This window comes from Simplicispira lacusdiani, from assembly GCF_003604195.1.
In the GTDB taxonomy this organism is placed as follows: Bacteria; Pseudomonadota; Gammaproteobacteria; order Burkholderiales; family Burkholderiaceae_C; genus Simplicispira; species Simplicispira lacusdiani.
On sequence record NZ_QXGR01000002.1, the window covers coordinates 334,065 to 416,683 of the forward strand.

The 82,619-nt window shown below is 68.0% G+C and carries 72 protein-coding genes and 5 tRNA genes (1 of these 77 only partly in view); 35 read left to right on the plus strand and 42 right to left on the minus strand.

The window, feature by feature from the left end; translation table 11 throughout:
• Window positions 1-6, minus strand: partial view of a Crp/Fnr family transcriptional regulator gene (locus D8S75_RS04205; RefSeq protein ID WP_119964685.1) — the start only. It extends 705 nt beyond the left edge of the window; 6 of the gene's 711 nt are visible here — the first part of the coding sequence; its start codon is at window positions 4-6; its stop codon lies beyond the left edge, outside the window.
• A gap of 248 nt (window positions 7-254) precedes the next feature.
• Here D8S75_RS04205 and D8S75_RS04210 point away from each other — a divergent pair, with 248 nt between their 5' ends.
• The 10 genes from D8S75_RS04210 to D8S75_RS04255 all read left to right on the plus strand — a co-directional run bounded on the left by D8S75_RS04210 (window position 255) and on the right by D8S75_RS04255 (window position 12,599).
• The gene (locus D8S75_RS04210; RefSeq protein ID WP_119964686.1) at window positions 255-1,427 is read left to right on the plus strand and encodes an ABC transporter substrate-binding protein; all 1,173 of its coding nucleotides are present in this window, start codon (window positions 255-257) and stop codon (window positions 1,425-1,427) included.
• 179 nt (window positions 1,428-1,606) lie between these two features.
• The gene (locus tag D8S75_RS04215) at window positions 1,607-3,541 is read left to right on the plus strand and encodes an AMP-dependent synthetase/ligase (protein ID WP_119964687.1); all 1,935 of its coding nucleotides are present in this window, start codon (window positions 1,607-1,609) and stop codon (window positions 3,539-3,541) included.
• A 17-nt stretch (window positions 3,542-3,558) separates the two neighbouring features.
• On the plus strand, window positions 3,559-4,344 hold the full coding sequence (locus D8S75_RS04220; RefSeq protein ID WP_119964688.1) for an ABC transporter ATP-binding protein: 786 nt from the start codon (window positions 3,559-3,561) through the stop codon (window positions 4,342-4,344).
• 16 nt (window positions 4,345-4,360) lie between these two features.
• Window positions 4,361-5,290 (plus strand): branched-chain amino acid ABC transporter permease, encoded by a 930-nt coding sequence (locus D8S75_RS04225; protein ID WP_119964689.1) that lies wholly within the window; start codon window positions 4,361-4,363, stop codon window positions 5,288-5,290.
• A 28-nt stretch (window positions 5,291-5,318) separates the two neighbouring features.
• Window positions 5,319-6,395 (plus strand): branched-chain amino acid ABC transporter permease, encoded by a 1,077-nt coding sequence (locus tag D8S75_RS04230; RefSeq protein ID WP_119964690.1) that lies wholly within the window; start codon window positions 5,319-5,321, stop codon window positions 6,393-6,395.
• A gap of 112 nt (window positions 6,396-6,507) precedes the next feature.
• Window positions 6,508-7,836 (plus strand): ABC transporter substrate-binding protein, encoded by a 1,329-nt coding sequence (locus D8S75_RS04235; protein ID WP_119964691.1) that lies wholly within the window; start codon window positions 6,508-6,510, stop codon window positions 7,834-7,836.
• A 204-nt stretch (window positions 7,837-8,040) separates the two neighbouring features.
• The gene (locus D8S75_RS04240) at window positions 8,041-8,850 is read left to right on the plus strand and encodes an ABC transporter ATP-binding protein (protein WP_119964778.1); all 810 of its coding nucleotides are present in this window, start codon (window positions 8,041-8,043) and stop codon (window positions 8,848-8,850) included.
• A 92-nt stretch (window positions 8,851-8,942) separates the two neighbouring features.
• Window positions 8,943-10,190: a phenylacetate--CoA ligase family protein gene (locus D8S75_RS04245; RefSeq protein WP_119964692.1), complete on the plus strand. Its 1,248-nt coding sequence runs from the start codon at window positions 8,943-8,945 to the stop codon at window positions 10,188-10,190.
• A gap of 232 nt (window positions 10,191-10,422) precedes the next feature.
• Window positions 10,423-11,412, plus strand: coding sequence for a tripartite tricarboxylate transporter substrate-binding protein (locus D8S75_RS04250; protein WP_119964693.1), 990 nt, complete (start codon window positions 10,423-10,425; stop codon window positions 11,410-11,412).
• A gap of 170 nt (window positions 11,413-11,582) precedes the next feature.
• A complete protein-coding gene (locus tag D8S75_RS04255) occupies window positions 11,583-12,599 on the plus strand; it encodes a Bug family tripartite tricarboxylate transporter substrate binding protein (RefSeq protein WP_119964694.1) in 1,017 nt (338 codons plus the stop codon).
• Window positions 12,600-12,698: 99 nt separating this feature from the next.
• Here D8S75_RS04255 and D8S75_RS04260 read toward each other — a convergent pair whose 3' ends face one another.
• Both D8S75_RS04260 and D8S75_RS04265 read right to left on the minus strand, forming a co-directional pair.
• On the minus strand, window positions 12,699-13,037 hold the full coding sequence (locus D8S75_RS04260; protein ID WP_119964695.1) for a DUF1840 domain-containing protein: 339 nt from the start codon (window positions 13,035-13,037) through the stop codon (window positions 12,699-12,701).
• A 93-nt stretch (window positions 13,038-13,130) separates the two neighbouring features.
• Window positions 13,131-14,084 carry an EamA family transporter gene (locus tag D8S75_RS04265; RefSeq protein WP_119964696.1) on the minus strand — a complete coding sequence of 318 codons (954 nt, stop codon included), beginning with the start codon at window positions 14,082-14,084 and terminating at the stop codon, window positions 13,131-13,133.
• A 70-nt stretch (window positions 14,085-14,154) separates the two neighbouring features.
• Here D8S75_RS04265 and D8S75_RS04270 point away from each other — a divergent pair, with 70 nt between their 5' ends.
• Window positions 14,155-14,646 carry an Lrp/AsnC family transcriptional regulator gene (locus D8S75_RS04270; RefSeq protein ID WP_198673140.1) on the plus strand — a complete coding sequence of 164 codons (492 nt, stop codon included), beginning with the start codon at window positions 14,155-14,157 and terminating at the stop codon, window positions 14,644-14,646.
• A gap of 37 nt (window positions 14,647-14,683) precedes the next feature.
• On the opposite strand, the gene D8S75_RS04275 is transcribed toward D8S75_RS04270, so the two are convergent.
• A complete protein-coding gene (locus tag D8S75_RS04275) occupies window positions 14,684-15,718 on the minus strand; it encodes a DJ-1/PfpI family protein (RefSeq protein WP_157982588.1) in 1,035 nt (344 codons plus the stop codon).
• A gap of 170 nt (window positions 15,719-15,888) precedes the next feature.
• Here D8S75_RS04275 and D8S75_RS04280 point away from each other — a divergent pair, with 170 nt between their 5' ends.
• Together D8S75_RS04280 and arsC are read left to right on the plus strand one after the other, a co-directional pair.
• A complete protein-coding gene (locus D8S75_RS04280) occupies window positions 15,889-16,911 on the plus strand; it encodes a GlxA family transcriptional regulator (RefSeq protein WP_119964698.1) in 1,023 nt (340 codons plus the stop codon).
• Window positions 16,912-16,977: 66 nt separating this feature from the next.
• Window positions 16,978-17,343, plus strand: coding sequence for an arsenate reductase (glutaredoxin) (arsC, locus tag D8S75_RS04285; protein WP_119964699.1), 366 nt, complete (start codon window positions 16,978-16,980; stop codon window positions 17,341-17,343).
• A gap of 34 nt (window positions 17,344-17,377) precedes the next feature.
• Here arsC and D8S75_RS04290 read toward each other — a convergent pair whose 3' ends face one another.
• Window positions 17,378-18,031, minus strand: a complete 654-nt coding sequence (locus tag D8S75_RS04290; protein ID WP_119964700.1) for a DNA-3-methyladenine glycosylase I — start codon at window positions 18,029-18,031, stop codon at window positions 17,378-17,380.
• 67 nt (window positions 18,032-18,098) lie between these two features.
• Here D8S75_RS04290 and D8S75_RS04295 point away from each other — a divergent pair, with 67 nt between their 5' ends.
• Complete coding sequence (locus D8S75_RS04295; protein WP_119964701.1) at window positions 18,099-19,217, plus strand: aminopeptidase; 1,119 nt, start codon at window positions 18,099-18,101, stop codon at window positions 19,215-19,217.
• A gap of 10 nt (window positions 19,218-19,227) precedes the next feature.
• On the plus strand, window positions 19,228-19,554 hold the full coding sequence (locus D8S75_RS04300) for a polyhydroxyalkanoic acid system family protein (protein WP_119964702.1): 327 nt from the start codon (window positions 19,228-19,230) through the stop codon (window positions 19,552-19,554).
• A gap of 67 nt (window positions 19,555-19,621) precedes the next feature.
• On the opposite strand, the gene D8S75_RS17585 is transcribed toward D8S75_RS04300, so the two are convergent.
• Window positions 19,622-19,792, minus strand: a complete 171-nt coding sequence (locus D8S75_RS17585; protein WP_198673141.1) for a hypothetical protein — start codon at window positions 19,790-19,792, stop codon at window positions 19,622-19,624.
• A gap of 361 nt (window positions 19,793-20,153) precedes the next feature.
• Window positions 20,154-20,408 carry an acyl-CoA-binding protein gene (locus D8S75_RS04305; RefSeq protein WP_119964703.1) on the minus strand — a complete coding sequence of 85 codons (255 nt, stop codon included), beginning with the start codon at window positions 20,406-20,408 and terminating at the stop codon, window positions 20,154-20,156.
• Window positions 20,409-20,711: 303 nt separating this feature from the next.
• On the opposite strand from D8S75_RS04305, the gene D8S75_RS04310 reads away from it, so the two are divergent.
• Window positions 20,712-22,142, plus strand: a complete 1,431-nt coding sequence (locus D8S75_RS04310) for a wax ester/triacylglycerol synthase family O-acyltransferase (RefSeq protein ID WP_370807333.1) — start codon at window positions 20,712-20,714, stop codon at window positions 22,140-22,142.
• Entirely contained in the window at window positions 22,124-22,690 is a 567-nt protein-coding gene (locus tag D8S75_RS04315) for a DUF922 domain-containing Zn-dependent protease (RefSeq protein ID WP_119964705.1), read from the plus strand. The genes D8S75_RS04310 and D8S75_RS04315 overlap by 19 nt, the downstream gene beginning before the upstream one ends.
• A gap of 57 nt (window positions 22,691-22,747) precedes the next feature.
• Here the strand turns inward: D8S75_RS04315 and D8S75_RS04320 are convergent, their stop codons facing one another.
• Together D8S75_RS04320 and D8S75_RS04325 are read right to left on the minus strand one after the other, a co-directional pair.
• Complete coding sequence (locus D8S75_RS04320; RefSeq protein ID WP_119964706.1) at window positions 22,748-23,845, minus strand: M14 family metallopeptidase; 1,098 nt, start codon at window positions 23,843-23,845, stop codon at window positions 22,748-22,750.
• Window positions 23,842-25,053 carry a M20 aminoacylase family protein gene (locus tag D8S75_RS04325; RefSeq protein WP_119964707.1) on the minus strand — a complete coding sequence of 404 codons (1,212 nt, stop codon included), beginning with the start codon at window positions 25,051-25,053 and terminating at the stop codon, window positions 23,842-23,844. Before D8S75_RS04325 ends, D8S75_RS04320 begins: the two co-directional genes overlap by 4 nt.
• An 80-nt stretch (window positions 25,054-25,133) precedes the next feature.
• On the opposite strand from D8S75_RS04325, the gene D8S75_RS04330 reads away from it, so the two are divergent.
• Window positions 25,134-27,206 carry a molybdopterin-containing oxidoreductase family protein gene (locus tag D8S75_RS04330; RefSeq protein ID WP_119964708.1) on the plus strand — a complete coding sequence of 691 codons (2,073 nt, stop codon included), beginning with the start codon at window positions 25,134-25,136 and terminating at the stop codon, window positions 27,204-27,206.
• A 79-nt stretch (window positions 27,207-27,285) separates the two neighbouring features.
• Here the strand turns inward: D8S75_RS04330 and D8S75_RS04335 are convergent, their stop codons facing one another.
• Window positions 27,286-28,281 carry a fumarylacetoacetate hydrolase family protein gene (locus D8S75_RS04335; protein ID WP_119964709.1) on the minus strand — a complete coding sequence of 332 codons (996 nt, stop codon included), beginning with the start codon at window positions 28,279-28,281 and terminating at the stop codon, window positions 27,286-27,288.
• 131 nt (window positions 28,282-28,412) lie between these two features.
• On the opposite strand from D8S75_RS04335, the gene D8S75_RS04340 reads away from it, so the two are divergent.
• Entirely contained in the window at window positions 28,413-29,528 is a 1,116-nt protein-coding gene (locus D8S75_RS04340; protein ID WP_306419008.1) for a DUF3108 domain-containing protein, read from the plus strand.
• Window positions 29,529-29,666: 138 nt separating this feature from the next.
• Window positions 29,667-29,963 carry a BTH_I0359 family protein gene (locus D8S75_RS04345; protein WP_119964710.1) on the plus strand — a complete coding sequence of 99 codons (297 nt, stop codon included), beginning with the start codon at window positions 29,667-29,669 and terminating at the stop codon, window positions 29,961-29,963.
• Between the two features lie 65 nt (window positions 29,964-30,028).
• On the opposite strand, the gene D8S75_RS04350 is transcribed toward D8S75_RS04345, so the two are convergent.
• From D8S75_RS04350 to D8S75_RS04365, 4 genes are all read right to left on the minus strand, one after another.
• Window positions 30,029-30,577, minus strand: a complete 549-nt coding sequence (locus D8S75_RS04350) for a hemerythrin domain-containing protein (RefSeq protein ID WP_119964711.1) — start codon at window positions 30,575-30,577, stop codon at window positions 30,029-30,031.
• A 1-nt stretch (window position 30,578) separates the two neighbouring features.
• The gene (locus D8S75_RS04355) at window positions 30,579-31,193 is read right to left on the minus strand and encodes a nitroreductase family protein (protein WP_119964712.1); all 615 of its coding nucleotides are present in this window, start codon (window positions 31,191-31,193) and stop codon (window positions 30,579-30,581) included.
• 194 nt (window positions 31,194-31,387) lie between these two features.
• Entirely contained in the window at window positions 31,388-32,716 is a 1,329-nt protein-coding gene (locus D8S75_RS04360) for an NnrS family protein (RefSeq protein ID WP_119964713.1), read from the minus strand.
• A 100-nt stretch (window positions 32,717-32,816) separates the two neighbouring features.
• A complete protein-coding gene (locus tag D8S75_RS04365) occupies window positions 32,817-35,264 on the minus strand; it encodes an adenosylcobalamin-dependent ribonucleoside-diphosphate reductase (RefSeq protein ID WP_119964714.1) in 2,448 nt (815 codons plus the stop codon).
• A 319-nt stretch (window positions 35,265-35,583) separates the two neighbouring features.
• On the opposite strand from D8S75_RS04365, the gene D8S75_RS04370 reads away from it, so the two are divergent.
• From D8S75_RS04370 to D8S75_RS04385, 4 genes are all read left to right on the plus strand, one after another.
• Window positions 35,584-36,417: a ChaN family lipoprotein gene (locus D8S75_RS04370; RefSeq protein ID WP_232828892.1), complete on the plus strand. Its 834-nt coding sequence runs from the start codon at window positions 35,584-35,586 to the stop codon at window positions 36,415-36,417.
• 57 nt (window positions 36,418-36,474) lie between these two features.
• A complete protein-coding gene (purU, locus tag D8S75_RS04375; RefSeq protein ID WP_119964716.1) occupies window positions 36,475-37,326 on the plus strand; it encodes a formyltetrahydrofolate deformylase in 852 nt (283 codons plus the stop codon).
• 14 nt (window positions 37,327-37,340) lie between these two features.
• The gene (locus D8S75_RS04380; protein ID WP_119964717.1) at window positions 37,341-38,252 is read left to right on the plus strand and encodes a LysR substrate-binding domain-containing protein; all 912 of its coding nucleotides are present in this window, start codon (window positions 37,341-37,343) and stop codon (window positions 38,250-38,252) included.
• A gap of 149 nt (window positions 38,253-38,401) precedes the next feature.
• Window positions 38,402-39,895 carry an FAD-linked oxidase C-terminal domain-containing protein gene (locus D8S75_RS04385; protein WP_119964718.1) on the plus strand — a complete coding sequence of 498 codons (1,494 nt, stop codon included), beginning with the start codon at window positions 38,402-38,404 and terminating at the stop codon, window positions 39,893-39,895.
• Here the strand turns inward: D8S75_RS04385 and D8S75_RS04390 are convergent.
• Complete coding sequence (locus D8S75_RS04390; protein ID WP_119964719.1) at window positions 39,871-40,773, minus strand: LysR substrate-binding domain-containing protein; 903 nt, start codon at window positions 40,771-40,773, stop codon at window positions 39,871-39,873. The genes D8S75_RS04385 and D8S75_RS04390 overlap by 25 nt on opposite strands.
• A gap of 158 nt (window positions 40,774-40,931) precedes the next feature.
• Between D8S75_RS04390 and amaB the strand changes: the two genes are divergently transcribed.
• From amaB to D8S75_RS04405, 3 genes are all read left to right on the plus strand, one after another.
• Entirely contained in the window at window positions 40,932-42,464 is a 1,533-nt protein-coding gene (gene amaB / locus D8S75_RS04395) for an L-piperidine-6-carboxylate dehydrogenase (protein WP_119964781.1), read from the plus strand.
• Between the two features lie 141 nt (window positions 42,465-42,605).
• Window positions 42,606-43,802 carry an NAD(P)/FAD-dependent oxidoreductase gene (locus D8S75_RS04400; protein WP_119964720.1) on the plus strand — a complete coding sequence of 399 codons (1,197 nt, stop codon included), beginning with the start codon at window positions 42,606-42,608 and terminating at the stop codon, window positions 43,800-43,802.
• The gene (locus D8S75_RS04405) at window positions 43,792-45,483 is read left to right on the plus strand and encodes a thiamine pyrophosphate-binding protein (RefSeq protein WP_119964721.1); all 1,692 of its coding nucleotides are present in this window, start codon (window positions 43,792-43,794) and stop codon (window positions 45,481-45,483) included. Before D8S75_RS04400 ends, D8S75_RS04405 begins: the two co-directional genes overlap by 11 nt.
• Window positions 45,484-45,496: 13 nt before the next feature.
• On the opposite strand, the gene D8S75_RS04410 is transcribed toward D8S75_RS04405, so the two are convergent.
• From D8S75_RS04410 to D8S75_RS04425, 3 genes are all read right to left on the minus strand, one after another.
• Window positions 45,497-46,633: an aminotransferase class V-fold PLP-dependent enzyme gene (locus tag D8S75_RS04410; protein ID WP_119964722.1), complete on the minus strand. Its 1,137-nt coding sequence runs from the start codon at window positions 46,631-46,633 to the stop codon at window positions 45,497-45,499.
• A gap of 132 nt (window positions 46,634-46,765) precedes the next feature.
• Window positions 46,766-50,071 carry an acetyl-CoA carboxylase family protein gene (locus tag D8S75_RS04415; protein ID WP_119964723.1) on the minus strand — a complete coding sequence of 1,102 codons (3,306 nt, stop codon included), beginning with the start codon at window positions 50,069-50,071 and terminating at the stop codon, window positions 46,766-46,768.
• A gap of 221 nt (window positions 50,072-50,292) precedes the next feature.
• Window positions 50,293-51,900, minus strand: coding sequence for an AMP-binding protein (locus tag D8S75_RS04425; protein WP_119964724.1), 1,608 nt, complete (start codon window positions 51,898-51,900; stop codon window positions 50,293-50,295).
• A gap of 119 nt (window positions 51,901-52,019) precedes the next feature.
• Between D8S75_RS04425 and D8S75_RS04430 the strand changes: the two genes are divergently transcribed.
• The 3 genes from D8S75_RS04430 to ltaE are packed head-to-tail and all read left to right on the plus strand — an operon-like array spanning window position 52,020 to window position 55,112.
• On the plus strand, window positions 52,020-52,748 hold the full coding sequence (locus D8S75_RS04430) for a TetR/AcrR family transcriptional regulator (protein ID WP_198673142.1): 729 nt from the start codon (window positions 52,020-52,022) through the stop codon (window positions 52,746-52,748).
• A complete protein-coding gene (locus tag D8S75_RS04435; protein ID WP_119964725.1) occupies window positions 52,745-53,986 on the plus strand; it encodes a branched-chain amino acid ABC transporter substrate-binding protein in 1,242 nt (413 codons plus the stop codon). Before D8S75_RS04430 ends, D8S75_RS04435 begins: the two co-directional genes overlap by 4 nt.
• A gap of 58 nt (window positions 53,987-54,044) precedes the next feature.
• Window positions 54,045-55,112 carry a low-specificity L-threonine aldolase gene (gene ltaE, locus D8S75_RS04440; RefSeq protein WP_119964726.1) on the plus strand — a complete coding sequence of 356 codons (1,068 nt, stop codon included), beginning with the start codon at window positions 54,045-54,047 and terminating at the stop codon, window positions 55,110-55,112.
• A 203-nt stretch (window positions 55,113-55,315) separates the two neighbouring features.
• On the opposite strand, the gene D8S75_RS04445 is transcribed toward ltaE, so the two are convergent.
• On the minus strand, window positions 55,316-56,047 hold the full coding sequence (locus D8S75_RS04445; RefSeq protein ID WP_119964727.1) for a YggS family pyridoxal phosphate-dependent enzyme: 732 nt from the start codon (window positions 56,045-56,047) through the stop codon (window positions 55,316-55,318).
• Between the two features lie 36 nt (window positions 56,048-56,083).
• Here D8S75_RS04445 and D8S75_RS04450 point away from each other — a divergent pair, with 36 nt between their 5' ends.
• From D8S75_RS04450 to D8S75_RS04465, 4 genes are all read left to right on the plus strand, one after another.
• The gene (locus D8S75_RS04450; RefSeq protein WP_119964728.1) at window positions 56,084-57,127 is read left to right on the plus strand and encodes a type IV pilus twitching motility protein PilT; all 1,044 of its coding nucleotides are present in this window, start codon (window positions 56,084-56,086) and stop codon (window positions 57,125-57,127) included.
• A gap of 52 nt (window positions 57,128-57,179) precedes the next feature.
• Complete coding sequence (locus D8S75_RS04455; protein ID WP_119964729.1) at window positions 57,180-57,818, plus strand: cyclic nucleotide-binding domain-containing protein; 639 nt, start codon at window positions 57,180-57,182, stop codon at window positions 57,816-57,818.
• A 46-nt stretch (window positions 57,819-57,864) separates the two neighbouring features.
• Window positions 57,865-59,001: a PilT/PilU family type 4a pilus ATPase gene (locus D8S75_RS04460; protein ID WP_119964730.1), complete on the plus strand. Its 1,137-nt coding sequence runs from the start codon at window positions 57,865-57,867 to the stop codon at window positions 58,999-59,001.
• A gap of 63 nt (window positions 59,002-59,064) precedes the next feature.
• Window positions 59,065-59,979: an NAD(P)-dependent oxidoreductase gene (locus D8S75_RS04465; protein ID WP_119964731.1), complete on the plus strand. Its 915-nt coding sequence runs from the start codon at window positions 59,065-59,067 to the stop codon at window positions 59,977-59,979.
• Between the two features lie 149 nt (window positions 59,980-60,128).
• On the opposite strand, the gene D8S75_RS04470 is transcribed toward D8S75_RS04465, so the two are convergent.
• The 3 genes from D8S75_RS04470 to D8S75_RS04480 all read right to left on the minus strand — a co-directional run bounded on the left by D8S75_RS04470 (window position 60,129) and on the right by D8S75_RS04480 (window position 61,889).
• Window positions 60,129-60,800: a BON domain-containing protein gene (locus D8S75_RS04470; RefSeq protein WP_119964732.1), complete on the minus strand. Its 672-nt coding sequence runs from the start codon at window positions 60,798-60,800 to the stop codon at window positions 60,129-60,131.
• Window positions 60,800-61,396: an SIS domain-containing protein gene (locus D8S75_RS04475; RefSeq protein WP_119964733.1), complete on the minus strand. Its 597-nt coding sequence runs from the start codon at window positions 61,394-61,396 to the stop codon at window positions 60,800-60,802. Before D8S75_RS04475 ends, D8S75_RS04470 begins: the two co-directional genes overlap by 1 nt.
• A 97-nt stretch (window positions 61,397-61,493) precedes the next feature.
• Window positions 61,494-61,889, minus strand: coding sequence for a YraN family protein (locus tag D8S75_RS04480; protein ID WP_119964734.1), 396 nt, complete (start codon window positions 61,887-61,889; stop codon window positions 61,494-61,496).
• On the opposite strand from D8S75_RS04480, the gene rsmI reads away from it, so the two are divergent.
• The gene (gene rsmI, locus D8S75_RS04485; RefSeq protein WP_119964735.1) at window positions 61,889-62,818 is read left to right on the plus strand and encodes a 16S rRNA (cytidine(1402)-2'-O)-methyltransferase; all 930 of its coding nucleotides are present in this window, start codon (window positions 61,889-61,891) and stop codon (window positions 62,816-62,818) included. The genes D8S75_RS04480 and rsmI overlap by 1 nt on opposite strands.
• Before the next feature lie 77 nt (window positions 62,819-62,895).
• Here the strand turns inward: rsmI and D8S75_RS04490 are convergent, their stop codons facing one another.
• The 20 genes from D8S75_RS04490 to D8S75_RS04585 all read right to left on the minus strand — a co-directional run.
• Window positions 62,896-64,152 carry an Hsp70 family protein gene (locus tag D8S75_RS04490; RefSeq protein WP_119964736.1) on the minus strand — a complete coding sequence of 419 codons (1,257 nt, stop codon included), beginning with the start codon at window positions 64,150-64,152 and terminating at the stop codon, window positions 62,896-62,898.
• A 73-nt stretch (window positions 64,153-64,225) separates the two neighbouring features.
• Window positions 64,226-64,300, minus strand: a tRNA-Thr gene (locus D8S75_RS04495).
• Window positions 64,301-64,304: 4 nt separating this feature from the next.
• Window positions 64,305-64,380: transfer RNA gene (locus tag D8S75_RS04500), tRNA-Gly, on the minus strand.
• A 9-nt stretch (window positions 64,381-64,389) separates the two neighbouring features.
• Window positions 64,390-64,465 (minus strand) — tRNA-Asn (locus D8S75_RS04505).
• A 47-nt stretch (window positions 64,466-64,512) separates the two neighbouring features.
• Window positions 64,513-64,588: transfer RNA gene (locus D8S75_RS04510), tRNA-Phe, on the minus strand.
• A 51-nt stretch (window positions 64,589-64,639) separates the two neighbouring features.
• Window positions 64,640-65,320, minus strand: a complete 681-nt coding sequence (locus D8S75_RS04515) for a response regulator (RefSeq protein ID WP_119964737.1) — start codon at window positions 65,318-65,320, stop codon at window positions 64,640-64,642.
• A gap of 43 nt (window positions 65,321-65,363) precedes the next feature.
• Window positions 65,364-67,649 carry a sensor histidine kinase gene (locus D8S75_RS04520; protein ID WP_119964738.1) on the minus strand — a complete coding sequence of 762 codons (2,286 nt, stop codon included), beginning with the start codon at window positions 67,647-67,649 and terminating at the stop codon, window positions 65,364-65,366.
• Window positions 67,646-68,302: a DUF4390 domain-containing protein gene (locus D8S75_RS04525; RefSeq protein ID WP_119964739.1), complete on the minus strand. Its 657-nt coding sequence runs from the start codon at window positions 68,300-68,302 to the stop codon at window positions 67,646-67,648. The genes D8S75_RS04520 and D8S75_RS04525 overlap by 4 nt, the downstream gene beginning before the upstream one ends.
• On the minus strand, window positions 68,259-69,680 hold the full coding sequence (gene rsmB, locus D8S75_RS04530; RefSeq protein ID WP_119964740.1) for a 16S rRNA (cytosine(967)-C(5))-methyltransferase RsmB: 1,422 nt from the start codon (window positions 69,678-69,680) through the stop codon (window positions 68,259-68,261). Before rsmB ends, D8S75_RS04525 begins: the two co-directional genes overlap by 44 nt.
• Window positions 69,677-70,210: a LemA family protein gene (locus D8S75_RS04535; protein WP_119964741.1), complete on the minus strand. Its 534-nt coding sequence runs from the start codon at window positions 70,208-70,210 to the stop codon at window positions 69,677-69,679. Before D8S75_RS04535 ends, rsmB begins: the two co-directional genes overlap by 4 nt.
• 119 nt (window positions 70,211-70,329) lie before the next feature.
• A complete protein-coding gene (gene rpoC / locus D8S75_RS04540) occupies window positions 70,330-74,562 on the minus strand; it encodes a DNA-directed RNA polymerase subunit beta' (protein ID WP_119964742.1) in 4,233 nt (1,410 codons plus the stop codon).
• 21 nt (window positions 74,563-74,583) lie between these two features.
• A complete protein-coding gene (gene rpoB, locus D8S75_RS04545; RefSeq protein WP_119964743.1) occupies window positions 74,584-78,696 on the minus strand; it encodes a DNA-directed RNA polymerase subunit beta in 4,113 nt (1,370 codons plus the stop codon).
• A 296-nt stretch (window positions 78,697-78,992) separates the two neighbouring features.
• The gene (gene rplL / locus D8S75_RS04550; RefSeq protein WP_119964744.1) at window positions 78,993-79,370 is read right to left on the minus strand and encodes a 50S ribosomal protein L7/L12; all 378 of its coding nucleotides are present in this window, start codon (window positions 79,368-79,370) and stop codon (window positions 78,993-78,995) included.
• Between the two features lie 44 nt (window positions 79,371-79,414).
• Window positions 79,415-79,921 carry a 50S ribosomal protein L10 gene (rplJ, locus tag D8S75_RS04555; protein ID WP_119964745.1) on the minus strand — a complete coding sequence of 169 codons (507 nt, stop codon included), beginning with the start codon at window positions 79,919-79,921 and terminating at the stop codon, window positions 79,415-79,417.
• 231 nt (window positions 79,922-80,152) lie between these two features.
• A complete protein-coding gene (rplA, locus tag D8S75_RS04560; protein WP_119964746.1) occupies window positions 80,153-80,848 on the minus strand; it encodes a 50S ribosomal protein L1 in 696 nt (231 codons plus the stop codon).
• Window positions 80,849-81,280, minus strand: coding sequence for a 50S ribosomal protein L11 (gene rplK, locus D8S75_RS04565; RefSeq protein ID WP_119964747.1), 432 nt, complete (start codon window positions 81,278-81,280; stop codon window positions 80,849-80,851). It abuts the gene before it with no gap.
• A 118-nt stretch (window positions 81,281-81,398) separates the two neighbouring features.
• A complete protein-coding gene (gene nusG / locus D8S75_RS04570) occupies window positions 81,399-81,992 on the minus strand; it encodes a transcription termination/antitermination protein NusG (protein ID WP_119964748.1) in 594 nt (197 codons plus the stop codon).
• Window positions 81,993-82,376: a preprotein translocase subunit SecE gene (secE, locus tag D8S75_RS04575; RefSeq protein ID WP_119964749.1), complete on the minus strand. Its 384-nt coding sequence runs from the start codon at window positions 82,374-82,376 to the stop codon at window positions 81,993-81,995. It lies immediately after the preceding gene.
• A gap of 89 nt (window positions 82,377-82,465) precedes the next feature.
• Window positions 82,466-82,541, minus strand: a tRNA-Trp gene (locus D8S75_RS04580).
• Window positions 82,542-82,549: 8 nt separating this feature from the next.
• Window positions 82,550-82,619 (minus strand): EF-Tu C-terminal domain-related protein (locus tag D8S75_RS04585; protein WP_198525954.1); only part of this gene is annotated, 70 nt, incomplete at its 5' end.

An 82,619-nucleotide genomic window follows, 5' to 3' on the forward strand; every position in this document is an offset into this window, starting at 1 on the left:
GTTCATGCGGTGCGAAAGGGGTGGGCGGGCCTCGGCTCCCAGCCACCGGATTGTCATGAGGAAACCGGCGGGAACCTTACACGCCACCGCGTCCCACCGCCCTTCCTGTCAGGAAAGGGGGGCATATTCCGCGACGCGGCGGTACGGGAATACCATGACCCCAATTGTCGTCGCAAGGACAAAATAATTCCAATCTGCGCCCGATGATGCGGCCGTCCGGGCGCGGCCCGCCCCCTCTTCCAGGAGACTGCCCCATGAACGACCCGCGCAACCCCCTTTCGCGCCCCTCCCCCCTTCTCGCGCGCCGCCGGCTGCTGGCCGGCGCCATCGCCCTGCCCTGGCTGGGCTGGGCCACGCAAGCCAGCGCACAGGAAGGCCCACTGAAGATCTGCCAGTCCACGGCGCTGACCGGCCCGCTGGGCGACCTGGGTTCCGCCATGCACCAGGGCGCGAAGGCGGCGTTCGCCGTCGCCAACGCACGCGGCGGCGTGCTGGGCCGCAGGATCGAGCTCGAAGCGCTGGACGATGGCTACGAAATCCCGCGCGCGCTCGCCAACGTCGACCGGTTCCTGGCCGACAAGGATTGCTTCGCGCTCTTCAACTGCATGGGCACGCCGATGGTCGAGGCCATGCTGCCCAAGGTGCTCGAATCAGGCATTCCGTTCTTCGCGCCGTTCACCGGCGGGCAACTCAGCCGCGTGCCCGGCGCGCGCAATGTCTTCAACATCCGCGCGAGCTACGCCGAGGAAGCCGAGAAATGCGTGCAGCACCTGGCCACGCTGGGCATCCGCCGCATTTCGGTGGTCTACCAGAACAACACTTTCGGCAAGGAAGTGTTCGCGGGCGCGCAGATGGCCATGGAGCGCGCCAAGCTGCCCAACGCCGTCACGGCCACGGTGGAGAACGATGCATCGGACGCCGGCGCCGCCGCGCGCAAGCTCGCCGAGAGCAATCCCGAGGCGGTGCTGATCGGGCTGGCGGGCAAGCCCGCGCTGGAGTTCGTCAAGGCCTTCCGGCCGCTGCGCACGGGGGTCTCGCTCTATGCGCTGTCGGTGCTGGGCACCTCGGCCAACGTCAAGGCCCTGGGCGCGCATGCCACGGGGATGGCGATCTCGCAGGTGGTGCCGCTGCCCACCAATGTGATCACGCCCGTGGTGCGCGACTTCCATCAGGCCATCAAGGCGCTGGAGACGCCCATCGAGCCCTCGCACCTGGCGCTGGAGGGCTACATCAACGCGCGGGTGTTCATCGACGCGTTGCAGCGCGCCGGCAAGAACCCGACGCGCGCGGCCTTCATCGACGCGACATGGAGCCTCAAGAAGATGGACCTCGGCGGCTTCGACATCCACGCCACCACGCCCGAGCGCAACGCCTCGCGCTTCGTCGAACTGACCATGGTGGGACGCGATGGCCGCTTCCTGCGCTGAGAACCTTTCCAGGCCCTGGCGGGGTATTAACCCGATCAGGAGTTTCCCCTAAATTGTCGTCGCAAAGACAAGATGGCGTCAAAGTCCCGCCTAGGATTGCCATCAGCTTAGTGGCCCAGGCCACGCTTGCCGGCACCGCCGGACGGACGGACGACATCTTGCAACTGATAGGAACCGGAATGAAGACCACGTTCCCGCAACTGCTGCTCAAACACGCAGCCGAGCGCCCCACGGACCCGGCGCTGCGCGAAAAAGAATACGGCATTTGGCAGACCTGGACCTGGAAGGACGCCTCGGAGACCGTGCGCCATCTGGCCTGCGGCCTGCTCACGCTGGGCTTCCAGCGCGGCCAGAACCTGGCCCTGATCGGCGACAACCGCCCGCACCACTACATGAGCATGGTGGCGGTGCAGAGCATCGGCGGCGTGCCGATCCCGCTGTACCAGGATGCCGTGGCCTCCGAAATGGCCTTCGTGATGGAAGACGCCGAGGTGCAGTTCCTGTTCGCCGAGAACCAGGAACAGGTCGACAAGCTGCTCGAAGTGCGCGAGACCGTCCCCAGCATCACCCACATCATCTACGACGATCCGCGCGGCCTGCGCAACTACGACCAGCCCGGCCTGATCAGCACGCAGAAGCTCAAGGCGCTGGGCGCCGAGTGGGACCGCGCGCACCCCGGCGCCTGGGAGGCCCTGGTGGCCCAGAACAAGCCCGATGACGTGTCCGTGATCCTGTACACCTCGGGCACCACCGGCAAGCCCAAGGGCGTGTGCCAGACCCACTACAGCTTCATCGCCTCCGCGCAAGGCGGTGTCGAGGTCGATGGCCTCAACCCCCACGACAACGTGATCTCCTACCTGCCTCCGGCCTGGGTGGGTGACCACCTGTTCTCGGTGGCGCAGTGGCTGGTGGCCGGCTTCACCATCAACTGCCCCGAATCGGCCAGCACCGTCTCCATCGACCTGCGCGAGATCGGCCCCACCTACTACTTCGCGCCGCCGCGCGTGTTCGAGGGCATGCTGACCTCGGTCTCCATCCGCATGGAAGACGCGGCGCCCGCCAAGCGCTGGATGTATGCCAAGGCCATGGACCTGGCCCGCCGCGTGGGCTCCGACATTCTCGACGGCAAGAGCGTGGGCTTCATGGACCGGCTGCTCTACACCCTGGGCGACATCGCCATCTACGGCCCGCTGCGCAACGTGCTGGGCCTGTCGCGCATCCGCGTGGCCTACACCGCCGGCGCCGCCATCGGCCCCGATCTGTTCCGCTTCTTCCGCTCCATCGGCATCAACCTCAAGCAGCTCTACGGGCAGACCGAGACCTGCGCCTATGTGTGCATCCAGAAGAACGGCCAGGTCAAGCTCAACACCGTGGGCCAGGCAGCGCCCGGCATCGAACTGAAGATCGCCGACAACGGCGAGGTGCTGGTCAAGGGCGTTTCGGTGCTCAAGGAATACTACAAGCGCCCCGACGCCACGGCCGAGGTCATCGACGCCAACGGCTACTTCCACACGGGCGATGCCGGCGTGCTCGACCAGGACGGTCACCTGCGCATCATCGACCGCGCCAAGGACGTGGGCAAGCTCAACGGCGGCGCCATGTTCGCGCCCAACTACATCGAGAACAAGCTCAAGTTCTTCCCGCAGATCAAGGAAGCGGTCTGCTTCGGCCACGGCAAGGACCAGGTCTGCGCCTTCATCAACATCGACTACGAGGCCGTGGGCAACTGGGCCGAACGCCAGGGCCTGCCCTACGGCGGCTATGTGGACCTGGCCTCCAAGGCCCAGGTGCTGCAGCTCATCGCCGACTGCATCGGCCAGGTCAACGCCGACCTGGCGGGCGAGCCCGGCATGTCCGACACGCAGGTGGCGCGCTTCCTCGTGCTGCACAAGGAACTCGACCCCGACGACGACGAGCTGACCCGCACCCGCAAGGTGCGCCGCAACTTCATCGCGCAGAAGTACGGCGTGCTGGTCGATGCGCTCTACGGCGGCCTCGCCGAGCAGTTCATCGAAACCCAGGTCAAGTTCGAGGATGGCCGCACCGGCAGCGTGAGCGCCACGCTGCGCATCCTCGACGCCAAGACCCATGCGCCTGCCAAGGCCACCGCCTGAACCACCGGAAGCAGCCCATGACCCAGAAAAAGATTGGCGACGTCATCCTCGACGTCAAGAACATCAGCCTGCGCTTTGGCGGCGTGAAGGCCCTGACGGACATTTCCTTCAACGTGAAGGAGCATGAAATCCGCTCCATCATCGGCCCCAACGGCGCCGGCAAGAGCTCCATGCTCAACTGCATCAACGGCGTCTACACGCCCTCGGAAGGCTCCATCACCTTCCGCGGCAAGACCTTCGACCACATGAACTCGCGCCAGGTGGCCGAGATGGGCGTGGCGCGCACCTTCCAGAACCTGGCGCTGTTCAAGGGCATGAGCGTGATCGACAACATCATGTCGGGGCGCAATCTCAAGATCAAGAGCAACCTGCTCCTGCAGGCACTGCGCTGGGGCCCGGCCGAACGCGAGGAGATCGCGCACCGCGAGAAGGTCGAGCACATCATCGATTTCCTGGAGATCCAGGCCTTCCGCAAGACCCCCGTGGGCCAGCTGCCCTACGGCCTGCAAAAGCGCGTGGACCTGGGCCGCGCCCTGGCCATGGAGCCGCAGGTGCTGCTGCTCGACGAGCCCATGGCGGGCATGAACGTGGAAGAGAAGCAGGACATGTGCCGCTTCATCCTGGACGTGAACGACGAATTCGGCACCACCATCGTGCTGATCGAGCACGACATGGGCGTGGTGATGGACATCTCCGACCGCGTCGTGGTGCTGGACTACGGCAAGAAGATCGGCGACGGCGCGCCCGACGAAGTCCGCAACAACGAAGACGTGATCCGGGCCTACCTGGGCACCAGCCACTGAGGCGGGAGACAAGCAAATGGCATTCTTTCTCGAAACTTTGATCGGCGGCCTGATGGCCGGCATGCTCTATTCGCTGGTGGCGCTCGGCTTCGTGCTGATCTACAAGGCCTCGGGCGTCTTCAACTTCGCCCAGGGGGCCATGGTGCTGTTCGCGGCCCTGGCCATGGCGCGCTTCTCCGAGTGGATCCCGAAGTGGACCGGCATCGACAACGCCATCGTGGCCAACCTCGCGGCCTTCGTGATCGCGGGCGTGTTCATGTTCGCCGTCGCCTGGCTGATCGAGCGCCTGGTGCTGCGCCACCTGGTGAACCAGGAAGGCGCGACGCTGCTCATGGCCACGCTGGGCATCACCTACTTCCTCGAAGGCGTGGGCCAGACGATCTTCGGCAGCGACATCTACAAGATCGACGTGGGCATGCCCAAGGACCCGGTGTTCCTGTTCGAGTCCATGTTCCAGGGCGGCGTCCTGGTGAACAAGGAGGACGTGATCGCCGCCGGCATCGCCGCCACGCTGGTGCTGCTGCTGAGCATCTTCTTCCAGAAGACCAAGACCGGCCGCGCCCTGCGCGCCGTGGCCGACGACCACCAGGCGGCCCAGTCCATCGGTATTCCGCTCAACCGCATCTGGGTCATCGTCTGGTGCGTGGCCGGCGTCGTGGCCCTGGTGGCCGGGATGATCTGGGGCTCCAAGCTGGGCGTGCAGTTCTCGCTCACCACCGTGGCGCTGCGCGCCCTGCCGGTGGTGATCCTGGGCGGCCTGACCTCGGTGCCCGGCGCCATCATCGGCGGCCTGATCATCGGCGTGGGCGAAAAGCTCTCCGAGGTGTACCTCGGCCCCTTCGTGGGCGGCGGCATCGAGATCTGGTTCGCCTATGTGCTGGCGCTTGTCTTCCTGCTGTTCCGTCCGCAAGGCCTGTTCGGCGAGAAGATCATCGACCGCGTCTGACCCCACAAGAACAACAAGGAGAGAACCCATGTTCTACCGCGAAAACGGCCAGTTCAAGACCAGCTACCGGGCGGACCAGCAGGTCTTCCCGATCGCCCAGGACCGCATCGCCATCTTCCTGCTGCTGGCGGTGGCCTTCCTGGTGGTGCCCATGCTGGCCACCGACTACTTTTACCGTGCCATCCTGATCCCGCTCGTCATCATGTCGATGGCGGCGCTCGGCGTGAACATCCTCGTGGGCTACTGCGGTCAGATCTCGCTGGGCTCGGGCGCCTTCATGGCCGTGGGTGCCTACGGTGCCTACAACTTCTTCGTGCGCTTCCCCGGCATGCCGCTGATCCCGGCGCTGATCCTGGGCGGCCTGTGCGCCACCTTCTTCGGCATCCTGTTCGGCCTGCCGAGCCTGCGCGTCAAGGGCCTGTACCTGGCCGTGGCCACGCTGGCCGCGCAGTTCTTCAGCGACTGGATGTTCCTGCGCATCAAGTGGTTCACCAACAACTCCGACTCCGGTTCGGTGTCGGTGAGCAACCTGCAGGTCCTGGGCATGCCCATCGACAGCGCCGTGAGCAAGTACATCTTCTGCCTGGCCCTGCTGGTGGTGGTGGCCCTGCTGGCCAAGAACCTGGTGCGCGGCGCCATCGGCCGCGAGTGGATGGCCATCCGCGACATGGACGTGGCCGCCGCGGTGATCGGCATCCGCCCGATGTACGCCAAGCTCAGCGCCTTCGCCGTGAGCTCCTTCATCGTCGGCATGGCCGGCGCGCTGTGGGCCTTCGTGCACCTGAGCTCGTGGGAGCCGGCCGCGTTCTCGGTGGAAATCTCGTTCCGCCTGCTGTTCATGGTGATCATCGGCGGCATGGGCTCCATCATGGGCGCCTTCTTCGGCGCGGCCTTCATCGTGGTGCTGCCCATCTTCCTGAACCAGTTCCTGCCCGCCGTGGCCGGCCTGTTCAGCATGGAGATCTCCACGGCGGCGGTTTCGCACGCCGAACTGATGATCTTCGGCGCGCTGATCGTGTGGTTCCTGATCGTCGAGCCCCACGGCCTGGCCAAGCTGTGGTCGATCGGCAAGCAGAAGCTCCGCCTGTGGCCCTTCCCGCACTGATCCACAGGAAACCACTTACACGCTATTCCCGATACAGACAGCCCCGTTTGGGGCGTCCACTAGAGGTCTGGTTCTTTCCGTGCTTCAACACTTTCATCCAAAGGAGACATCCATGAAGCTTTCGAAAATCGTGATTGCCGCCGCCATCGTGGCCGCAGGCGCCTCGTCGCTGAGCACCAGCGCCGTCGCCCAAGCCAAGGAGCAGTTCTTCCCGCTGCTGTCCTACCGCACCGGCCCCTACGCGCCCAACGGCACCCCCTGGGCCAACGGCAAGCAGGACTACATCAAGATGATCAATGCCCGTGACGGCGGCATCAACGGTGTCAAGCTGACCTTCGAGGAATGCGAAACCGGCTACGCCACGGACCGCGGCGTGGAATGCTACGAGCGCCTCAAGAGCAAGCCCGGCGTGTCCCTGATCGACCCGCAATCGACCGGCATCACCTTCGCCCTGACCGAAAAGGCCCCGGCCGACAAGATCCCGCTGATGACGCTGGGCTATGGCCTGTCGGTCTCGCAGGACGGCATGGCGTTCAAGTGGAACTTCCCCTTCATGGGCAGCTACTGGACCGGCGCCGACATCCTGCTGCAGCACATCGGCAAGGGCCTGGGCGGCATGGACAAGCTCAAGGGCAAGAAGATCGCGCTCGTGTACCACGACAGCCCGTTCGGCAAGGAACCCATCCCGCTGCTGCAGGAACGTTCCAAGATGCACGGCTTCGAGCTGCAGATGCTGCCGGTGACGGCGCCTGGCGTCGAGCAGAAGGCCACCTGGCTGCAGGTGCGCCAGAGCCGTCCCGACTACGTGCTGCTGTGGGGCTGGGGCGTGATGAACTCCACCGCCCTGAAGGAAGCCCAGGCCACGGGCTACCCGCGCGACAAGATGTACGGCGTGTGGTGGGCCGGCGCGGAACCCGACGTGCGCGACGTGGGCGAGGGTGCCAAGGGCTACAACGCCCTGGCGCTCAACGGCTCGGGCCAGGAACCCAAGGTCATCCAGGACATCCTCAAGCATGTGCACGACAAGGGCCAGGGCACGGGCCCCAAGGATGAAGTGGGCTCGGTGCTGTACACCCGTGGCGTGATCATCCAGATGCTGAGCATCGAGGCCGTGCGCCGCGCCCAGGAACGCTTCGGCAAGGGCAAGGTCATGACCGGCGAGCAAGTGCGCTGGGGCCTGGAAAACCTCTCGCTCGACCAGAAGAAGCTTGACGCCCTGGGCTTCAACAACGTGATGCGCCCCCTGTCCACGAGCTGCGCAGACCACATGGGTTCGACCTGGGCCCGCGTGCAGACCTGGGACGGCAAGAAGTGGAACATCGGCGCCGACTGGTACCAGGCCGACGAGCAGATCCTCAAGCCCATGGTCAAGGCAGGCTCCGAGAAGTACCTGGGCGACAAGAAGCTGACGCGCCGCGACACGGCCGACTGCCAGTCTTGAGGACTTCCCCCTGAGGCGCTTGCTCGCCTTCCCCCTTCTCTCGCGCTGCGCGCGGGAAGGGGGACGACACCGGTGGCCGGGCACAGCCCGTTCCACGGTGTCCCTGGCGAGGGAGCCGCGCCGGTTTTGAACGGCTGTGATGACAGCCGCCAACCGAAAGGGTTGTGCCGCAACCCTTTCGATTGGCACAGCGAAGGCAACACCATGGACTCTAAAAACATCGTTCTCAACGTCAACGGCATCGAGGTCATCTACAACCACGTGATCCTCGTGCTCAAGGGCGTCTCGCTGCAGGTGCCCGAGGGCAGCATCGTCGCCATCCTGGGCGGCAACGGCGCGGGCAAGACCACCACGCTGCGGGCCGTCTCGAACCTGCTCAAGGGCGAACGCGGCGAAGTGACCAAGGGGTCCATCGACCTGCGCGGCGAGCGCATCGAGAATCTCTCGCCGGCCGACCTGGTCAAGCGCGGCGTGGTGCAGGTCATGGAAGGGCGCCACTGCTTCGCCCACCTGACCATCGAGGAGAACCTCATGACCGGCTCGTACACCCGTTCGAGCAAGGCCGAGATCGCCGCCAACCTCGAAAAGGTCTACAACTACTTCCCCCGCCTGAAGACGCGCCGCACCTCCCAGGCGGCCTACACCTCGGGCGGCGAGCAGCAGATGTGCGCCATCGGCCGCGCGCTCATGACCAACCCCAACATGGTGCTGCTGGATGAGCCCTCGATGGGCCTGGCGCCGCAGATCGTGGAAGAGGTGTTCAACATCGTGCAGGACCTCAACAAGAAGGAAAAGGTCACCTTCCTGCTGGCCGAGCAGAACACCAACATGGCCCTGAAGTATTCCGACTACGGCTACATCATGGAATCGGGCCGCGTGGTGATGGACGGCCCCTCCGTCGACCTGGCCAGCAACGAGGACGTCAAGGAGTTCTACCTCGGCGTCGGCGGCGGCGAGCGCAAGAGCTTCAAGGACGTCAAGAGCTACAAGCGCCGCAAGCGCTGGCTGGCCTAATTGCTATCTTTTTTATAGCTTTTGGCGCTTTCTGAATGGGCGCCAGGGGCGTTTTTGATCTAAATTTTCTTTCAGACACAGGAGCCCCCGGCATGAGCAAGTTCTACGACGCACTGGAAACACGCTCCAGTGCCGAACGCGAAGCCGCCCACATGGCTGCATTGCCGCAGCAGGTGGCCCACGCACAAAAGGCCAGCAGCGCCTTTGCCAGCATCCTGGCCGGCGTGGACGCTGCCGCCATCACCAGCCGCCAGGCCCTGGCCCACTTGCCTGTCACGCGCAAGCACGAACTGCTGGAGCGCCAGCAAGCCCAGCGCGCCCAGAGCCCCTTCGGCGGCTTTGCGGCCGTCGGCTTTGGCAAGGCCATGCCGCGCGTGTTCGCGAGCCCCGGTCCCCTGTACGAACCCGAAGGCGCACGCCCCGACTATTGGCGCATGGCGCGCGCCATCTACGCGGCAGGCTTTCGGCCCGGTGAGCTGATCCACAACTGCTTCTCCTACCACTTCGTGCCTGCGGGCTCCATGATGGAGAGCGGCGCCCACGCCATGGGCTGCACGGTGTTCCCCGGCGGCACGGGACAGACCGAGCAGCAGGTGCAGGCCATTGCCGACCTCAAGCCCGCGGGCTATATCGGCACCCCGAGCTTTCTCAAGATCATCGTGGAGAAGGCGGCCGAGATGGGCGTCCCCCTGCCCAGCCTGACCAAGGCCATGCTTTCGGCCGAGGCTTTTCCGCCCTCGCTGCGTGACTGGCTGCAAGAGCGCGGCATCACCGGTTACCAAAGCTACGGCACGGCCGATCTGGGGTTGATTGCCTATGAAACCGAGGCCCGTGAAGGCCTGGTGCTGGACGAGGGCGTGATCGTGGAGATCGTGCGCCCTGGCACGGGCGATCCCGTGCCCGAGGGCGAGGTGGGCGAGCTGGTGGTCACCACGCTCAACCCCGATTACCCGCTGATCCGCTTCGGTACGGGCGACCTCTCTGCGGTACTGCCCGGCGCCTGCCCCACGGGCCGCACCAACACGCGCATCAAGGGCTGGATGGGGCGCGCGGACCAGACGACCAAGGTGCGCGGCATGTTTGTGCATCCTGGCCAGGTGAGCTCCATCGTGAAGCGCTTTCCGCAGGTTCAGCGTGCCCGCCTCGTGGTCAGTGGCGAAATGGCCAACGACCAGATGGTGCTCCAGGTAGAGACCACCGAAACCTCTGGCGGCCTGGCTGTTCAGTTGCAAGACGCGATGCGGGAGGTGACCAAGCTGCGCGGCGAGGTGGAACTGGTGGCCCCAGGCACCCTGCCCAACGATGGCAAGGTCATCGAGGACGCACGCAGCTATCGCTGAGCCTCCGGCGGCAGGCATTTGCGCAGACCCAGACCGGCGGTGCTCCCGCCGGTTTTTTCATATGTTCACACATTACATGTGTGCTACTTCTTTTATAGCTGCATGCACCCTGAAAATGGGCGTTTCAGGCCATGCAGCTCAAAATTCCCTTACTCAAAATCCTAAGTAATTTCCGCGATGGCGCTCCGTGGGACGGCCTTTATCATGCGCTGTCAATCACAGGAGACAGACAATGAAGCAACTGCTGAATCTCAGCATCCTGGCCATCGCCACCAGCCTGGCCTTTGGTGCGTCCGCCCAGGAATATCCATCCAAGGACAAGGTCGTCACCATCGTCGTGCCCTTTGCCGCCGGCGGCCCCACCGATCGCGTGGCGCGTGACCTCGCCGAGTCGCTGCGCAAGCCGCTGGGCGGCGTGAGCGTGGTGATCGATAACACCGCCGGCGCCGGCAGCTCCATCGGTGCCGCCAAGGTGGCCCGCGCCGCGCCCGATGGCTACACCCTGCTGCTCAACCACATCGGCATGTCCACCATGCCCGCGCTGTACCGCAAGCTGGCCTTCAGCGTGCCCAACGACTTCGAGTACCTGGGCATCGTCAACGACGTGCCCATGACGCTGATCGCCCGCCCCAGCATCCCCGCCAACAACTACAAGGAACTGGCTACCTGGATCGGCCAGAACAAGGGCAAGATCAACCTGGGCAACGCCGGCCTGGGATCGGCCTCGCACCTGTGCGGCCTGATGTACCAGAGCGCGCTGCAGGTCGACATGACGCCCGTGCCCTACAAGGGCACGGCACCCGCCATCACCGACCTGATCGGCGGCCAGATCGACCTGCTGTGCGATCAGACCACCAACACCACGCCGCAGATCGAGGGCAAGAAGGTCAAGGCCTTCGCGGTCACCACCACCAAGCGCCTGGCCACCCCCTCGCTCAAGGACCTGCCCACGCTCGACGAGTCGGGCCTGAAGAACTTCCAGGTCACGATCTGGCACGGCCTGTACGCCCCCAAGGGCACGCCGGCCGACGTGGTCAAGAAGATCAACGACGCCCTCAAGGCCGCGCTCAAGGACCCCGAGTTCATCAAGAAGCAAGAAGGCCTGGGCGCCGTGGTGGCCACGGACAAGCGCATCGAACCGGCCGAGCACAAGAAATTCGTGCTGTCCGAAATCGAGAAGTGGGGCGCCGTCATCAAGGCTGCCGGCACCTACGCCGACTGATTCCGCCCGAGCGGGCCGGCGCTTGCCGCCACCCGCCATGGCCGCCGCCACCCCTCGGGGTGCGGCGGCCTTTTTTCTTCCGGCGCACGGCACGGGTTATCCATCTGCCACGAAGGCACGCGATGGCATACAACCAGGTCCACCCCGCACACTTTCTGGAAAGGACCTCCATGCGCCCCACGAACGTCCCGCGCCGCCGCGGCCTGCTGGCCACCGTCCTGGCCTGCGGCGCGGCCGCCCTGCTGCCCATCGCCCATGCCCAGGACCCATGGCCCGCCAAGCCGGTGCGCATCATCGTGCCTTTCGCGCCGGGCGGCACCACCGACATCCTGGCGCGCGCCATGGCCCCCGAACTCAGCCGCGCCTTCGGCCAGCCCTTCATCGTGGACAACCGGGCCGGCGCGGGCGGCAACGTCGGCGCCGATGCCGTGGCCAAATCGGCGCCCGATGGCTACACCCTGCTCATGGGCACCGTGGGTACCCATGGCATCAACCGCGCGCTCTACGCCAAGCTGCCGTTCGATCCGATCCGCGACTTCGCGCCCATCACCCTCGTGGCCGCCGTGCCCAATGTGATGGTGATGAACACCGAGAAGGCACGCACCCTGGGCATCGCCAGCGTGCAGGACTTCATCCGTGTCGCCAAGTCGCGCCCCGGGCAGCTCAACATGGCATCGAGCGGCAATGGCACCTCCATCCATCTCGCGGGGGAATTGTTCAAGAGCATGACGGGCACGTACATGACGCATTTCCCCTACCGAGGCTCGGGCCCCGCGCTGATGGACATGGTGGCCGGCAACATGGACGTGATGTTCGACAACCTGCCCTCCTCGATGGCGCAGATCAAGGCCGGCAAGCTCAAGGCCCTGGCCCTGACCAGCACCGAACGCTCGGCGGCGCTGCCCGACATCCCCACCGTGGAACAGGCTGGCGGCCCGGCGCTCAAGGGCTACGAAGCCAGTTCCTGGTTCGGTCTGCTGGCACCGGCCGGCACACCCGCCGACACCGTGAACCGCATCCAGCAGGAAGTGGCCAAGGCCCTGGCCGCGCCGGCCGTGAAGGAAAAGCTGCTGGCCCAGGGCGCCATCCCCGGCGGCATGCGCCCGGCCGATTTCGCCCGGCACATCGAGGCCGAACACCGCAAGTGGGCGGAGGTCGTCAAGACCTCCGGGGCGAAAGTGGATTGACCCTCTGGTGCCGCCGTCGGCGCCGTCCCTCTTGCGCGGCGGCCGCTGACCCGGGCCGCGCCGGTTGCAAGGGGTGGCGCGCCATGCGGCGGCTGGCGCCTACGCCCCCCACACCACGTCGTGGCCTTCGGCGGCGCTGCGGCGCAGCATGTCGATCAAGGGCGTGACGCGCTGGCGCAGCGTCACGGCGTCGCGCTCCTTGCCGTCGGGGCCTACGGCCGGCGCCTCATCGGCATCGGCGGTTTGTCCGGCCTCGGCCAGGCGGCGCTCCTCCTCGGCCACCGCCGTCTCCAGCGCAGCGATGGCCGCCGGAATCTGGGCGGCGGTCACGATGCCACGCCCACCCGGCTCCTTGCCGATGATCTCCAGCAGGCGCTTGCCCTGGGGTTCGAGCATGATCAGGTCGGCCGTTGCGCGGGACTTGAATTTGTAGAGCATGGCGCTTCCTCGGAATACATGTGATCGCGTGTGAAGGGGTGCCCCGATTGTGCGCCGGGCGGCAAGAACTGCATGGCGGCCAGCGGCAGCGCATCACCAGGGTGACGTCTTGCCCGCTGGCAAGAGCGCCCGGGCACGCAGCAAGCCGTGCTCGATGGCGCGGCCGTAGAGGATGAAGGCCAGCGCCGCGCCAATCAGCGGCAGCGCCGCGAACACCCAGCCCGTGAGCCGCTCGCCGCCCAGGGCCACGCCCACCAGCAGCGCCACCGCCGGATTCACGAACGAGTAGCTCCCCGCCAGCGCGGCGGAGGTGTTCTGCAGCAGCCAGAGATAGGCGTTGAGCGCCACCAGCGTGCCCATGACCAGCAGGTAGACCCAGGCCATCCACGAACGCGCGCTCACATGGGCCAGCGCGCTCACGGGTTCCACCCACAGCGCCACCACCATGCCCATGGCACCGCCCATGAACCACTGCGCGCCCGAGGCCATGGCCGGCGCGGGCAGCGAGAGCCGGCGCGATGCATACGAGCCCATGCTCCAGCACAGCGGCGCGCCAAACGCGAGCAACGCGCCGACACCCGAGGCCGAGAAATCCCCTTCCAGCGCCAGCAACAGCGCGCCCGCCACGCCCAGCGCCAGGCCCATCCAGCTCGTGGCCGGCACCGGCTCGCCGCCCCAGCGCGTCCACAGCGCCAGCCACATCGGCATGGTGGTGACCACCGTGGCCATCAGGCCCGAGCCGATGCCCATCTTCTGCGCGAAGCCGATGCAGTTCATCGCCAGGAACACCATGAGCCCACCCACCAGCGCGCTGTGGCGCCACTGTGCCGCCGTGGGCAGCGCCTGGCCCTGCGCCACGGCCACGAGCAGCATCACGCCCCCCGCGCAAAGGAAACGGCTGGCGTTCATGAGCAGCGGCGGCATGCTCTCCAACGCGATACCGAGCGCGAAATAGGTCGTGCCCCAGACCACATAGACCAGCAGCAGCGCGACCGCCACCGCGAGGCCCCGGGGATGCGCCGCTTGCGTCTTGAAAAATGTCGGCATATTCTTCACCTGACCGGAAAATTTATGGAAAACACCGTGTTTTCGTAATTTTTACCGAGAAAGGAATGCAGTGCAAGCAAATATACAGACTGATAGCTTAGATGCCAGAATTATTTCGGCACTAGGCGCCGATGGCCGGCGTTCCTACGCCGAGGTGGGCGCCGAGGTCGGCCTCTCGACCGCCGCCGTCCACGAGCGCGTCAAGAAAATGCTGGACAAGGGCGTGATCCGGCGCTTCTCGATCAGCGTGGACCCCGAACGCGTGGGCCTGAACTTCACCGCCTTCGTCGCCATCCGCAACGACGGCGGCATCCACTGCCGCGACGTGGCGCCACGCCTGCGCGCCATGCCCCAGGTGGAAGAGCTGCACAGCGTGGCCGGCGAATACGACTTCCTCGCCAAGATCCGCACCACGCACGCGCGCGCACTGGAAGAAGTGATCTACCAGATCAAGGCCATCGAGGGCGTGGCGCGCACCACGAGCACCGTGGTGCTGAACACCGAATTCGAGGACCGGCCGCTGGACCTGGGCTGGATGGGCTCCGACAAGGTGGGACGCTGACACCACCCCGCAGCGCGCAAGAGAAAAGCACCGACCGTCAAGGCGTGGCTGCAGGCACGATGCAATCGTCCTGCGCTTCGTCGTATTCCAACTGCGTGGCCACCCACTGGCGCGTGCCGTCGCCATAACGCCGCCCGATGGCGCCCAGACTGGCGCGCAGCGCGCACGCGGGCGGCCCCTCGGGAACCGCCGCTGGCACGGCCACGTCCTGCGGGAGCACCACGCGCAGAGTCAGTCCGCTGCGCAACCGCACCGGCTGCCCCGGGGCCTGCGGGTTCACCGCCACTGCCTGGGAGCGGTAGCTGCGCGACCAGGCGTCCGCCGCGAACGCCAGGGCGACGTCGTCCGCACCATCGGCCACGGGCAGTTCGATGCGTTCGTGGCGCCAGAAAAGCGCCGCGTTGGCGGCCAGGGTCCACACCTGCGCCAGCCCCAGGCCAAACCGGTCACTGCGGTGCGCCACCGGCCAGGACCGCAGACCCCATGCATCAGCCACGGCGCGGGCCTGGGACGTACCCCCCAGTGCCTCCACGAGGGCCAGCGATACGGGCAGCGAGGCCGAGACCCCGGTGGTGGTCACCACGGGCCCATCGGCCAGGTAGCGCAGCCCCGGCACATACATGGCGCCCGCGTGGCGGCGCAACAGGGTGCTGCGGTCGTACCAGTGGCCGGTGATGCGCCGGCCCTCCAGCAGACCGGCCTGCCCCACCACAAGGGCGCCCGAGCACACGGCCACCACCACCGCGCCCTGGGCCGCCTGGCGCTGCAGCCAGGCCCGCACGGATGGGTCGTCGTCGCGGTGCATGGCGGGCACCACCACGATGTCGGCCCCGGCGGGATAGGCCGAGTCAAAAGACGCGAAGTCGCGCACGCCCTCGACCTCCAGCGCCGGCATCAGCGCCACCGGACCGGGCTGCGGCGCCACGGCCTCCACCACGCCCACCTGGGCCTGGCGCAGCACGGCGTACGGCACGAGGAAATCGGTGGTCTCGGTGCCCTCGTTCAGGGCCAGCACGGCGATCACCGATGGGGCACTGGCCGCGCGCAGGGGCAGCACCAGTGGGGAAGCCACCGTCCCGGTGGGGGCAGCATCCGCCACCACCCCGCCCTCAGCGGCGCCCGGGCTGGCCCAGGCCCACCAGGCCAAAGGCACCAGCCACCACCCTCGCCGCATCCAACGCCACAATACCGCCACGTTTCGCCCCCACTGTTGCCGTTGTCCAAAGCTTAGGGTCCGCCGCCATGCCACGCCAGGCCAAATCCGCCGCACATCCTGCCAATTCCCACGCCGACCCACCGCCGTCGCCAGGCGCGGTGCGGGAGGTGGTGCTGCTGGCGTTTGATGGGGTGGAGGCGATCGACGTCGCATCGCCCGCCAGCGCGTTCAGCAAGGCGGCGCTGCACGTGCCCGGTGCCTACCGCGTGCGCATCGCATCGCCGCGTGGGGGCACCGTGGCCACCAGCGCTGGCTTCGCCCTGGCCGACACGCTGCCGCTGCACGCGGTCCAGGGCCCCATCGATACCCTGGTGGTGGCCGGCGGCGAAGAAGACGCGCTGCGCCGCGCTATCTTTGACGACGGCGCGGGCCGCTGGCTGGCCGAAACCGCGCCACACGCACGCCGGGTGGCCAGCGTCTGCACCGGGGCCTTCGTGCTGGCTGCCGCCGGGCTGCTGGAGCAGCGCGATGCCACCACGCATGCCAATGCCTGCGACCTGCTGGCCCAGCTGTGCCCCGGCACCCGCGTGCAACGCGACCGGATCTATGTGCGCGATGGCGCGCTGTGGACCTCCGCGGGCGTGACCACCGGGCTGGACCTGGCCCTGGCGCTCATCGAGGACGACCTGGGCCGCGCCACGGCCATGCAGATCGCGCGCGACCTCGCGGTCTTCCTGCTGCGCCCCGGCAGCGCGCCGCAGCACAGCCCGGCACTGCAGGCCCAGGCCGATGCCTCGGCTCGCATGCGCGAGCTGATGGCCTGGGTCCAGGGACACCTGACGCACGACCTGTCGGTGGACGCGCTGGCGCAGCGAACCCACATGAGCCCCCGCAACTTCGCGCGCGCCTTTGCCGCGCAGGCCCGCTGCACCCCCGCGCGTTTCGTGGCGCAGGCGCGGGCGCAGCAGGCCGCCACCCTGCTGCGCCAGACCGACTGGCCACAGGACAAGGTGGCGCAGCGCAGCGGCTTCGGCTCGGTGGACGCCATGGCCCGCGCCGTGCGCCAGCACCTGGGGCAGGGTCTGGCGCAGTTGCGCGCAGCGCGTTGAGGCGTCTGCCACTACCATGCAGGCTTTCCAGCGACAGCGCTGAAACGTCACCACGATCCACCGTCCATGTCCCGCATCACGATCTACCACAACCCCCGCTGCGGCACCTCGCGCAACACCCTGGCGCTGCTGCGCGAGCGCGGCTTCGAGCCCGAGGTCATCGAGTACCTGCACACGCCGCCCAGCCGCGAGACCCTGCTGGCGCTGGTGGCCGCCACCGGCCAGCCCGTGCTCCACCTCGTGCGCGCCAAGGAGGCCCTGTTCACCGAACTGGGCCTGGACGCGCCGGGCGTGACCGACACGCAGCTCATCGACGCCATGCTGGCGCACCCCATCCTCCTCAACCGCCCCATCGTCGTGACCCCGCTGGGCACGCGCCTGTGCCGCCCCGCCGAACAGGTGCTGGACCTGCTGCCCGCCCTGGGCACCTGACCCCGCCCGCGTGGCGCGCGGCCAGGGCGTGGCGTCACCCGCGCGGCACCACGAAATCCCTGCGCGCCTGCAACGCGGCATCACGCGCGTGGCAGCCTTCGAGGTGGTCGTTCACCAGCCCCATGGCCTGCATGAAGGCATACACCGTGGTCGGCCCGACGAAGCTCCAGCCGCGCTTTTTCAGGTCCTTGGACAAGGTCACGGATGCGGGCGAGGTGGACAGCGCGCGCGCCGCCTCGCGCGTGAGGCGCGCCGGCCGGTCCTGCGGCGCCGGCTCGTGGCGCCACACGTAGTGCGCCAGCGAGCCGAACTCGGCGCGCAGCTCCAGCAGGCGCCGGGCGTTGTTGATCGTCGACTCGATCTTGCCCCGGTGGCGTACGATGGCGGCGTCCTGCACCAGGCGGTCCACGTCGCGCCCATCGAAGGCGGCGACCTGCTCGGCGTCGAAGCCGGCGAATGCCGCGCGGAAGCCCTCGCGCTTGTTCAGGATGGTGAGCCAGCTCAGGCCCGACTGGAAGCCCTCCAGGCAGAGCTTCTCGAACAGCCGCCGGTCGTCCGCCACCGGGAAGCCCCATTCGTGGTCGTGGTAGTGGCGGTACAGCGGCGTGGCCTGGCACCAGAAGCAGCGCGGGCACCCCGCTTCATCGGCAAACAGGCCCTCGGGCAGGTCAGGGGTCGGGGCGGTCATGGCCGCATTCTAGGAATGCCTGGCGCCCGTCGGCCACCCGGGTGGGGCCTGCCCCTAAACTGCCCCCATGCGTCCGCCTTACCCCTTCCTGCGCACCCTGGCCATGGCGGTGGCGAGCCTGGCCCTGACCGGCTGTGCCAGTACCGCTGGCGACATCGGCTACTACTGGCAGTCGGTGCGCGGCCACGTGCGGCTCATGCGGGCGGCCGAGCCCATCGACCAGTGGATCGCGCGCGACGACATCCCGCCCGCGCTGCGCGAGCGCCTGCGGCTGGCGCAGCGGGCCCGCGCCTTCGCCGTCACCGAACTCGGCCTGCCCGACAACGCCAGCTACCGCCGCTACGCCGACCTGCGGCGACCGGCCGCCGTGTGGAACGTGGTGGCCGCGCCGCCCGATGCGCTGCGCCTGCACACCTGGTGCTTTCCGCTCACCGGCTGCATCGGCTACCGGGGCTATTTCCAGGAGGCCGACGCGCAGGCCGAAGGCGAGCGGCTGGCAGCGCAGGGCCTGGAGGTGGAGGTGTACGGCGTGCCCGCCTATTCCACGCTGGGCTACCTGGACTGGATGGGCGGCGACCCGCTGCTCTCGACCTTCATCGCCTGGCCCGAGGGCGAATTCGTGCGCCTGCTGTTCCATGAGCTGGCGCACCAGGTGGTGTACGCGCGGGACGACACGCTGTTCAACGAATCCTTCGCCACCGCCGTCGAACGCCTGGGCAGCGCGCGCTGGCTGGCCACCCAGGCCACGCCCGAGGCGCGACAGGCCTTCACCGCGAGCGAGGAGCGGCGCAGCGGCTTTCGCGCCCTGACCCGCGCCACGCGCGCGCGCCTGGCGACCATTTATGATCAAAAAGAGGCTAAAGGCCTTGATAGCAAAGCGCTGCTAGCTATGAAAACAGAAGCAATGCAGGACTTCCGCGCGGCCTACGCCGCATTGCGCGCGGGCTGGCGGGCCACGCCCGCGCAACTGGCGGGCTATGACCGCTGGGTGGAGCGCGCCAACAACGCCAGCTTCGCCGCCCAGGCCGCCTACGACGAATGGGTGCCCGCGTTCGAGGCATTGCACGCGCAGGCCGGCGGCGACTGGCAACGGTTCTATGATGCCGTCAGGGCATTGGCGGCGCTGCCGCAGCCCGAGCGCCACGAACGCCTGCGCGCGCTGCTGCCCCGTCCGGCCGCCCCCTGAGGAAATCGCCATGTCTGTCATCCATATCCACCGCCACCACCACCTGGGCCTCGAAGAAGCCCGCAAGATCGCCTTCATGTGGGCCGAGAAAGCCGAAGAGAAGTTCGACATGGCGTGCGCCTACGAGGAAGGCGACGCCGAAGACACCGTGTATTTCAACCGCTCGGGCATCAAGGGCACGCTGCGCGTGCACGGCCACGAATTCGAGTTCCGCGCCGAACTGGGCTTCCTGGTGAGCGCCTTCAAGAGCCGCATCGAGGCCGAAATCAGCCAAGAGATCGACGCGCTGCTGCAGCCGGCGAAGCCCGGCAAGAAGAAAAAGGCGCCCAAGGCCTGACGCCATGAAAAAAGCCCTCCGGGGGAGGGCTTGTTCCAGGGGCGCGCGAAGCACCCTGCGGGGCCGATCAGCCGCCCTTCTTGGTGCGCTTGCCGGGGTTCTTCTTGCTGCGGGTGTGCGAACCACGCTCCAGGCTGACGCGCTGGCCGCGGCCGCCCGTGGGCAGGCTCACGCCGGGCAGCGGCTTGGGCTGGGGGGTGAATTTACGGTCGGCTTCGGTAACGATCTTGTTGCCCATGGCGAGGTCTCTGTCAAAAGGTGGAAAAACCCATATTAGGCCATAGAGCCTGCTCAAAGTCTTTTCCTGGTGCCCGCAAGGCAGCAAAAAACTGCAATCTAGGCGCGTACCGCAGGCCATGCTGGCGGCCTGGGCAAGGTGCGCAACGACGAGTGCGGTTTTTTGCTGCCTTGCCCGAAGGGTTGCCCCGAAAAGGCAGCGTCTGCGGCGTTGCCCATCCTTGCCGCACACCAGTGCGGCTTGCGGTGTGCGCCTTGCATCCACTGCCTTTGCGGGACAACGGGCACCAGGAAAAGACTTTGAACAGGCTCTAGCGCGAACCGCAGGCCGAAATGGCCCTCGCCGCGCCCCGGACGCCGGCTCAGCTCAGCGACTGGATCAGGTCGATGTACTGCTGCTTGGCGTCGTCCTGCGCCGTGCCCTTGAGGTTGTTCCAGGCGTCCCATTTCGCGCGGCCCACCATGTCGGAGAAGCCGGGCTTCTTCTCGGCGTTGTCGCCCGCCGTGCCCTGCTTGTAGAGCGCGTAGATCTTGAGCAGCGTGCCGTTGTCGGGGCGCTCGCTGAGGTTCTTGGACTGGGCGACGGCGGCTTCGAAAGCGGCATTGAGATCGGCCATGGCGGGATGCTCCTGGGTTGGGGGGTGGGGAAAAAACGGGGATGCCATCCCCTCGGTGCGTTGTATCTTACGGTCACACTCCGGCCACAATGGCGGCAATTCGTAGACGCCCGCCTCCAATCACACCGACCAGGAACCCTCGCACCCATGGTGACCCGCATCTCCTCCCGCGCCGCGGCGCCTGCCTCCGTCCCCAGCCCCGCCCTCCCGAGCGCCAGCGCCGCCGCCCGCGAGGCGGCCCTGGCCGTGCAGAAGAACGTGCGCCGCGCCGCCACCGGCATGCTCGGCCTGTCGGGCGAGCGCATGAGCAAGGTGGACACCGCCTGGCTGCGCATGGATTCGCCCAGCAACCTGATGATGATCAACGGCGTGTGGACGGTCTCGCCCGGCATCACGCTGGCCGCGCTGCGCGAGCGCGTGCAGGAGCGCCTGCTGCAGTACCCGCGCTTTCGCCAGCGCGTGGTCGAGGACGCGGCCGGGGCCACCTGGGTCGATGACCAGCGCTTCGACATCGCCGCCCATGTGGAGAGCGCCCGGTTGCCGCGCCGCAAGGGCCAGAGCCAGCAGGCGGCGCTGCAGCAGTTCGTGGGCGACCTGGCCACGCAGCCACTCGACCCCAAGCGCCCGCTGTGGCACTTCTACCTGGTGGAGGACTTCACTGGCGACGACGGCCTCCCCGGCAGCGCGCTGGTGGTGCGGCTGCACCACTGCATCGCCGACGGCATCGCGCTGATCTCGGTGACCATGTCCATCGTCGACGGCGGCACCGAGCCGCCGAAGCGCCGCAAGAAGGCCCCGGCCAGCGCCGAGGACTGGATCGCCGACGCCCTCATCAAGCCCTTCACCGGCATGACCGTGAAGGCGCTGGACATGGTGGGCGAGAGCGCCGCCAAATCGCTGCACCTGCTGCTCGACCCCGAGAAGGCCGTGCAGCATGGCCTGGCGGGTTCGGTGGACGCGGCGCGCCTGGGCTACCAGCTCGTCAGCGACGCGGCCGCGCTGGCGCTCATGCCCGACGACTCGCCCACCGCGCTCAAGGGCGAGCCCGGCACGCACAAGCGCGTGGCCTGGTGCCCGCCGCTGCCGCTGGACGAGGTCAAGGCCATCGGCAAGGCCCTCAACTGCTCGGTCAACGACGTGCTGCTGTCCTGCGTGGCCGGCGCCATCGGCGGCTACCTGCGCCAGCACGGCGAGGACACTGCGGGCAAGGAGATCCGCGCCATGATCCCGGTGAACCTGCGCCCCATGGAGGAGGCCTGGAAGCTCGGCAACCACTTCGGCCTGGTGCCGCTGGTGCTGCCCATCGGCATCACCAACCCGGTCGAGCGCGTGTACGAGGTGCGCAGCCGCATGGCCGCCCTCAAGGGCAGCACGCAGCCGCTGCTGGCGTTTGGACTGCTGGCCGTGGCCGGCCTGCTCATCAAGCCGGCGCAGGACGCGCTGCTCAACCTCTTCAGCCGCAAGACCACGGCCGTGATGACCAACGTGCCGGGCCCGCGCGAGCCCATCCACCTGTGCGGATCGCGCGTGACGCAGTGCATGTTCTGGGTGCCGCAATCGGGCAACGTGGGGCTGGGCGTGTCCATCCTGAGCTACGGCGGCGGCGTGCAGTTCGGCGTCATCACCGACACCCAGCTGTGCCCCGAGCCGCAGCAGATCATCGACGCCTTCGCGCCCGAGTTCGCCGCGCTGTCCACGCTCACGCTGATGCTGCCGTGGGGCGAGGCGGCCTAGCCCTGGCCTGCGCGCTCGGGCTGCTGTGCGCGGGCGCCCGGGCCGAGGTGCAGGAGGAGCACGAGCACGCTCCCTACCCCGTGCACGCCCGCGCCGACCAGACGCTGCGCGAGGCGCTGAACGCGGCCACGCCCATCACCTCGGACGGCAAGCGCTTCCACGGCTACACGCAGTGGAACGTGCGCTGGAACTTCTGGTGGCAGCAGGATGGCGCGGGCCGCTGCCGCATCACGCGCGTGGCCACACGGCTGCACACCCGCATCCAGATGCCCGAGCTGCGCACCGGGACGGCCACGCAGGAGGCGCAGTTCCAGCGCTACCACCGCGCGCTGTACCAGCATGAGCAAGGCCATGTGCGGTTCGGCCGCCAGGCCGCGCAGGCCATCGACCAGGGCATCGCCACCCTGCCGGAAGCGAGCGACTGCCCCACGCTGGAACGCCAGGCCAACGCCCTGGGCCAGCGCCTGCTGGCCGAGCAGGTGGCGCGCGAAAAGGCCTATGACCGCGACACCGGCCATGGCGCCACGCAGGGCGCGAAGCTCGATTGATGCTATTGTTTTAATAGCTACTGGCGCTTACTCATCAAGCGCAAAGAGCCAAAAACATCAAGAACCCAGTCCATCCACCGCCTGGAACAGGGCCTGCCGGGCCTGCGCGATGACCTGGCCCTTCCAGGCATCGGTGTCGGTGTAGAAGGCCGCCCGCATCTGGGCCCGGATCGCTTCGGCAAGCGCGGGCGCGGCCTCGGGGTGGAGCCGCAGCCACTGCTCCGCGCGCAAGGCCTGCAGCACCTCCCACACCGGCAGGGTGCCGTATTCCAGCGCGATGCCGGTGGTTTCGGCCTGCGGGCATTCGCCGTCGATGGCGCTCCACATCTGCCCGGTCAGGAAGGCCGAGGACGAACTGCCGTCGTGCAACGAGGTGACCGGCGTGGCGCCACCGCCGCCCCACCAGCGGCGCGCGCGCGCCAAGGCCGCCGCATCGTCGCCGCCCGCGTGGATGCGCTCGCCATGGCCGCTGGGGCCCAGGCCGGTGTGCAGGTCGATCCAGGCGATGCGCGCGGCCTGCCGGCCCTGCTCGCGCAGCACCTGGCGCAGCGCCAGGTGGCTCCAGGTGGGCGCCGTACCGCCAAAGTACAGCCCCTGCGGAAATTCATGCTGCCCGCGCGTGATGGCGGCTTGCAACGCCGCCTCGCCCCGGGTGGCGACAAAATGATTCACCGCCGCCTGGTTCGCGGCATCGGGCGGCCAGGTCTCGGGAATGAGCAGGTGCGCGATCTCCCGGTAGGCCTCGTTGACCGGCAAGGGGCGGGAGAAATCGGGAAAGTTGCGGTTCAGGTCCACGTTCTCGTGCGTGGCGCGGCGCAGGTGCGAGAAACCGTAGGGGTTGAGCGCGTGCAGGTAGAGCACGGCCACGCCCTGCGCGCGCGCATGGTCGCGCCATGCCGGGTCGTGCAGCGCGAACACCTGCACGCCGCTGCCGCAGAAGCCCTCCACGCCATGGCAGCCGCTGCTGACGATGAGCAGCCGCTCGGCGTTCTGCGGGCCGTCGCGCGCCACGTCCAGCGCCAGGGTCTCGCCCTCGCACCCGGGCAGCGGGTGCACATGCGATTGCAGCGCCAGGCCCGCCGTGGCCGCCGCCTCCAGGAACTGCACGCGGGCGCGCGCATAGCTCCCGGCGAAGGCCTGCGCGACGCCGATCATGCGCCGGCGCGGGCCTGGCCCAGCCAGTCCTGGGCCAGGCGCACCCAGTAGGTGGCCCCCAGGGGAATGAGGTCGTCGTTGAAGTCGTAGCTCGGGTTGTGCAGCGTGCAGGGGCCGCCGCCATGGCCCAGGGCGCGGTGGTCGCCGTCGCCGTTGGCGATGAAGCAGTAGGCGCCGGGCTTGGCCTGCAGCATGTAGGCGAAGTCCTCGGCGCCCATGGTGGGCTCCTGCTCCAGCACCTGTCCCTCGCCCACGATGGAGGCCATGACGCGCCGCGCGAACGCGGCCTCGGCGGGCGCGTTCACCGTGGGCGGGTAGTTGCGCACGAACTCGAACTCGCAGGTGGCGCCATGCGCGGCGCAGAGGTGCTCGGCGATCTGGCGCATGCGCTGCTCGATCAGGTCCAGCACCTCCAGCGTGAAGGTGCGCACCGTGCCCTGCAGCTCGCAGCTGTCGGGCACCACGTTGGTGGCCTCTCCGGCATGGATCATCGTGACCGAGATCACGCCCGCGTCCACGGGCTTCTTGTTGCGGCTGATGATGGTCTGGAAAGCCAGCACCATCTGGCAGGCGATGGGCACCGGGTCGATGCCGGTGTGGGGCAGCGCGGCGTGGCCGCCCTTGCCCCGGATGGTGATCTTGAACTCGTTGCTCGACGCCATCACCGGCCCCGGGCTCACCGCGAAGCTGCCCACGGGCATGCCCGGCCAGTTGTGCATGCCGAACACCGCCTCCATGGGGAAGCGCTCGAACAGGCCGTCCTCGATCATCACGCGCGCGCCGCCGCCGCCCTCCTCGGCCGGCTGGAAGATCAGGTACACCGTGCCGTCGAAGTCGCGGTGCCGCGCCAGGTGCTGCGCCGCCGCCAGCAGCATGGCGGTGTGGCCGTCGTGGCCGCAGGCGTGCATCTTGCCCGCGTGCTGGCTGGCATGGGCGAAGGTGTTGAACTCCTGCATGGGCAGCGCGTCCATGTCGGCGCGCAGGCCCAGGGCGCGGCCGCAGGCCCCGCCGTCGCGCCCGTGCACGATGCCCACCACGCCGGTCTGGCCCAGGCCCCGGTGGACGGGAATGCCCCATTCGGTGAGCTTGCCGGCCACCAGCTCGGCGGTGCGCACCTCCTCGAAGCACAGCTCGGGATGGGCATGGATGTCGCGGCGCAGGGCGGCGATCGAAGCCGCGTGGGCGGCAATGGAATCGATGACTTTCATGGCGCAGGTTTCCTCAATCGCCACAGTCTAGCCCGGGCATTGCGCGGACGTGCTCCGGGGGTTTTCATTACCATCGCCGCATGACCTCCGCGCACACCCTGCCCCCCGCCATTCCCGCGCTCTCCACCCGCCAGGTGCGCGGCGCCTGCCCGCACGACTGCCCCGACACCTGCGCCCTGCTCACCACCGTGGAAAACGGCGTGGCCACGCGCGTGCAGGGCAACCCGGCGCACGCGCAGACCGGCGGCGTGCTCTGCGCCAAGGTGTCCAAATACCCCGAGCGCACCTACCACGCCGAACGCATCCTCACGCCGCTCAAGCGCAGCGGCCCCAAGGGCAGCGGGCAGTTCACGCCCGTCACCTGGGACGAGGCGCTCACCGACATCGCCGCGCGCCTGGGCAGCATCGCCGCGCGCGACCCGCAGGCCATCCAGCCCTACAGCTACGCCGGCACCATGGGCCTGGTGCAGGGCGAGAGCATGGACCGGCGCTTCTTCCACCGCCTGGGCGCCTCCTTCCTGGACCGCACCATCTGCGCCACGGCCGGCGGCGAGGGCCTGGTGCACACGCTGGGCGGCAAGGTGGGCATGAAGGTGGAGTTCTTTGCCGAGTCCAAACTGATCCTCATCTGGGGCAGCAACTCGATCGGCAGCAACCTGCATTTCTGGCGCATCGCCCAGCAGGCCAAGCGCGATGGCGCCAAGCTGGTGTGCATCGACCCGCGCAAGAGCGAAACCGCAGAGAAATGCCATGAGCACATCCAGCTCCTGCCCGGCACCGACGCGGCGCTGGCGCTGGCGCTGATGCACGAGCTCATCACGCACGACTGGCTCGACCACGACTACATCGCACGCCACACCGTGGGCTGGGAAAAGCTGCGCGAACGCGCTCTGCAATGGCCGCCCGAGCGCGCGGCGCAGGTGTGCGGCATTCCGGTGGAACAGATCCGCCAGCTCGCGCGCGCTTACGGCACCACCCGGCCCGCCGCCATCCGCCTGAACTACGGCATGCAGCGCGTGCACGGCGGCGCCAACGCGGTGCGCGCCGTGGCCTGCCTGCCCGCGCTCACGGGCGCCTGGCGCCACCGCGCGGGTGGCGTGCTGCTGTCCAGCTCGGGCAGCTTCCCGGTGGACCGCGCCGCGCTGCAGCGCCCGGATTTGCTCGCTGGCCGCAGCCCACGCACCATCAACATGGTGACCATTGGCGATGACCTGTTGCGCGAGGCCTCGCCCGCCTTCGGCCCGAAGATCGAGGCGCTGGTGGTTTACAACAGCAACCCCGTGGCCGTGGCGCCCGACTCCAGCAAGGTGGTGCAGGGCTTCGCGCGCGAGGACCTGTTCACCGTGGTGCTGGAGCACTTCCAGACCGACACCGCCGACTACGCCGATTACATCCTGCCCGCCACCACGCAGCTGGAGCACTGGGACGTGCACCTGGCCTACGGCCACACCGACGTGCTGCTGAACCAGCCGGCCATTGCGCCGCTGGGCCAGGCGCGCAGCAACACGCAAATCTTTCGCGAGCTGGCCGTGCGCATGGGCTTCACCGAGCCCTGCTTCGCGGACAGCGACGAGCAGCTCTGCCGCCAGGCCTATGGCGCCAAGGTGGACTTCAACCAACTGCTGGAACAGGGCTTCGCGCCGCTGGGCGGGCCGGACGCGCCGTTCGCCGAAGGGGGCTTTCCCACACCTTCAGGGAAGTGCGAGTTCTTCAGCGAGCGCCTCGCGGCGCAGGGCCTGGACGGCCTGCCCGACCATGTGCCCAACCACGAAGCGGCGGGCAGCTCCGCGCAGTACCCGCTGGCCATGATCTCGCCGCCGGCGCGCAACTTCCTCAACTCGACCTTCGTCAACGTGAAGAGCCTGCGCGACATCGAGGGCCGGCCGCTGCTGGAGATCCACCCGCGGGACGCAGCCGCGCGCGGCATTGCCGAGGGCAGCGTGGTGCGCGTGTTCAATGGCCGCGGCAGCTACCGCTGCCACGCCCATGTGAGCGAGCGCGCGCGGCCCGGCGTGGTCAACGGTCTGGGCATCTGGTGGCGCAAGCTGGGCCTGGACGGCCACAACGTGAACCAGCTCACCAGCCAGGCGCTGACCGACCTGGGGCGCGGGCCGACGTTCTACGACTGCCTGGTGGAAGTGGTAGCCGACTGAGAACTATCAAAACGATAGCATTCAGCGCTTTACCCGCTTGCCTTGGAGCCGTTTTTGATTCAAAACGGCGCCGTGCCGGCTATTCCTGGCTTTCGGCCAGCACCACCACGGTCTGATCGATGGCGCCGCACAGGCTCTGGCCGCCCGGCCCCTTCATCTCGATGCGCACGGTGTCACCGGCCTGCAGATAGCCGGTGGCGGGCTGGCCATCTTGCAGGGCCTCCAGACAGCGCTTCTCGGCGATGCTGGCGTAACCCTTGGTGCCGTCCGGATGGCCCACGGGGCCGCTGCCGACGATGCTGCCAGCGCGCAGCGCGCGTGTCTGGCAGGCCTGGGCGATGAGCTGGCCGAAATCGAAATCCATGCCCTCGGCGGCGTCGCACAGCCCGACCTTGCGGCCGTTCCAGGCGGTCTGCAGCGTCAGGTGCACGCGGCCCTGGCCCCAGGCGTCGCCCAGTTCGTCGAGCGTCACGGCCACGGGGCTGAAGGCGGTGGCCGGGCGGCTTTGCAGCGGGGCCTGGCCGCGCTCGCGCTCCATCGCTTCGAGGCTGCGCAGGGCCACGGTGTTGGCCAGCATCACGAGGCGGATGCCGTCGAGCGCCTGCGCGGGCGTGCTGCCGCGCGGCACGTCGCCCGTGACCACGGCCAGGCCCGCGCCAAAATCGATGCCCAGGGCCTCGCTCACCGCCACGATGTCGTCGTGCGGGCCGAGCGCGGCGTCGCCCGTGGCCTGGCGCAGCAGGGGCGCGCGGCGCAGGGCCTCGGGCGGTTCGGCCCCGGCCAGCCGGCACTCCAGCGCCGCATGGTGCGGGTAGGCCCGGCCCTCGATGCACTGGCAGGCGCGCGGCAGCGGCGCCATGCACTGCCGGGGATCGAAGGGAAAGGCATGGCGCGCGCGGCCGGCGTTGAGGCTGTCGTACAGGTGCTGCAACTGCGGCGCGAGAAAGCCCCAGTCGTCCAGCACCTGCTGCAGGCGGTGGGCGATGCCGGTGGCGTAGTGGGCCGTGCCCAGGTCGCGCGAAACAACCACGAGTTGGCCGTCGCGGGAGCCGTCCTTGAGGGTGGCGAATTTCATGGCGGGGTGCGCGTTGGGGGAAGAGGGGCCGGGCGGCGGTGTCATGCCACGGAACGCGGAATTCTAGGGCAGCCCGGGCCCCCGGAACCACGCCGTGGGTTACCCTTGGAACCTGCTCCGCCGCCGATTGCATGATTCCCCGCCGCCCCCTGTTGCTGATCACCGCCCTGGTGCTGGCCCTGCACGCCCTGGTGCTGGGCGGCACGGCGCCGCATTGGGCAGGGGCTCCGGCCGAGGCGCCGCCGGTCTTCGCCACGCGCACCGTCGCCGCGCCGCCGCCCGCGCCCGCCGCGCGGGTGGCCGAGGCGGCTCCAGCGCCAGCGGCACGGCCTGCGCCACGCAAGAAGCCGCGCCCGAAACCCGCCACGCCCGCCGCTGAAACCACGACCGCCCCCCCGCTGATCGCAGAGAGCGCCAGCGAGGCCGGCCCTGCCGCCGAGCCGGCACCAGACAGCGCCACCGCGCAGGCCGCGCCAGCCCCCGAAACACCCGCCAGCCCGCCCCCCGCCGACCCGGCGCCCCCCGAAGCCCCGGCCGCGCCGGGCAGCGCCATCGCCATCACGCCACCCGGCGCGGCCGAGGACGCGGGCAGCCCGCAGCCCCCCGCCGTGCGCCTGCCCGCGCCCGCGCGCCTGGGCTTCGACGTGGCGGGCCAGTCCAAGGGTTTCCAGTACAGCGCGCGGGCCGAGCTGCTGTGGCAGCACGACGGCCAGCAGTACCAGGCGCGGCAGGAGATCAGCGTGCTGTTCCTGGGCTCGCGCACGCAGACCAGCGTGGGCGAGATCACGCCCCTGGGCCTGCAGCCCCGGCGCTTCGGTGACCGCTCGCGCAGCGAGCAGGCCGCGCATTTCGACTTCGCCCAGGGGCGCGTGACCTTCAGCGCCAACACGCCGTCCGCCCCCATCGCGCCCGGCGCGCAGGACCGGCTCAGCGTTTTCCTGCAACTCGGCGCCCTGCTCGCCGCGACGCCGCAGCGCTTTGCCGTGGGCACGCGCATCAGCATCCCCACCGTGAGCGCGCGCGCCGCCGACACCTGGACCTTCACGGTCGAGGGCGAGGAAACGCTGGAGCTGTCCATGGGCAGCTTGCATGCCGTGCAGCTGCAGCGCCTGCCGCGCCGCGACTACGACCAGAAGGCGCAGGTCTGGCTGGCGCCCGGGCTGGACTACCTGCCCGCGCGCATCCGCATCACCCAGGCCAATGGCGACTTCGCCGAGCTGAACCTGCGCAGCCATGCGCAGCCGTAAGAGCCTGCTCAAAGAAGCGTTCCGCCCCTTTCCCTGACACGGCCCGGTTTTCGTGGAATACTGGGGCCGTAGTGGATTCGGACTTGAACTTGCCGTCGCCGTTGCCATCTGACAGTAGGAAAGATCAGGGAGAACACCATGCACATGCTCTACGACTCGGACTCCTTCGTGGTGGTCCACATGCTGCCCGATGCCGTGGACGCAGGCAGCCCCGCTGCGGACGACGCGGCGCCGTCCGTGCCCCAGCTGGCGCGCCATGGGTTCGAGATCGTGGACAAACGCTCGGGCAAGGAGGTCTACCTCGACGGCTCCTGGGCCGAGATGTTCCAGCAGCAGATCCTCGCCTGGCAGCGCGATGCCCCCACGCAGGAAGAGGTGGAGGACACGCTGGACCGCTACACCGGGCTGGCGCAGAACCCGGTCGTCATTCACTGATGCTTTGGGCCTTCAGCGCTTACCCACAAAGCGTCAGAAGCTATTGATTCAATAGCACAGTATCTTCAATCCACGGCGCCACGCCGGCGCCGCATCTCCGCGCCCATGGACTGCACCACGGCGGGCGCCAGCAAGGCCCGGGCCGCCGGGTACACCACCTCCTCCTCGATGCGGATGTGCTCCGCATAGATGCCCGCGAAGCGTTCCAGCACGGTCTCGTCCTCGGAGCCGAAGGCAGCGCGCCGGCCCTCGGCCAGCGCCAGCAGCAGGGCGCGCGCGGCCTGCCAGTTCGCCGACATGGCCTCGTGGTCCTGCTGCAGCCGCCGCACGGCGGCCACCGCATCGGCGCCGCCACGTTCGAGCAGCGGCGGGAAGACATGCAATTCTTCATCCTCGTGGTGCAGCGGCGCGGCGATGTCGAAGTAGCGCAGGACGTCGCGCGCGGCCTGGCGCGCGGAGTCGTCGCACGCATGGCCGCGCAGGTAGTCCCGCAACCGGTGCAACAGCGCCAGCGAGCGCTGCACGCGCTCGTGGCAGGCCGTGAGCATCTCGAACGGGGTATCGAAGCCCACGGCGGCATCGCCGAAACCGGGCAGGGCGTTGGAAGCCGTCATATCAATCCAGGGTAGTGAGGTAGTCCGCCGGCACGGGCCGCGCGCGCGCCGCCTTGCGCGAGAGCACGGTGCCCAGGCTGACGAAGCACAGCGCCTGCTCATCCTCGCGCAGCCCGAACAGCGCGCGCAGGGCCTGCGAGCACAGCGCCTGGCCGCTGGTGAGCGCCGAGCCAAAGCCCAGCGCCGTGGCCATCAGCAGCAGGTTCTGCACGGCGCAGCCGGCGCTGAGGATGCGCTCCTGCAGCCCCACGGCCGGGTCGCCGCGCCGGCCGTCCACGACGGCGAGCAGCAGCACGGGCGAGCGGTGCGCCTTCTCGCGCGCCTGCTCCAGCTGCTCGGGCAGGGCGGTGGCGTCGCGCTCCAGCAGGGCGGCGGCGAAGGCGTCGGCCAGGCGCGGGCGCTGCGCCTGCGGCACGAGCACGAAGCGCCAGGGCAGGATCTGCCCATGGTCGGGCGCATGGGCAGCGGCGGCCACGATGGTCTGGAGCTGCCGCGCGTCGGGCCCGGGCGCGCCCAGCCGCTTGGGCAGGATGGTCTGGCGCGCCTGCATGAGCGCGGCCGCCAGGGCGGCAGCCTCGTCGCCGGGCGCGAGGCTCTGCCCCCCTGCCTCTTCCATGGCTCCGTGCTTCATAGCCTCAGTGATCCATGGCGCCATGGGCCGCCCGCAGCCCCTGAAACCGGCACGACCCAGGCCAGCGGCCACCGCGCAAGGGCCGCCCCGCCGCGCGGGTGGCGTCCCCCTTTCCGCACCGCGCAGCGGGGCGAGAGAAGGGGGAAGGCGCACAGCGCCACAGGGGGTTGTTCATATATTCAGCCGGGACGGCCGTCCGCGCGCAGGCGGCCATACCAGGCGCCGAGCCGCACGCCCCAGACAATCACCACGCCCAGCCACAGGCTGGCGGCCCCCAGCAGCAACCAGCCCGACCACTGGTGCGGCACGGCGGCGACGATGCGCACCACGGTGGCCACCTGCAGCACCCAGAACAGCGACCAGGCGATGCTGTCGGCCACGAGCGCGCGGCCGCTGTGGCCGCACGAAACGCGCGTGACCATGGCCAGCATCAGCGAACCCAGGCAGCCCATGGTGAGCGCATGCAGCGAACCCAGGCCCAGCAGCGGCTCGTCGTACACCAGCCAGAGAAGCTGCGTCACGCCGCCCAGCACGAACGACAGCCCAAGCCAGAGGAAACCGATGTGCAGCATGGCCAGCAGGCGGTTCTTGAGGCTTTGCACCAGCCCCCACACGCCCGCCAGCCAGAGCAGCACGCCGCCCGTGCCCAGTTCCAGCAGGCCGCGCACCAGCATCCACACCGTGCCCACCGGCCCCTCGGGCCGGCCCTCGAACTCGACCCACACGGCCGCCGCCTCGAAGACGGCGGCGCCCAGCATGAGCCAGAGCAGCCAGAACGGGCGCCAGACCTGGATGAAGGGCATGGCGCTCGACGTGAAGAAGGGGATCATGCGGTGCGCCACCACGACGTAGACGACGAGCACGAAGCCCCACAGCCCGGTGAGCGCGCAGGCGCGCGCCACGTCCTGCGCTTCTGCCACGAGGCTGGCCACGATGCCGGCCAGCGCCAGGCAGCCCGCGATCAAGGCCGCGCCGATGGCGCGCGCATGGACCTGGTCCTCGGCCCGGCTGCACAGCACGAGCCGCCAGAACAGCACGGTCATCCATGCCAGCCCCACCCAGGCCAGCGCGACGCCAGCGATGGAGATGTACGACAGGACCATCCCGCCAGCCAGCCACAGCAGCCAGCCCCCGGCCTGCAGCAGCAGGGGCTGCCGCAGCTTCTGGGTGTCCCAGGGCTGGACCCCGAGCCACTTGGGTCCGGCGGTGAACAGGAAGCCCGAGAAGAACAGCGGGATGAAACCAAACACCATCACCGCCGCGTGCAGCACCGAAGGCGACAGCGAAAAATGCATGGAGAAGGCGCCATCCGCCACCCGCGCCACCTGCATCAGCGCCCACCAGAGGCTGGAGGCGACGAGCACCACCATGGCCAGGAAGAAGCCCAGCCGGTGCGGCGCCAACATCAGGTACTGCGGGCGCCAGCGGCGATCCAGTTGCGCCAACGCCTCGGGCGGGGGCTTGCCCGAGACCGGTTTCAGCGGAATGACCGGTTTTCTGTCACTCATTCCATGGGCAGATCAAGCGTGCACGCGAAAGCAAGGCGCGCAGACAGGACACGACGTCCGGCCAGCGAAGCCGGCGCGGCCGCTGGATCCGGGAGGTGAATCACCCGCAGCTGCCCAGGTGTCCGCACTGGGTGCAGTAGTCGCAGCCGTCCTTGCGGATCATGGCGTGCGCGCCGCACTCGGAGCACTTCTTGCCCGCCATGACGGGCGGTGTGGCGGCCAGGGGCGCGTCACCGCCCTGCGGCACCTCCTGCACCACGGGCGCCTGCTGGCGCGCGCGGCGCGCCAGGATGTTCTGGATGGCGTAGGCGATGGCCGCGACCTCGGAGTCGTGCCACTTGGGCACATGCGTGCCGTCGTCCTTCTGGTGCGTGCCCAGGCGCACCGGGCCGCGGTCCCAGGCGACCTTGCGCATGTCGGACAGCGCGCGTTCCAGGAAGCCGCCGCGCGCGGCCAGCGACAGCAGGCGCATGCTCGACGTGACCCACTGCTGCGATTCGCCGCTCTGGCCCACGGGCATGAAGAACTCGATGGCGCGGTCCACCGTGCCCGTGCCGTCGGCGTTGGGCACCGGCAGGAAGGAGACGATGAGGTACAGGCGCTTCTGGCCTTCCTGCGTCCAGTAGTCCACCTTCTCGGCCACGGCCGAGAGGGCGCCCTTGGGACGGCTCTCGATCACGGTACGCATCGGGTCCACGGGCGCGGCTTCGGGCGCGGCGGGGGCGGACTTCTTGTCGGCCTCGGGCGCTGCGTGCACTTCCAGTACGGAACCCAGGATGTTGTTCGGGCGGTAGGTGGCCAGTCCCTTGAGGCGGGCGCGCCAAGCCTGCAGGTACAGGCCCTTGAAGTCGTCGTAGGGGTAGTCGGCCGGAATGTTGACGGTCTTGGAGATGGCCGTGTCCACGAAGGGCTGCACCGTCTCCATCATGGCGATGTGATCCTGGGCCGACATCTCCAGCGCCGAGACGAAATACTCGGGCAGCTGGGTCACGTCGCCGCCCAGCTCACGGTACAGGCGCCAGGAATGGTCTTCCACGGCGTACTCGGCCATGCTGCCGTCGGCCTCGCGCTTCTTGCGCTTGTACATCCAGGAGAACGGCGGCTCGATGCCGTTGGAGGCGTTGTCGGCGAAGGCCAGGCTCACGGTGCCGGTGGGCGCGATCGACAGCAGGTGGCTGTTGCGGATGCCGTGCTGGCGGATCTGCTTCTTCAGCGCGGCCGGCAGGCGGCTGGCGAAGGTGCCGTCGGCCAGGTAGCCAGCGGCATCGAATGCCGGGAAGGCGCCCTTCTCGCGCGCCAGTTCCACCGAGGCGCCGTAGGCGCTGTCGCGCATGTGCTCGGCGATGCGCGCGGCCATCTCGCGGCCTTCCTGGCTGTCGTAGCGCAGGCACAGCATGGCCAGGGTGTTGCCCATGCCGGTGAAGCCCACGCCGATGCGGCGCTTGGCCTTGGCCTCGGCGTCCTGCTGCGGCAGGGGCCAGAAGGTCACGTCGAGCACGTTGTCGAGCGCGCGCACCTGCAGCGCCACCGACTTGGCGAAGGAATCGAAGTCGAACGAGGGCACGCCGTCGAAGCCGAACGGATTGCGCACGAAATGCGTCAGGATGATGGGACCGAGGTCGCAGCAGCCGTAGGACGGCAGGGGCTGCTCGCCACAGGGGTTGGTGGCGGCGATCTGCTCGCAGTAGCGCAGGTTGTTGTCCTGGTTGATGTGGTCCAGGAACAGGATGCCGGGCTCGGCGAAGTCGTAGGTCGACTTCATGATGGTGTCCCAGAGGTCGCGCGCGGGCAGGTTCTGGTAGACCCACAGGCCGTCGGCGCGCTGGTACGCGCCCTGCTCCATCACGGTGGCGCCGGGCTTGGCGCGGTGCACCAGCTCCCAGGGCTGGTCGTCGATCACGGCCTGGATGAAGGCGTCGCTCACGCCGACCGACACGTTGAAGTTGTTCCAGCGGCCCGGCGTGCGCTTGGCGGTGATGAAGTCGTGCACATCGGGGTGGTCGATGCGCAGCACGCCCATCTGCGCGCCACGGCGCGCGCCCGCGCTCTCGACGGTGGAGCAGGACTGGTCGAACACGTTGATGTAGCTGCACGGGCCCGAGGCCATGGAGTGCGTGCCCTTGACCTCGGCGCCGCGCGGGCGGATGCGCGAGAAGTCATAGCCCACGCCGCCGCCGCGGCGCATGGTCTCGGCGGCCTCGCGCAGGGCCTCGTAGATGCCGGGGAAGCCCTCGTCGTCCACGCCCTGGATGCAGTCGCCCACGGGCTGGACGAAGCAGTTGATCAGCGTGGCCTGGATGTCGGTGCCGGCCGCGCTCATGATGCGCCCGGCGCCGATGGCGCCCGCGTGCATGTTGGCGAGGAACAGGGCCTCGTATTTCTCGCGTTCTTCCGGTTTCTCCACCGACGCCAACGCCTTGGCCACGCGGCGGAACAGATCCTCGGCACTGGTTTCGCCCGCCTTGAGGTATTTTTCCTTCAGCACATCGAGGCTGATGGGCTGGGTGGCCGTGACGTCGTGCGCGCGGCCCAGGTTTTCTCGCTTCATGGTTGCAATCCCGTTGATTTTTGTCTGCCGACACCCCTTCCGGTGGCATGGATGGAGGGGGTGGGGCGCGCCGGTGCGGACCGGGCGCCAGTAACCGGGCAGTGTAGCGTTTCGGGCCTGTCCGGCCCTCCGGGATTTACCTGCCCACGCCCCTCGATGCGCGTAACGTCTTGATTTACAAGGGTTGTAAATTTTTGTTGTCGGTTTTTTTGCACAACCGGAATGCAAGGGTTTTCCCTAGGCGCCATTCCCTGATCAGACAGGGGACAGGCCTTGTCTGGTCGGCCCGAGGCGCTCGCAAAGCAGTAGCATGATGTCCATGCGCCGACCTCAGCCTCCATTCCTTCCCGCCGTCCTTTTCGCGCTCTTGCTGTCGCTTTCGGGCTGCGCGCTGGTGCGCCCCGCGTCCACGCCCTGGCCTGGCGCGCTGCAGTCGCTGCTGCCAGCCGACGTGCTGCTGCTGGGCGAGCGGCACGACGCGCCCGAGCACCAGCGGTTGCAGCGCGAGGCCATCGAATGGCTGGCCGGGCAGGGCCGGCTGGCGGCCCTGGTGATGGAAATGGCCGAGCAGGGCCACGGCACCGAGGGCCTGCCACGCGATGCCAGCGAGGCCGCCGTGCAGGCGGCGCTGGCCTGGAACGACGGCGCATGGCCCTGGCGCCAGTACGGCCCCGTGGCCATGGCGGCCGTGCGCGCGGGCGTGCCGGTGCTCGGCGGCAACCTGCCCCGGCGCGAGCTGCGCACCGCGCTGAGCGATGGCACGCTCGAAGCCCTGCTGCCCGCCGCGGACATGGAACGCCAGCGCCAGGCCGTGCGCGAAGGCCACTGCGGCCTGCTGCCCGAGGCGCGCGTGCCCGGCATGGCGCGCGTGCAGGTGGCACGCGACCAACGCATGGCCCAAACCGCCGCCGGCGCGCGGCGTCCCGGCCAGGTGGTGCTGCTGGTGGCGGGCGCGGCCCATGTCAAACGCAGCCTGGGCGTGCCCGTGCACCTGCCTGGAGATTTGAAGAAAAAAGTGGTCATAACCCACGCTGGCACTGCGGAAGAAGCTATCAAAAAAGAAGCAGACTGGCTGCAGGAGACCCCGGAACTACCACCCGACGACGCCTGCGCGCCGCTGCGCCAGCGCTGGCAGGGCACCCCGGCGCGCTGAACGCGCGGGCGGAGGGCACGGCACCCGCCCGGTGGGTGCTGCGACAATGGCGGCGATATGAAACCCCATGCCTACGTTCTCACCCTCTCCTGCCCCGACCGCCTGGGGCTGGTGCATGCCGTCTCCGGGTTCCTGCTGGAACAGGGCGGCAACATCGAAGAGGCCGCACAGTTCAATGACGACGACACCGGCCTGTTCTTCATGCGCGTGCAGTTCGCCTGCGGGCAGCACGACCATGCCACGCTCAAGGAGCGCATGGCCGCCTTCGCCACGCCCTTCCAGATGCGCTGGAGCCTGCACGCCCTGGCCGAGCCGATGCGCACCGTGCTCATGGTCAGCCGCGAGGGCCATTGCCTCAACGACCTGCTGTTCCGCTGGAAGAGCGGCCTGCTGCCGGTGGACATCCGCGCCATCATCAGCAACCACCGCGACTTCTACCAGCTCGCCGCCAGCTACAACGTGCCCTTCCACCACATCCCGGTGACGGCCGCCACCAAGGCGCAGGCCGAGGCGCGCCAATTCGAGATCATCGAGCAGGAAGGCGCCGAACTGGTGGTGCTGGCACGCTACATGCAGGTGCTGTCGAACGACCTGTGCACCAAGCTGGCGGGCCGCGCCATCAACATCCACCACAGCTTCCTGCCCAGCTTCAAGGGCGCCAAGCCCTACTACCAGGCACACGACCGGGGCGTGAAGCTCATCGGCGCCACGGCGCACTACGTGACGGCCGACCTCGACGAGGGTCCGATCATCGAACAGGACGTGGCCCGTGCCGACCACACCGACACCGTGGAGGACCTCACCGCGCGCGGCCGCGACACCGAAAGCCAGGTGCTGGCGCGTGCCGTGAAGTGGCACAGCGAGCACCGCGTGCTGCTCAACGGCCACCGGACGGTCGTCTTCCGCTGACCGGGACACACGCCATGGCCACGGAACGCGCCCCGCTGGACTCCGCGCCCGGCGCCGGAGCGCGGCGCATTCCGCCCATCCAGTGCCTGCTGACCTTCGAGGCGCTGGCGCGGCTGCGCAGCGTCACGCTCACGGCCGACGAGTTGTGCGTCACGCCCAGCGCCGTGAGCCACCGCGTCAAGCAGCTGGAGCAGATCCTGGGCACGCAGCTCTTCGGCCGCGCCGACTTTTCGCTCACCACCGACGGCATCGCCTACCTGGCCCATGTGCGCGAGGGCCTGACCGCGCTGCAGCGTTTTCCCGGTGTCGCCGCCGCGCCCGGCAAGCGGCGGCTGAAGCTGGCCGTCACGCCCACCTTTGCGCGCGTCATCCTGATCCCGCGCCTGCGCCAGTTCACCGAGGCCTACCCCGAGATCGACCTGGCGCTGCAGATCTCCATCCCGCTGCTGGACGTGGTGGCCGAGGACGCGGACCTCATGGTGCGCTTCGGCAGCGGGCACTACGCCGACGTCGAGCACGCCGAGATCGCGCGCGACGTGGTCACCCCCCTGGCCTCGCCCGCCTGGCTGCGCGAGCACGGGCCTTTCGAGCGGCCCGAGGAGCTGGACCCCGCCACCCTGCTGCGCAGCCCGCTGGAGCCCTGGCGCACCTGGTTCAGCGCCGTGGGGCTGGACTGGACCGAGCCCGGCTCTGGCTCGCAGTTCAACGACATCGGCCTGATGTGCGACGCCGCCGCCGCCGGCATGGGCGTGGCGCTGGTGCGCCTGAAGCTCGGCGCCCCCTGGATCGAGCAGGGCTCGCTGGTGCGCCTGTTCGAGACCGATGCCCCCAGCCCCCACGCCCACTACCTGTGCTGGCGCACCGGGACCATGGACCGCTGGGAGTGCGCCGCCTTCGCCGAGTGGCTGCACAAGACCATCTTCTGATTTCAAGCAAAACAAGCCTTCAGACCAATCAATTCAAGCGCCATTAGCTCCTGAATTGATAGCACAAAACGCGCCAGTCGAGGACATTTCACGCGGCGCTGCAATAAACATCAGCCCCGCCCGGCCCGGCATGGCGCTACAGTGGCGCCATGAACTCCGCCAGCGCCGCCACCCCCGCCACCGCACCGCCTTCCGAACGCGCCGCGCGCCAGGCCGAGGTGGTGCAGGCCCTGCTGCAGCACCTGCCCGCGCACGCGCTGCTGTGGCACACCGAGGACACCACCCCCTACGAATGCGACGGACTCACCGCCTACCGCCAGCGCCCGCTGGTGGTGGCGCTGCCCGAGACCGAGGCGCAGGTGCAGGCCGTGCTGCGCGCCTGCCACCGCCTGAATGTGCCCGTGGTGGCGCGCGGCGCGGGCACCGGCCTGTCGGGCGGCGCGCTGCCGCACGCGCAGGGCGTGACGCTCTCGCTCGCCAAGTTCAACCAGATCCTGTCGCTCGACCCGGTGGGCCGCACCGCGCGCGTGCAGTGCGGCGTGCGCAACCTGGCCATCAGCGAGGCCGCGGCGCCCCATGGCTTGTACTATGCGCCCGACCCCAGCAGCCAGATCGCCTGCACCATCGGCGGCAACATCGCCGAGAACTCGGGCGGCGTGCACTGCCTGAAATACGGCCTGACGGTGCACAACGTGCTGCGCGTGCGCGGCTTCACGGCCGAGGGCGAGGAGGTCACTTTTGGCAGCGAGGCGCTCGACGCGCCGGGCTACGACCTGCTGGCCGCCGTGATCGGCAGCGAGGGCATGCTGGCCGTGGCGCTGGAAGTGACCGTCAAGCTCGTGCCCAAGCCGCAACTGGCGCGCTGCATCATGGCCAGCTTCGACGACGTTCGCAAGGCGGGCGACGCGGTGGCCGCCGTGATCGCCGCAGGCATCATCCCGGCCGGGCTGGAGATGATGGACAAGCCCATGACCGCCGCCGTGGAGGACTTCGTGCACGCCGGCTACGACCTCACGGCCGAGGCCATCCTGCTGTGCGAGAGCGACGGCACGCCCGAGGAGGTGGAGGAAGAGATCGCGCGCATGAGCGCCGTGCTGCAAGGCGCCGGCGCCACCGCCCTGGCGGTGAGCCAGGACGAGGCCGAGCGCCTGCGCTTCTGGAGCGGGCGCAAGAATGCCTTCCCCGCCAGCGGCCGCATCAGCCCCGACTACATGTGCATGGACTCGACCATCCCGCGCAAGCGCCTGGCCGACATCCTGCTGGCCATCCAGGACATGGAGAAGAAATACGGCCTGCGCTGCGCCAACGTGTTCCACGCGGGCGACGGCAACCTGCACCCGCTGATCCTGTTCGACGCCAACGACGCCGACCAGCTGCGCCGCGCCGAAGCCTTTGGCGCCGAGATCATGGACACCAGCGTGACCATGGGCGGCGCCATCACCGGCGAACATGGCGTGGGCGTGGAAAAGCTCGCCAGCATGCGCGTGCAGTTCACGGACGCCGAACTGGCGCAGATGGAGGACCTCAAGCGCGCCTTCGACCCGCAGGGCCTGCTCAACCCCGGCAAGGTGATCCCCACGCCCAACCGCTGCGGCGACATGGGGATGATGAAGGCCGTTCAGGGGGCGCTCGGCCGGGCCTGAGCCTCCAGCCAGTCGCGCAAGGCCTGCAGCGCCTCCGAGCCCGGCCGGTGCTGGGGCTGCACGAACCAGTAGCCCTGCGTGCCGGGCAGTTCCTGCGGGTGCGCCTGCACGAGCTGACCGGCCTGCAGCGCCTCGCGCGCCAGCAGCAGCGGCACCAGGCCCACGCCCAGCCCAGCGGCTGCGGCGGCGATCACCATGGAAAACTGCTCGTAGCGCGGCCCGCGCGAAGCGTGCAGCGTGTAGTGCCAGCCGCGCTCGGCATACCAATCGCGCCAGGCCTGCGCGCGCGTGGCCAGCGTGAGGTGCGGACACCGCAGCCAGGCCGCCTCGTCGCCCAGGGCCTGCGCGGCGGCGTACTGCGGGCTGCACACGGGCACGCACGGGCCCTCGGGCACGACCATGCAGCCTTGCGTATCGGGCCAGAGGCGGTCGCCGTAATAGATCGCGGCGTCGAACCCGCTTTCGTCGAACGCGAACACCTCCGAGCGCGCCGCCAGGTTGAGCGTGATGCGCGGGTGCAGCGCCGCGAACCGCGGCAGGCGCGGGATCAGCCACTGCGTGCTGAAGGTGGACACCACGGCCAGGTTCAGCACGTAGCCCTCCTCCCGGCCCACGCGGATTTCTTGCGTGTCGCGCTCGATCTGCTCCAGGTGCCGGCGGATGCGCGCGGCGTAGCTGCGGCCGGTGTCCGTCAGCGCCAGGCGCTGGCGCGCGCGCACGAACAGCGTCACGCCCAGGCGCGCTTCGAGCGCGGCCACATGGCGGCTCACCGCGCTCGGGGTAAGCGCCAGCTCCTCGGCCGCGCGCGAGAAGCTCTGCAGCCGCGCCGAGGCCTCGAAGGCCTGGAGAACGCCCAGGCTGGGGATGTCTTTTCTCATGGCAGGCACCGCCTCCAATCATTCATAAAACTCAACAAGTTTGACAGACATAGCAGTTGTTCAATGCACTGGGCGCAATTACCATGGGCCGACGTTCTTTCAGCCCCCGCATGCGCGGGGAGCCTTTTTTGTCCCGCTGCCTTTTCCCCTGCCTGCCCATGACCGCCTCCTCCACCTCCCTTTTCGACACCGTCCTGCAGCAACTGGGCCTGGACCTCGCCCCCTGGCGTGGCCCCGACCTGGCCGTGCGCGCGCCACGCGACGGCGCCGTCTACACCCGGCTGGCCAGCCACGGCCCCGTACAGGCCCAAGCCCTGATCGACGAAGCGCACGCCGCCTTCCTGCAGTGGCGCGCCACGCCCGCCCCGGTGCGCGGCGAACTGGTGCGCCGCCTGGGCCAGAAGCTGCGCCAGCACAAGGAGGCCCTGGGCCTGCTGGTGTCGCTGGAGGCGGGCAAGGTGCGCTCCGAAGGACTGGGCGAGGTGCAGGAAATGATCGACATCTGCGACTTCGCCGTGGGCCTGTCGCGCCAGCTGCACGGCCTAACGATCGCCAGCGAGCGCCCCGGCCACCGCATGATGGAAACCTGGCACCCGGTGGGCGTGGTCGGCGTGATCTCGGCCTTCAACTTCCCCGTGGCCGTGTGGGCCTGGAACGCCGCGCTGGCCCTGGTGTGCGGCAACGCCGTGGCCTGGAAACCGTCGGAAAAGACGCCGCTGTGCGCCATCGCCTGCCACCACCTGCTGCGCCAGACGCTGGCCGAATTCAGTGCCGAGCAGGGCGTGGCCGCCCCCACCGCCCTGTCCACCCTGCTGCTGGGCGGACGCGAGGTGGGCGAGCTGCTCGCGCGCTCGCCGCGCGTGCCCGTGCTCAGCGCCACCGGCAGCACGCGCATGGGCCGCGCCGTGGCGGTGGACGTGGCGCAGCGCTTTGGCCGCAGCATCCTGGAGCTGGGCGGCAACAACGCCATGGTGGTCATGCCCAGCGCCGATCTGGAACTGGCCGCGCGCGCCATCACCTTCGCCGCCGTGGGCACGGCGGGCCAGCGCTGCACCACGCTGCGCCGCCTGATCGTGCACCGCGACGTGGCCGCGCCACTGCTGGCACGGCTGGAAAAGATCTACGCCAGCGTGCGCGTGGGCGACCCTTTGGCGGACGGCGTGCTCGTCGGCCCGCTGGTGGACCGCGCTTCTTTCGAGCAGATGCAAAGCGCACTGGCCCAGGCGCGTGAACAGGGCGGCACGGTGCACGGCGGTGAGCGCGAATGCGCCGCGCTGGGCGAGGACGCCTGGTACGCCCGCCCGGCCCTGGTGCGCATGCCCACGCAGAGCGCGGTGGTGCAGCACGAAACCTTCGCACCCATCCTCTATGTGCTGACCTGCACCTGCCTGGACGAAGCCATCGCGCTGCAAAACGGCGTGCCGCAAGGCCTGTCATCGGCCATCTTCACCACCGACCTGCGCGAGGCCGAGCGCTTCCTCTCCAGCACCGGCAGCGACTGCGGCATCACCAACGTGAACATCGGCACCTCGGGCGCCGAGATCGGCGGCGCCTTCGGCGGCGAAAAGGAAACCGGTGGCGGCCGCGAATCGGGCTCCGACGCCTGGAAGGGCTACATGCGCCGCGCGACCAACACCATCAACTACAGCGACGCGCTGCCGCTGGCCCAAGGCGTGCGTTTCGACGTGTAGAGAAAAGAACACCCCCCTGAGTCGCTTCGCGCCTTCCCCCCTCTCCTGCGGGAGGGGAGACGCACCCAGTGGCCGGGCAAAGCCCGCTCCACGGGTGCCCTGGTCTGGCGCGGCGCCCCTGTCACCGAAGGTGGGCACACCATGGCTTCTTCCTCCTCGCACACACACATCGCCATCATCGGCGGCGGCGCCATCGGTAGCGCCATCGCCTATTTCCTGACACGGCAGCACCCGGACTGCCAGGTCACCGTGGTCGAGCGCGACCCCAGCTACGCACGCGCCTCGTCGGCGTTGTCTGCCAGCTCGATCCGGCAGCAGTTCTCCAGCCCGATCAACATTGCCATCTCGCAGTTTGGCATTGAATTTCTGCGCGACATCGGCACGCGCTTGCAGGTGGAGGGCGACCGCCCGGACATCGGCCTGGTGGAGGCGGGCTACCTGTACCTGGCCAGCCCGGCGGGCGAGGCCGTGCTGCGCGACAACCATGCGGTGCAGCGCAGCATGGGCGCCGACGTGGCCTTGCTCACGCCCGATGCGCTGCGCGAGCGCTTTCCCTGGCTGTCCACGGACGGCGTCTCGCTCGGCTCGCTGGACCTCTCCAGCGAGGGCTGGTTCGACGGCTACAGCCTGCTGCAGGCCCTGCGGCGCAAGGCCCAGGCCCAGGGCGTGCGCTATGTGCAGGCCGAGGCGGTGGGCGTGGACACGCAGGCCAGCGGCGGCGTGCAACACATCCGCGCGCTGCGCCTGGCGGACGGCCAGCGGCTGGAATGCTGCGCCGTGGTCAACGCCGCAGGCGCCTGGGCGCGCCCGATGGCGCAGTGGCTGGACATTGACCTTCCGGTGTTTGGCAAGCGGCGCACGGTGTTCCACTTCACCTGCCCCGAGGCGCTGCCCGGCTGCCCGCTGCTCATCGATCCCTCGGGCATCTGGCTGCGACCCGAGGGCACGGGCTTCATCGCGGGCTATGCCCCACCCGAAGACGCGGACCCCGACGACGCGCCGCTGGACCCGGACCACGCGGCTTTCGAGGACCATGTCTGGCCCACGCTGGCAGAACGCATCCCGGCCTTCGAGGCGCTGCGCCTGCGCAGCACCTGGGCGGGCTACTACGAGATGAATGCGTTCGACCACAACGCCATCCTGGGCCTGCACCCGGCCTGCGACAACCTGTACTTCGCCAACGGCTTCTCCGGCCACGGCCTGCAGCAGTGCCCGGCCATCGGGCGCGGCCTGGCCGAGCTCATCCTCACCGGCCGCTGGCAAACGCTGGACCTGGAACCCCTGGCCTTCCAGCGCCTTCTCGACAACCGCCCCCTGCTCGAACGCAATGTCATCTGAAACCACCCCCACCACTCCGCGTACCGGCGGCCAGATCCTCGTCGACCAGCTCGTGCTGCACGGCGTGCAGCACATCTTCTGCGTGCCCGGCGAGAGCTACCTCGCCGTGCTCGACGCGCTGCACGACGCGCCCATCGCACTGACGGTGTGCCGCCAGGAAGGCGGCGCGGCCATGATGGCCGAGGCGCACGGCAAGCTCACCGGGCGGCCCGGCGTGTGCTTCGTCACGCGCGGCCCCGGCGCCACCAACGCGGCGGCGGGCGTGCACATCGCCATGCAGGATTCCACGCCCATGGTGCTGTTCGTCGGCCAGATCGAGCGCGGCGCACGCGGACGCGAGGCCTTCCAGGAGGTGGACTACCGCGCCGCCTTCGGCCCGCTCGCCAAGTGGGCCACCGAGGTGGACGACGCGCGCCGCCTGCCCGAGATCGTGGCGCGCGCCTTCAGCGTGGCCTGCAGCGGGCGCCCCGGCCCGGTGGTGGTGGCCCTGCCCGAGGACATGCTGGTCGAGCGCGCCGAGGCGCCTGCCGCGCGCACGCTCCAGCCCATCGAAAGCGCTCCAAGTCCGGCGCAAATGGCTCAACTGCTCGAACGTCTCGGTCAGGCACGCAACCCGGTGGCCATCGTCGGCGGCAGCCGCTGGAACGCCGAGGCCGTGGCGCGCTTCCAGGACTTCGCCGCCGCCCACGCCCTGCCCGTGGCGTGTTCGTTCCGGCGCCAGATGCTGTTCGACCACCAACACCCCTGCTACGCGGGCGACCTGGGCCTGGGCGTGAACCCCGCCCTGCTGGCGCGCATCCGCGCGGCGGACCTGCTGCTGCTCGTCGGCGGCCGCCTGTCGGAAGTGCCCTCGCAGGGCTACACCCTGCTCGACATCCCCACACCGCAGATCCCGCTGGTGCATGTGCACCCCGACCCCGATGAGCTGGGCCGCGTCTACCAGGCGCAGCTGCCCATCAACGCCACGCCCACGGCCTTTTGCGCTGCCCTGCCCAGCACGGCGGCGCAAGCGCCCCGTGCCGAGCGCCAGCAGGCCGTGCACGAAGCCCATGCCGCCTACCAGGCCTGGAGCGACCCGGCGCCGATCCGCATCCCGGGCGAGCTGCAAATGGGCGCGGTGATGCAGCACCTGCGCGCGGCGCTGCCGCAAGACACGGTGTTCTGCAACGGCGCGGGCAACTTCGCCACCTGGGTGCACCGCTTCTGGCCGTTCCGCCAGTTCGGCACGCAGCTCGCGCCCACCAGCGGCAGCATGGGCTACGGCCTGCCGGCCGGCGTGGGCGCGCAGCGCCTGTGGCCCGAGCGCACGGTGGTGGTGTTCGCGGGTGACGGCGACTTCCTCATGCACGGCCAGGAATTCGCCACCGCCGTGCAGTACCGGCTGCCCATCATCGTGGTGCTGCTGGACAACGGCATGTACGGCACCATCCGCATGCACCAGGAGCGCGAGTACCCGCACCGCGTCAGCGGCACGGCCTTGCAAAACCCCGATTTCGCGGCCTACGCCCAGGCCTTCGGCGGCCACGGCACGCGCGTGGAACGCACCGAGGACTTCGCCCCGGCGCTGGCCCGCCTGCGTGCACAGGCCCAGGCCACGCGGCTGCCCGCGCTGCTGCACTGTCTCATCGACCCCGAGGCGATCACCCCGGGGCGCTCGCTGAGCCAGATCCGGGGCGGGTGAAGCCCCGGGGCCGTCAGCCCTGCTGGATGCGCTCGATGGCCGAGCGCAGGTGGCCCACCGTGCGCTCCACGTTGTGCCACTTCTCCAGGCCGAACAGGCCGATGCGGAAGCTCTTGAAGTCTGGCCCCTCGTCGCACTGCAGCGGCACGCCCGAGGCCGTCTGCAGGCCCACGGCGGCGAACTTGCTGGCGTTCTGGATGCCGGGGTCCGTGGTGTAGCTGACCACCACGCCGGGTGCCTTCCAGCCCTCGGCGGCCACACTGGGGAAGCCGCGCGATTCGAGCAGCGCACGCACCTGGGCACCGAGTTCGATCTGCTCCTGGCGCACCTTGGCAAAGCCGTATTCCCGCGTTTCCTGCATCACGTCGCGCAGGCGCACCAGCGCGTCGGTGGGCATGGTGGTGTGGTAGGCATGCTGGCCTTTTTCGTAGCCTTCGGCGATTTGCATCCACTTCTTCAGGTCGCACGCGAAGCTGCTGCTGGTCGTGCCGTCGATGGCCTGGCGCGCGCGTTCGCTGAGCATCACCATGGCGCAGCAGGGCGAGCCGCTCCAGCCCTTTTGCGGGGCGGAGATCAGCACGTCCACGCCGGTGGCCTGCATGTCCACCCACATGGCGCCGGAGGCGATGCAGTCGAGCACAAACAGCGCGCCCACCTCATGCGCGGCGGCGCTCACGGTGCGGATGTAGTCGTCAGAGAGGATGATGCCGCTGGCCGTTTCCACGTGCGGCGCGAACACCACCTTGGGCTGCTCGGCGCGGATGGCGGCCGCCACTTCCTCGGCCGGGCACGGCGCCCAGGGCGCCTGCGGGCCGTCGCCCTGCTTGCGGGCCTTGCAAACCACGGCGCCGCCGCCCAGGCCGGTGTCGGCGTCGAAAATCTGGCTCCAGCGGAAGCTGAACCAGCCGTTGCGCACGATCAGCACTTTCTGCTTGTTGGCGAACTGGCGCGCCACGGCCTCCATGCCGAAGGTGCCGCTGCCGGGCACCAGCACGGCGGTGTGGGCGCCATAGACCTCCTTGAGCGTGGCCAGGATGTCCTGCATGACGCCGGTGAAGCGCTTGGACATGTGGTTGAGCGCGCGGTCGGTATAGACGACCGAGAATTCGAGCAAGCCGTCGGGATCGATGTCGGGCAGAAGGCCGGGCATGAGAGGTACTCCGTTCGTAGGGAAGCGAAAGGCCGCGCCCGGCCGATGGCCCGGCGCGGCATCAAAGCGTTTCAGCTTAGCACGGCCTCCTCGCCCGCACGGGCACCTCCCCACGGGCGTGCGGGCCTTGTCTCACCAGGTATCGACGAAGCGCGGACTCAGCGCGCCCACGCGCGCCGAGGCCAGGCCGCGCGCCAGCCAGGCGCGCGTTTCCGCCGGGTCGATGACGGCGTCAATCTCCAGCGTGGCAGCCATGTGCATGGCCTCGCCATTGGCGTAGGACTTGGTCACGAGCTTCTGGAACAGCGCGTCGCGCTCGGCGCCTTCGGGCAGGGCCTCCAGCTCCTTGCGGAAGCCCAGGCGCACCGCGCCCTCCAGCCCCATGGCGCCGAACTCGCCCGTGGGCCAGGCGATGGTGAACACCGGCGCATGGAAGCCCCCGGCCGCCATGCCCATGGCGCCCAGGCCGTAGCCCTTGCGCAGCACCACGCTGAAGAACGGCACGCGCAGGTGCGCGGCGGTGACGAACAAACGGCTCACATGGCGCACCTGCGCCGTCTGCTCGACCTCGGGACCGACCATGAAGCCGGGCGTGTCCACCAGGCTCACCAGCGGCAGGCCGTGCGCGTTGCACAGCTGCATGAAGCGCGCGGCCTTGTCGGCCGCCGGCGCGTCGATGGCGCCGCCCAGGTGCAGCGGGTTGTTGGCGATCAAGCCCACGGGCCGGCCATCGATGCGTGCCAGCGCCGTGTGGATGCCGGCGCCAAAGCCGGTGCGCAGCATCAGCAGGCTGCCCTCGTCCACCAGGCCCGCCATGGCGGCGCGCGTGTCGTACACGCGCAGGCGGTTCTCGGGCACCACGGCGCGCAGCAGGCGCTGGTCGGGCGCGCTCCAGCCCTGCACGCGGCCCTGGAAGAACGACAGGTAGTGGCGCGCGGCCTGCACGGCCTCTTGCTCGTTGTCGACGAGCACGTCGATCACGCCATTGGCGTGCTGCACATGGCTGGGGCCGATCTGCTCGGGCTTGAACACGCCCAGGCCGCCTCCCTCGATCATGGCCGGGCCGCCCATGCCGATGTTGCTGGCGCGCGTGGCGATGATGGCGTCGCAGCAGCCCAGCAGCGCCGCGTTGCCGGCGAAGCAGCGCCCTGCCGCGATGCCCACCACGGGCACCTGGCCCGACAGCGCGGCGTGGCTGGCGAAGGTGTGCACATGCAGGCCCGCGACCACGGGAATGTCGGTGTCGCCCGGGCGCCCGCCGCCGCCCTCGGCAAACAGCACCACGGGCAGCTGCTGGTCGAGCGCGATGCCCAGCATGCGGTCGGTCTTGGCGTGGTTGCGCGCGCCCTGGGTGCCCGCGAGCACGGTGGCGTCGTAGGCCATGACCACGGTGCGCGCCTTCTCCTCGCCGCACTGCGCGCCGTTGACGGCGCCGATGCCCGTCACCATGCCGTCGGCCGGGGTGTTGGCGATGAGATCGTCCATGCTGCGGCGGCGCGCCTGCGCGGCCACGGCGAGCTGGCCGTATTCGATGAAGGAGCCGGCGTCGCACAGGTCGGCGATGTTCTCGCGCGCCGTGCGCTGGCCCTGCGCGTGGCGCTTGCCCACGGCCGCCGTGCGTTGGGCGTCGAGCGTGAAGGCGTGGCGGTCGATGACGCGCTGCAGGTCGGGGCGGATCTGGTCCGGATCCTGCGCCGCATCGGGGCCGGTGGCCTGAAGCGCGGCGTCCTGCACCGGGTCCAGCACCAGCAGCGGCTGGCCCTGCGCCACGTAGGCGCCCGGCGCGGCGGCCAGGCCGCGCACCCGGCCCGCGTGCGGCGCGAGCAGCACATGCTCCATCTTCATGGCTTCGAGCACGGCCAGCTCGGCGCCGGCCGCCACCACGGCGCCCTCGGCCACGGCGTACTGCACCAGGCGCGCGGGCATGGGGGCGCGGACGGCGTGCGGGTCGGCAGCCTCGGAAGCCAGCGCTTCTTTTGCATGATTTTGGCCACCAGAGCCCTCCACATCAGCGCCAGCAGCTATGGTTTTGGAAGCATCGAGCAGCGCGGGCAGCACCTCTTCCACCCAGCGCGTGTGCACCTGCTGGTGCTCCATCTCGGGCCGCTGGGCCAGGGCCTGCAGCAGGGAGACGTTGGTCGCCAGGCCGTCGATGCGGCATTCGGCCAGCGCGCGCTGCGAGCGGCGCAGCACGTCGGCGAAGCTGCCGCCGCGCGTGGACACGATGAGCTTGGCCAGCAGCGTGTCGTAGTGCGGCGAGGGCGCACGGCCCGCGACCGCGTGCGCGTCCACGCGCACGCCGGGCCCCGTGGGCAGCGCCAGCCGCGCGATGGTGCCGCTGCCCGGCTGGGCCTGGCCCTGGGCATCCAGCGTTTCGGCGTTGATGCGCCACTGGATGGCGTGGCCCTGCGCGCGCGGCGGCTGCGCCGGGTCCAGGCCCAGGTCGCGCAGGCGGCGGCCGGCGGCCAGGCGCACCTGCGCTTGCACCAGGTCCACGCCCGTCACCTCCTCGGTGATGGTGTGCTCGACCTGCAGGCGCGGGTTGCATTCGATGAAGACGTAGGGCAGATCGGCGGAGGCCAGATCCACGAGGAACTCGAAGGTGCCCAGGCCCTCGTAGCGCACCTCGCGCGCCATGGCCAGGGCGTCTTGGATGATGCGTTGGCGCAGGGCCTCGGGCAGCGACGGGCTGGGCGCGATCTCCACCAACTTCTGGAAGCGCCGCTGCAGCGTGCATTCGCGCTCGCCCAGGGCAATCACTTCGGCGCCGTCGCCCAGCACCTGCACCTCGATGTGGCGCGCGTTCACCATCAGGCGCTCGACGTACACGCCCGCCACGCCGAAGGCCGCCTGCGCCTCGCGCCGGCAGGTCTCGTAGGCTGCGGGCAGCTCGCGCTTGAGCAGCACAGCGCGCATGCCGCGCCCACCACCGCCGCCAATGGCCTTGATGACGATGCCCGCGCCCGCCCCGCCCGCCTGCTGCGCGTGCCAGAAGGCCTGCGCCTCTTCGAGCGTGACCTCGTGCTGCGTGCCCGGCATCAGAGGCACGCTGCAGCGCGCGGCCAGCGCGCGCGCCTGGGCCTTGTCGCCGAACAGCGTGAGCTGCGCGGGCGTGGGGCCGATGAAGCGCAGGCCCGCCGCCTCGCAGGCCTGGGCGAAGTCGGCGCGCTCGCTCAGAAAGCCGTAACCGGGGTGCACGGCATCCACGCCGCGCTCGCGCGCCAGAGCGATGATCCGCGCACCATCGAGGTAAGCCGCCGGGCCCGTGGCGCCGAGCGCGACGGCCTCGGTGGCCGCCTGCACATGGGGCGCACCGGCATCGTCGTCGGCATACACCGCGACGCTGGGAATCCCCAGGTCGTGCAAGGCGCGCACGATGCGCAGCGCCACCTCGCCACGGTTGGCGATCAGAACTTTGGAAAAGACCGGCGTGTTCATGGTTTTGCTTCAGTTTTAATAGCTGCCAGCGCTTTATTTATAAGCCCTGGAGGCCGATTTTTCATTTATCTCAGTGATTCATGGCGCGGCACGCGAAACTGGCGTGGCCCCAACCAGGGCAGCCGCGCAAGGGCCGCCCCGCCGCGCTGGCTGCGTCCCCCTGCCCGCAGCGCGCAGCGCTGCGAGAGCGGGGGGAAGGCGCGCAGCGCCACAGGGGGGTGTCACTCATCCTTCAACATGCGCCGCAGCACCTTGCCCGCACCCGTGGCGGGGAGCTGGGCGATGAAACGCACCTCGCGCGGCGCCTTGTAGGGCGCCATGTTCTCGCGGCACCAGGCCACGAGCGCGGCGGCCTCTACCTCCTGCCCCGGCTTCTTGACGATGAAGGCGCGCACCACCTCGCCCTTCTCGGCGTCGGGCACGCCAATGACGGCGGCCTGGGCCACGGCGGGGTGCTTGATGAGGATGGTTTCGACCTCCTCGGGGAACACGCTGTAGCCCGAGACCTTGATCATTTCCTTGAAGCGGCCGATGAAGGTGAGGTAGCCGTCCTCGTCGATTTGGCCCATGTCGCCGGTGAACACCCAGCCGTTCTTCAGCGTCTTGGCCGTGGCCTCGGGCTTGTTCCAGTAGCCCTTGAAGTTGCCGGGGCCGAGGATGGTGATCTCGCCCACCGTGCCGGCGGGCAGGGGCGCGCCGGTGTCGGGGTCGACGATGCGGATCTGGTTGCCCGGCACGGGCTTGCCCTGCGTGCCCCAGCGGATGGCGTCCACGGGCATGGCGGTGTCCACGGTGTGCGTTTCGCTCAGGCCATAGGCCGCCTCGTGCGACACGCAGTTCGGCGCGAACTGGCGCCACTGCTGCGCGAGCTGTTCGGTGAAGGTGATGCCGAAGCTCGTCACCGGGTTGCGGCGCAGCGCGCTCCAGTCCATCTCGCGCGCGCCGGGCACCTGCATGAGCGCGCCATTCATCGGCGCAATGCTGTACCACCAGGTGATGTGGTGGCGCTCCAGTGCCTGGGCCACGCCCAGGGGGTCGAAGCGGTAAAGCAGCACGCAGGTGGCGCCGGTGTAGACCGGCAGGTTCACGCCCATCACCATGCCGGCGATGTGGTACAGCGGTGCCACGGCCAGCAGCACCTCGCCGGCCGACATGCCGTTGCAGTCGGCCGAGGCCGCTGTCTTGAAGCGCGCGTTCTCGTAGCTCAGCATGGCGCCCTTGGGCAGACCGGTGGTGCCCGAGGTGTAGGTCATGAGCGCGACGTCGTCCATGGACAACTCCACGGGCGCGGGCTGGCCGCCCGCCCGCACGGTGGCGAGGAAGTCCTCGCAGCCCGCGGGCACCGGCGCCGCGCTGGCGCGCATGGCCTGCAGTTCGGCCGGCACGGCGATGCTCGGCTCGCCATCGGGCAGCAGCTCGGCGTAGCGCACCACGAACACATGCTCCAGCGCCGTCTGCGCGCGCACCTGCTCCACCACGGGCAGCAGCACGTCGGCGGCGACGATCACGCGCGCCTTCAGGTCGTCGAGCTGGTACTGCAGCTCGTGCTCCTTGTTCAGCGGCCCGCAGGGGCAGACGATGGCACCGATCTTCTGGATGCCGTAGTGCGCCATGAGGTACTGCGGGCAGTTGTTCATGAACAGCGCCACGGGCTCGCCCTTGCGCACACCCAGGGCCTGCAGGCGCGCGGCGAAGGCGTCGCTGGCGGCGTCGAGGTCGGCCCAGGTGATGGTGCGACCGTACCAGAGGTAGGCGGCGCGGTCCGGGGTGGCGCGCGCGTGGCGGCGCAGGTATTGGTGCAGGGGCAGCAGGGCGGCGTTGGGGGCCATGAGGTGTCTCCAGAGTGTCAAAAACCGCCGGTTCTCGGTGCCACGTCAGGGTTTGCCATAGGGTCGGACATCGGCCAGCGTCTTGCCAATATATACCGCTCGGTAGAACAATGCTACCCATGGGTATAACCAAAGCGACACCAAGCACCCCGCCCACCGCGCTGGGCACGCCGCCCGTGAAGGCGCGCGGCCGCCAGAAGGCCAGCACGCCGAGCACGGACGAGAAGCGCGAGCGCATCCTCCAGGCGGCCGAGGCGCTGTTCGACCGGCAGGGCTACGCCAACACCACGATGGAGCAGATCGTCCAGCAGCTCGGCGTGACCAAGCCCTACGTCTACTACTACTTCCACAACAAGCAGGAAATCTTCGAGACGCTGTGCTGGCGCCCCTCCGTGGCCTGCTTCACGGCCATGGACTTCCCCGAGGACGACCGCCGCCCCGCGCACGCCAAGGTTGCCGAGGGCATGGAGCGGCTGATCCGCGCCACCATCGAGCACCACCCGGCGGCCTTCTTCCCGTACCGCGAGCCGCAGGTGTTCCGCCCCGAATACCTGGCCATGCAGAAGAAATTGGCCAACCACTTCTACGAGCGCCTTTGCGCGCTGATGGAAGAGGCCCGCGCGGACGGCATGCTCGACTTCAAGGAAACGCGCCTGACCGCGCAGGCCGCCTGCAGCCTGCCGGGCTTCCTCTACCACTGGTACCGGCCCGACGGGCGCCTGTCGCCGGCCGAGGTGGTGCGCGAACTCTCGGAACTGGCCTGGCGCGTGCTGGGCCTGCGCACGGCGCGCCGGCGGTCCACGCGCGCGGCCACACCCCATAAACCACCCACGGAGACAAACCCATGAAAGCCCTGTTCACTCCCCTCGCCGCCGCGGCCCTGCTCTGCGCGGGCAACGCCTTGGCACAAGACACCTTCAAGATCGCCTACATCGATCCGCTGTCGGGCCCGTTCGCCAACGTGGGTGAGCTGATGCTCACGCACACCCAGTACGCGGTGGAGGACATCAACGCCAAGGGCGGCGTGCTCAAGGGCACGAAGCTGCAGCTGCTGCAGTTCGACAGCAAGCTCTCGGCCCAGGAGAGCCAGAGCGCGCTGCAGGCCGCCATCGACCAGGGCGCACGCGCCATCGTCACGGGCGGTTCGGGCTCGTCGGTGGTCACGGCGCTGGTGCAGGCCGCCGCACGCCACAACCAGCGCAACCCGGGCAAGGAGATCCTGGTGCTCAACCACTCCTCCATCGACCCCGAACTGACCGGCAAGGCCTGCAGTTTCTGGCACTTCCAGTTCGAGGCGAACACGGCCATGAAGATGAAGGCCATCGCCAACTACATCAAGAAGCAGCCGGACATCAAGAAGGCCTACCTGCTCAACCAGGACTATGCCCACGGCAAGCAGTGGGCGCATTACGGCCGCGAGCTGGTGGGCCTCGCGCGGCCCGACGTGCAGTTCGTGGGCGAGGCGCTGCACCCCATCGGCCGCGTGAAGGACTTCGCGCCCTACCTCGCCAAGGTCAAGAGCAGCGAGGCCGACACGGTCATCACCGGCAACTGGGGCCAGGACATGGTGCTGCTGCTCAAGGCGGCGGGCGACGCGGGCTACAACCTGCGCTACTTCAACCACAGCGCGGGCTCCATCCCGGGCACGGTGCTGGCGGTGTCGCAGGCCAAGCTGGGCCAGCTCACCTGGGTGGCCGAATGGCACCCCGGCCAGGCCGAGACGCCCAAGGTGGACGCGCTGGCCAAGGCCTACAAGGCCAAGACGGGCAAGGACTTCCTGGCGCCGCGCATCGAGATGACGCCGCGCTTCCTGGCCGCCGCCATCAACAAGGCCCAGTCCACCGACCCGGTGAAGGTCGCGCGCGCCCTGGAAGAGCTGACGTTCGACTCGGTGGTCGGCCCGGTGCGCATGCGCGGCGACGACCACCAGTTGCTGCTGCCCCAGGTGGTCAACACCATCGCGCCCGTGGACGGCAAGGCGGTGAAAGTGGGCTGGGAAGGCACGAACTACGGCTTTCGCACCGACGCGGCCTACACCGGCAACGAACTGGCGCAGGGCACGGACTGCAAGATGGCACGCCCCTGAGCCGGCAAGGGAACGCGGCGGCCGATACCATGGGCGGCTTGTTCACGAGAGAGACCCCATGCCCGATTTCCGCAGCGACACCGTCACCCAGCCCACGCCCGCCATGCGCGAGGCCATGTACAAAGCCCCGCTGGGTGACGACGTTTTCGGGGACGACCCCTCCGTCAACGCGCTGCAAGAGCACGCCGCGCAACTGCTGGGCTTCGAGGCCGCGCTGTTCGCGCCCTCGGGCACTCAGACCAACCTGATCGCCCTCATGGGCCACTGCCAGCGCGGCGACGAGGCCATCGTGGGCCAGAGCTGGCACACCTACCGCTGGGAGGCCGGCGGCATGGCGGTGCTCGGCTCGATCCAGCCCCAGCCGGTGGAAACCCAACCCGACGGCACGCTCCGGCTGGCAGACATCGCCGCCGCCATCAAGCCCGATGACCCGCATTTCGCGCGCACCCGCCTCGTGGTGCTGGAAAACACCACCGGCGGTCGGGTACTGCCCACGCCCTACATCGCCGAGGTGGCGCAACTGGCGCGCTCGCGCGGCCTGGCCCTGCACCTGGATGGCGCGCGCCTGTTCAACGCCGCCACGGCCAACGCCGAGGCCCATGGCACCGACGTATACGACGAGGCGCGCGCCCTCTGCCAGCACTTCGACACCGTGTCGCTGTGCCTGAGCAAGGGCCTGGGCGCGCCCGTGGGCTCGCTGCTGCTGGGCCGCGCCGACTTCATCCGCCAAGCCAAGCGCACGCGCAAGATCCTGGGCGGCGCGATGCGCCAGTGCGGCCTGCTCGCCGCCGCCGGGCAGCACGCGCTGCAGCACCATGTGCGCCGCCTCGCCGACGACCACGCCCTGCTGCGCCAGCTCGCCGCCGGCCTGGCCGAGGCCGGGCGCAGCCACCCGACACTGCAGGGGCGCCTGGCCGTGGCCTCGGCGCACACCAACATCCTGTTCACCGACGTGCACGCCGATGTGGCGCCCGCCTTCACCGCCTGGCTGGCGCAGCACGGCGTGCGCGTGACCAGCAGCCTCTACGGCGGCCAGACGCGCCTGCGCTGGGTGGCGCACCTGGATGTGGGGCCGGAGGATGTGGCGCAGACGCTGGAGTGCGTGCGCCGCTTTGGCGCCGCCTGAACGCTACTGAAAATATAGCTGGCAGCGCCTGCTGAGCGGGCACCAGTAGCCATTTTTATCCGCACATTGGATGGCCCGCGCGGAGCACGCCACTGACGCTCCCCAGGCGAGCTGCCACCGTGCAAGGGCCGCACCACCGCACCGCTGGCGCCTCCTCCCGCAGCGCGCAGCGCGGCGAGAGAGGGGGAAAGGCGCGTAGCGCCTCAGGGGGGTGTTTCCGAGGCCGCAGGCCGTGTCCTGCCACCGAAGATGCCCGTGCCCACACGCACCATCGTGCTGCCGGCCTGGATGGCGGCATCGAGGTCGGCCGTCATGCCCAGGGACAAGGTATCAAAATGTTCCAATCCCGGCAGGCCGGAGGCGCGGATCTGCTCGAATACCGCGCGCGCGCGCTGGTGCAGCGCAAGCTGGGCGGCGTGGTCGGGTGCCGGCTCGGGAATGCTCATCACGCCGCGCAGGCACAACTGTGGCAGCGCCGCCACGGCGCCGGCCAGCGCCAGCGCCTCTTCGGGGACCACGCCCGATTTGTTCAGCCCTCCATCCACATTCACCTGGATGCACACCTGCAGCGGCGCCAGGTGCGGCGGCCGCTGGGCCGACAGGCGCTCGGCGATCTTGAGCCGGTCCACCGTGTGCATCCAGTCGAAATGCTCGGCCACGAGCCGCGTCTTGTTGCTCTGCACCGGGCCGATGCAGTGCCACTGCAGCGTCGGCGCGCCCATCTGGCGCAGCGCGGCCATCTTCTCGATAGCCTCCTGGATGTAGTTCTCGCCAAAGGCCCGCTGCCCGGCACGGGCGGCCTCCAGCACCGCCTCGGTGCCGAAAGTCTTGGAGACGGCCAGCAGCGCTACGCTGGCGGGTTCGCGTCCGGCGCGGGCGCAGGACTGCGCGATCCGGGCATGAACCTGTTGGAGGTTGTCGGCAATCGTGGTCATAATGTTCGTCAAGCGTACCAAACGACAGAGGGCACCGTGGACATTACCCAACTGCTGGCATTCAGCGTCAAGAACAAGGCCTCCGACCTGCACCTGTCCGCGGGACTGCCGCCGATGATCCGGGTGCACGGCGACGTGCGGCGCATCAACGTCGACGCGCTGGACCACAAAACGGTGCATGCCATGGTGTACGACATCATGAGCGACGCGCAGCGCAAGACCTACGAGGAGTTCCTGGAGGTCGACTTCTCGTTCGAGATCGAGGGCCTGGCGCGCTTCCGCGTCAACGCCTTCAACCAGAACCGCGGCGCAGCCGCCGTGTTCCGGACCATTCCGAGCAAGATCCTTACGCTGGAACAACTCAACGCGCCCAAGATCTTCGGCGACCTAGCGCTCAAGCCGCGCGGCCTGGTGCTGGTCACCGGGCCCACGGGCTCGGGCAAGTCCACCACGCTGGCGGGCATGGTCAACCACCTCAACGAGAGCGAATACGGCCACATCCTCACCATCGAGGACCCGATCGAATTCGTGCACGATTCCAAGAAGTGCCTGGTGAACCAGCGCGAGGTGGGGCCGATGACGCTGTCGTTCGCTGCTGCTCTGCGCTCGGCGCTGCGCGAGGACCCGGACGCCATCCTCGTGGGCGAAATGCGCGACCTGGAGACCATCCGCCTGGCCATGACGGCCGCAGAGACGGGCCACTTGGTGTTCGGCACGCTGCACACGTCCAGCGCCGCCAAGACCATCGACCGGATCATCGACGTGTTCCCCGCCGAGGAAAAGGAAATGGTCCGGGCCATGTTGTCCGAATCGCTGCAGGCAGTGATCTCGCAAACGCTGTGCAAGCTCAAGGACGGCTCGGGCCGCGTGGCCGCGCACGAGATCATGCTGGGCACCAGCGCCATCCGCAACCTGATCCGCGAGGCCAAGGTGGCGCAGATGTACTCCACCATCCAGACCAGCAACAGCGTGGGCATGCAGACGCTGGACCAGAACCTCACCGACCTGGTGCGGCGCAACATCATCAGCCCCGCAGAAGCCCGCAGCAAGGCCAAGATTCCCGAAAACTTCCCTGGTTGAACAACCTGGACCCTGACACCGGCTGCCTGGCGGCAGCCCACTGGAGCATCCCATGAAAGGCATCCTCGGTCTTTTGCGCATGTCGACGCGCGACAACAAGCCGCAGCAACAGGAGAACACCGATTCCGTCTTCTTCTCCACGGCCTTCGCCAACCAGGGGGTGGATTCGACCATGCTGGTGCCCTGGGAAGCGCGCGCGGTCGAGGTCGGTGCCAAGCGCCTGCCGGCCAGCCGCGGCGGCAAGCTGCTGCAGACGCTGTGGTCCAAGGACAAGTACATGGCGCATCTGGACCAGGACGCGGTCAAGCGCATGGAACGCTTCTTCGAGTTCGCCCATGTCCCCCCCAACCGCGACCTGATCCGCCAGGACGAATACGGCAACTTCATGATCGTGCTGCTGACCGGCACCATCGCCGTCGACCGCATCCAGCCCTGGGGCGAGCAGCTGCGCTTGGCGGAGACGCGCCCCGGCGACATCCTGGGCGAGATGTCGCTGCTCGACAGTGGCATCCGTTTCTCGGCGTGCACCACGCTGACCGACTGCGAGATCGCCGTGCTCAGCGCCGAGGCCATGGACGACATGATGGCCAAGGACCCCCAGCTGGCCGCCAGCCTGGTGGCCCTGCTGGCACGCAAGCTGTCGCTGCGCCTGCGCGTGGTGAGCGCCCGTTTGAGCGAAAACCAGAAATGACACCTCGGCGCCGCCCAGGGCGCCGACGACTGCGGGAGAACTTCAGATGGAACGCGATCAGGCCAGTAAATTCATCAACGACCTGCTCAAGCTGCTGGTCAGCCGCAACGGCAGCGACCTCTTCATCACGGCGGACTTTCCGCCGGCCATCAAGGTGGACGGCGCGATCGCCAAGGTATCGCCCCAGCCGCTGTCGCCCAACCACACGCTGACGCTGGCCCGCTCCATCATGAGCGACAAGCAGGCGGCCGACTTCGAGCGCACCAAGGAGTGCAATTTCGCCATTTCCCCTGCGGGCATCGGGCGCTTCCGCGTCAATGCCTTCGTGCAGCAGGGCCGCGTGGGCATGGTGCTGCGGGTGATTCCGCTCACGCTGCCCACCATCGACGGGCTGGGCGTGCCCCAGGTGCTCAAGGAAGTGACCATGACCAAGCGCGGCCTGTGCATCCTGGTGGGTGCCACGGGTTCGGGTAAGTCGACCACGCTGGCGGCCATGGTGGACTGGCGCAACGAAAACTCGTTCGGCCACATCATCACCGTGGAAGACCCGGTCGAATTCGTGCACCCGCACAAGAACTGCGTGGTGACGCAACGCGAGGTGGGGCTCGATACCGACAGCTGGGAGGCCGCGCTCAAGAACACGCTGCGCCAGGCGCCCGACGTGATCCTGATGGGCGAAATCCGCGACCGCGAGACCATGGAGCACGCTATCGCGTTCTCTGAAACCGGCCACCTTTGCATGGCCACGCTGCACGCTAACAGCGCCAACCAGGCGCTGGACCGCGTGATCAACTTCTTCCCCGAAGAACGCCGCGCGCAGTTGCTGATGGACCTGTCGCTGAACCTGCGCGCCATGGTTTCGCAGCGCTTGATCCCCAAGCAGGACGGCAAGGGCCGCGCCGCCGCCGTCGAGGTGATGCTCAACACGCCGCTGATCGCCGACCTGATCTTCAAGGGCGAGGTCTCCGAGATCAAGGAGATCATGAAAAAGAGCCGCAACCTGGGCATGCAGACCTTCGACCAGGCGCTGTTCGACCTGTTCGAGTCCAACGTCATCTCCTACGAGGATGCGCTGCGCAACGCCGACTCGCTCAACGACCTGCGCCTGCAGATCAAGCTGTCGAGCCAGCGCGCCAAGACCACCGACCTGGCCTCCGGCACCGAGCATTTCGTGATCGTCTGACCAGCCACACCACGACCCCGGGCCCGCGCACCATGCGGGCCTTTTTCATTACAGGACCCAGCCATGCCCAGCACCAACCCCCGCACCTACGAACCCATCCCCCCCCGCAAGCTCGCCTTCCTCGGCCTGGGCGTGATGGGCTACCCCATGGCCGCGCACCTGGCACTGGCCGGCCATGAAGTCACGGTCTACAACCGCACCGCCACCAAGGCCCAGGCCTGGTGCTCCGAATACGCCGGCACGCGCGCGCCGCGCCATGCCGCCACGCCGCGCGCGGCGGCCCAGGGCGCCGACATCGTCTTCTGCTGCGTCGGCAACGATGACGATCTGCGCTCGGTCACGCTGGGCGCCGACGGCGCCTTCGCCGGCATGGCGCCGGGCGCCATCTTCGTGGACCACACCACGGCCTCGGCCGAGGTGGCGCGCGAACTGCACGGCGCCGCACGCACGCTGGGCCTGCAGTTCATCGACGCGCCGGTATCGGGCGGCCAGGCGGGCGCGCAGAACGGCCTGCTGACGGTGATGTGCGGCGGCGACCAGGCCCCGTTCGACGCGGTGCAGCCCGTGGCCATGGCCTTCTCGCGCGCCTTCACGCGCATGGGCGACTCCGGCGCGGGCCAGCTCACCAAGATGGTCAACCAGATCTGCATCGCCGGGCTGGTGCAAGGCCTGTCCGAGGCCGTCGCCTTCGGCCAGCGCGCCGGCCTGGACATGAACCTGGTGCTCGACGTGATCGGCAAGGGCGCCGCCCAGAGCTGGCAGCTCGACAACCGGGGCAAGACCATGGTGGCGGACCAGTTCGACTTCGGTTTCGCCGTGGACTGGATGCGCAAGGACCTGGGCCTGGTGCTCGACGAGGGCAAGCGCAGTGGCGCGCGCCTGCCGGTGACGGCGCTGGTGGACCAGTTCTACGGCGACGTGCAGCAGATGGGCGGCAACCGCTGGGACACGTCCAGCCTGCTCAAGCGTTTGAAGTAGTGGCCCCGTGGCGCTCCGCGCCACGGGCACCACCCAGGAACCTGGCGCCTCAAATCAGCGGCCGCCGCGCTGGCGGCGTCCCCCTTCCCCGCATTGCGCAGCGATGCGAGAGAGAAGGGGGAAGCGGCGAAGCCGCTCAGGGGGTTGTCTTATCTCGGTGCGCCTGTCTCGGCGTTGTCCTGGGTCACGGGAGCGGGCTGCTTGGGCGCGGCATTCATGCGCGCCAGATCTTCCTCGGTCAGGTATTCGAACACCCGCACGACCTTGCTGACACCGCTGACGCCTCGGGCGATGGCCGTGGCGCGCCCGGCTTCGCGCTGGGTCACCAAGCCCATCAGATAGACCGCGTTGCGCTCGGTCACCACCTTGAAACTGTTGGCGGAGAGGTCCTTGGCATCGACCAGGCTGGCGCGCACCTTGCCAGTGATGAAGGTGTCGTTGGAGCGCTGCCCCAGCGAGGTGGGCGGCATCACGGCCAGGTCGTTGACCACCGAGCGCACGTTCTCCACGCCGGTCACGATTTTCTCGATGGACTGGCGCACCTCGGCGCTGGGCACCTCGCCAGTCAGCAGCACCTGGCGGTTGTAGCTGGTGATGTTGACATGCACCTTGTCGCCGTGGGCACCGTGGATGCGGTTGGCCGAGCGCAGCTCGATGCTCTCGTCCTCGATCTGGATGCCGGTGGTGCGCCGATCGATGGCCATCATGCCGCCGATGGCGGCGCCCCCCAGCACCACGGGGGTGGCGCAGCCCGCGAGAGAGCCCGCCAGGACGGCGGCGGACAGCAGCGTGCACACGGTGCGGTTCATGCGGAAGGTCATCACGAAATCTCCTGTTCACCAAACAATTGGGCATCCATGCCGTCGCACAGGCAGTTGAGCACCAGTGCATGCACCTCGCGCACGCGCGCGGCGCGGTCGTGGGGCACGCAGATCAGCACGTCGGTCTCGCGCAGCACGGTGGTCAGCACGCCGCCGCTGCGGCCGCTCAGCACCACCACGGTCATGTCGCGCTCGTGCGCCGCATGCACGGCGGCCGCCACGGCCGGATCGTCGCCGCTGACGCTCAGCGCCAGCAGCAGATCGCCGGCCTGCCCCAGCGCGCGCACCTGGCGCGCGAAATGCGGGTGGGCATCCCCCTGGGGCGCGGGCGCCGTGAGCAAGGCGCCGTCGGCGCACAGGGCCACGGCGGCCAGTGCCGGGCGCTCACGCTCGAAGCCCGCCACGCAGCATGCGGCGAACAGCTGCGCACCGGGCGCGGAGGCACCGCTGCCGCAGGCCAGGATCTTGCCGCCGCTGGTGATGCAGGCCAGCAGGGCCTGCACGGCGTCGGCGATGGGCTTGCCCAGCGCCTGCGCGGCCTGGTACTTCAGGTCTGCGCTGTCGATGAAATGCTGTTGGATGCGTTGTTCAAGCATGGGCGACGGTAGGAACCGGAATCCGGAAGCGGGATGATACCCGCATGGTGTTATCAATTTTGTAGCAATCGGTAGGCATGGCGCAGGCCCCTGGCCGTCAGCCCGCGTCGAAGGCGCCGCGAATCCACTGCACGGACTCCTCCACCAGCACGGCGTCGAAACGGCAGGGCGGTGGCGCGCCCAGGCGCATCAGGTAATGGCGCGCCGCCAGCACGATGCGCCGCTGCTTGGCGGCGCCGATGCTGGCCCCGGCGCCGCCGAAGGCCTGGCCAGAGCGGCTGCGCACTTCGACGAAGACCACCGTGCCATCGGGCTCGCGCAGCACCAGGTCGATTTCGCCACCGCCGCGCCCGGGCGTCCGATAATTGCGTGCCAGCAGGCGCAGGCCGGCGGCTTGCAGATGGGCCAGCGCCCGGTCTTCGGCCGCATTGCCCTGCTCCCGCGTGGTCCGCGCCGGCTTTGCGCGCGCGATCATCTTGTCAAGGAAATCCATTGAGCGCTTCTTTCGCTTCGGCCCTGGGCGCCGCGCACGACGCGGCGGCTGCACAGCATTATCCGCAAGGGGCCCTGTACGTGGTCGCCACGCCCATCGGCAACCTGGCGGACATCACGCTGCGCGCGCTGCATGTGCTGCAGCTGGCCGACACCCTGGCCTGCGAGGACACGCGCCACACCCAGAGTTTGCTGCGTGCCTATGGCATCGACAAGCCGTCCGCCCAGTTGCTGGCGGTACACCAGCACAACGAGGCCGAGGCTGCCCAGGCCGTGCTCGCGCGCCTGCAGCAAGGCCAGCGCGTGGCCTATGTGAGCGACGCCGGCACCCCGGGCGTGAGCGACCCGGGCGCGCGCCTGGCCGGGGCCGTGCGCGCGGCCGGCCTGCGCGTGCTGCCGCTGCCCGGCGCCAGCAGCATCACCGCAGCGCTCAGCGTGGCGGGGGCCGTGGCCAGCGGCGTGGCCGAAAGCGGATTCGTGTTCGCGGGTTTCCTGCCCACCAAGACAGCCGAGCGCCAGGCCGCCGTGCAGCGGCTACAGGCCGAGCCACGCTGCACGGTGCTGCTGGAAGCGCCGCACCGTATCGGCGAGCTGGCGCAGGCCTTGGCCGTGCTGGGCGAACGCCCCGTGACGCTGGCGCGCGAGTTGACCAAGCAGTTCGAGGAAATCACCACCCTGCCCGCCTCCGGCCTGGCGGACTGGCTGGCCGGCGCGCCGCAGCGCGCCAAGGGCGAGTTCGTGGTGCTGTTGCATCCGGCGGCCGCCAGCGAGGACGACGGCGACAGCCTGCGCGTGCTGCGCCTGCTGCTGCAGGAACTGCCCCTGAAATCCGCCGTGCGGCTGGCCGCCGAGATCACGGGCGCCCCGCGCAATGCGTTGTACGACACGGCGCTGGCCTGGAAGCGGGAGCCGCCCGGAGATGCGGACTGACCGATTTTTGATGAAATCCACCTCCAACGCCCATCCGGCAAGCGTTAGAAGCTATTGATTTAATAGCAATTCGAGCGTCAGGCGCTCACGGCCAGGCCCGAGGCCACGCCGCCAAACAGGTCGCCTTCAATCTGGGGCGTATCCGGAAACGCCTGCCGCAGGGCCTGGCGCAGGGGCCGCAGGGCCGACGAGCCGCCCGTGAGATAGATAGCCTGCAAGGCACCCGCCGCCAGACCGGCGTTGCCCAGGCATTCCTGGGCGCAGGCCACCACCTGGTCGAGCAGCCCCGCCAGATGGCGCTCCAGCCCCTCGGGCGCCACCACCGCGCCGAGCCCGGGCTCGATCCAGCCCAGGTCCATGGCAGCGGCTGCGTCCTGCAGCGAGGCGGCGATCTTGGCCCGCTCGATCGCATCGGCCATGCGGTGCCCCAGGCGTTGCTGCAGCACGGCCATGAGTCGGTCGTGCAGGCGGACGTCGGCATAGTCGGAGCGCAGGGCCTGGGCCTCGCGCACGGCCTTCGGGGCATAGAGCCACTGGATCAGGTGCCAGGTGGACAGGTCGAAGAACACACGGCTGGGCACCTCGCGGCCCGTGGGGCCCTGGTGGTGCAGGCCGAGCAGGGGCATGAGCAGCTCCAGGCTCAGGCGGCGGTCGAAATCCGTGCCGCCCACATGCACACCCGTGGTGGCCAGGATGTCGGTGCCACGGTCGGCCCGCGCGGCGCGCCCGGGGCCCAGGCGCACCACCGTGAAGTCCGAGGTGCCACCGCCGATGTCCACCACCAGCACCAGGGCCTCGGCGCCGATGCGCTGCTCGTAGTCCAGCGCCGCGGCGATGGGCTCGGGCTGGAACGACACATGGGCGAAGCCCGCGTCGAGCGCGGCCTGGCGCAGCGATGCCTCGGCCTGCCGGTCGCGCGCCGCGTCGCCATCGACAAAATGCACGGGACGGCCCATCACCACGCGGTCGGGCATGCCGCCGAGAGACTCGCGTGCCGTGCGTGCCAGCATCTGCAGGAAGAGGCTGATGATGTCCTGGTAGCTCACCATGCGGTGGTGCACCGCCGTCTGGTCCTGCAACAGGGAACTGCCCAGCAGGCTCTTGAGCGAGCGCATCAGGCGGCCCTCGGTGCCGGCCAGGTAGTGGGCGATGGCGTCGCGGCCGAAATGCGTTCGCTGGTCCTCGGCATTGAAGAACAAGGCCGTCGGCACGGTGGTGGCCTCGCCCTCCACGCGCAGCAGGCGCGCGGGCCCGGCGCCCTGTCGCACGGCCATGGCCGAGTTGGAGGTGCCGAAATCAATGCCCAGGGTGGTGTCGCTCAAGATGCCGTCCATCGAACAGGGGATGCCGCGCGGGCGCCAGAAACACGAAAGCCCATCACCTGCGTGATGGGCTTGCCCGAAGATGTGGTGCCCATGGCGGGAATCGGACCCGCGACCTCTCCCTTACCAAGGGAGTGCTCTACCACTGAGCCACATGGGCAATATGGAGCGGGAAAAGAGTCTCGAACTCTCGACCTCAACCTTGGCAAGGTTGCGCTCTACCAACTGAGCTATTCCCGCATGGAATCTTGGCTCCTCGACCTGGGCTCGAACCAGGGACCTACGGATTAACAGTCCGGCGCTCTACCGACTGAGCTATCGAGGAACGGTGTGATACAAGAAAAAACCCATCTCACGGATGGGTTTCGTATCTGGTGGCCTGGGACGGAATCGAACCGCCGACACAAGGATTTTCAATCCTCTGCTCTACCGACTGAGCTACCGGGCCTGAGCCTCAAATTATAGCCGGAAATTTGGGGCGTTTTCCCGCTCGGCCGAATTAATTGCGTTTTCCGCGCGCCAGGTCCACGCCGAGCTGGCGCAGCTTGCGGTACAGGTGGGTGCGCTCCAGCCCCGTCTTCTCGGCCACGCGCGTCATGGAGCCGCCTTCACGGGCCAGGTGGAATTCGAAATAGGCCTTCTCGAAGCCGTCGCGCGCCTCGCGCAGCGGGCGGTCGAGATCGAAGCCCTGGTGGGCGTGCGGGCCGGTGTCGGCCTCCATGGTGACCGGCAGGCTCTGGACGGAGAAGGCCGCGCCATCGCCCGTGGACGCATGCACGATGGTGGTGGCCGCCGCTGGCGCGGGCGGGCGGGCGGCATGCCGTGCCAGCCCCTGCTCCACGGCCTTGAGCAGCTTCTGCAGCGTGATGGGTTTTTCCAGGAAAGCAAAGGCGCCGATGCGCGTGGCATCCACGGCGGTGTCGATGGTGGCGTGGCCGCTCATCATGATGACCGGCATGGTCAGCAGGCCGCCCGCCGCCCACTCCTTCAGGAGCGAGACGCCATCGGTGTCGGGCATCCAGATATCCAGCAGCACGAGGTCATACGCGCCGTTGATGCGCGCCGCGCGGGCCTGTGTCGCGTTTTCGGCCAGGTCCACGCTGTGACCTTCGTCGTTCAGGATCTCCGACAGCAGATCCCGGATACCGAGCTCATCGTCAACCACCAAAATGTTAGCCATGTATGAAATGCCTTGAAACTGCGGTGCGCGGGGTAAGGTGTTGTCAGGACGCCACTGCGGGCTCAGTCGCGAATGATAGCGATACTTGGGCGCCGCGCACGGCGCCCTCTTCCTGCCAGTTGGCCAGATCGATACGGGCCGCATGCTCGTCGGCGATCTTCTTCACCACGGCCAGGCCCAGGCCGGTGCCGCGGACCTTGGTGGTGACATAGGGCTCGAACGCTCGCTGCAGGATATGTGCCGGAAAGCCGCCGCCGTGGTCGCTGACACGCAGGCGCACGCGGCGCGAGGCCTCGTTCCAGTGCGTGCTGATGCACACCGGCGGCAGAGTGCGCGGCGCCGCGCCAGCCTGGAGTGCGGACAGTTCGGTCGCATCCTGCGCGTTCTGCAGCAGGTTGTGCACCACCTGGCGCAGTTGCTGGGCGTCGCCCAGGATGCGCGGGCAGCGCGGGTCGAGTTCCGCGCGCACGGCGACCGCGGCGCGCTCGGACTCATACAGGCTGAGCACATCGGAGACCAGGGCATTGAGGTCCACGGGCTGCAGTTCGGCGGCCGGCAGGCGGGCGTAGTCACGGAACTCGTTGACGAGCCGCTTCATCGCATCCACCTGGTCCACGATGGTCTTGACGGACTTGGCGAGCATGGCCTGGTCCGCGACGTCCGGCAACTTGCCCGCGAGCCGGCGCTCCAGCCGCTCGGCCGAGAGCTGGATGGGCGTGAGCGGGTTCTTGATCTCGTGCGCCAGCCGCCGGGCCACCTCGCCCCAGGCCTGTGCACGCTGCGCGGAAACGATTTCGGTGATGTCGTCGAACACCAGCAGGCGCCCGGCATCGGGCAGTTCGGCGCCGCGCGCCACCAGGCTGGTCGCATGGTGGGCGGCGCCACTGGGCGAGGCATGCAATTCGAAGGCCTGCTGCCAATGGTCCAGCCCATGGTGCCCCTGGTGGCCGAGGTAGGCGTCGAACTGCCCCTGCACCGCCGCACCGAAGGCTTCAAGCCCCGGCACCTCGGAGAGCAAACTGCCTTCGTGGGCGGCCATGGGAACGCGCAGGATGCGCGTGGCACCCGGATTGGCAGAGCGGATATGCCCCTGCGCATCGAGCACGATCACACCTGCCGTGAGGTTGTCCAGGATGGTCTGCAGGCGCGCGCGCGCCGCGTCGACGGCACCCATGCTTTTCTCCACCGTGGCCCGGGCATCGGCGAGCTGCTGGGTCATGAGGGCAAAGGAGCGCGTGAGGCCGCCAAGTTCATCCTTGCCCTGGAGCACGGCCTTGGGGCTCAGGTCACCCCCGGCCACCTCGCGCACGCCCTCGGCGAGCACCAGCAAAGGGCGCGCGAGCTGGTTGCCCAGCAGCACCGCCAGCAGCACGGCGCCGAACACCGCGAGGAACAGGCTCAGCGTGAGCGTGCCGATATACATGCGCCGCAGGCCGCCGCGCGCCAGGGCGCGCTCCTGGTATTCACGGTTGGCCTCCTGCACGGCCAGGGCGTTGGCCACCAGCACCTGCGGCAGCGGCAGCGTGACCTGCAGGTAGCGCGGCTCCACCAGCAGACCCACGCTGGGGCTGGGCACCAGCGCCATGGCCTTGACGCGCACGTTCTGCAGAACCCCCGGTTCAGCCATGTCGGCCAGGTCGTCCAACCCTTCGATCTGCCCCACGGCACGCTGCTGCCGCACGGCGCGCATCTGCTGCGCCGTCGGACGCTCCGGGTTGAGCCGGAAACGCGACTGCCCCACGCTGGCCACCATCTGGCCGGCGGAGTTCCAGAGCACCACGTCGGAGGCGCCAAGCTGGTCGCGGATGCGTTCGAGCACCAGGCCGGCGGTAGCATCTGGCACCTGGGCCAGTTGCGCGCTCGCGCTGCGCGTGCGCGTCGCCGTCTCGCTGGCCTGCATCTCCAGCGTCGCCCGTGCCAGGCTGACGCCCGCCGCCAGGGCTCCTTCGACCTTCACGTCGAACCAGCTTTCGATGGATCGCGAGACGAACTGGTAGGACACGAAATAGATCAGCACCCCCGGCACCAGGCCCACGAGCGCGAAGATGGCCGCCAGCTTGACCAGCAGGCGGCTGCCGAATCGCCCTTGCCGCAGGCGCAGGCCCAGGCGCACGGCGACCCAGGCGAGCACGGCCAGCAACAGCAGCGCCACCACCACGTTGACGGCGAACAGCCAGGCGTAATTGCGCTCGTACAGCACGCGGTTGTTGGTGGTCAGCGTGAGCAGGAACAGCAGCACCAGGCCGATGGCCGCCATGGCGGCCACGCCCACGCCCAGGGCCCAGCGCACCGCGCGCGAGGGGCGCATCGCGCCTTCGGTGCCGCTCATCGCGCCGGCTCCGCCGCGAAACGCAGGCTGCGCGCCACGGACAGATTCCAGCCCGAGCGGCCCATGGCACCGATCTGCAGGGGCCGGGGCAGCTGCGACAGGTCGAGCCGGAAACGCAGGTTCACGCTGTAGCGCGCCTGCGGATCGATGGACGAGGCCTCGGCGATCTTCCAGCGGGCGATGCGCTGCATGGCGGCCAACACGTCGGACAGCTCATCGAAATTCTGGCCCAGCACCACCCCCAGCCCACTGTTCTCGAAGGGCAGCGGCGAGACGTTGAGGCGCCAGCGCCGGGTGAGCGGCTGGTAGCTCAGGCGCATGTAGCGCACGGTGGTGGCGACATGCTGGTCATACCAGTACCAGCGGTCGCGCAGCACCTCGGCCTCGGTCACGAAGTACATGGGAATGCCCTTGTGCAGCGCGTCCTGGGCCAGCGCCGGCAGGGTGAACTGCAGGGCCGCGCTGAGGTACAGGCCGTCATCGCCATGGTCCAGGCGCATTTCGGGAATCTCGGCCGGCCCGTCGGCGCGTGCGGCCAGGCACAGCGCCAGGCTGCACCATGCCAGCCACCGCAGCAGCAGCCGCGCCACCCGGTGCGCCAGGGGCGCGTCAGGCGGGCGCTTTCTGCAGCAGGGCGTAGAAGAAACCGTCATGTTCACCCGGACGATTGTCCGGGACACCCTTCCCGTTGTCGCCCATGCCAGGCAACAAATGCCCCGGCGAGGGCAGCAGACGCGCGTCAGTGTTGTGCGCAAGAAACGCCTGCACCTGCGCATCGCCCTCGGCGCGGAACACCGAACAGGTGCAGTAGAGCAGACGCCCGCCCGGACGCAGCAGCGGCCAGAGGGTGGCCAGCAGGTGCGCCTGGATGGCGGCGAGCTGAGCGATGTCGCTCTCGCGGCGCAGCCAGCGCACATCGGGATGGCGGCGCACGATGCCCGAGGCCGTGCAAGGCGCATCGAGCAGGATGGCGTCGAACAGCTCGCCATCGCAATGCGGGTGCCACCAGTCCTGCGGGCGACCGGCATCCGCCGCCAGCACCTGGGCCCGCAGCCCCAGCCGGGCCAACGTGCCATGGATGCGCTCGCAGCGCTCGGGGTCCACGTCCAGCGCGGTCACCTGCAGCGCCGCCTGCGGGCCGGCCCATTCCAGCAGGTGGGCCGTCTTGCCGCCGGGCGCAGCGCAAGCGTCCAGCACCCGCGCCCCGGGGCCGAGGCCGGCGCCCGACAGCAGCAGCGGTGCCGCCATCTGCGCGGCCGCGTCCTGCACCGAAACCACGCCCTCGGCAAAGCCGGGCAGCTCCTGCACGGGCAAGGCTCGGTTCAGCACCAGGCCATCATCGCCCACCGGTTTCGCTTCACAATTGATAGCTGCCAGCGCTTGCTGGTAAAGCGTTGGTGTCGATTTTTGCTTATTAACCCGCAGTACCATGGGCGCCTGGCGGTTGTTGGCCTGCAGGATCTGCTGCCAGTGCCGAGGGTGGTCCTGCCGCAGCCTGCGCACCCACCAGCGGGGGTGGTTCCAGAGCGCCTGCTCGTCGTCCTGCACCGCCAGCAGCAGCGCTTCGCGTTCGCGCAGGAAGCGGCGCAGGCAAGCATTGATGAAGGCGGCCTGCGTGCGCGTGGCGGAGTGCCCCTTGGCGGCCTCGACAGCCTGGTTCACCAGGGTGAAGGACTCATAGGGCGGCTGCTCGGGGCCGCACACCAGGGCCAGCGCGCTGCACAGCAAGGCATCGGCGGCGGGTGCGGGCTTGCGCGGCGCCAGCTGCTGGCGCAAGGCCTCGGCCAGACCGAGGTGGCGCAGCACGTGGAACAGCAAGGCCTGCACGCCCGGACGCTGGGCGGCGGGGACGGCGTCGAGCACCGCGGTGCCCGAGCGCCCGGCGCGGATGTCCTGCAACGCGCGGGCCACGCCCTGCAGCAGGCGCGACAACGCCACGCTCTGCCCCGGAACGGCGCCTGCGCCTTCGCCCGCGCGCGGTGGCTCGGCGGACGGACGTGCGCGGTGCTTGCGGGGGGGCTGGTGGCTCATAGGGTGCGTCCCGGTTGGAATCCGTACAGCCAGGCCAGCCACTTGGCTGGGAACTGGTCGATGGCTTCGTTGTATTGCTGAACGGCGAGGTTGAACCGCTCCAGCGCCTGCGCGCTGGGGGCCTGGTGCTGCTCCAGGTGTTCCAGCCAGCGCGGCCGTTGCAGCCCGCCCTCGGTGGCCGCTTGCTGCGCTGCCGCGCCCTGCCAGGCGGCTTCAAGCGCGTGGCGCGCCGTGGACAGCGCTGCGGCGGCCTCGGCCTGCAGAGGCTGGGTGCGCGCCACGGCGAGCGACACCCCCATCTGCATGGTGGCGGCCTGCAGCGCCGTGCGCGCCTGCACCGGCTCGCCCGGAACCACCGCCAGCGACGCCTCGCATTCACCCAGCAGCGCCAGCAGGCGCACGAGGTGGGCATCGAGTGCACTGAAAGCCTGGATCGCCGCCGAGCGCAACCGCACCAGACGGTTGTAGGCGCCCACGGCCCAGAACAGCGCCACGGCCACGACGATCCAGAAGAAAGGCGATGCAAACATGCGCGGGTCGGAGCCCGGTGCGGCCGGGCGGCGTCAGAAAAAGGCAGTGTCCATGAAAAACGCTCCCGGCCTGCCCTTGTTCAGACAGACCGGGAGCGTGGCGCGATCAACCCGAAGGATCAATCAGCGGCGGTGGCGGACGCGTCCGGGCCGGCTTCGGTGTCGGACGTTTCGGCCATGCCGGCCATTTCAGCGGCTTCGGCTTCGGCGATGGCGCGGCGTTCGGCGTCGTCCATGGCGTCCTTGGCCTTGCGTGCCTGGTGGTAGGCCAGGCCGGTACCGGCGGGGATCAGGCGGCCGACGATGACGTTTTCCTTCAAGCCACGCAGCTCGTCGCGCTTGCCCATGATGGCAGCTTCGGTGAGCACGCGGGTCGTTTCCTGGAAGGAAGCGGCCGAGATGAAGGAGTCGGTCGACAGCGATGCCTTGGTAATGCCCAGCAGCAGGTTGCTGTAGGTCGCGGGAATCTTGCCCTCGGCCAGCAGCGCCTCGTTGGTGTTGAGCATCTCCGAGCGCTCGACCTGCTCACCGGCGATGTAGCTCGAATCGCCCGCGTTCTCGACCACGACGCGGCGCAGCATCTGGCGAACGATCACCTCGATGTGCTTGTCGTTGATCTTCACGCCCTGGAGGCGGTACACGTCCTGCACTTCATCGACGATGTAGCGCGAGAGCTCTTCCATGCCCAGCAGGCGCAGGATGTCCTGCGGATCGGCCGGGCCGTCGACGATGTGCTCGCCCTTGTTGACCACCTGGCCTTCGTGCACCAGGATGTTCTTTTCCTTGGGGATGAGCTCTTCCCACACCTTGCCGTCGGGGTCGGTGATCTGCAGGCGGATCTTGCCCTTGGTCTCCTTGCCGAACGACACCGTGCCGGTGGTCTCGGCCAGCGTGCCCTTGTCCTTGGGCGTGCGGGCCTCGAACAGCTCGGCCACGCGCGGCAGACCGCCGGTAATGTCGCGGGTCTTCTGGCCTTCGATCGGGATACGGGCCAGCACTTCGCCGGGGCCCACGTCCTGGCCGTCGCGCACCTGGATCAGCGCGCCCACCTGGAAGCCGATGGTCACCGAGTGGTCGGTGCCGGGGATCTTGACCTCGTGACCGTTGGCGTCGATCAGCTTGACCTGGGGCTTGACCACCTTGGCCGAACCACGGCGCTTGGGGTCGATCACGACCAGCGTGGACAAGCCGGTGACCTCGTCCACCTGCTTGGCCACCGTCAGGCCTTCCTCGACGTTCTCGAACTTCGCCTGGCCGGCGAATTCGGTGATGATCGGGCGGGTCAGCGGATCCCAGTTGGCCAGGATGGTGCCAGCCTTGATCTGCTGGTCGGCCTTCACCGTCAGCGTGGCGCCGTAGGGCACCTTGTGGCGCTCGCGCTCGCGGCCATGTTCGTCCTGGATGATGATCTCGCCGGAACGGGAGATGACCACCAGCTCGCCCTTGGAGTTGGTCACGTAGCGCATCGTGGCGTTGAAGCCGATCACGCCGTTGGACTTGGCCTCGACGCTCGACGCGATGGCGGCGCGCGATGCGGCACCACCGATGTGGAACGTGCGCATGGTCAGCTGCGTGCCGGGCTCGCCGATGGACTGCGCGGCGATCACGCCCACGGCTTCGCCGAGGTTGATCAGGCCGCCGCGGCCCAGGTCGCGGCCGTAGCACTTGGCGCACAGGCCGAAGCGGGTTTCGCAGGTCAGGGCCGTGCGCACCTTCACTTCGTCCACGCCAGCGGCTTCCAGCTCCTCGATCGTGTCTTCGTCGAGCAGTTGGCCAGCGGGCACCATCACCTCGCGGGTCTCGGGGTGCAGCACTTCCTCGGCCGTGGTGCGGCCCAGGATACGGTCGCGCAGCGACTCGATCACTTCACCGCCCTCGACGATGGCGCGCATCAGGGCGCCGTTGGAGGTGCCACAGTCTTCCTCGGTGACCACCAGGTCCTGCGTCACGTCCACCAGACGGCGCGTCAGGTAACCGGAGTTCGCGGTCTTCAACGCCGTGTCCGCCAGACCCTTACGGGCACCGTGGGTGGAGATGAAGTACTGCAACACGTTCAGACCTTCACGGAAGTTCGCCGTGATGGGGGTCTCGATGATGGAGCCGTCGGGCTTGGCCATCAGGCCGCGCATGCCGGCGAGCTGGCGGATCTGGGCCGCGGAACCGCGGGCGCCCGAGTCGGCCATCATGTAGATGGAGTTGAACGACTCCTGGTCCACTTCCTTGCCGTGGCGGTCGATGGTCTTTTCCTTCTTCAGGTGATCCATCATGACCTTGGAGATATCGTCACCGGCCTTGCCCCAGATGTCCACCACCTTGTTGTAGCGCTCACCCGAGGTCACCAGGCCCGAGACGTACTGCTGTTCGATCTCCTTGACCTCTTTTTCCGCGCTCTCGATGATGCCGGCCTTTTGCGTGGGCACGAGCATGTCCTCGATGGCGATCGAGATGCCGGCCTTGGTGGCCAGGCGGAAGCCGTTCTGCAGCAGCTTGTCGGCGAACACCACCGTTTCCTTCAGACCGCACTTGCGGAAGGAGACGTTGATGAGCTTGGAGATTTCCTTCTTCTTGAGCGCCTTGTTGATGTTCGCGAAAGGCAGGCCCTTGGGCAGGATCTCCGACAGCAGCGCACGGCCCGCGGTCGTCTCGACAATGCTGGCGCTGGGCACGAATTCACCAGTGGCCTTGTTCTTGGTCCACTCGGTGATGCGCACGTTGATCCGGGTGGTCAGTTCGACCTCGCCCGCATCCAGGGCGCGCTGCACTTCGCCGGTGTCGGCGAAGATCAGGCCTTCGCCCTTGCCATTGATGCGCTCGCGGGTGGCGTAGTACAGACCCAGCACCACGTCCTGCGAAGGCACGATGGAGGGTTCGCCCGAGGCCGGGAACAGCACGTTGTTGGAGGCCAGCATCAGCGTGCGGGCTTCCATTTGGGCTTCCACCGACAGCGGCACGTGGACGGCCATCTGGTCACCGTCGAAGTCGGCGTTGAAGGCCGCGCAGACGAGGGGGTGCAGCTGGATGGCCTTGCCTTCGATCAGGATGGGTTCGAAGGCCTGAATGCCCAAGCGGTGCAGCGTGGGAGCACGGTTCAGCATGACCGGGTGCTCCTTGATGACCTCTTCCAGGATGTCCCAGACCACCGGCGTGCCGGATTCGACTTCCTTCTTGGCGGCCTTGATCGTCGTCGCGATGCCCATGGCTTCGAGGCGCGAGAAGATGAAGGGCTTGAACAGCTCCAGCGCCATCAGCTTGGGCAGGCCGCACTGGTGCAGCTTGAGCGTCGGGCCCACCACGATGACCGAACGGCCCGAGTAGTCGACGCGCTTGCCCAGCAGGTTCTGGCGGAAGCGGCCGCTCTTGCCCTTGATCATGTCGGCCAGCGACTTCAGGGCGCGCTTGTTGGCGCCCGTCATGGCCTTGCCACGGCGGCCGTTGTCCAGCAGGCTGTCCACGGCTTCCTGCAGCATGCGCTTTTCGTTGCGCGCGATGATTTCCGGGGCCTTGAGCTCCAGCAGGCGGCGCAGACGCGAGTTGCGGTTGATGACGCGGCGGTACAGGTCGTTCAGATCCGACGTGGCGAAACGACCGCCGTCCAGCGGCACCAGCGGACGCAGGTCCGGCGGCAGCACGGGCAGCACTTCGAGCACCATCCACTCGGGTTTGATACCGGACTTCTTGAAGGCTTCCAGCACCTTCAGGCGCTTGGCGTTCTTCTTGACCTTGACTTCGGAGCCCGTGAGGTCGCCACGCAGCTTCTCGATCTCGGTGTCGATGTCGATGGATTCGAGCAGGTCGCGGATACCTTCGGCGCCCATCTTGGCGACGAATTCATCGCCGTATTCCTTGCGCTTGGCGTCGTGGTCATCCTCGGACATGATGCTGAACTTCTTCAGCGGGGTCATGCCGGGATCGGTCACCACGTAGGCTTCGAAGTACAGCACGCGTTCGATGTCGCGCAGCGTCATGTCGAGCACCAGGCCCAGACGCGATGGCAGCGACTTCAGGAACCAGATGTGGGCGCAAGGCGCGGCCAGATCGATGTGGCCCATGCGCTCGCGGCGCACCTTGGTCTGCGTGACTTCTACACCGCACTTCTCGCAGATCACGCCACGGTGCTTGAGGCGCTTGTACTTGCCGCACAGGCACTCGTAGTCCTTGATGGGGCCGAAGATCTTGGCGCAGAACAGGCCGTCGCGTTCGGGCTTGAACGTGCGGTAGTTGATGGTCTCGGGCTTTTTCACTTCACCGAAGGACCACGAACGGATCTTTTCGGGCGAAGCCATGCCGATGCGGATGGCATCGAAATGCTCATCCGGCGTGAATTGCTTGAACAGGTCGAGTAGCGATTTCATAGGACTCTTTCCCTTTTCGAATTACGAGCGCTCAAGCTCAATGTCCAGGCCCAGGGAACGGATTTCCTTGACCAGCACGTTGAACGATTCCGGCATGCCGGCTTCGATGGTGTGCTCACCCTTGACGATGGATTCGTACACCTTGGTACGCCCCTGCACGTCGTCGGACTTGACGGTGAGCATTTCCTGCAGCACGTAGGACGCGCCGTAGGCTTCCAGCGCCCACACTTCCATTTCCCCGAAACGCTGGCCGCCGAACTGCGCCTTGCCGCCCAGCGGCTGCTGCGTGACGAGCGAGTACGGACCCGTGGAACGGGCGTGCATCTTGTCGTCCACCAGATGGTGCAGCTTCAGGTAGTGCATGTAGCCGATGGTGGTCGGACGCTCGAAGGCATCGCCCGTGCGGCCGTCGTACAGCTGCGCCTGGGTGCGCGTGGCCGTGAGGCCCTTGCGCTTGGCCAGGTCGTCGGGGTACGCCAGCTTGAGCATGTCGATGATCTCGTTCTCGGAGGCACCGTCGAACACCGGCGTGGCATAGGGCACGCCGTTGGTCAGGTTCTGCGCCATCGCGCGCAGCTCCTCGTCGCTCAGTTGCGACAGGTCTTCCTTGCGGCCACGCGAGTTGTAGACCTCTTCGAGGAACTTGCGCAGTTCGGCCGTCTTGGCCTCCTGCTGCAGCATGTCGCCGATGCGCTGGCCGATGCCCTTGCCGGCCCAGCCCAGGTGGACTTCGAGCACCTGGCCGATGTTCATCCGCGAGGGCACGCCCAGCGGGTTGAGCACGATGTCGGCGGTGGTGCCGTCGGCCATGTAGGGCATGTCTTCCACGGGCACGATCTTGGAGACCACGCCCTTGTTGCCGTGGCGGCCGGCCATCTTGTCGCCGGGCTGCAGACGGCGCTTGACGGCCAGGTAGACCTTGACCATCTTCAGCACACCGGCCGGCAGCTCGTCGCCCTGCGTGAGCTTCTTGCGCTTTTCTTCGAACGCCAGGTCGAAGCTGTGGCGCGTCTGCTCCAGCGCGTTCTTGATGCTTTCCAGCTGGGTGGCCACTTCGTCCTCTGCGGGACGGATGTCGAACCAGTGGAACTTCTCGACGGCGGCCAGGTAGGCCTTGTCGATCTTCGTGCCCTTGGCCAGCTTTTGCGGGCCACCGTTGGCCACGCGACCGGTCAGCAGCTTCTCGATACGGTCGAAGGCGTCGGCCTCGACGATGCGCAGCTGGTCGTTCAGGTCGAGGCGGAAGCGCTTGAGTTCATCGTCGATGATCTGCTGGGCGCGCTTGTCGCGCTGGATGCCTTCGCGGGTGAACACCTGCACGTCGATCACCACGCCCTGCGAGCCCTGGTCCACGCGCAGCGAGGTGTCCTTCACGTCGGACGCCTTCTCGCCGAAGATGGCGCGCAGGAGCTTCTCTTCCGGCGTGAGCGTGGTCTCGCCCTTGGGCGTGACCTTGCCGACCAGCGTGTCGCCGGGCTGGACTTCGGCGCCGACGTAGATGATGCCGGACTCGTCCAGGCGGTTGAGCTGCTGTTCCGACAGGTTCGGAATGTCGCGCGTGATTTCCTCGGCGCCCAGCTTGGTGTCACGGGCCATGACCACCAGCTCCTCGATGTGGATCGAGGTGTAGCGGTCTTCGGCCACCACGCGTTCGGAGATCAGGATCGAGTCTTCGAAGTTGTAGCCGTTCCAGGGCATGAAGGCGATCAGCATGTTCTGACCGATGGCGATCTCGCCCAGGTCGGTCGAAGCGCCGTCGGCGATCACGTCACCCTTGGCCAGCACGTCACCACGCTTCACCACGGGACGCTGGTGGATGTTGGTGTTCTGGTTGGAACGCTGGTACTTGATCAGGTTGTAGATGTCCACACCCACTTCACCGGCCACAGCTTCGGCGTCGTTCACGCGGATCACGATACGGGTCGCATCAACGTAGTCAACCACGCCACCGCGCGTGGCGGTCACGACGGTGCCGGAGTCCACTGCGGCCACGCGCTCAATGCCGGTACCGACCAGCGGCTTCTCGGGGCGCAGCACGGGCACGGCCTGACGCGACATGTTGGCGCCCATCAATGCGCGGTTCGCGTCGTCGTGCTCCAGGAACGGCACCAGCGATGCCGCCACCGACACGATCTGTGCGGGCGACACGTCCATGTACTGCACGCGTTCGGCACCCACGAGGATGGATTCACCCTTTTCACGGGCCGAGACCAGGTCGCCGGTCAGACGGCCTTCGGCATCCAGCGTGGCATTGGCCTGCGCGATGATGTACTTGCCTTCCTCGATGGCCGAAAGGTAGTCGATCTCGTTGGTGACCTTGCCATCAACCACGCGGCGGTACGGCGTCTCGATGAAGCCGTATTCATTCAGGCGGGCATACAGCGCCAGCGAGTTGATCAGGCCGATGTTCGGGCCTTCAGGCGTTTCGATAGGGCAGACGCGGCCGTAGTGTGTGACGTGCACGTCGCGCACCTCGAATCCAGCGCGTTCGCGGGTCAGACCGCCCGGGCCCAGGGCCGAGACGCGACGCTTGTGCGTAATTTCGGCCAGCGGGTTGGTCTGATCCATGAACTGCGACAGCTGCGACGCACCGAAGAATTCCTTCAGTGCGGCCGAGATCGGCTTGCTGTTGATCAGGTCGTGCGGCATGAGCGGGTCTTGCTCGGCCTGGCCCAGACGCTCCTTCACGGCCTTCTCGATACGTGCGAGGCCCGTACGGTACTGGTTCTCGGCCAGTTCGCCCACGCAGCGCACGCGGCGGTTGCCCAGGTGATCGATATCGTCCACCTCGCCGTTGCCGTTGCGCAGATCCACCAGAATCTTGACCACGGCCAGGATGTCCTCGTTGGACAGCACCATGGGGCCCGTGGGCTCGTCGCGACCGATCTTGGCGTTGAACTTCATGCGGCCCACGCGCGACAGGTCGTACGTGTCGGGGTTGTAGAACAGGCGCTGGAACAGTGCCTGCACGGCGTCTTCCGTCGGCGGCTCGCCGGGGCGCATCATGCGGTAGATGGCCACGCGCGCGGCGAACTCGTCCACCGTCTCGTCGATGCGCAGGGTTTGCGAGATGTACGCGCCCTGGTCGAGTTCGTTCGTGTAGATGACCTGCAGGTCCTGCACGCCAGCGGAACGCAGCTTCTTGAGCAGCGCCTCGGTCAGCTCTTCATTGGCCTTGGCGATGATTTCGCCGGTATCACCGTCAACAATGTTGCGGGCCACGACGCGGCCGATCAGGAAGTCTTCGGGCACGCTGATGTGCGTGGTGCCGGACTGCTCCAGTTCACGGGTGTGGCGGGCGGTGACGCGTTTATCCTTGGCCACGACGACCTTCCCCGACTTGTCGGTGATGTCGAAACGGGCCACTTCGCCACGCAGGCGCTCGGAGACGAACTCCATCTGCGCGCCGCTGTCCATCAGGCGGAAGTTGTCGTTGACGAAGAAGTTCGCCAGGATGGACTCGGGGTTCAGGCCGATGGCCTTGAGCAGGATCGTGACCGGCATCTTGCGGCGGCGGTCGACGCGGAAGTACAAGATGTCCTTGGGGTCGAACTCGAAATCGAGCCACGAGCCACGGTAGGGGATGATGCGTGCCGAGAACAGCAGCTTGCCCGAGCTGTGCGTCTTGCCCTTGTCGTGTTCGAAGAACACGCCGGGCGAACGGTGCAGCTGCGAAACGATCACGCGCTCCGTGCCGTTGATGATGAACGAGCCCTTGTCGGTCATCAGGGGCACTTCGCCCATGTAGACTTCCTGCTCCTTCACTTCCTTGACCACCTTCGACTGGGCCGTGGAGGACTCGCGGTCATAGATGATCAGCTGGACCTTGGCGCGCACGGCCGAGGCGAAAGTCAGGCCACGGGTCTGGCATTCACGAACGTCGAAAGCAGGTTTGGCCAGGTTGTACTCGAGAAATTTCATCTCGACAAAACCGTTGTGCGAGACGATGGGGAACGCTGCATTGAAGGCGGCCTGGAGGCCTTCGTTGGTACGTTTCTTGGAAGCTACGCCGGCTTGGAGGAATGCGGTGTACGCGTCCTTCTGCATTTGCAGCAGATAGGGAACCTCCAGCACGCTGTCGCGGCTGCCGAAACTTTTGCGGATTCGCTTGCGTTCGGTATAAGAATAGGCCATGAGATCTCCGGGCAAAGACTTGAGTCCTGGGTCTGCGACGACTGACCCGCGGGCGGCACCCTGCGGGCTTGGCGGTTGGCCACTACCAACCATGGCGGACGGCGATGCGTTGCACATCGCCCGAACCAAGGTATCTTCTGCTGTCGGGTTCGTCAGAAGACACTTGAAAACTGGCCGGCGCCCACCATTGACCATGGCCTCCGGGGCATTGCTCCAAACCAGTTTTCAGGTGCGCTCTGGAAGCGCCAAAGGCTGGAGGCCCTGCGAGGACGCTCCAGCCCTTGAAAGAGACCGAATTACTTGAGTTCGGCCTTGGCGCCGGCTTCCACCAGCTTCTTGACGGCTGCTTCGGCGTCGGCCTTGGCAATGCCTTCCTTGACGTTCTTGGGAGCGCCGTCCACCAGGTCCTTGGCTTCCTTGAGGCCCAGACCGGTGATTTCGCGCACTGCCTTGATGACGGACACCTTGTTGGCGCCAGCGTCGGACAGCACCACGTTGAATTCCGTCTTTTCTTCGGCAGCAGCAGCGCCAGCGCCAGCGCCAGCGGCAGCGGGAGCAGCCATGGCGGCAGCGCTCACGCCAAACTTCTCTTCAATGGCCTTCACCAGGTCATTGAGTTCCAGAACCGTCATGCTGTCGAGAGCGGTCAGAAATGCGTCTTTATCGAATGCCATTTTGATTTCCTAACAATTAGTTAACAGGTCGGTCGGCCGGCTGCTCAGGCAGCAACGGCTTCGCCTTCGCCTTTTTTGGCCGCCAGGGCACCCAGCACCACGGCGGTGCGGGACATCGGCGACATCAGCAAGCCACACAGCTGGGCCAGCAGCACTTCCTTCGAAGGAATGTTGGCCAGTTGCTTAACGCCGTTGACATCCAGGGCCTTGCCACCGAAAGCGCCACCGCGAATCACCAGCTTGTCGTTGGTCTTCGCGAAATCGGCCACCACCTTCGCGGCGGCCACGGCGTCTTCGGAGAAGCCATAGATCAGCGGACCGGTCATCTGGTCTGCCACCACGTCAAACTGGCCGCCAGCCACAGCACGGCGGGCCAGGGTGTTCTTCAGAACACTCAGGCTCACACCCTTGCTGCGTGCGTCAACGCGCAGTTTGGTCATGTCGGCGACCGTGATACCACGGTATTCCGCAATCACAAGCGTTTGAGCTTTAGCGGCGAGGCTGGTCACTTCATTGATGACCGCTTCTTTCTCACTGCGATTAAGACTCAAGGTCTACTCCTTAAAATGTGCGCTCAAGGCCTGGGCCTCTCACACACGCTCTTGTTGCAGCGACCAACTGTTGAGGAACGGATTCCATCTGCAGCGGGATCGCCATCTGCGCTGGCCCCATCGGGATTAAGTACAAGCCAAGGCTTGAACACCAACGGTCTTGGATGGCCCAGCGCACTGCTGCGCCGGCCCACCACCGAGGCGCCTTGCAGCGCCTCAAGATTCACGCAATTACGCTGCGATGGTTTGGGTGTCCACGCGAACACCCAGACCCATCGTGGACGACACCGCCACCTTGCGCAGGTACAGACCCTTGCTGGTTGCGGGCTTGGCCTTGTTCAGCGCTTCGATCAGGGCAGCGAGGTTGCCTTGCAGCTTCTCGTTGTCGAACGAACGGCGTCCGATCGTGCTGTGCACGATACCGGCCTTGTCGACGCGGAATTGCACCTGACCGGCCTTGGCGTTCTTCACGGCCGTGGCGACATCGGGAGTGACCGTACCCACCTTGGGGTTGGGCATCAGGCCGCGCGGGCCGAGAATCTGGCCCAGCGTACCGACGACACGCATCGCATCGGGAGCAGCAATCACCACGTCGAAGGGCATGTCGCCAGCCTTGACCATGGCAGCCAGATCGTCCATGCCAACCACGTCTGCACCAGCAGCCTTGGCTTCTTCGGCCTTGGCGCCTTGTGCGAACACGGCAACACGCGTGGTCTTGCCGGTGCCGTTGGGCAGAACAACAGCGCCGCGAACCACTTGGTCCGACTTCTTGGCATCCACGCCCAGTTGCACGGCAACGTCGATCGATTCGTCAAACTTGGCCGTGGCGGCCTCCTTGACGATCACCACGGCTTCAGCGAACGAGTACAGCTTCGTGCTGTCAACCTTGCCCTGCAGGGCTTTTTGCTTCTTGGTCAGCTTGGCCATTTACACACCCTCCACCGTCACGCCCATCGAGCGGGCCGAACCAGCAATGGTACGAACGGCAGCGTCGATGCTGGCAGCGTTCATGTCCTTCATCTTGGTCTTTGCGATTTCTTCCAGCTGAGCGCGGGTGATCTTTCCAACCTTGGTCTTCAAGGCATTGGAAGAACCCTTCTCCAGCTTGATCGCCTTCTTGATCAGCGTCGTCGCCGGAGGCGTCTTGATGATGAAGGTGAAGCTCTTGTCGGCAAAAGCGGTGATGACCACCGGCAGCGGCAGACCAGGCTCGACACCTTGGGTCTGCGCATTGAATGCCTTGCAGAACTCCATGATGTTGAGACCGCGCTGGCCCAGTGCGGGACCGATCGGTGGGGACGGATTGGCTTTACCAGCAGGCACTTGCAGCTTGATAAAACCGACGATTTTCTTCGCCATGGTTGCTCCTTGCGGGTACTAACGCCTGCTCCAACAGACTGGAGGCGGGCTCCCCGGGGTTAACGACTCACTTACTTCCTTCGCACCGAGTCGAAAAGTGCGACATTCCTTGCTTTGCTCAGGTCTTTTCGATCTGGCTGAATTCCAGCTCCACCGGGGTGGAACGGCCGAAGATCATGACGGACACCCGTACACGGCTCTTCTCGTAATTGACGTCTTCCACCGAACCATTGAAGTCAGTGAACGGACCTTCCTTGACGCGCACCATTTCGCCGACCATGAATTCGATCTTGTGGCGAGGCTTATCAGTGCCTTCCTGCATTTGGCTGACGATCTTCTGCACTTCGTCTTCGGAGATCGGCGCCGGGCGGTTCTTGGCCCCCCCCACGAAACCGGTCACCTTGTTGGTGTGTTTCACCAAGTGCCAGGTGTCATCGTCCATGACCATCTCGACGAAAACATAGCCCGGAAACAGGCGGCGCTCGGTGGTCTTGCGACTGCCATTCTTCATCTCGACCACTTCTTCGGTGGGAACGAGAATGCGACCAAACTTGTCCTGCATGCCAGAGCGTGCGATGCGCTCGGCGATATTGCGCTCCACGGCCTTCTCCATGCCGGAATAGGCATGAACAATGTACCAGCGCAGATCGGGGTTGGTAGAAGCCACGCCTCCTGGAGCAGAAGTTCCGCCCGTTTCGACAGTAGCAGTCATTTATTTCCTCCAACCCAGAATCAGGTCATAAAACACCCACTCAAGGGTCTTGTCGGTCAACCAGAGGAACAGCGCCATGATCACGACGAAAGCAAACACATAGGCCGTCATCTGTAGAGTTTCCTTGCGGGTCGGCCACACCACCTTCTTGACTTCGCGCCAAGCGTCGCGACCAAAGGCCACAAAACGCTTTCCAGGCTCGGAAATCAGGAATACGCCAGCGGCCGCAGCCAAACCCACCAAGAGCGCAGCCCACTGGACAACGCCACCCTGCTTGCTCAGCAAATAGAACCCTGCAACAGAACCGATCACCAGCGCCGCCACGGCGACCAGCTTGGCGATGTCGCCACCAGAACTGACTGTCTCAACTTGTGAAGTGGCCATTTTGGCTATTTCCTGCTTCATGAACTGGCGCCCACACAAGACACCGAAGCCCGCCAGATCCTGGCGGGCTTTGTTTTGCCACTTTCAGGTGGCAGGGGCAGTAGGAATCGAACCTACAACCTTCGGTTTTGGAGACCGACGCTCTGCCAATTGAGCTATACCCCTATGACCAATTACTCGATGATCTTGGCCACGACGCCGGCGCCGACGGTACGGCCGCCTTCACGGATAGCGAAGCGCAGG

Bases quoted from the DNA above. Each gene is read 5' to 3' on its own strand.
- D8S75_RS04525 (WP_119964739.1), bottom strand. From the start codon at position 68,302: ATGACGGTTTCTTCTACGCCCTGCTGCAGAAAGCGCCCGCCTGACGCG.
- D8S75_RS04330 (WP_119964708.1), top strand. From the start codon at position 25,134: ATGACCTCCGCGCACACCCTGCCCCCCGCCATTCCCGCGCTCTCCACC.
- D8S75_RS04415 (WP_119964723.1), bottom strand. From the start codon at position 50,071: ATGAACACGCCGGTCTTTTCCAAAGTTCTGATCGCCAACCGTGGCGAG.
- D8S75_RS04535 (WP_119964741.1), bottom strand. From the start codon at position 70,210: ATGTTTGCATCGCCTTTCTTCTGGATCGTCGTGGCCGTGGCGCTGTTC.
- D8S75_RS04225 (WP_119964689.1), top strand. From the start codon at position 4,361: ATGGCATTCTTTCTCGAAACTTTGATCGGCGGCCTGATGGCCGGCATG.
- D8S75_RS04515 (WP_119964737.1), bottom strand. From the start codon at position 65,320: ATGGCTAACATTTTGGTGGTTGACGATGAGCTCGGTATCCGGGATCTG.
- D8S75_RS04455 (WP_119964729.1), top strand. From the start codon at position 57,180: ATGAAAGGCATCCTCGGTCTTTTGCGCATGTCGACGCGCGACAACAAG.
- D8S75_RS04335 (WP_119964709.1), bottom strand. From the start codon at position 28,281: ATGAAATTCGCCACCCTCAAGGACGGCTCCCGCGACGGCCAACTCGTG.
- D8S75_RS04235 (WP_119964691.1), top strand. From the start codon at position 6,508: ATGAAGCTTTCGAAAATCGTGATTGCCGCCGCCATCGTGGCCGCAGGC.
- D8S75_RS04460 (WP_119964730.1), top strand. From the start codon at position 57,865: ATGGAACGCGATCAGGCCAGTAAATTCATCAACGACCTGCTCAAGCTG.
- D8S75_RS04295 (WP_119964701.1), top strand. From the start codon at position 18,099: ATGCGTCCGCCTTACCCCTTCCTGCGCACCCTGGCCATGGCGGTGGCG.
- D8S75_RS04245 (WP_119964692.1), top strand. From the start codon at position 8,943: ATGAGCAAGTTCTACGACGCACTGGAAACACGCTCCAGTGCCGAACGC.
- D8S75_RS04215 (WP_119964687.1), top strand. From the start codon at position 1,607: ATGAAGACCACGTTCCCGCAACTGCTGCTCAAACACGCAGCCGAGCGC.
- D8S75_RS04520 (WP_119964738.1), bottom strand. From the start codon at position 67,649: ATGAGCGGCACCGAAGGCGCGATGCGCCCCTCGCGCGCGGTGCGCTGG.
- D8S75_RS04370 (WP_232828892.1), top strand. From the start codon at position 35,584: ATGCGCCGACCTCAGCCTCCATTCCTTCCCGCCGTCCTTTTCGCGCTC.
- nusG (WP_119964748.1), bottom strand. From the start codon at position 81,992: ATGACTGCTACTGTCGAAACGGGCGGAACTTCTGCTCCAGGAGGCGTG.
- D8S75_RS04360 (WP_119964713.1), bottom strand. From the start codon at position 32,716: ATGAGTGACAGAAAACCGGTCATTCCGCTGAAACCGGTCTCGGGCAAG.
- rplL (WP_119964744.1), bottom strand. From the start codon at position 79,370: ATGGCATTCGATAAAGACGCATTTCTGACCGCTCTCGACAGCATGACG.
- D8S75_RS04435 (WP_119964725.1), top strand. From the start codon at position 52,745: ATGAAAGCCCTGTTCACTCCCCTCGCCGCCGCGGCCCTGCTCTGCGCG.
- ltaE (WP_119964726.1), top strand. From the start codon at position 54,045: ATGCCCGATTTCCGCAGCGACACCGTCACCCAGCCCACGCCCGCCATG.
- amaB (WP_119964781.1), top strand. From the start codon at position 40,932: ATGACCGCCTCCTCCACCTCCCTTTTCGACACCGTCCTGCAGCAACTG.
- D8S75_RS04325 (WP_119964707.1), bottom strand. From the start codon at position 25,053: ATGAAAGTCATCGATTCCATTGCCGCCCACGCGGCTTCGATCGCCGCC.
- D8S75_RS04300 (WP_119964702.1), top strand. From the start codon at position 19,228: ATGTCTGTCATCCATATCCACCGCCACCACCACCTGGGCCTCGAAGAA.
- D8S75_RS04340 (WP_306419008.1), top strand. From the start codon at position 28,413: ATGATTCCCCGCCGCCCCCTGTTGCTGATCACCGCCCTGGTGCTGGCC.
- D8S75_RS04385 (WP_119964718.1), top strand. From the start codon at position 38,402: ATGAACTCCGCCAGCGCCGCCACCCCCGCCACCGCACCGCCTTCCGAA.
- rplK (WP_119964747.1), bottom strand. From the start codon at position 81,280: ATGGCGAAGAAAATCGTCGGTTTTATCAAGCTGCAAGTGCCTGCTGGT.
- D8S75_RS04410 (WP_119964722.1), bottom strand. From the start codon at position 46,633: ATGCCCGGCCTTCTGCCCGACATCGATCCCGACGGCTTGCTCGAATTC.
- D8S75_RS04220 (WP_119964688.1), top strand. From the start codon at position 3,559: ATGACCCAGAAAAAGATTGGCGACGTCATCCTCGACGTCAAGAACATC.
- D8S75_RS04345 (WP_119964710.1), top strand. From the start codon at position 29,667: ATGCACATGCTCTACGACTCGGACTCCTTCGTGGTGGTCCACATGCTG.
- D8S75_RS04405 (WP_119964721.1), top strand. From the start codon at position 43,792: ATGTCATCTGAAACCACCCCCACCACTCCGCGTACCGGCGGCCAGATC.
- rsmB (WP_119964740.1), bottom strand. From the start codon at position 69,680: ATGAGCCACCAGCCCCCCCGCAAGCACCGCGCACGTCCGTCCGCCGAG.
- D8S75_RS04425 (WP_119964724.1), bottom strand. From the start codon at position 51,900: ATGGCCCCCAACGCCGCCCTGCTGCCCCTGCACCAATACCTGCGCCGC.
- rpoB (WP_119964743.1), bottom strand. From the start codon at position 78,696: ATGGCCTATTCTTATACCGAACGCAAGCGAATCCGCAAAAGTTTCGGC.
- D8S75_RS04400 (WP_119964720.1), top strand. From the start codon at position 42,606: ATGGCTTCTTCCTCCTCGCACACACACATCGCCATCATCGGCGGCGGC.
- rpoC (WP_119964742.1), bottom strand. From the start codon at position 74,562: ATGAAATCGCTACTCGACCTGTTCAAGCAATTCACGCCGGATGAGCAT.
- D8S75_RS04470 (WP_119964732.1), bottom strand. From the start codon at position 60,800: ATGACCTTCCGCATGAACCGCACCGTGTGCACGCTGCTGTCCGCCGCC.
- D8S75_RS04265 (WP_119964696.1), bottom strand. From the start codon at position 14,084: ATGCCGACATTTTTCAAGACGCAAGCGGCGCATCCCCGGGGCCTCGCG.
- D8S75_RS04255 (WP_119964694.1), top strand. From the start codon at position 11,583: ATGCGCCCCACGAACGTCCCGCGCCGCCGCGGCCTGCTGGCCACCGTC.
- D8S75_RS04210 (WP_119964686.1), top strand. From the start codon at position 255: ATGAACGACCCGCGCAACCCCCTTTCGCGCCCCTCCCCCCTTCTCGCG.
- D8S75_RS04240 (WP_119964778.1), top strand. From the start codon at position 8,041: ATGGACTCTAAAAACATCGTTCTCAACGTCAACGGCATCGAGGTCATC.
- D8S75_RS04380 (WP_119964717.1), top strand. From the start codon at position 37,341: ATGGCCACGGAACGCGCCCCGCTGGACTCCGCGCCCGGCGCCGGAGCG.
- D8S75_RS04305 (WP_119964703.1), bottom strand. From the start codon at position 20,408: ATGGCCGATCTCAATGCCGCTTTCGAAGCCGCCGTCGCCCAGTCCAAG.
- secE (WP_119964749.1), bottom strand. From the start codon at position 82,376: ATGGCCACTTCACAAGTTGAGACAGTCAGTTCTGGTGGCGACATCGCC.
- D8S75_RS04290 (WP_119964700.1), bottom strand. From the start codon at position 18,031: ATGACCGCCCCGACCCCTGACCTGCCCGAGGGCCTGTTTGCCGATGAA.
- D8S75_RS04280 (WP_119964698.1), top strand. From the start codon at position 15,889: ATGCCACGCCAGGCCAAATCCGCCGCACATCCTGCCAATTCCCACGCC.
- D8S75_RS04365 (WP_119964714.1), bottom strand. From the start codon at position 35,264: ATGAAGCGAGAAAACCTGGGCCGCGCGCACGACGTCACGGCCACCCAG.
- D8S75_RS04390 (WP_119964719.1), bottom strand. From the start codon at position 40,773: ATGAGAAAAGACATCCCCAGCCTGGGCGTTCTCCAGGCCTTCGAGGCC.
- D8S75_RS04260 (WP_119964695.1), bottom strand. From the start codon at position 13,037: ATGCTCTACAAATTCAAGTCCCGCGCAACGGCCGACCTGATCATGCTC.
- D8S75_RS04230 (WP_119964690.1), top strand. From the start codon at position 5,319: ATGTTCTACCGCGAAAACGGCCAGTTCAAGACCAGCTACCGGGCGGAC.
- D8S75_RS04430 (WP_198673142.1), top strand. From the start codon at position 52,020: ATGGGTATAACCAAAGCGACACCAAGCACCCCGCCCACCGCGCTGGGC.
- D8S75_RS04490 (WP_119964736.1), bottom strand. From the start codon at position 64,152: ATGGACGGCATCTTGAGCGACACCACCCTGGGCATTGATTTCGGCACC.
- arsC (WP_119964699.1), top strand. From the start codon at position 16,978: ATGTCCCGCATCACGATCTACCACAACCCCCGCTGCGGCACCTCGCGC.
- D8S75_RS04250 (WP_119964693.1), top strand. From the start codon at position 10,423: ATGAAGCAACTGCTGAATCTCAGCATCCTGGCCATCGCCACCAGCCTG.
- D8S75_RS04350 (WP_119964711.1), bottom strand. From the start codon at position 30,577: ATGACGGCTTCCAACGCCCTGCCCGGTTTCGGCGATGCCGCCGTGGGC.
- D8S75_RS04465 (WP_119964731.1), top strand. From the start codon at position 59,065: ATGCCCAGCACCAACCCCCGCACCTACGAACCCATCCCCCCCCGCAAG.
- D8S75_RS04320 (WP_119964706.1), bottom strand. From the start codon at position 23,845: ATGATCGGCGTCGCGCAGGCCTTCGCCGGGAGCTATGCGCGCGCCCGC.
- D8S75_RS17585 (WP_198673141.1), bottom strand. From the start codon at position 19,792: ATGGGCAACAAGATCGTTACCGAAGCCGACCGTAAATTCACCCCCCAG.
- rplA (WP_119964746.1), bottom strand. From the start codon at position 80,848: ATGGCCAAGCTGACCAAGAAGCAAAAAGCCCTGCAGGGCAAGGTTGAC.
- D8S75_RS04480 (WP_119964734.1), bottom strand. From the start codon at position 61,889: ATGGATTTCCTTGACAAGATGATCGCGCGCGCAAAGCCGGCGCGGACC.
- D8S75_RS04310 (WP_370807333.1), top strand. From the start codon at position 20,712: ATGAGCAAGGTGGACACCGCCTGGCTGCGCATGGATTCGCCCAGCAAC.
- D8S75_RS04475 (WP_119964733.1), bottom strand. From the start codon at position 61,396: ATGCTTGAACAACGCATCCAACAGCATTTCATCGACAGCGCAGACCTG.
- D8S75_RS04355 (WP_119964712.1), bottom strand. From the start codon at position 31,193: ATGGAAGAGGCAGGGGGGCAGAGCCTCGCGCCCGGCGACGAGGCTGCC.
- D8S75_RS04445 (WP_119964727.1), bottom strand. From the start codon at position 56,047: ATGACCACGATTGCCGACAACCTCCAACAGGTTCATGCCCGGATCGCG.
- purU (WP_119964716.1), top strand. From the start codon at position 36,475: ATGAAACCCCATGCCTACGTTCTCACCCTCTCCTGCCCCGACCGCCTG.